General features: G+C 66.1%; 119 protein-coding genes (2 of these 119 running past the window's edge). 56 read left to right on the top strand and 63 right to left on the bottom strand.

The features are described 5' to 3' along the window. On the bottom strand, window positions 1-153 hold the 5' end (the start) of the coding sequence (locus AC2EAL_RS02885) for an NUDIX domain-containing protein (RefSeq protein ID WP_484722661.1). The gene continues 303 nt to the left of window position 1, outside the view; only the first 153 of its 456 coding nucleotides appear in the window; it begins with the start codon at window positions 151-153; its stop codon lies beyond the left edge, outside the window. Window positions 154-242: 89 nt separating this feature from the next. On the opposite strand from AC2EAL_RS02885, the gene AC2EAL_RS02880 reads away from it, so the two are divergent. Beyond that, the gene (locus AC2EAL_RS02880; RefSeq protein WP_484722660.1) at window positions 243-992 is read left to right on the top strand and encodes an alpha/beta hydrolase; all 750 of its coding nucleotides are present in this window, start codon (window positions 243-245) and stop codon (window positions 990-992) included. A 76-nt stretch (window positions 993-1,068) separates the two neighbouring features. Here the strand turns inward: AC2EAL_RS02880 and AC2EAL_RS02875 are convergent, their stop codons facing one another. Together AC2EAL_RS02875 and purE are read right to left on the bottom strand one after the other, a co-directional pair. Beyond that, window positions 1,069-2,133, bottom strand: coding sequence for a 5-(carboxyamino)imidazole ribonucleotide synthase (locus AC2EAL_RS02875; RefSeq protein WP_484722659.1), 1,065 nt, complete (start codon window positions 2,131-2,133; stop codon window positions 1,069-1,071). Next, complete coding sequence (gene purE, locus AC2EAL_RS02870; RefSeq protein WP_484722658.1) at window positions 2,126-2,602, bottom strand: 5-(carboxyamino)imidazole ribonucleotide mutase; 477 nt, start codon at window positions 2,600-2,602, stop codon at window positions 2,126-2,128. The genes AC2EAL_RS02875 and purE overlap by 8 nt, the downstream gene beginning before the upstream one ends. 90 nt (window positions 2,603-2,692) lie before the next feature. Between purE and AC2EAL_RS02865 the strand changes: the two genes are divergently transcribed. Further along, a complete protein-coding gene (locus AC2EAL_RS02865; RefSeq protein ID WP_484722657.1) occupies window positions 2,693-3,763 on the top strand; it encodes a DMP19 family protein in 1,071 nt (356 codons plus the stop codon). A gap of 21 nt (window positions 3,764-3,784) precedes the next feature. Here AC2EAL_RS02865 and AC2EAL_RS02860 read toward each other — a convergent pair whose 3' ends face one another. Then, window positions 3,785-4,003, bottom strand: a complete 219-nt coding sequence (locus tag AC2EAL_RS02860; RefSeq protein WP_484722656.1) for a YdcH family protein — start codon at window positions 4,001-4,003, stop codon at window positions 3,785-3,787. A 209-nt stretch (window positions 4,004-4,212) separates the two neighbouring features. On the opposite strand from AC2EAL_RS02860, the gene AC2EAL_RS02855 reads away from it, so the two are divergent. The 3 genes from AC2EAL_RS02855 (at window position 4,213) to AC2EAL_RS02845 (ending at window position 5,443) form a co-directional block, all read left to right on the top strand. Continuing rightward, a complete protein-coding gene (locus AC2EAL_RS02855; RefSeq protein ID WP_484722655.1) occupies window positions 4,213-4,650 on the top strand; it encodes an Hsp20 family protein in 438 nt (145 codons plus the stop codon). Beyond that, a complete protein-coding gene (locus tag AC2EAL_RS02850; RefSeq protein WP_484722654.1) occupies window positions 4,650-4,877 on the top strand; it encodes a DUF1150 family protein in 228 nt (75 codons plus the stop codon). Before AC2EAL_RS02855 ends, AC2EAL_RS02850 begins: the two co-directional genes overlap by 1 nt. Window positions 4,878-4,969: 92 nt before the next feature. Then, the gene (locus AC2EAL_RS02845; protein WP_484722653.1) at window positions 4,970-5,443 is read left to right on the top strand and encodes a cytochrome b; all 474 of its coding nucleotides are present in this window, start codon (window positions 4,970-4,972) and stop codon (window positions 5,441-5,443) included. 16 nt (window positions 5,444-5,459) lie between these two features. Here the strand turns inward: AC2EAL_RS02845 and AC2EAL_RS02840 are convergent, their stop codons facing one another. The 11 genes from AC2EAL_RS02840 to AC2EAL_RS02790 form a co-directional block, all read right to left on the bottom strand. Beyond that, window positions 5,460-6,110, bottom strand: coding sequence for a hypothetical protein (locus tag AC2EAL_RS02840; RefSeq protein WP_484722652.1), 651 nt, complete (start codon window positions 6,108-6,110; stop codon window positions 5,460-5,462). A gap of 123 nt (window positions 6,111-6,233) precedes the next feature. Next, window positions 6,234-7,940, bottom strand: a complete 1,707-nt coding sequence (locus AC2EAL_RS02835; protein WP_484722651.1) for a bifunctional sulfate adenylyltransferase/adenylylsulfate kinase — start codon at window positions 7,938-7,940, stop codon at window positions 6,234-6,236. 299 nt (window positions 7,941-8,239) lie between these two features. Next, complete coding sequence (locus AC2EAL_RS02830; protein ID WP_484722650.1) at window positions 8,240-8,719, bottom strand: RNA pyrophosphohydrolase; 480 nt, start codon at window positions 8,717-8,719, stop codon at window positions 8,240-8,242. A 4-nt stretch (window positions 8,720-8,723) separates the two neighbouring features. Further along, window positions 8,724-10,073 carry a S41 family peptidase gene (locus AC2EAL_RS02825; protein ID WP_484722649.1) on the bottom strand — a complete coding sequence of 450 codons (1,350 nt, stop codon included), beginning with the start codon at window positions 10,071-10,073 and terminating at the stop codon, window positions 8,724-8,726. A 5-nt stretch (window positions 10,074-10,078) separates the two neighbouring features. After that, window positions 10,079-11,194, bottom strand: a complete 1,116-nt coding sequence (locus tag AC2EAL_RS02820; protein ID WP_484722648.1) for a murein hydrolase activator EnvC family protein — start codon at window positions 11,192-11,194, stop codon at window positions 10,079-10,081. Beyond that, window positions 11,191-12,711: a 2,3-bisphosphoglycerate-independent phosphoglycerate mutase gene (gene gpmI / locus AC2EAL_RS02815; RefSeq protein WP_484722647.1), complete on the bottom strand. Its 1,521-nt coding sequence runs from the start codon at window positions 12,709-12,711 to the stop codon at window positions 11,191-11,193. The genes AC2EAL_RS02820 and gpmI overlap by 4 nt, the downstream gene beginning before the upstream one ends. Window positions 12,712-12,803: 92 nt before the next feature. Beyond that, window positions 12,804-13,697 carry a DMT family transporter gene (locus AC2EAL_RS02810; RefSeq protein ID WP_484722646.1) on the bottom strand — a complete coding sequence of 298 codons (894 nt, stop codon included), beginning with the start codon at window positions 13,695-13,697 and terminating at the stop codon, window positions 12,804-12,806. Next, window positions 13,694-14,563, bottom strand: coding sequence for a DMT family transporter (locus AC2EAL_RS02805; protein ID WP_484722645.1), 870 nt, complete (start codon window positions 14,561-14,563; stop codon window positions 13,694-13,696). Before AC2EAL_RS02805 ends, AC2EAL_RS02810 begins: the two co-directional genes overlap by 4 nt. 56 nt (window positions 14,564-14,619) lie before the next feature. After that, window positions 14,620-15,093 (bottom strand): SRPBCC family protein, encoded by a 474-nt coding sequence (locus tag AC2EAL_RS02800; protein WP_484722644.1) that lies wholly within the window; start codon window positions 15,091-15,093, stop codon window positions 14,620-14,622. Further along, window positions 15,090-15,395 (bottom strand): ArsR/SmtB family transcription factor, encoded by a 306-nt coding sequence (locus tag AC2EAL_RS02795; RefSeq protein WP_484722643.1) that lies wholly within the window; start codon window positions 15,393-15,395, stop codon window positions 15,090-15,092. Before AC2EAL_RS02795 ends, AC2EAL_RS02800 begins: the two co-directional genes overlap by 4 nt. Window positions 15,396-15,431: 36 nt before the next feature. Further along, window positions 15,432-16,016, bottom strand: a complete 585-nt coding sequence (locus tag AC2EAL_RS02790) for an SOUL family heme-binding protein (RefSeq protein WP_484722642.1) — start codon at window positions 16,014-16,016, stop codon at window positions 15,432-15,434. A gap of 215 nt (window positions 16,017-16,231) precedes the next feature. Between AC2EAL_RS02790 and leuC the strand changes: the two genes are divergently transcribed. The 9 genes from leuC (at window position 16,232) to AC2EAL_RS02745 (ending at window position 24,721) form a co-directional block, all read left to right on the top strand. Beyond that, window positions 16,232-17,647, top strand: a complete 1,416-nt coding sequence (leuC, locus tag AC2EAL_RS02785; RefSeq protein WP_484722641.1) for a 3-isopropylmalate dehydratase large subunit — start codon at window positions 16,232-16,234, stop codon at window positions 17,645-17,647. Beyond that, the gene (locus AC2EAL_RS02780) at window positions 17,647-18,972 is read left to right on the top strand and encodes a glycosyltransferase family 4 protein (RefSeq protein WP_484722640.1); all 1,326 of its coding nucleotides are present in this window, start codon (window positions 17,647-17,649) and stop codon (window positions 18,970-18,972) included. The genes leuC and AC2EAL_RS02780 overlap by 1 nt, the downstream gene beginning before the upstream one ends. A 12-nt stretch (window positions 18,973-18,984) precedes the next feature. Next, window positions 18,985-19,590, top strand: a complete 606-nt coding sequence (gene leuD, locus AC2EAL_RS02775; protein WP_484722639.1) for a 3-isopropylmalate dehydratase small subunit — start codon at window positions 18,985-18,987, stop codon at window positions 19,588-19,590. Window positions 19,591-19,679: 89 nt separating this feature from the next. Then, window positions 19,680-20,990: an MFS transporter gene (locus AC2EAL_RS02770; protein WP_484722638.1), complete on the top strand. Its 1,311-nt coding sequence runs from the start codon at window positions 19,680-19,682 to the stop codon at window positions 20,988-20,990. Window positions 20,991-21,274: 284 nt separating this feature from the next. Next, window positions 21,275-21,736: a RidA family protein gene (locus tag AC2EAL_RS02765; protein WP_484722637.1), complete on the top strand. Its 462-nt coding sequence runs from the start codon at window positions 21,275-21,277 to the stop codon at window positions 21,734-21,736. Between the two features lie 9 nt (window positions 21,737-21,745). Beyond that, a complete protein-coding gene (locus AC2EAL_RS02760) occupies window positions 21,746-22,519 on the top strand; it encodes a glycerophosphodiester phosphodiesterase family protein (protein WP_484722636.1) in 774 nt (257 codons plus the stop codon). Between the two features lie 46 nt (window positions 22,520-22,565). Continuing rightward, window positions 22,566-23,723: a GNAT family N-acetyltransferase gene (locus AC2EAL_RS02755; RefSeq protein ID WP_484722635.1), complete on the top strand. Its 1,158-nt coding sequence runs from the start codon at window positions 22,566-22,568 to the stop codon at window positions 23,721-23,723. Window positions 23,724-23,747: 24 nt separating this feature from the next. Next, the gene (locus tag AC2EAL_RS02750) at window positions 23,748-24,359 is read left to right on the top strand and encodes a glutathione S-transferase family protein (protein ID WP_484722634.1); all 612 of its coding nucleotides are present in this window, start codon (window positions 23,748-23,750) and stop codon (window positions 24,357-24,359) included. Further along, window positions 24,356-24,721, top strand: a complete 366-nt coding sequence (locus AC2EAL_RS02745; protein WP_484722633.1) for a 4a-hydroxytetrahydrobiopterin dehydratase — start codon at window positions 24,356-24,358, stop codon at window positions 24,719-24,721. Before AC2EAL_RS02750 ends, AC2EAL_RS02745 begins: the two co-directional genes overlap by 4 nt. A 9-nt stretch (window positions 24,722-24,730) precedes the next feature. Here the strand turns inward: AC2EAL_RS02745 and AC2EAL_RS02740 are convergent, their stop codons facing one another. Both AC2EAL_RS02740 and AC2EAL_RS02735 read right to left on the bottom strand, forming a co-directional pair. Further along, on the bottom strand, window positions 24,731-25,357 hold the full coding sequence (locus tag AC2EAL_RS02740) for an HAD family hydrolase (protein WP_484722632.1): 627 nt from the start codon (window positions 25,355-25,357) through the stop codon (window positions 24,731-24,733). Between the two features lie 29 nt (window positions 25,358-25,386). Then, window positions 25,387-27,300 carry a bifunctional 2',3'-cyclic-nucleotide 2'-phosphodiesterase/3'-nucleotidase gene (locus tag AC2EAL_RS02735; protein WP_484722631.1) on the bottom strand — a complete coding sequence of 638 codons (1,914 nt, stop codon included), beginning with the start codon at window positions 27,298-27,300 and terminating at the stop codon, window positions 25,387-25,389. Between the two features lie 272 nt (window positions 27,301-27,572). Between AC2EAL_RS02735 and nudC the strand changes: the two genes are divergently transcribed. Then, on the top strand, window positions 27,573-28,523 hold the full coding sequence (gene nudC, locus AC2EAL_RS02730; RefSeq protein WP_484722630.1) for an NAD(+) diphosphatase: 951 nt from the start codon (window positions 27,573-27,575) through the stop codon (window positions 28,521-28,523). Window positions 28,524-28,578: 55 nt separating this feature from the next. Further along, window positions 28,579-29,058 (top strand): SRPBCC family protein, encoded by a 480-nt coding sequence (locus tag AC2EAL_RS02725; RefSeq protein WP_484722629.1) that lies wholly within the window; start codon window positions 28,579-28,581, stop codon window positions 29,056-29,058. On the opposite strand, the gene AC2EAL_RS02720 is transcribed toward AC2EAL_RS02725, so the two are convergent. Beyond that, window positions 29,055-29,888 carry a prephenate dehydratase gene (locus tag AC2EAL_RS02720; RefSeq protein WP_484722628.1) on the bottom strand — a complete coding sequence of 278 codons (834 nt, stop codon included), beginning with the start codon at window positions 29,886-29,888 and terminating at the stop codon, window positions 29,055-29,057. The genes AC2EAL_RS02725 and AC2EAL_RS02720 overlap by 4 nt on opposite strands. 123 nt (window positions 29,889-30,011) lie before the next feature. Between AC2EAL_RS02720 and AC2EAL_RS02715 the strand changes: the two genes are divergently transcribed. The 6 genes from AC2EAL_RS02715 to AC2EAL_RS02690 all read left to right on the top strand — a co-directional run bounded on the left by AC2EAL_RS02715 (window position 30,012) and on the right by AC2EAL_RS02690 (window position 37,709). After that, complete coding sequence (locus AC2EAL_RS02715) at window positions 30,012-30,548, top strand: c-type cytochrome (RefSeq protein WP_484722627.1); 537 nt, start codon at window positions 30,012-30,014, stop codon at window positions 30,546-30,548. Between the two features lie 156 nt (window positions 30,549-30,704). Continuing rightward, window positions 30,705-32,618 (top strand): extracellular solute-binding protein, encoded by a 1,914-nt coding sequence (locus AC2EAL_RS02710; protein ID WP_484722626.1) that lies wholly within the window; start codon window positions 30,705-30,707, stop codon window positions 32,616-32,618. Between the two features lie 19 nt (window positions 32,619-32,637). Continuing rightward, window positions 32,638-33,780, top strand: a complete 1,143-nt coding sequence (locus AC2EAL_RS02705) for a microcin C ABC transporter permease YejB (protein ID WP_484722625.1) — start codon at window positions 32,638-32,640, stop codon at window positions 33,778-33,780. Beyond that, entirely contained in the window at window positions 33,780-34,889 is a 1,110-nt protein-coding gene (locus AC2EAL_RS02700; RefSeq protein WP_484722624.1) for an ABC transporter permease, read from the top strand. Before AC2EAL_RS02705 ends, AC2EAL_RS02700 begins: the two co-directional genes overlap by 1 nt. Then, window positions 34,886-36,469 carry an ABC transporter ATP-binding protein gene (locus AC2EAL_RS02695; protein ID WP_484722623.1) on the top strand — a complete coding sequence of 528 codons (1,584 nt, stop codon included), beginning with the start codon at window positions 34,886-34,888 and terminating at the stop codon, window positions 36,467-36,469. The genes AC2EAL_RS02700 and AC2EAL_RS02695 overlap by 4 nt, the downstream gene beginning before the upstream one ends. 4 nt (window positions 36,470-36,473) lie before the next feature. Then, window positions 36,474-37,709: a glycosyltransferase gene (locus tag AC2EAL_RS02690; RefSeq protein ID WP_484722622.1), complete on the top strand. Its 1,236-nt coding sequence runs from the start codon at window positions 36,474-36,476 to the stop codon at window positions 37,707-37,709. 13 nt (window positions 37,710-37,722) lie between these two features. Here AC2EAL_RS02690 and hemN read toward each other — a convergent pair whose 3' ends face one another. Next, a complete protein-coding gene (gene hemN, locus AC2EAL_RS02685) occupies window positions 37,723-39,078 on the bottom strand; it encodes an oxygen-independent coproporphyrinogen III oxidase (protein WP_484722621.1) in 1,356 nt (451 codons plus the stop codon). A 62-nt stretch (window positions 39,079-39,140) separates the two neighbouring features. Here hemN and fnrL point away from each other — a divergent pair, with 62 nt between their 5' ends. The 4 genes from fnrL to AC2EAL_RS02665 all read left to right on the top strand — a co-directional run bounded on the left by fnrL (window position 39,141) and on the right by AC2EAL_RS02665 (window position 42,964). Further along, entirely contained in the window at window positions 39,141-39,878 is a 738-nt protein-coding gene (fnrL, locus tag AC2EAL_RS02680; protein WP_484722620.1) for a transcriptional regulator FnrL, read from the top strand. Window positions 39,879-40,118: 240 nt separating this feature from the next. Next, a complete protein-coding gene (locus AC2EAL_RS02675) occupies window positions 40,119-40,898 on the top strand; it encodes a hypothetical protein (protein WP_484722619.1) in 780 nt (259 codons plus the stop codon). Then, window positions 40,895-42,160 (top strand): glycosyltransferase family 2 protein, encoded by a 1,266-nt coding sequence (locus tag AC2EAL_RS02670; RefSeq protein WP_484722618.1) that lies wholly within the window; start codon window positions 40,895-40,897, stop codon window positions 42,158-42,160. The genes AC2EAL_RS02675 and AC2EAL_RS02670 overlap by 4 nt, the downstream gene beginning before the upstream one ends. Before the next feature lie 12 nt (window positions 42,161-42,172). Continuing rightward, window positions 42,173-42,964 (top strand): hypothetical protein, encoded by a 792-nt coding sequence (locus tag AC2EAL_RS02665; RefSeq protein ID WP_484722617.1) that lies wholly within the window; start codon window positions 42,173-42,175, stop codon window positions 42,962-42,964. A gap of 6 nt (window positions 42,965-42,970) precedes the next feature. Here AC2EAL_RS02665 and AC2EAL_RS02660 read toward each other — a convergent pair whose 3' ends face one another. The 3 genes from AC2EAL_RS02660 to AC2EAL_RS02650 form a co-directional block, all read right to left on the bottom strand. After that, a complete protein-coding gene (locus AC2EAL_RS02660) occupies window positions 42,971-44,587 on the bottom strand; it encodes an FMN-binding glutamate synthase family protein (protein WP_484722616.1) in 1,617 nt (538 codons plus the stop codon). A gap of 63 nt (window positions 44,588-44,650) precedes the next feature. Then, complete coding sequence (locus AC2EAL_RS02655) at window positions 44,651-45,319, bottom strand: RluA family pseudouridine synthase (RefSeq protein ID WP_484722615.1); 669 nt, start codon at window positions 45,317-45,319, stop codon at window positions 44,651-44,653. Further along, window positions 45,312-46,205, bottom strand: a complete 894-nt coding sequence (locus AC2EAL_RS02650) for a homocysteine S-methyltransferase family protein (protein WP_484722614.1) — start codon at window positions 46,203-46,205, stop codon at window positions 45,312-45,314. Before AC2EAL_RS02650 ends, AC2EAL_RS02655 begins: the two co-directional genes overlap by 8 nt. A gap of 114 nt (window positions 46,206-46,319) precedes the next feature. Here AC2EAL_RS02650 and AC2EAL_RS02645 point away from each other — a divergent pair, with 114 nt between their 5' ends. Then, window positions 46,320-46,742 (top strand): VOC family protein, encoded by a 423-nt coding sequence (locus AC2EAL_RS02645; RefSeq protein ID WP_484722613.1) that lies wholly within the window; start codon window positions 46,320-46,322, stop codon window positions 46,740-46,742. Here the strand turns inward: AC2EAL_RS02645 and AC2EAL_RS02640 are convergent. The 5 genes from AC2EAL_RS02640 to hspQ all read right to left on the bottom strand — a co-directional run bounded on the left by AC2EAL_RS02640 (window position 46,739) and on the right by hspQ (window position 50,252). Then, the gene (locus tag AC2EAL_RS02640) at window positions 46,739-47,197 is read right to left on the bottom strand and encodes a GAF domain-containing protein (protein WP_484722612.1); all 459 of its coding nucleotides are present in this window, start codon (window positions 47,195-47,197) and stop codon (window positions 46,739-46,741) included. The genes AC2EAL_RS02645 and AC2EAL_RS02640 overlap by 4 nt on opposite strands. Next, window positions 47,187-48,809 carry a gamma-glutamyltransferase family protein gene (locus AC2EAL_RS02635; RefSeq protein WP_484722611.1) on the bottom strand — a complete coding sequence of 541 codons (1,623 nt, stop codon included), beginning with the start codon at window positions 48,807-48,809 and terminating at the stop codon, window positions 47,187-47,189. Before AC2EAL_RS02635 ends, AC2EAL_RS02640 begins: the two co-directional genes overlap by 11 nt. A gap of 272 nt (window positions 48,810-49,081) precedes the next feature. Continuing rightward, the gene (locus tag AC2EAL_RS02630; RefSeq protein ID WP_484722610.1) at window positions 49,082-49,528 is read right to left on the bottom strand and encodes an ATP-binding protein; all 447 of its coding nucleotides are present in this window, start codon (window positions 49,526-49,528) and stop codon (window positions 49,082-49,084) included. Further along, complete coding sequence (locus AC2EAL_RS02625) at window positions 49,521-49,862, bottom strand: STAS domain-containing protein (protein WP_484722609.1); 342 nt, start codon at window positions 49,860-49,862, stop codon at window positions 49,521-49,523. The genes AC2EAL_RS02630 and AC2EAL_RS02625 overlap by 8 nt, the downstream gene beginning before the upstream one ends. 63 nt (window positions 49,863-49,925) lie before the next feature. Then, entirely contained in the window at window positions 49,926-50,252 is a 327-nt protein-coding gene (gene hspQ / locus AC2EAL_RS02620; RefSeq protein ID WP_137109145.1) for a heat shock protein HspQ, read from the bottom strand. A gap of 216 nt (window positions 50,253-50,468) precedes the next feature. On the opposite strand from hspQ, the gene AC2EAL_RS02615 reads away from it, so the two are divergent. Beyond that, entirely contained in the window at window positions 50,469-51,050 is a 582-nt protein-coding gene (locus tag AC2EAL_RS02615) for a transglycosylase SLT domain-containing protein (protein WP_484722608.1), read from the top strand. A gap of 9 nt (window positions 51,051-51,059) precedes the next feature. Here AC2EAL_RS02615 and AC2EAL_RS02610 read toward each other — a convergent pair whose 3' ends face one another. Both AC2EAL_RS02610 and AC2EAL_RS02605 read right to left on the bottom strand, forming a co-directional pair. Then, window positions 51,060-53,135 (bottom strand): methyl-accepting chemotaxis protein, encoded by a 2,076-nt coding sequence (locus tag AC2EAL_RS02610; RefSeq protein WP_484722607.1) that lies wholly within the window; start codon window positions 53,133-53,135, stop codon window positions 51,060-51,062. A gap of 80 nt (window positions 53,136-53,215) precedes the next feature. After that, on the bottom strand, window positions 53,216-53,815 hold the full coding sequence (locus AC2EAL_RS02605; RefSeq protein ID WP_484722606.1) for a LolA family protein: 600 nt from the start codon (window positions 53,813-53,815) through the stop codon (window positions 53,216-53,218). Window positions 53,816-54,066: 251 nt separating this feature from the next. Here AC2EAL_RS02605 and AC2EAL_RS02600 point away from each other — a divergent pair, with 251 nt between their 5' ends. Both AC2EAL_RS02600 and AC2EAL_RS02595 read left to right on the top strand, forming a co-directional pair. Next, window positions 54,067-55,374 carry a D-amino acid dehydrogenase gene (locus AC2EAL_RS02600; protein WP_484722605.1) on the top strand — a complete coding sequence of 436 codons (1,308 nt, stop codon included), beginning with the start codon at window positions 54,067-54,069 and terminating at the stop codon, window positions 55,372-55,374. A 145-nt stretch (window positions 55,375-55,519) separates the two neighbouring features. Next, window positions 55,520-56,347 (top strand): acyltransferase family protein, encoded by an 828-nt coding sequence (locus AC2EAL_RS02595; RefSeq protein ID WP_484722604.1) that lies wholly within the window; start codon window positions 55,520-55,522, stop codon window positions 56,345-56,347. Window positions 56,348-56,363: 16 nt separating this feature from the next. On the opposite strand, the gene AC2EAL_RS02590 is transcribed toward AC2EAL_RS02595, so the two are convergent. From AC2EAL_RS02590 to AC2EAL_RS02570, 5 genes are all read right to left on the bottom strand, one after another. Beyond that, a complete protein-coding gene (locus tag AC2EAL_RS02590) occupies window positions 56,364-57,839 on the bottom strand; it encodes a serine/threonine protein kinase (RefSeq protein ID WP_484722603.1) in 1,476 nt (491 codons plus the stop codon). A gap of 205 nt (window positions 57,840-58,044) precedes the next feature. Next, a complete protein-coding gene (locus AC2EAL_RS02585; RefSeq protein WP_484722602.1) occupies window positions 58,045-61,035 on the bottom strand; it encodes a DNA translocase FtsK 4TM domain-containing protein in 2,991 nt (996 codons plus the stop codon). A 7-nt stretch (window positions 61,036-61,042) separates the two neighbouring features. Continuing rightward, window positions 61,043-62,221: an aminotransferase class I/II-fold pyridoxal phosphate-dependent enzyme gene (locus AC2EAL_RS02580; RefSeq protein WP_484722601.1), complete on the bottom strand. Its 1,179-nt coding sequence runs from the start codon at window positions 62,219-62,221 to the stop codon at window positions 61,043-61,045. A 167-nt stretch (window positions 62,222-62,388) separates the two neighbouring features. Beyond that, entirely contained in the window at window positions 62,389-62,706 is a 318-nt protein-coding gene (locus AC2EAL_RS02575) for a DUF1244 domain-containing protein (RefSeq protein ID WP_484722600.1), read from the bottom strand. Beyond that, a complete protein-coding gene (locus tag AC2EAL_RS02570; protein ID WP_484722599.1) occupies window positions 62,643-63,710 on the bottom strand; it encodes a LysR family transcriptional regulator in 1,068 nt (355 codons plus the stop codon). Before AC2EAL_RS02570 ends, AC2EAL_RS02575 begins: the two co-directional genes overlap by 64 nt. Before the next feature lie 106 nt (window positions 63,711-63,816). Between AC2EAL_RS02570 and AC2EAL_RS02565 the strand changes: the two genes are divergently transcribed. The 3 genes from AC2EAL_RS02565 (at window position 63,817) to AC2EAL_RS02555 (ending at window position 65,222) form a co-directional block, all read left to right on the top strand. Then, window positions 63,817-64,086, top strand: a complete 270-nt coding sequence (locus AC2EAL_RS02565) for a hypothetical protein (protein WP_484722598.1) — start codon at window positions 63,817-63,819, stop codon at window positions 64,084-64,086. A 42-nt stretch (window positions 64,087-64,128) separates the two neighbouring features. Further along, a complete protein-coding gene (locus tag AC2EAL_RS02560; RefSeq protein WP_484722597.1) occupies window positions 64,129-64,707 on the top strand; it encodes a DUF924 family protein in 579 nt (192 codons plus the stop codon). 125 nt (window positions 64,708-64,832) lie between these two features. Next, window positions 64,833-65,222: a hypothetical protein gene (locus tag AC2EAL_RS02555; protein WP_484722596.1), complete on the top strand. Its 390-nt coding sequence runs from the start codon at window positions 64,833-64,835 to the stop codon at window positions 65,220-65,222. Between the two features lie 26 nt (window positions 65,223-65,248). On the opposite strand, the gene AC2EAL_RS02550 is transcribed toward AC2EAL_RS02555, so the two are convergent. Beyond that, a complete protein-coding gene (locus AC2EAL_RS02550; RefSeq protein WP_484722595.1) occupies window positions 65,249-65,983 on the bottom strand; it encodes an N-formylglutamate amidohydrolase in 735 nt (244 codons plus the stop codon). Between the two features lie 152 nt (window positions 65,984-66,135). On the opposite strand from AC2EAL_RS02550, the gene pyk reads away from it, so the two are divergent. The 6 genes from pyk to AC2EAL_RS02520 all read left to right on the top strand — a co-directional run bounded on the left by pyk (window position 66,136) and on the right by AC2EAL_RS02520 (window position 69,380). Next, window positions 66,136-67,581, top strand: coding sequence for a pyruvate kinase (gene pyk, locus AC2EAL_RS02545; protein ID WP_484722594.1), 1,446 nt, complete (start codon window positions 66,136-66,138; stop codon window positions 67,579-67,581). A 36-nt stretch (window positions 67,582-67,617) separates the two neighbouring features. Continuing rightward, window positions 67,618-67,848, top strand: a complete 231-nt coding sequence (locus AC2EAL_RS02540; RefSeq protein ID WP_484722593.1) for a hypothetical protein — start codon at window positions 67,618-67,620, stop codon at window positions 67,846-67,848. A gap of 108 nt (window positions 67,849-67,956) precedes the next feature. Further along, window positions 67,957-68,157, top strand: coding sequence for a 50S ribosomal protein L35 (rpmI, locus tag AC2EAL_RS02535; RefSeq protein WP_137113091.1), 201 nt, complete (start codon window positions 67,957-67,959; stop codon window positions 68,155-68,157). Between the two features lie 12 nt (window positions 68,158-68,169). Continuing rightward, a complete protein-coding gene (gene rplT, locus AC2EAL_RS02530) occupies window positions 68,170-68,532 on the top strand; it encodes a 50S ribosomal protein L20 (RefSeq protein WP_484722592.1) in 363 nt (120 codons plus the stop codon). Between the two features lie 131 nt (window positions 68,533-68,663). Continuing rightward, window positions 68,664-69,113 (top strand): GNAT family N-acetyltransferase, encoded by a 450-nt coding sequence (locus AC2EAL_RS02525; protein ID WP_484722591.1) that lies wholly within the window; start codon window positions 68,664-68,666, stop codon window positions 69,111-69,113. 30 nt (window positions 69,114-69,143) lie between these two features. After that, window positions 69,144-69,380 (top strand): hypothetical protein, encoded by a 237-nt coding sequence (locus tag AC2EAL_RS02520; RefSeq protein WP_484722590.1) that lies wholly within the window; start codon window positions 69,144-69,146, stop codon window positions 69,378-69,380. Between the two features lie 181 nt (window positions 69,381-69,561). Here AC2EAL_RS02520 and AC2EAL_RS02515 read toward each other — a convergent pair whose 3' ends face one another. The 4 genes from AC2EAL_RS02515 to rbfA form a co-directional block, all read right to left on the bottom strand. Then, complete coding sequence (locus AC2EAL_RS02515) at window positions 69,562-70,101, bottom strand: hypothetical protein (protein ID WP_484722589.1); 540 nt, start codon at window positions 70,099-70,101, stop codon at window positions 69,562-69,564. A gap of 102 nt (window positions 70,102-70,203) precedes the next feature. Further along, on the bottom strand, window positions 70,204-71,106 hold the full coding sequence (truB, locus tag AC2EAL_RS02510) for a tRNA pseudouridine(55) synthase TruB (protein WP_484722588.1): 903 nt from the start codon (window positions 71,104-71,106) through the stop codon (window positions 70,204-70,206). Continuing rightward, window positions 71,106-71,828 carry a phosphodiester glycosidase family protein gene (locus tag AC2EAL_RS02505; protein ID WP_484722587.1) on the bottom strand — a complete coding sequence of 241 codons (723 nt, stop codon included), beginning with the start codon at window positions 71,826-71,828 and terminating at the stop codon, window positions 71,106-71,108. Before AC2EAL_RS02505 ends, truB begins: the two co-directional genes overlap by 1 nt. Further along, window positions 71,825-72,238, bottom strand: a complete 414-nt coding sequence (gene rbfA / locus AC2EAL_RS02500) for a 30S ribosome-binding factor RbfA (protein WP_484723388.1) — start codon at window positions 72,236-72,238, stop codon at window positions 71,825-71,827. Before rbfA ends, AC2EAL_RS02505 begins: the two co-directional genes overlap by 4 nt. A 96-nt stretch (window positions 72,239-72,334) precedes the next feature. Between rbfA and dapB the strand changes: the two genes are divergently transcribed. From dapB to AC2EAL_RS02485, 3 genes are all read left to right on the top strand, one after another. Continuing rightward, window positions 72,335-73,141 carry a 4-hydroxy-tetrahydrodipicolinate reductase gene (gene dapB, locus AC2EAL_RS02495; RefSeq protein ID WP_484722586.1) on the top strand — a complete coding sequence of 269 codons (807 nt, stop codon included), beginning with the start codon at window positions 72,335-72,337 and terminating at the stop codon, window positions 73,139-73,141. 64 nt (window positions 73,142-73,205) lie between these two features. Then, window positions 73,206-73,565 carry a dihydrodipicolinate reductase gene (locus AC2EAL_RS02490; RefSeq protein ID WP_484722585.1) on the top strand — a complete coding sequence of 120 codons (360 nt, stop codon included), beginning with the start codon at window positions 73,206-73,208 and terminating at the stop codon, window positions 73,563-73,565. Between the two features lie 203 nt (window positions 73,566-73,768). After that, on the top strand, window positions 73,769-74,176 hold the full coding sequence (locus AC2EAL_RS02485; protein ID WP_484722584.1) for a (R)-mandelonitrile lyase: 408 nt from the start codon (window positions 73,769-73,771) through the stop codon (window positions 74,174-74,176). Between the two features lie 867 nt (window positions 74,177-75,043). On the opposite strand, the gene AC2EAL_RS02480 is transcribed toward AC2EAL_RS02485, so the two are convergent. Then, window positions 75,044-75,214, bottom strand: coding sequence for a DUF1674 domain-containing protein (locus tag AC2EAL_RS02480; RefSeq protein WP_484722583.1), 171 nt, complete (start codon window positions 75,212-75,214; stop codon window positions 75,044-75,046). A 71-nt stretch (window positions 75,215-75,285) separates the two neighbouring features. Between AC2EAL_RS02480 and AC2EAL_RS02475 the strand changes: the two genes are divergently transcribed. Further along, window positions 75,286-76,518: an RsmB/NOP family class I SAM-dependent RNA methyltransferase gene (locus AC2EAL_RS02475; protein WP_484722582.1), complete on the top strand. Its 1,233-nt coding sequence runs from the start codon at window positions 75,286-75,288 to the stop codon at window positions 76,516-76,518. A gap of 138 nt (window positions 76,519-76,656) precedes the next feature. On the opposite strand, the gene AC2EAL_RS02470 is transcribed toward AC2EAL_RS02475, so the two are convergent. From AC2EAL_RS02470 to dapE, 5 genes are all read right to left on the bottom strand, one after another. After that, window positions 76,657-77,919, bottom strand: a complete 1,263-nt coding sequence (locus AC2EAL_RS02470) for a lytic murein transglycosylase (RefSeq protein ID WP_484722581.1) — start codon at window positions 77,917-77,919, stop codon at window positions 76,657-76,659. Further along, window positions 77,916-80,147, bottom strand: a complete 2,232-nt coding sequence (gene rnr / locus AC2EAL_RS02465) for a ribonuclease R (RefSeq protein WP_484722580.1) — start codon at window positions 80,145-80,147, stop codon at window positions 77,916-77,918. The genes AC2EAL_RS02470 and rnr overlap by 4 nt, the downstream gene beginning before the upstream one ends. 43 nt (window positions 80,148-80,190) lie before the next feature. Then, window positions 80,191-80,532 carry a luciferase domain-containing protein gene (locus AC2EAL_RS02460; protein WP_484722579.1) on the bottom strand — a complete coding sequence of 114 codons (342 nt, stop codon included), beginning with the start codon at window positions 80,530-80,532 and terminating at the stop codon, window positions 80,191-80,193. A 94-nt stretch (window positions 80,533-80,626) separates the two neighbouring features. Beyond that, window positions 80,627-81,043 carry a GNAT family N-acetyltransferase gene (locus AC2EAL_RS02455; RefSeq protein WP_484722578.1) on the bottom strand — a complete coding sequence of 139 codons (417 nt, stop codon included), beginning with the start codon at window positions 81,041-81,043 and terminating at the stop codon, window positions 80,627-80,629. 14 nt (window positions 81,044-81,057) lie between these two features. Beyond that, complete coding sequence (gene dapE / locus AC2EAL_RS02450; RefSeq protein ID WP_484722577.1) at window positions 81,058-82,206, bottom strand: succinyl-diaminopimelate desuccinylase; 1,149 nt, start codon at window positions 82,204-82,206, stop codon at window positions 81,058-81,060. Between the two features lie 136 nt (window positions 82,207-82,342). Between dapE and AC2EAL_RS02445 the strand changes: the two genes are divergently transcribed. Continuing rightward, entirely contained in the window at window positions 82,343-82,717 is a 375-nt protein-coding gene (locus tag AC2EAL_RS02445) for a hypothetical protein (RefSeq protein ID WP_484722576.1), read from the top strand. A 3-nt stretch (window positions 82,718-82,720) separates the two neighbouring features. On the opposite strand, the gene AC2EAL_RS02440 is transcribed toward AC2EAL_RS02445, so the two are convergent. Both AC2EAL_RS02440 and AC2EAL_RS02435 read right to left on the bottom strand, forming a co-directional pair. Further along, the gene (locus AC2EAL_RS02440; protein ID WP_484722575.1) at window positions 82,721-83,053 is read right to left on the bottom strand and encodes a hypothetical protein; all 333 of its coding nucleotides are present in this window, start codon (window positions 83,051-83,053) and stop codon (window positions 82,721-82,723) included. A 58-nt stretch (window positions 83,054-83,111) separates the two neighbouring features. Then, on the bottom strand, window positions 83,112-83,513 hold the full coding sequence (locus AC2EAL_RS02435) for a hypothetical protein (protein WP_484722574.1): 402 nt from the start codon (window positions 83,511-83,513) through the stop codon (window positions 83,112-83,114). Between the two features lie 180 nt (window positions 83,514-83,693). On the opposite strand from AC2EAL_RS02435, the gene AC2EAL_RS02430 reads away from it, so the two are divergent. Next, the gene (locus AC2EAL_RS02430) at window positions 83,694-85,262 is read left to right on the top strand and encodes a choice-of-anchor L domain-containing protein (RefSeq protein WP_484722573.1); all 1,569 of its coding nucleotides are present in this window, start codon (window positions 83,694-83,696) and stop codon (window positions 85,260-85,262) included. A 3-nt stretch (window positions 85,263-85,265) separates the two neighbouring features. On the opposite strand, the gene dapD is transcribed toward AC2EAL_RS02430, so the two are convergent. The 3 genes from dapD to AC2EAL_RS02415 form a co-directional block, all read right to left on the bottom strand. Beyond that, on the bottom strand, window positions 85,266-86,090 hold the full coding sequence (dapD, locus tag AC2EAL_RS02425; RefSeq protein ID WP_484722572.1) for a 2,3,4,5-tetrahydropyridine-2,6-dicarboxylate N-succinyltransferase: 825 nt from the start codon (window positions 86,088-86,090) through the stop codon (window positions 85,266-85,268). A gap of 69 nt (window positions 86,091-86,159) precedes the next feature. Beyond that, window positions 86,160-86,792 (bottom strand): hypothetical protein, encoded by a 633-nt coding sequence (locus AC2EAL_RS02420; RefSeq protein WP_484722571.1) that lies wholly within the window; start codon window positions 86,790-86,792, stop codon window positions 86,160-86,162. A gap of 72 nt (window positions 86,793-86,864) precedes the next feature. Further along, on the bottom strand, window positions 86,865-87,284 hold the full coding sequence (locus AC2EAL_RS02415) for a MarR family winged helix-turn-helix transcriptional regulator (protein WP_484722570.1): 420 nt from the start codon (window positions 87,282-87,284) through the stop codon (window positions 86,865-86,867). 100 nt (window positions 87,285-87,384) lie between these two features. Here AC2EAL_RS02415 and AC2EAL_RS02410 point away from each other — a divergent pair, with 100 nt between their 5' ends. Beyond that, window positions 87,385-88,203, top strand: coding sequence for an LOG family protein (locus AC2EAL_RS02410; protein WP_484722569.1), 819 nt, complete (start codon window positions 87,385-87,387; stop codon window positions 88,201-88,203). Window positions 88,204-88,209: 6 nt separating this feature from the next. On the opposite strand, the gene AC2EAL_RS02405 is transcribed toward AC2EAL_RS02410, so the two are convergent. Continuing rightward, window positions 88,210-88,752 carry an NYN domain-containing protein gene (locus tag AC2EAL_RS02405; protein WP_484722568.1) on the bottom strand — a complete coding sequence of 181 codons (543 nt, stop codon included), beginning with the start codon at window positions 88,750-88,752 and terminating at the stop codon, window positions 88,210-88,212. 73 nt (window positions 88,753-88,825) lie between these two features. Next, window positions 88,826-90,037 carry a winged helix-turn-helix domain-containing protein gene (locus AC2EAL_RS02400; protein WP_484722567.1) on the bottom strand — a complete coding sequence of 404 codons (1,212 nt, stop codon included), beginning with the start codon at window positions 90,035-90,037 and terminating at the stop codon, window positions 88,826-88,828. 184 nt (window positions 90,038-90,221) lie between these two features. On the opposite strand from AC2EAL_RS02400, the gene AC2EAL_RS02395 reads away from it, so the two are divergent. Then, window positions 90,222-91,556, top strand: a complete 1,335-nt coding sequence (locus tag AC2EAL_RS02395; protein WP_484722566.1) for a cation:proton antiporter domain-containing protein — start codon at window positions 90,222-90,224, stop codon at window positions 91,554-91,556. Here AC2EAL_RS02395 and AC2EAL_RS02390 read toward each other — a convergent pair. Continuing rightward, complete coding sequence (locus AC2EAL_RS02390) at window positions 91,492-92,721, bottom strand: UbiH/UbiF/VisC/COQ6 family ubiquinone biosynthesis hydroxylase (RefSeq protein ID WP_484722565.1); 1,230 nt, start codon at window positions 92,719-92,721, stop codon at window positions 91,492-91,494. The genes AC2EAL_RS02395 and AC2EAL_RS02390 overlap by 65 nt on opposite strands. A gap of 75 nt (window positions 92,722-92,796) precedes the next feature. Between AC2EAL_RS02390 and AC2EAL_RS02385 the strand changes: the two genes are divergently transcribed. Further along, window positions 92,797-94,128 (top strand): amidase, encoded by a 1,332-nt coding sequence (locus AC2EAL_RS02385; protein ID WP_484722564.1) that lies wholly within the window; start codon window positions 92,797-92,799, stop codon window positions 94,126-94,128. A gap of 72 nt (window positions 94,129-94,200) precedes the next feature. Here the strand turns inward: AC2EAL_RS02385 and rlmH are convergent, their stop codons facing one another. The 3 genes from rlmH to AC2EAL_RS02370 form a co-directional block, all read right to left on the bottom strand. Continuing rightward, the gene (rlmH, locus tag AC2EAL_RS02380) at window positions 94,201-94,671 is read right to left on the bottom strand and encodes a 23S rRNA (pseudouridine(1915)-N(3))-methyltransferase RlmH (protein ID WP_484722563.1); all 471 of its coding nucleotides are present in this window, start codon (window positions 94,669-94,671) and stop codon (window positions 94,201-94,203) included. Further along, window positions 94,671-95,003: a ribosome silencing factor gene (rsfS, locus tag AC2EAL_RS02375; protein WP_484723387.1), complete on the bottom strand. Its 333-nt coding sequence runs from the start codon at window positions 95,001-95,003 to the stop codon at window positions 94,671-94,673. The genes rlmH and rsfS overlap by 1 nt, the downstream gene beginning before the upstream one ends. Before the next feature lie 229 nt (window positions 95,004-95,232). Continuing rightward, window positions 95,233-95,790 (bottom strand): hypothetical protein, encoded by a 558-nt coding sequence (locus AC2EAL_RS02370; protein ID WP_484722562.1) that lies wholly within the window; start codon window positions 95,788-95,790, stop codon window positions 95,233-95,235. 67 nt (window positions 95,791-95,857) lie between these two features. On the opposite strand from AC2EAL_RS02370, the gene AC2EAL_RS02365 reads away from it, so the two are divergent. Both AC2EAL_RS02365 and AC2EAL_RS02360 read left to right on the top strand, forming a co-directional pair. Beyond that, window positions 95,858-96,379, top strand: coding sequence for a DUF2975 domain-containing protein (locus AC2EAL_RS02365; RefSeq protein WP_484722561.1), 522 nt, complete (start codon window positions 95,858-95,860; stop codon window positions 96,377-96,379). After that, window positions 96,379-96,597 carry a helix-turn-helix domain-containing protein gene (locus tag AC2EAL_RS02360; protein WP_484722560.1) on the top strand — a complete coding sequence of 73 codons (219 nt, stop codon included), beginning with the start codon at window positions 96,379-96,381 and terminating at the stop codon, window positions 96,595-96,597. Before AC2EAL_RS02365 ends, AC2EAL_RS02360 begins: the two co-directional genes overlap by 1 nt. Here the strand turns inward: AC2EAL_RS02360 and AC2EAL_RS02355 are convergent. The 3 genes from AC2EAL_RS02355 to AC2EAL_RS02345 are packed head-to-tail and all read right to left on the bottom strand — an operon-like array spanning window position 96,594 to window position 98,911. Then, window positions 96,594-97,730 carry a CaiB/BaiF CoA transferase family protein gene (locus AC2EAL_RS02355; RefSeq protein WP_484722559.1) on the bottom strand — a complete coding sequence of 379 codons (1,137 nt, stop codon included), beginning with the start codon at window positions 97,728-97,730 and terminating at the stop codon, window positions 96,594-96,596. The two genes, AC2EAL_RS02360 and AC2EAL_RS02355, sit on opposite strands and share 4 nt — an antisense overlap. After that, window positions 97,730-98,335, bottom strand: coding sequence for a DsbA family protein (locus tag AC2EAL_RS02350; RefSeq protein ID WP_484723386.1), 606 nt, complete (start codon window positions 98,333-98,335; stop codon window positions 97,730-97,732). The genes AC2EAL_RS02355 and AC2EAL_RS02350 overlap by 1 nt, the downstream gene beginning before the upstream one ends. 51 nt (window positions 98,336-98,386) lie before the next feature. Next, entirely contained in the window at window positions 98,387-98,911 is a 525-nt protein-coding gene (locus tag AC2EAL_RS02345) for a DUF721 domain-containing protein (protein WP_484722558.1), read from the bottom strand. A 153-nt stretch (window positions 98,912-99,064) separates the two neighbouring features. On the opposite strand from AC2EAL_RS02345, the gene mutY reads away from it, so the two are divergent. The 3 genes from mutY (at window position 99,065) to AC2EAL_RS02330 (ending at window position 101,943) form a co-directional block, all read left to right on the top strand. Beyond that, window positions 99,065-100,102 carry an A/G-specific adenine glycosylase gene (gene mutY, locus AC2EAL_RS02340; RefSeq protein ID WP_484722557.1) on the top strand — a complete coding sequence of 346 codons (1,038 nt, stop codon included), beginning with the start codon at window positions 99,065-99,067 and terminating at the stop codon, window positions 100,100-100,102. 69 nt (window positions 100,103-100,171) lie between these two features. Next, entirely contained in the window at window positions 100,172-101,287 is a 1,116-nt protein-coding gene (locus tag AC2EAL_RS02335) for an alkane 1-monooxygenase (RefSeq protein WP_484722556.1), read from the top strand. 44 nt (window positions 101,288-101,331) lie between these two features. Next, window positions 101,332-101,943 carry a glutathione S-transferase family protein gene (locus tag AC2EAL_RS02330; RefSeq protein WP_484722555.1) on the top strand — a complete coding sequence of 204 codons (612 nt, stop codon included), beginning with the start codon at window positions 101,332-101,334 and terminating at the stop codon, window positions 101,941-101,943. 77 nt (window positions 101,944-102,020) lie between these two features. Here the strand turns inward: AC2EAL_RS02330 and AC2EAL_RS02325 are convergent, their stop codons facing one another. The 4 genes from AC2EAL_RS02325 to AC2EAL_RS02310 form a co-directional block, all read right to left on the bottom strand. Continuing rightward, window positions 102,021-103,565, bottom strand: coding sequence for an acetolactate synthase large subunit (locus tag AC2EAL_RS02325; RefSeq protein ID WP_484722554.1), 1,545 nt, complete (start codon window positions 103,563-103,565; stop codon window positions 102,021-102,023). Between the two features lie 228 nt (window positions 103,566-103,793). Continuing rightward, window positions 103,794-104,915 carry a DNA methyltransferase gene (locus tag AC2EAL_RS02320; RefSeq protein ID WP_484722553.1) on the bottom strand — a complete coding sequence of 374 codons (1,122 nt, stop codon included), beginning with the start codon at window positions 104,913-104,915 and terminating at the stop codon, window positions 103,794-103,796. An 89-nt stretch (window positions 104,916-105,004) separates the two neighbouring features. Next, window positions 105,005-105,637 (bottom strand): ribonuclease HII, encoded by a 633-nt coding sequence (locus AC2EAL_RS02315; RefSeq protein WP_484722552.1) that lies wholly within the window; start codon window positions 105,635-105,637, stop codon window positions 105,005-105,007. Between the two features lie 141 nt (window positions 105,638-105,778). Then, complete coding sequence (locus AC2EAL_RS02310; protein WP_484722551.1) at window positions 105,779-106,267, bottom strand: hypothetical protein; 489 nt, start codon at window positions 106,265-106,267, stop codon at window positions 105,779-105,781. A 248-nt stretch (window positions 106,268-106,515) separates the two neighbouring features. Between AC2EAL_RS02310 and AC2EAL_RS02305 the strand changes: the two genes are divergently transcribed. From AC2EAL_RS02305 to AC2EAL_RS02295, 3 genes are all read left to right on the top strand, one after another. Further along, complete coding sequence (locus tag AC2EAL_RS02305) at window positions 106,516-106,800, top strand: hypothetical protein (protein ID WP_484722550.1); 285 nt, start codon at window positions 106,516-106,518, stop codon at window positions 106,798-106,800. Further along, the gene (locus tag AC2EAL_RS02300) at window positions 106,772-107,476 is read left to right on the top strand and encodes a winged helix-turn-helix domain-containing protein (RefSeq protein ID WP_484722549.1); all 705 of its coding nucleotides are present in this window, start codon (window positions 106,772-106,774) and stop codon (window positions 107,474-107,476) included. Before AC2EAL_RS02305 ends, AC2EAL_RS02300 begins: the two co-directional genes overlap by 29 nt. A 430-nt stretch (window positions 107,477-107,906) precedes the next feature. After that, window positions 107,907-108,029 carry the 5' end (the start) of an ABC transporter substrate-binding protein gene (locus AC2EAL_RS02295; protein ID WP_484722548.1) on the top strand. Its footprint extends 1,128 nt past the window's final position, so the window shows 123 of its 1,251 coding nt (coding positions 1-123); the start codon lies at window positions 107,907-107,909; the stop codon falls past the right edge of the window.

Raw genomic sequence — 108,029 nt, 5'->3', positions numbered from 1 at the left:
GAGGTTTTCCGGCAGCGACTGCCCGGCCTCGCAACCGCCTCCCGGGGCGCACCAGAGGCCAAGGCGGGCGTCAGGGTAGGCGTTGACCAACAGAAGCCGGTCCTCATGCAGGATCAGCGCGCGGACGGCGAGGCGGGGCTTCAGCTTGGCCATGCGCGGAACCCTGTGACGCTGCGTCGGCTTTGTCCAGTGGTGGGTATTCCGGGCTTGAGACGCGGGCGGCCCAGGCGCAGAGTTGGGCCATGTGGATGACCGGACGCCTTGCCCGTTTCCTGCCTGCGCCCGCGACCGAGGAAGGCGCGGGTCAGGCGGAGGCTGTCGTCTTGCTGCACGGGCTGGCGCGGACCGATGCCTCACTGGTGCCGATGGCGCTCGCGCTGAAGAAGTCAGGGTTCCGGGTGGTGAATTGGGCCTATCCGTCCACCAAGGCCGCGCCGGAAGAGCTGGTGGAAGAAGTGGGCCAGGCGGTGGCGCAGGTCGAGCCGGGGCGGGTGCATTTCGTCACCCACTCGATGGGCGGGATCCTTCTGCGCGACTGGCTGGCGCGTGAGCGTCCGGCGCAGATGGGCCGGGTCGTGATGCTGGCCCCGCCGAACCATGGGTCAGAACTGGTGGACAAACTGGGGGACAACCCGGTCTTCAGCATGATGAACGGCAAGGCCGGGCTCACGCTCGGCACCGGGCCGGACAGCTGGCCGAACCGGCTGCCGCCCGCCGACTATCCCCTGGGGATCATCGCAGGGACGCGCAGCCTGAACCCGGTCTGGAATGCGATGCTGCCGGGGGCCAATGACGGCAAGGTTACGGTGGAAAGCACGAAGCTGGACGGGATGGCCGATCATCTGGTGCTACCGGTCACCCACACCTTCATGATGGTGAACCCCGTGGTGATCCGGCAGGTGATCGCCTTCCTGCGCGAGGGGCGGTTCGACCCGTCGCTGACCCTGGGCGCGGTGGTGAAAGAGACGATCCAGTCGGTGCAGTCCGGGTGAGTGGACTGTGGGCCGCTCGTCGTGCGCTTCGCTTCTCCTCGCCACCGACGAGGAGCCGAAGGCGAACGAGGAGGCGTCAGGGGCGGATGATCCGGTTCACGTGGCCCATCTTACGGCCGGGACGGGGCGCGCCTTTGCCATACAGGTGGACGGCAGTGTCGCGGGCCTTCAGAAGGTCCGGCACGCGCAGCACATCGTCGCCGATCAGGTTCTCCATCAGCACATCGGCATAGCGGTTGCCGTCGCCCAAGGGCAGGCCCGCCACCGCGCGGATGTGCTGTTCGAACTGATCCACTGTACAGCCTTGTTGCGTCCAGTGGCCGGAGTTGTGGACGCGGGGGGCGATCTCGTTCACCAGCAGGCCCTGCGGCGTGACGAAAAGTTCGACGCCCATCACGCCCACATAGTCGAGCGCGTTCAGGATGCGGGCGGCCAGCAGGATCGCGTCACTGCGCTGGCTGGGGGAGAGCTTCGCGGGCACGGTGGTGGTGCGCAGGATGCCCTCGCGGTGGACATTCTCACCCGGGTCGAAGCAGGCGACCTGGCCGTCGAGGCTGCGGGCGGCGATGACGCTGACCTCGCGGTCGAAGGCGACGAAGCCTTCCAGCACGCAAGGCGCGTTCTGCATGGAGGCCCAGGCGGCGGGGATGTCCGTGGCCTCGGTCAACTTGACTTGGCCCTTGCCGTCATAGCCAAGGCGGGTGGTCTTCAGGATTGCCGGCAGGCCGAGTTTGTCCACGGCGGCGCGGAGGTCGGACTCAGAATTCACGGCGGCCCAGGGGGCGGTCTTGAGGCCGAGGTCGTTCAGGAACGACTTCTCGCTGATCCGGTCCTGGCTGATCGCCAGTGCCCGGCGGTTGGGGCGGATCGGCTTGATCGACTCCAGCAGGTCCAGCGCCGAGGTGGGGACGTTCTCGAATTCGTAGGTGATGACATCGACCGATTGGGCAAAGGCGCGCAGGGCCGTTTCGTCCTCATACGGCGCGGTCGTCACCTTGAAGGCCACGTCGCCCGCCGGTGATGCGCCGGGCTCATAGATGTGGCAGCGATAGCCCAACCGGCTGGCGGCGACCGAGAGCATCCGGCCCAGCTGCCCGCCGCCGAGGATGCCGATTGTGGAGCCCTGCGGGAGTTCAGTCATCCGATGGTTCCTCGGGGATCGAGGCGGAAAGGGCGTCACGCCAGGCGTCGAGTTTCGCGGCGACGGCAGGGTCAGAGACGGCGAGGATCGCGGCGGCCATCAGGCCCGCGTTGGCCGCCCCGCCGATGGCCATGGTGGCGACCGGATAGCCCTTGGGCATCTGCAGGATGGAATAGAGCGAGTCGACGCCGGACAGCGCCTTGGTCTGGACCGGGACGCCGATCACTGGCACGCGGGTCTTCGATGCCATCATCCCCGGCAGATGCGCCGCGCCCCCGGCCCCCGCGATGATGACCTTGAGGCCACGGGTGACGGCGCTTTTGCCATAGTCCCAGAGGCGGTCAGGGGTCCGGTGAGCGCTGACGATCTTCGCCTCATAGGGGATGCCAAGCTCGTCCAGCATCTCGGCGGCGGCCTTCATGGTGGGCCAGTCGCTTTGCGAGCCCATGATGATCCCGACCTGTGCCATGTCCGCCTCCTGCGTGAAGCCTCCGGTTATACGATGGACGGGGGGACGGGCAAGGTGCAGGCTTGCACTGGATGATGGCGGAGGATGCCGATGCGGACATGGGCGGGGGTCATTGCGGCGCTGGGCCTGGCGGGGCCGGTCCATGCCGACATCTGCGGGGCGGGGGCGCGGCTGGACTATCCGATGTCCGAGGTGCTGGCGCTCGAGGCGAAGGGCTATCAGACGACCGCGAACATGGCGACGGATTTCGACACCCTGGACCCCTTGGCGCAGGCCCCCTACGCGCCGGCCTATGTGACGGCAGTCGAAGCGCGAAGCAAAGACCTGCCCCCGGCCTTGGCCGATCTGCCCTATCTGATCGTGCTGACCGGGATGGTCGAATACCCGGACCCGATCTACAGCCTGATCTACATGGCCGAGTCGATGATCCTGCCCCGGATGATCGAGGCGGCGGAGCGTCAGGGTCTGGGGCCGGAGGCTGCCCTCTTGCGCGCGCCGATGCTGATTTTTCCCGATTGGGAGGCGGGGCCGGATGCGCGCTATCGCGCGGTCGAGGCGGTCGGCCATGAGTTTCCCGGTCTGAAGGGCCAGGCGCTGCGGCTTGCCTCGGACTCCTTGCGCCGCTCGGCGCCCAGGATCCGGATGGCGACCGAGGCGCTGATGGCCAGCGATCCCAAGGTGGCGGCAGAGTATGCGGCAAGGCGGCAGGCGACGGATGCGGACACGCGAGTCCAGTATCTGGCCTATCGGCTGATTGTCGACTGTCTGGCGGACTGGTGGACCGTGGATGAGGCGGATGCGGCCTTTGCCGGAATGGCCCAGCCGCAAGCCGATGTCCTGCTGTTGCACTTCTTCCTGGCCGAAAGCTTCAATGGCAGCACGCACCAGTACTTCTACAACTCATCCGGCACGATGGCGCCGCAACTCGCCGCGCTTCTGGACCGGATCGGCCTGCCCGATCACGCGGCGGGCATCAGGGCGGGCATGGCGATCTTCCCGGCCCCCTATCCGCGGGACACCGATGCCCGGCGCGAGATCATGCTGGGCTTTACTGAGGCGCAGGACGATGCGCTGTACCAGCTGACCGTCTGGGCTGACGATGGCAAGGTGAGTGACGCACTGCAGCGACTGGCAAGCGAAGCGGGGCTGATGCCGCAGTAAGCCTTCAGGCGATGCGGCCCGTCACGCGATGATGTCGGGGATCAGCATGTCCTCGATCTTCACGATCTGGTCCTTCAGCGCCAGCTTCTGCTTTTTCAGGCGGCGCAGGGTCAGCTGATCGGGACGACCGGTTTCCTCAAGCGCATGGATCGCCTGGTCCAGGTCGCGGTGTTCGCGACGCAGGACTTCCAGACGGATGCCAAGCATTTCGTCGTGGCTGAGTTCGGTGGGCGCGTTCATGGTCTGACGAATCGGTTCCTGCCTTTCGATCAGAATATAGGAAAGCACTTCCCAGCGTGAAGGTTTCTGACGAAATTCCTGCACAATCCCGCCGTTCCATGCCTTGCCGCAGGTCTTGCGATGCGGGAGTGCGGGCCCCATATTGCCTTTTGCGGTGCCTGAGCGAGGGCCGCAAAGACCGAACCGTCGCTTATGCCAAGGACTGTCCGATGACGAAGTTAAGCTTTGGGGCCCACCCGTATCTTCTGGGGTTCGAGCAGCTGGAACGGCTGGTGGAACGCACCGCGAAATCGGGGGCCGAGGGCTATCCTCCGTTCAACATCGAGGCGGTGGCAGAAAACGCCTACCGGATCACCTTGGCCGTTGCTGGCTTCCGCGAGGAAGACCTGTCGATCACGGTTGAGGACCGACAGTTGGTCGTCCGGGGCCGTCAGGCCGAGGATGCCGGGGATCGGGTGTTCCTGCACCGGGGCATCGCCTCCCGCGCCTTCCAGCGCAGTTTCGTGCTGGCCGACGGGGTCGAGGTCGCCGGGGCCACGATGGAGAACGGGCTTCTCCACGTCGACCTGCGCCGCCATGTGCCCGAGACTGTGGTGCAGACGATCCGGATCGGTCGCAAGGATGCCAGCCAGAAAGGGGGCAAATGATGAATACGCCATTCAACGGATTGCCGCAGGGCGCCGACCGGATCGTCTATGTCCGTGAGGTTGCCGTGGCCGAATTGCCGGACGAAGTGCGCGAGCAACTGGGCGAGGCGGAAGTGATCTGGTCGGTCCATGGGGCTGACGGTCGTCAGCTTGCCCTGGTCGCGGACAAGAAGCTCGCCTTCCATCTGGCGCGCGAACACGACTATACCCCCGTAAGCGTGCACTGACGCACGAGGGTTCAAGGTCAACGCTGACTGGCCTTTTGCGACGGAACCGGTAGGCTTTGGCGGATCGGTTTCGGAACGCGCAAGGGGCAGTCATGAAAACCACCACAGGATATTCGGGCCTGCAGATTGGTCTGCACTGGCTGGTTGCCATCCTGATCGTCATCGCCTGGTTCACCGGCGAGGGCGCGGAGGAGGCGATGGAAGTCGTCGAGGATGGCGGGGTCGCAGGCTTTGTCCCGCATGTGGCCATGGGCCTGGCGATCCTGGCGCTGGTTGTGGTGCGGGTCCTGGTGCGCCTGTCGCGTGGCGCTCCGCCAGCCCCGGGTGTGCCGGGCAGCCTGTCGGCGCTGGCGGCGGACTGGGGCCACCGGCTGATCTACCTGTTGATGATCGCGGTGCCGCTGGGCGGGATCAGCGTGTTCTTCCTGGGCCTCGATGTGGGCGAGGTGCACGGGCTGGCGGCAAACATCCTGATGCTGGTCGTCCTGGGCCATGCGGTGATGGCGCTATACCACCAGTACGTGCTGAAGGACGGCTTGTTGCGCCGGATGATGAAGGCCGGGTGACCCAGCCCGGTCGTGGCTACGGTCCCGCCTTCTTTGGCGGTTCGGCAGCCGAGGAGGTGCAGTTGTTCAACAGCTGCAGATACTGGTCCAGGCTGAAGCCCGGATGCTGTGTGCGTTCGGCCGACCTCGGGCCCGCGCTTTCCAAGCCGAGGTCTCTGAACTCGTCCTGCAGCTCCTTGAACAGGTCGGAGAAGTCGGCCATCTCCCGGACGATGCTTTCTCGGGTCAGGATCTTGATGTGGTCGACTGCCCCGACGGTCGCGGCCAGGGCTGCCTGATCCGATTTGTCGGAAAAGCCCAGGGCGACTGCCATCTCGGCCGTCACCGCCACGCAGTTCAAACGACGTGCTCCCTTGTACATGGCCTCGATGGACGCTTTTGGTACGAGACGGCGCCCCGCGACGGAAGCCGCCGCCCCGGGGGCGGCTCGTTCGACCAGAACCGTTTTGGACGCGTCGCCCACCGACCCCGCCAGCGTCGCCGCCGCCGAGACGAAGACGACCGAGCTTAGGACATCCTGGACGGTCCGGGTGGATTGCGCTGCCTTGACGTATTCGCGGGACAAGTGCCGCGTGTCCTTGGCAACCGCCGCCAGATCCCCGGTGTCCGAGATCGGCGCTGCAACTTCGGCCTTGTCGATGTAGGTGTCGGCGCAGGCCGATAGCAATAGACATGCAATCAATGGAAAAACGCGCATGATAAAACCCCGCAAATCAATGCGGGGATCCTATCACGATCGCGTCATGATCCGAAGCGATTCTCGATGGCCGATACTGGCCCTTATCGAGGATCAGGCCTTGATCAGGCCCATCTGCTCCAGCTTCAAGAGGACCAGGTGGGCGCAGTGGTCGACATCCACGTTTTCCGTGTCCACGACCAGTTCGGCCTGGGTCGGGGCCTCGTAAGGATCTGAGATCCCGGTGAATTCCTTGATCTTGCCTTCGCGCGCAAGCTTGTAGAGGCCCTTGCGGTCGCGGCGTTCGCATTCCTCGATGCTGGTGGCCACATGCACCTCGACGAAGGCGCCATAGGCTTCGATCATCTCGCGGACGGCGCGGCGGGTCGCGGTATAGGGCGCGATGGGGGCGCAGATCGCGATGCCGCCGTTCTTGGTGATCTCGGACGCGACATAGCCGATGCGCTTGATGTTGATGTCGCGGTGTTCCTTCGAGAACCCAAGCTCTGAGGACAGGTGTTTCCGCACCACGTCACCGTCCAGCAGCGTGACCGGACGCCCGCCCATCTCCATCAGCTTGACCATCAGCGCGTTGGCAATGGTGGACTTGCCGCTGCCCGACAGGCCGGTGAAGAACACCGTGAAGCCCTGCTTCGACCGCGCAGGGCTGGTCTTGCGCAGCTCGTTGACGACCTCGGGGAAGGAGAACCATTCCGGGATGTCCAGCCCTTCGCGCAACCGGCGGCGCAGTTCGGTGCCGGAGATATCCAGGACGGTGGAGCCTTCGGGGATCTCGTTCGCCGGGTAGTACTGCGCCTTCTCCTGCACGTAGACCATGTGCTTGAAGTCGACCATCTCGATGCCGATTTCCGATGCGTGCTGCGCGAACAGCTCCTGCGCGGCGTAGGGGTCGTAGAAGTCCTTGCCCTGGCTGTTCTTGCCCGGACCGGCATGGTCGCGGCCGACGATCATGTGGGTGCAGCCGTGGTTCTTGCGGATGATGCCGTGCCACACCGCCTCACGCGGGCCAGCCATGCGCATGGCGAGGTTGAGGAGGCTGAGGGCCGTGGTCTGGGCCGGATACTTGTCCAGGACCGCCTCATAGCAGCGGACGCGGGTGAAGTGGTCGACGTCGCCGGGTTTGGTCATGCCGACGACGGGGTGGATGAGAAGGTTTGCCTCGGCTTCACGCGCGGCGCGGAAGGTCAGTTCCTGGTGCGCGCGGTGAAGGGGGTTGCGGGTCTGGAAGGCCACGACCTTGCGCCAGCCGAGCTTGCGGAAGAGGGCGCGGAGTTCATTGGGCGTGTCGCGGCGGGCCTTGAAGTCATAGTGGACGGGCTGCTGGATGCCGGTTACGGGTCCGCCGAGGTAGACCTTGCCCGCCTGGTTGTGCAGGTAGTTGACGGCCGGGTGGGCGAGGTCGTCGGCGCCGAAGACCTTCTCGGCCTCGACCGCCTTGTTCGGCACCCATTTGTCGCTGATCGACAGGATCGCGAGGATCACGCCTTCCTGGTCGCGAAGGGCGATGTCCTGGCCGGGTTCGACCTTGTCAGCGAAGGCCTCGGAGACATCCAGCGTGATCGGGATCGGGAACAGCGCGCCGTCGGCCAGTCGCATGTTGGCGACGACGCCATCATAATCCGCCTCGCTCATGAAGCCTTTCAGCGGATGGAAGCCGCCGTTCATCAACAGCTCCAGGTCGCAGATCTGGCGCGGGGTCAGGTCCCAGGAGGGCAGGTTCCCCGCCTCGACCTTCAGCTTCTGGGCGCTGTCGTAAGAGACGTAGAGTTCCGGGATCGGGGCGTGGTTCGGCAATTGCATTGGGGCAACCTTTCAGTGCGGCAGGTTCCCCCGCCAGTTGCGCGGGTCCGTAGCCCGACCGGGGGGCGCTGTTCAAGCGATTGCGGGGGATTTGACAAAGATAAGGCGGAAATCGCGGGGGGACTGGCGCGGCTGGGCAACGGTTCTGCGCTGCGGCAGGGGCAGGGACAGATTTCCCATCAAGGGCGCTTTTCAGCGACGTTTTGGAATTCTGTTCTGCGAGGACCGCTCGTCGATTGCCTTCGGCACTCCTCGCTGCACCTGCGACGAGAAGCCGAAGGCGTACGAGGAGCTTTCCGTCAGGCGAGATAGGCGCGGAAGCTGCGGACGACTTCCTCGTAGACCGCGCGCTTGAAGGGGACGATGCTGTCGACCATCTCGTCCGCGGTGATCCAGCGCCAGGTCGAGAATTCGGCGTGGTCGGTCGTGATCTTGATGTCGCTGTCCTGCCCCTTGAAGCGGAACAGGAACCACTTCTGCTTTTGTCCCCGGTACTTGCCGCCCCAGACCTTGCCCAGAAGCTCGGGCGGCAGGTCGTAAGTCACCCAGCCATGCGTCTTGCCGACGAATTCCACCTTGTCGCGGGTGACGCCGGTTTCCTCCCACAGCTCGCGATAGGCGGCCTCACGCGGCTTTTCGCCCTCGTCGATCCCGCCCTGCGGCATCTGCCAGGCGGGTGAGGGGCTATCGATCCGTTGCCCGGCAAACACCATGCCACGGGCGTCGATCAGGACGACGCCCACGCAGGGCCGATAGGGCAGGTTTTCCGGACCAGTCATCGGCTCAGGGTTGATCCATGGCGATGGCGGTCAGGCCCTTGATGATGTCGACGGCATAGGCCAACTGATAATCCTCGTCCCGAAGCTTGGCCGATTCCTCGGCCCGGGCGAGTTCTTCCTCGTAAAGCCGCTTTTCCTCGTCCGTCATCGAGTCGTTCGAGATCGCCCCGCGCAGGTCGGCCTCGGACCGTTCGCGCAGCGCGGCGCTGACTTCTTCCTTGGGCGCATCGGGATCGACCGGCTCGGGGATCGGCTGCTGCACGACGATGTCGGGCGAGATGCCAAGTGCCTGGATCGAGCGGCCCGAGGGCGTGTAGTAGCGCGCTGTGGTCAGGCGCATCGCCCCGTCGCCCCGCAGCGGGATCAGCGTCTGGACCGAGCCTTTGCCAAAGCTTTTGGTGCCGACAACGATGGCGCGGCGATGGTCCTGCAGCGCGCCCGCGACGATTTCCGAGGCCGAGGCCGACCCGCCGTTGATCAGCACCACGATCGGCTTGCCCGCGATCACGTCGCCCGCATTGGCGTTGTAGCGTTCGCCCGACCCGGCAGCGCGGCCGCGGGTCGAGACGATCTCGCCCTTTTCCAGGAAGGCGTCCGAGACGGTGATCGCCTCGTTCAGAAGGCCGCCCGGGTTGTTGCGCAGATCGATGACGACGCCGTCGAGGTTCTCCATCCCGCCCAACTCGTCCAGCCCCTTCTTCAGTTCCGCATTCAGGCCGCTGGTCGTCTGGTCGTTGAAGGTGGTGATCCGCAGGACGACGGTCTTGCCCACGACGCGGCCCCGGACGGCGGTCAGCTTGATCGTGTCCCGGATGATCGAGACGTCAAAGGGTTCCGGCGTGCCCTGGCGCACGACGGTGATGATGATCTCCGACCCGATCGGGCCGCGCATCTTTTCCACCGCCTCGTCCAGCAACAGGCCCGACACCGCCTCGCCGTTGACATGGGTGATGAAGTCACCCGCGAGGATGCCCGCCTTGGCCGCCGGGGTGCCGTCCATCGGCGCGATGACCTTGATGAAGCCTTCTTCCTGCGTCACCTCGATCCCGAGGCCGCCGAACTCGCCGCGGGTCTGGACCTGCATGTCCTCGAAGTCCTTGGCGGACAGATAGCTGGAATGCGGGTCAAGCGAGGTCAGCATGCCGTTGATCGCGGCGGTGACCAATTCCTCGGTCGGGACTTCCTCGACATACTGGCTGCGGACGCGCTCGAAGATGTCGCCGAACAGGTCAAGCTGTTCGTAAAGCGAGCTTTCGGGGACCACTTCCTGCGCGACCAGCGGGCCCGCGATCTGGGTGGTTGCAACGACCCCGGCCACGGTTCCGGCCAGCGCGGCCATCACATGCTTCTTCATGCTCGTCAGTCTCCTGTGCGGGCGAGGCTTGCGAACCACGGCATCGGGTCCACGGGCTGCGCGCCCTGTCTGAGTTCCATATAAAGCGTTTCCGTGTCACGCCCGCCAGAGCCATCTGGGGCCAGCGTCACGAATTCCGCCGTCGCGCCTGCCGATCCCCCCATGAGGCCAAGCGGGGCCTCTGCGGCCACGACTTCTCCCACTTCGCCATACAGGGTTTCCATGCCCGAGAGCACCAGAAGATAGCCGTCTCCGGGTTCCAGGATCATCACATTTCCGTAGTCGAGAAGCGGGCCGCGAAAGCGGATCGTGGCGGGCCAGGGCGCGGTGACCAGCGCACGGGCCTGGGTGGCGAGCGTCACGCCGGGGCGGCGAATGTCCGAGGCGTCGGCCTCCCCGGGGCGGCGGAGGACGGTGCCCAGGACGGGCAGCGGCAGGCGGCCCTTTTCGCTGGCAAAGCTGGTCCCTGCCTCGGCATCGGGCGACAGGCCCGCGGCAAAGGCATCCAGCGTGTCGGCGCTTTCCAGAAGGCCCTTCAGGACCTCCGGGTCCTCGGTAAAGCGCTTCGGCAGGTCGGTGCGGTCGGAGATAGCCTGCGACAGGGCGGTACGGGCGGCTTGCGCCGTCGCCAGCCCGCGTTCCAGCACCTCGCCCGCCGACAGTTGCAGGGCACGCAGATCAGAGAGTTCCTGCAACTCTGCCTTCAGCGCCAAAGCTTCGGACTGCAGGGCGGGGGTGACATCGGCCAGGATCATCCCAGAACGCGCCGTGCCCAGCGCCCCGTCCGGGTGCAGAAGAAGCAGGGGGCCGGGGTTCGCCTCCATCGTCGCCAGCACGCCCAGAAGGCGGCCGATCCCGTCGCGCTTGGCCTCAAACGCGCGGGTCAGGGTCGCCTCACGCAGCGCCGCCTCACGCAGGGCACCTCGCAGGGCGGCAAGGCCCGCCTCATAGGCCCGGATCGTCCGCGATAGGGCGGCCACCCGGTCACGCGCCTCGACCGCCTCCTCCAGCGCCACCACGGCCTCTTGCAGCTCGGTCGAGGCCTTGGCGGCCTGTTCGGCCACGGTCTCGGCCTGCAGCGGCAGGGCCAGAAGAAGCAGAAGGGCGGCGGCGCGGATCATGCGATAAGCGACTGTCCGGTCATCTCGGGCGGCTGCGGCAAGCCCATCAGTTGCAACAGCGTGGGGGCGAGGTCGGCGAGGCGCCCGGTCCGTAGGGTGGCGCCCTTTGGCCCACCCACCAGGATGACCGGAACCGGGTTCACCGTATGCGCGGTGTGCGGCCCACCGGTGACGGGGTCGACCATCACTTCGCAGTTGCCATGGTCCGCCGTGACGATCATCGCGCCGCCCTTCGCCTGCAGCGCGGCGAGCGCCCGGGTCAGGCCACGGTCCACCGCCTCACACGCCTTGATCGCGGCGGGCAGGCTGCCGGTGTGGCCCACCATGTCGGGGTTGGCGTAGTTGACCACGATCAGGTCATAGCCCTTTTCAATGGCCGCGACGAAATGGTCGGACACCTGGTCCGCGCTCATCTCCGGCTGCAGGTCGTAGGTGGCGACCTTGGGCGACGGCGGCATCGCGCGGTCTTCGCCCGGATAGGGCTGTTCGCGCCCGCCGTTCAGGAAGAAGGTCACATGCGGGTACTTCTCGGTTTCGGCCAGGCGGAACTGGGTCTTGCCCTGGGCAGCCACCCATTCGCCCAGCGTGTTGACGATGTCCTTCTTCGGGAAGACTGCCGTCATGAATTCGTTGTGCCGGGTCGAATAGTCGACCATCCCCAGCAGGGCCGAGAACTTCGGGCGTGGGCCGGTGGCAAAGCCTGCGAAATCGGGGTCACCGATGGCCGACAGGATCTCTCGCGCGCGGTCGGCGCGGAAGTTGATGAAGAAGAGCCCGTCGCCGTCCCGCATGCCGCCGTAGCCGTCGATCACCGTGGCGGGCAGGAATTCATCGGTCTTGCCTGCGGCATGGGCCTTGGCAATCGCCTCGGCGGCCGATCCGGCCTGCGCCTCGCCCACGCCCTGAACCATGGCGCGGAAGGCGGTTTCGACCCGTTCCCAGCGGTTGTCGCGGTCCAGCGCGAAGTAGCGGCCGGTGACGGTGACAATCCGCGCAGCCTGCGGCAGGGCGGCCTCAAGCGCTGCGACATGCGCGGGGGCCGAGGTCGGGGCCACATCGCGCCCGTCGGTGATGACATGGACCGCGACCGGCACGCCTGCGGCGGCGATCACCCGGGCGGCCTCGGCAACATGGCTCTGGTGCGAATGCACCCCGCCGGGCGAGACCAGGCCCGCGACATGCGCCACGCCGCCCGCTGCCTTGACGCCGTCGATGAAGGCCACCAGCGCCGGTTCGGTGGCGAAGGTGCCGTTCTCGATCGCCAGGTCGATCTGGCCCAGGTCCATCGCCACCACGCGGCCCGCGCCGATGTTGGTGTGGCCGACCTCGGAGTTGCCCATCTGGCCGCGCGGCAGGCCCACGTCGGGGCCGAAGGTCGTCAGCGTCGCATGCGGGCAGGTGGCCCAGAGGTGGTTGAAGCTCGGGACCTGCGCCTGCGCCGGGGCCGAGGTCTTCGGGTCCGGGCCGATGCCCCAGCCGTCGAGGATGCACAGGACGACGGGTTTCGGGGCGGGCATCGGCGGTCTCCTTCTGTCTGGCATGGCTTTTACGCGCCGATGGCGAAGGGGGCAACCGGGACCGCTCCTCGTGTCGCTCCGCTCGCTCGTCGCTAGGGCTCCGCCTGCCGTTGGGCCTTTTCCCGCACCCGTTGCCGCCAGAGCGTGAAGATCCCCGCCGCGACCACGATGCCCGCGCCGACTGCGACGTTCACCCGCAGCGTCTCGCCAAACAGGAACAGGCCGATGGCGCTGGCCCAGACCAGTTGCAGATAGGCGAAGGGCTGGATCGCCGAGGCTTCGGCCACCGCATAGGCCTTGATCAAGAGCCAGTGGCTGAGCGCAGCCGTGCAGCACAGGACCGCCATCCAGCCCCAGTCGGCGGGCGTCATCCAGACCCAGTGCATCAGCCCGAAGGGGGTCATCGCGATGCCGCCCACGACGCCGGTGTAGAAGAAGCTGACGCTGGCGCTGTCCTTCCGCGAGACATAGCGGGTGAGAAGTCCGTAGACCGCGAACATCGTCGCCGCCAGCAAAGGCACCAGCGCCCAGGGCGAGAAGACGCCATACCCCGGCTGCAGGATGATCAGGACACCCGCAAACCCCACGAGGATCGCCGTCCAGCGCCGCCAGCCGACCTTTTCCCCCAGGATCGGCCCGGACAGGGCAGCGATCAGCAGGGGATAGCAGGTAAAGACCGCATGCGCCTCGATCAGGCCCAGCTTGACGAAGGCCAGCAGCATGACGGCGATTTCCGCGACCAGGATCACGTTGCGGATCAGCTGGACCCAAGGGTAATGCGTCCGCGCCGCCTGCCGCAGCCCGCCGTCCGACTGCGCGGCCATTGCAATGGCGAAGAGACCGAAGAACCAGAACCGCACCATCACCACCATGGTCACGGGGTAGTTCGACCCCAGGTGCCGCGAGATGCCGTCCTGCACCGCGAAGACCACGGTCGTCGCGATCATCAGCCAGATGCCGGCCTTGGTGTTCTGCGGCGTGGTCATGCGGGTTTGCGTTCCAGCGACAGGGCGTAAAGGCCCGCAGCGATGATGATGGCCGCACCGATGACGACCGGAAGCTCCAGCGTCTCGCCAAAGACCGTCAGGCCGACCAGCGTGACGAAGACGATCTGCAGATAGGCGTATGGCTGAACGCGCGAGGCCTCGATCGCCTCGTAGCACTTGAGCAGCAGCCAGTGCGACAGGATCGACAGCGCGCAGTAAAAGGCCAGGAAGCCCATGTCCTGCGGGGCCATCGGTTCAAGATACGGCAAGCCGATCCCGGTCATCAGCACCGCACCGATCACCCCGGGCCAGAAGAAGGCGGGGAAGGTCGGCTCGTCCCGTGTCGTCAGGCGGGTCAGGACGGAATAGACGGCGAACAGGAAGGCCGCGGCCAGCGGCAAAAGTGCGGCCCAGCTGAACACCCCCAGCCCCGGGCGCAGGATGATGAGAACGCCCAACAGCCCCGCCGCCACGGCAGCCCAGCGTTGCCAGATGATCCGCTCGCCCAGGATCGGGCCGGAGAGCGCGACGATCAGCAGGGGGCAGACTGCAAAGACCGCGTGGCTGTTGATCAGGCCGATCAGCGTATAGCCGTAGACGATCAGGCAGATCTCGGCGACGAGGAGGCAGGACCGCAGCACATGCGCGGGCAGCCGGGCCGAGCGGATCGCGGCGCGCGGACCTTCGGGACGGCGCAGCGCCAACAGGATCACGAACCCGGCGAAGGCCCAGTAGCGGATCATGATGACCATCAGCGTGTTGTATTCCCCGGCCAGATGGCGGGAGAACCCGTCCTGCGCGGCAAAGGCCGCGACGGCGGCCACCATCAGCCAGATGCCCAGGGTCGGATTGCGCGAAGACGTCATGACCCGCGTTGGCTATCACCGGCCTTGGACAGGCGGAAGGGCCGTTTCGCGGACGGTCAGCCCTGCTGGCCCGTGGCGGCGCCAAAGGCCGCAAGCAAGCCGCCCCAGCCGTTCGGGCTGTCGAACACATGCGCCATCTGGGCACCGGCTGCGCCGTAATTCTCCAGCATCCGGTGTTCCAGCCGCACCCTTGTGCCCGCGCCTTCGGGGGTGAAGGTCACCTCGACCTCGGTATGCAGGTCGGGGTCATAGGCGAAATCCGGCGTCAGCCGCCAGATCAGCACCAGTCGGGCAGGTGGCTCCCAGGCCGCGACATGGCCCCAGTTGCAGCGTTCGCCCTTGGTGCCGATCTCGTACCAGGCGCCCCCGACAAAGGGCTCGACCACGATCCGCGCCAGGCCCGAGGCGGCAATCGAATGCGACTTGAGCCACCAGCGGTCCATCTCGGCCGCAAAGACCTGGAAGGCGCGGTCCGGGCTGCAGGTGACCAGAACCTCCTTGCGGACCGGGGCAGCGGTGATCGTCGTCATGACAGGTCCTTCTCCACGGCCCGCTGATAGGCCGCCAGTTGCGCATCCCAGTACCGGTCGAGCCACTGCCGCAGCGGAGCCAGCCCGGCAGGGTCGATCCGGTAGATCGTGCTTGCCCCCCTTGGCGTTCCCACCACTAACCCGGCCTCGCGCAGCACCTTCAGGTGCTGGCTTACGGCAGGCTGGCTGACCGGCAGGCCACGAGTGATCTCGGCCACGCTGGCCGGAGCCTGGGCCAGCCGCTCGAACACCTGCCGGCGGGTAGGATCAGCAAGGGCAGTCAAGACTGTTACATGAGTCATTGCTTATCATAAGTCCTAAACGATCACAACTGTCAACTAGCGGATGGTGAAGGCCACCTCGTTGCGCCGCTTCCAGGGCAGGGTCATCGGCGCGTCATAGAAATAGTAGTGCGGGCCGGCGACGATCCCATGGCCCTGCGCCTGCGCCCATTGTCGCAGGGTCTCGGCCCGATCAGCCAGGTTCTCGGTGCCGGGAATGCCCGAGAACCGCTCAACCAACTGCCGCGACGGCCCGGCCTGGACAAAGCGGATCGCGTCGGTCTTCGGCGCGGGCAACGTCTCGGTCGTATAGCGCGCGGGCATCATGAAGCTGACCACCCAGGTCTCGCCGCCGGGTTCGGGCGTCTGCGCCACCGGCACGGTCATCGCGATCTTCTCGCCCGTCGCATTGCCACCGAAGATATAGCCCGCCAGCACCCGAAACCCCTTCTGGATCGCCCCGGACCTGCTGCCCGACACCTTCACCTCGGCCAGAAGATGCGGGCCGTAGACGCGAATCTCTCGCGCGCCGTCCTGCCATTCGACCTTATAGGGCGGCATCTCATAGCCCTTGTGGCTCGCCTCGGCCCCCGCCTGCCCCGCCATCGCCACCCCCAGTGCCAGAATGATCCGCTTCAGCATGTCGAAACCCCTGTGTGCCAAGGGGGACCTAGCTTGCTTGATGCGCATTTCGAGCGTATATCGCCCCCATGTCCCGGTTCATCTTCTTTGACATCACCGATCACGCGCGGCTTCCGGCCCGCTTCTTCGGCATGACCCGCAACGTCCTTGCCCGCGCCTGACCCGCGCCCTGGACCTGACGCCCCTTTCCAGCCATCCCAACGAAGGTGAGAGCCATGGCTCCTCGTACGCTTTATGACAAGATCTGGGACGACCACGTCGTCCATCAGGCCGAGGATGGCACCTGCCTCCTCTACATCGACCGCCACCTCGTCCACGAAGTGACCAGCCCGCAGGCCTTCGAGGGCCTGCGCATGACCGGCCGCAAGGTGCGCGCGCCGGAAAAGACCATCGCCGTGCCGGACCACAACGTGCCGACGACGCTGGACCGCGCCAATGCGGCGACGATGACGGAAGACAGCCGCATCCAGGTGGCCGCGCTGGACAAGAACGCCAAGGACTTCGGGATCAACTACTACCCGGTGTCCGACGTCCGTCAGGGCATCGTCCACATCGTCGGCCCCGAACAGGGCTGGACCCTGCCCGGCATGACCGTGGTCTGCGGTGACAGCCATACCGCCACCCACGGCGCGTTCGGTGCGCTGGCCCACGGGATCGGCACCTCCGAGGTCGAACACGTCCTTGCCACCCAGACGCTGATCCAGCGCAAGGGCAAGAACATGAAGGTCGAGATCACCGGGTCGCTCCGCCCCGGCGTGACCGCCAAGGACATCACTCTCTCGGTGATCGGCGCCACCGGCACGGCGGGCGGCACCGGCTATGTCATCGAATACTGCGGCCAGGCGATCCGCGAGCTGTCGATGGAAGGCCGGATGACCGTCTGCAACATGGCGATCGAAGGCGGCGCTCGGGCCGGTCTGATCGCCCCGGACGAGAAGACCTTCGCCTATTGCATGGGCCGCCCCCACGCCCCGAAGGGCGCGAAGTGGGAGGCCGCTTTGGCCTACTGGAAGACGCTTTACACCGACGAAGGCGCGCATTTCGACAAGGTCGTGACGATCCGTGGCGAGGACATCGCCCCGGTCGTGACCTGGGGCACCAGCCCCGAGGACGTGCTGCCGATCACCGACGTGGTCCCCGCGCCGGAAAGCTTCACCGGCGGCAAGGTCGACGCGGCCAAACGGTCGCTCGACTACATGGGCCTGCAGCCCGGCCAGAAGCTGACCGACATCGCCATCGACACCGTCTTCATCGGCTCTTGCACCAACGGCCGGATCGAGGACCTGCGGGCCGCAGCCGCGATCCTGAAGGGCAAGAAGATCAAGGTGAAGCGGGCGATGGTCGTCCCGGGTTCGGGCCTCGTCCGCGCCCAGGCCGAGGAAGAGGGCCTCGCCCAGATCTTCATCGACGCGGGGTTTGAGTGGCGGCTTGCCGGCTGCTCCATGTGCCTCGCGATGAACCCTGATCAGCTGCAACCAGGCGAGCGCTGCGCGGCGACGTCCAACCGCAACTTCGAGGGCCGTCAAGGCCGCGGCGGCCGCACGCACCTGATGTCGCCCGCGATGGCGGCAGCGGCGGCGATCACCGGGCACCTGACTGACGTCCGCGAGCTGATGGGCGAGACGGTCTGATGCAACAGGCGGCGTCCCCGGATGCCGCCACCAGCGGGGCCGCGCCACGGCCCCGCGTTCTGGTCATTGCGGAAGCCGCGAACCCGGAGTGGGTCTCCGTCCCCCTCATCGGCTGGTCACTGACCGAGGCCTTGCGGGGCGTCGCCGACGTTCACCTCGTCACGCAGATCCGCAACCGTGATGCCATCCTGCGCAAGGGCTGGGTCGAGGGCACCGACTTCACCGCCATCGACACCGAGGCCATCGCCGCCCCCGCCTGGAAGCTGTCCCAGGTCCTGCGGATGGGCGAAAGCCGGGGCTGGACCATCGTGCAGGCCGTGAACAGCCTGACCTACCCGTGGTTCGAACGCAAAGTCTGGCAGCAGTTCGGCCCCGCCATCCAGCGCGGCGACTACGATGTCGTCCACCGCATCACGCCGCTCTCCCCCGCCGCCACCGGCTCGCTCGCCACGAAATGCCGCAAGGCGGGGATCCCCTTCGTTCTTGGTCCCCTGAACGGTGGCGTCCCCTGGCCCAAGGGTTTCGAGGCCGAACAGAAGCAGGAGGGCGAATGGCTCTCGCGCTTCCGCGGCCTCCTCAAGGTCTTTCCGGGCCGTGCCAAGATGCTGCAGGCCTGCAACGCCATCCTCTACGCCTCGAAATTCACCCGGGGCGACATCCCCACCGCGCTCCTCGACCGCGCGATCTACCTTCCCGAAAACGCCATCGACCCGACCCGCTTCTTCCGCGAGGCGCAGCCCGAACCCGGCATCCTCAAGGCCTGCTTCATCGGCCGCTTCGTCCCCCTGAAGGGCCTGTCCATGCTGATCGAGGCCGCCCGCCCCCTGGTCGAGGCGGGACGGATGGAGCTGCATCTGGTCGGCGACGGCCCCCTGACCCCGGCGCTCAAGGACCAGGCCAAGGGCCTTCACGGCATCACCTTCCACGGCTGGCTCAAGCACGAAGAAGTGCAGGACGTCGCCGCCCGCTGCCATGTCCTCGCCTTCCCCTCGATCCGCGAATTTGGCGGCGGGGCGGTGCTGGAAGGCATGGCACTGGGCCTCGCGCCGCTGGTCGTCGACTATGGCGGGCCGGCCGACCTGGTCACGCCCGAGGTCGGCATCAAGGTCCCCCTCACCGACCGCGCAGGCACCACGGCAGCCCTCCGCGCCGCGCTGGAAAGCCTCGCCGCCGACCCCGCCCAGACCGCCCGCATGGGCCAGGCCGCCCGCGCCCGCGTCACCGACCTGTTCACCTGGCCGCAAAGGGCCCGGCAGATCGCCACCATCTATGACTGGGTCCTGGGCCGCCGCCCGACCCGCCCCGAACCCATCAAACTCACCTGAAGGCAGACCATCATGGACAAGTTCACCACTCTCACCGGCGTCGCAGCGCCCATGCCGCTGGTCAACATCGACACCGACATGATCATCCCCAAGCAGTTCCTGAAGACCATCCAGCGGTCGGGCCTGGGCAAGAACCTGTTCGACGAGATGCGCTATACCCAGGACGGCAAGGAAATCCCGGACTTCGTCCTGAACCAGCCCGCCTATCGTTCGGCGCAGATCATCGTCGCCGGCGACAACTTCGGCTGCGGCTCAAGCCGCGAACACGCGCCCTGGGCGCTGCTTGACTTCGGCATCCGCTGCGTGATCTCGACCAGCTTCGCCGACATCTTCTACAACAACTGCTTCAAGAACGGCATCCTGCCCGTGGTCCTGCCGCAAGCGGCGGTCGATCACCTGATGGACGACGCCCGCAAGGGCGCGAACGCGCGGATCACCGTGGACCTTACGGCCCAGACCGTCACCGCCTCGGACGGGACCAGCTTTGCCTTCGAGGTTGATGCCTTCAAGAAGCACTGCCTGCTGAACGGCCTCGACGACATCGGCCTGACGCTGGAAAAGGTCTCGGCCATCGACAGCTTCGAGAAGAAGAACGCCGCCCTGCGCCCCTGGGCCTAAAGCCTGGAAGCCATCCAGCGGAATGGCCCGGTCGCCAGGCCGGGCCTTTTCCATTGCACCGCCACCTTGGCCGGGCGTAGCCTTCGTTCATGCCCAGCCCCCTTGCCAACCCCACCTTCCGCCGCCTGTTCGCCGCCCAGATCGTGGCGCTGACCGGCACCGGGCTCGCCACCGTGGCGCTGGGTCTGCTGGCCTATGACCTCGCGGGCGACAGCGCGGGGGCGGTTCTTGGCACGGCGCTTGCCATCAAGATGGTGGCCTACGTCACCTTGGCCCCTCTTGCTGCTGCCCTCGCCGCCCGCCTGCCGCGCCGGGCCTTCCTCGTCGGCCTCGACCTGATCCGCGCAGCCGTGGTCTGCGCGCTGCCGTTCGTCGATCAGGTCTGGCAGATCTATGTCCTCATCTTCTTTCTGCAGGCCGCATCTGCCGGGTTCACCCCCGCCTTCCAGGCCACGATCCCCGAGGTCCTGCCGGACGAAGACGACTATACCCGTGCCCTGACGCAGATGCGCATTGCCGAGGATGCCGAGCAGATCGCCTCGCCGCTGATCGCCGCCGCGCTGCTGACCGTGGTCAGCTTCCCCGTCCTCTTTGCCGGGACCGTGGCAGGCTTCGTCCTCTCCGCGCTTCTCGTCGGCACGTCACGCTTGCCCCCGCGCAAGGTCCAGAGGGTCGAGTCCTTCCTGACCGCCGCCACGAAGGGCCTGCGCATCTATGGCGCCACGCCCCGCCTGCGCGGGCTTCTGGCGCTGGAGGCCGCGGTCGCAGCTGCGGGGGCGATGGTCTATGTGAACACGGTGGTCCTGGTCGAAGCCCGCCTCGCCCTCGGCGCGCCGCAGGTGGCGCTGGCCTTCGCGGCCTTCGGCGCGGGGTCGATCCTCGCGGCCCTTCTGTTGCCGCGCCTGCTGCACCGCATGGCCGACCGTCCGCTGATGCTGTCGGGCGCGGCCATGATGCTGATGGCCGTCGCCGCAGTGCCGCTGGCCGCCACGCTTGCCGCGCTGATGGCGCTTTGGGTGCTGGCAGGTTTCGGCTTCTCGCTGACCCAGACACCGATCGGCCGCATCCTGACCCGCTCGGCTGCCGACCCCGACCGCCCCGCGCTGTTCGCTGCCCAGTTCGCCCTCAGCCACGCCTGCTGGCTGGTGACCTATCCGCTGGCGGGCTGGCTCGGGGCAACCCTGGGCCTTGCCCCGGTTGCCCTAGCCCTTGCCGCGCTGGGCACGCTGGCCCTTGCCCTCACCTGGCACCTCTGGCCGGCGCAGGACCCCGAGACCCTGCCGCACGCCCACCCGAACCTTCCCGCCGACCATCCGCATCTGGCGCAGCACCGGGCCCCGCACGCCCATGCCTTCGTGATCGACGACCTGCACCGCGCCTGGCCCAAACCCGCGGGCTGACCCTCCCTCCTTGCCCATTTCGGAAATACTCTCCGGGGGTTTGGGGGTGGAAAACCCCCAACGACCGAGGAGGAGGCGACAGCCCGACGACGAGACAAAAGGCTCGCGCGCCAGCGCTCGATTCAACAGTCGTCCCCACCCGCGCAGGGTTACGGAACTGTTACCGTCCACGTGTAAGACCTTGAAATCCCAAGGCCCACCCTGCCTGTCCTGCGTGGACAGCCACCCTTGCCCACTGGGGGCCCGCAGGCTAGGCTCCCGCCGACCCATACCCGGAGGACCCCATGCACGCCATCGAATCCCGCCTCGCCGAACTTGGCGTCACCCTCCCCGACGCCCCCGCCCCGGCGGCGAATTACGTCCCCTTCGTGCAGGTGGGCAACCTGATCCACATCTCGGGCCAGATCAGCCAGAACGAGGCGGGCCTCATCAAGGGCCGCCTGGGCGAGGACCTCAGCTTCGAACAGGGCGCCGAGGCCGCGAAGCGCTGCGCGATCTCGCTCCTCGCCCAGCTGAAGAAGGCCACCGGCGGCGACTGGGACCGGCTCGACCGCGCGGTGAAGCTCGTGGGCTTCGTGAACTCCACCCCCGATTTCACCGACCAGCCCAAGGTGATCAACGGCGCGTCGGACTTCCTGGTCGCGGTCCTCGGCGACGCCGGCCGCCACGCCCGCTCTGCCGTCTCGGCCGTCTCGCTGCCCCTGGGGGTGGCGGTGGAGATCGAGGCGATCTTCGCGCTGAAATGACCCCAGAGAATGACCCGCGTCCCGCTGCCCGACAGCTTCCTGAAGCTCCCCGTCGCCCACCGCGCCCTGCATGACCGGTCGCGGGAAGTGATCGAGAACTCTCCCTCCGCGATCCGGGCGGCGGTGGAGGCCGGTTATGCCATCGAGATCGACCTGCAGCTTTCCAGCGACGGCGTGCCGATGGTCTTTCACGACGAGGAACTGGACAGGCTGACGGAAGAGACCGGGCCGCTGAACGCCCGGACGGCCGCTGAACTGGGCCGGATCAGGCTGAAGGGTTCGACTGACACGATCCCGACTCTGGCCGAGGTGCTGGCGCTGATCGGCGGGAAGGTCCCGCTCCTTATCGAGATCAAGGACCAGACCATGGTTATGGGCCCGACCGACGGACAGCTGGAGGCTGCCACGGCGGAAGCCTTGAAGGGCTATCAGGGCGACGTGGCGCTCATGTCCTTCAACCCCCATTCCATCGCCCACATGGCCCGCCTCTCACCCAACCTCCCGCGGGGGCTGACCACCTCGGCCTACAACCCCGAGGATTGGGCTCCCCTGCCCGTGGACGTCTGCGACCGCCTCCGCCCCATCCCGGACTATGATGCCACCGGTTCCAGCTTCATCAGCCATGAGGGCCGCGATCTGGGCCGCGCGCGGGTGGCCGAGCTGAAGGCGCAGGGGGCAAAGATCCTGTGCTGGACGATCCGCTCTGCCACTGATGAGGCGCTGGCGCGCAAGGTTGCCGACAATGTGACCTTCGAGGGCTACCTGGCGGCGCTTCCGGCTTGACCTTCCCGCGCTGCCCGCCACCTTTCCCCCGACCCATGGGGCGCGAATGGCTGACCTGACCCTGCTCGACACCCTGTCCGACATCCCCGCCGCTGATTGGGACGCGGTGGCCGCCCCCGAACAGGCGGACGGGCGGCCTGTCGACCCCTTCACCACGCACCGCTTTCTCGCCGCGCTTGAAACCTCGAACTCAACCGGAACCGGGACCGGCTGGCAGGCACGCCCGCTCGTGCTGCGGGACGGAGGAAAACTCCTCGCCGCGACGCCGCTTTACGTGAAGTCGCACAGCCAGGGCGAATACATCTTCGACCACGGCTGGGCCGATGCGCTGGAGCGGGCAGGGGGCCGCTACTACCCCAAGCTCCAGATCGCCGTCCCCTTCACCCCCGCTACGGGCCGCCGCTTCCTTGGAGCAGACGAAAACCGCGAAACGCTGTGGCAGGGCGCCATCGCCGTGACGGCGCAGAACCGGCTGTCCTCCCTTCACGCCACCTTCTGCACCGCAGAGGAGGCCGAAGCGCTGGCGGGCGTGGACGGCACGCTGCACCGGGTCACCCAGCAGTTCCACTGGGAGAACCGGGGGTACGGGTCGTTCGACGAGTTCCTCGCCGACCTCTTCAGCCGCAAGCGCAAGATGATCCGCAAGGAGCGCGAGACGGCCCACGCCTCCGGCCTGACCATCCGCGCGCTGACCGGGGACGAGATCGAGCCGCAGCACTGGGACGCCTTCTGGGCCTTCTATCAGGACACCGGCAGCCGGAAATGGGGGACGCCCTACCTGACCCGGAAGGCCTTTGCCCGCTTTCATGAGACGATGCGGGACGACATGCTCCTCGTCATTGCCTTCAACGGCGACAGACCCGTGGCGGGGGCATTGAACTTCATCGGGCGGCATACCCTTTACGGCCGCTACTGGGGCTGCATCGAGGACCACCCCTGCCTGCACTTTGAACTCTGCTACTACCAGGCCATCGACTGGGCCATCACCCACGGCCTGAGCCGCGTGGAAGCCGGGGCGCAGGGCGAACACAAACTGGCGCGGGGTTACCTGCCGGTCGAGACACATTCGATCCACTGGATCGCGGAACCCTCGTTCCGGACCGCCGTGGACCGTTACCTGCAGGCGGAACGCCGCGCAGTGGGGGAGGAGATCGAGGTCCTTACCTCATACGGCCCCTTCCGCAAGTGCGAGGCGCGGGAGTAGGCTGCCTGCCAAACGGAGGGGCCGATGATTACCTTCTACACCAACCCGATGTCGCGCGGCCGGATTGCCCGCTGGATGCTGGAAGAGATCGGCCAGCCTTATGAGACGGTGGTGCTGGACTACGGCACCTCGATGAAGGCGCCCGACTATCTGGCCGTCAACCCGATGGGCAAGGTGCCGGCAATTGTCCATGACGGATCGGTGGTGACCGAAGTGGCGGCGATCTGCACCTATCTTGCGATGACCTTCCCGGACGCAGGCCTGATGGCGCAAGACAAGGCCGCCTTCTTCCGCTGGATGTTCTTCGGGGCGGGACCTCTGGAGCAGGCCGTGGTCAACAGCTCGTTCGGCTGGAAGCCTGGCAGCCCGCAAGAGGCAGGTCGCACGGGCTATGGCAGTCTTGAGGCCGTGACCCGTACCTTGTCCGGGCATCTGCAGCGGCACGACTATGTCGCCGATGGCCGGTTCACGGCGGCGGATGTCTATCTGGGCAGCCAGGTGGGGTGGGGGCTGCAGTTCAAGACCATCCCGGCGAACCCGGTGCTGGAGGCCTACTGGGCCAGGCTGAAGGATCGGCCCGCACTTCAGGCAGCCAACGCCAAGGACAACGCCCTGATCCCGGAGGCCCGGACATGACCCCGCTTCTTCCCGAAGCCGACCGCAAGACCGCCTTGCCGCCCCTGGCCGAAACCGGCTGGGCCGCCGTGCCGGGCCAGGACGCGATCCGCAAGGTCTGGAAGTTCCGCAATTTCAGCCAGGCCTGGGGCTTCATGTCCCGCGCGGCGCTGGCGGCGGAAAAGCTGAACCACCATCCGGAATGGAAGAATGTCTACAACGTGGTCGACGTGACTCTGACCACCCATGACTGCCACGGGATCAGCCAGCTGGACATCGACCTGGCCCGAGCGATGGACAAGCTGACCCCCGAGGCCGAGGTCGAGCGCAACCACGGCGAGCCGGTGTCCTGCCTCTGCGAGATCCGCGCGCGGAAGGCCTAGGTCCCGCGACTAGAGCAGCCCCGCCATCCGCGCGCCGGTCAAGAGGTCGGGGGCAAGGTGGTGCGCCCAGCGCCCCTCGCTTGGCACGATGTCGGGGACCTGCACCACGGTGCACCCGGCGCGGTGGGCAGCCTCCGCCCCGGTTTCGCTGTCCTCGAAGACGAGGCAGCGTCCGGGCGGGATGCCGAACAGCGTCGCGGCCAGCAGATAGGGCTCGGGGTCGGGTTTCGGCGCGCGCACATCGTCCAGCGTCACGACATGGGTGAAGGCCTCGGCGATCCCGGCGATGCCCAGCTTGTAATGCGCGCCGGTCCGTCCGGTCGAAGTGACGATGGCCAGGGGCAGCGACAAAGCCGACAAGAGGTCGCGGACGCCGGCCTTCAGGTCCAGCCCGGCGTCGACCCCGTCGTTGAACCCCTTGCGCCAGTGCCGGTTCACGGCATCAAGGTCAACTCCCGGCATGGCCGCACGAATGATGCGTGCTGCGGTCGGCTCGTCCTTGCCCACCAGGCCGTGCATGAAGGCATGGTCGACCGGGTGGCCATGCGCGGCAAAGGCAGCCATGCCCGTAGCAAGCGCGATGCTTTCGGTGTCGATCAGCGTGCCGTCCAGATCGAAGAAAATGGCGTCGTACATCATGGCCTCCGAAGCGGAGCCATAGCCGATCAGAGGTGCAGCCGGTAGTGGCTAAAGCCGTCGCCGCCCTGGCCCAGCGCGACCGGGCGGAAGGCGTCAATGTCGGCGAGGTGCTGCGCGGCGCCTTCTCCGGCGGCGATGGTGACGCTGGTGCCGGGCATCGGCAGGAAGTGCCAGTTGCGCCGGAACGGGCCGGTGAGCGGGTTCCTGCGCTGCAAGTGCGTGGCGATGACGGTCTGCACCCTTGCCCCGTCGGTGAACACCACGTTCACCTCGGCGCTGGAGCCCTGCAGACGCGCGCGCCCGGCCCGGTGCGTGTTGGTCACCAGAAGGTACTGGTCCTCGTCGCGGACCGCACGGCCGTTGTAGGATAAGCCGACGATCCGCCGGGCATTGGGGTTCAGCAGAAAGCCCTGTGCGTCAAAGCGGGCCGGCTGGCTGAGGTCGAAGGCATAGTCGAGCTGCGGGATTGTCTCGAAGGTAAAGCCCGGGATGTCGGCGTTCAGCAGTGGCGCATCGGTGGCGCCCGGCTCGATCCGGTTGAAGACCGTCGCCGCGCGTTCCAGCCAGTCGGCGAGGTCGGCTCCGGACAGCTTCAGCGTCACCAGCGTGTTGGGGAAGGGGTAGAGGTCGGACAGGTTGCGCATCCGCAGCGGGCCTGCCGGAATGTCGGTAAAGTTCGCCGGGCCGCTGCGCCCGCCGGTCCGGAACGGCGTTGCCGAGGACAGGATGGGCAGGCTTTCCAAGGGGCTTCCGGCAAGCGCCTCCCGGACATGGGTCACCTTGGCTTCGGCGATCAGATTCAGCGCGGCCGAGGGTGCGACGGTGGCGAAATGGGTGTGCAAAGGCACCAGGCTTTCGCCCAGATGCCGGCGTGACCAGGCCAGCGTCGCGCGGTGGTCCGGGGCCAGCGCCTGGTGCAGGGCCGGCGTGGCGGACAAGGGGGCAGCGCGGCGCATGCCGACCCGGGTCCGGGCATCGACGACCCGCCAGCGCCGCGGGCCCGAGGTGCAGCGTTCCAGTTCCAGATCGATGATCCCAATATGGCTTGCCGAGTGCCCCGGCATCACGGCAGGTTTGCCGGCCAGGCGCCCGGCTATGGGGTCGACCGCTTCCGAGGCAGGGATGTCCGGCCCCGGAAAGACCTGGTGGCTGTGGCCAGCAACGACGGCGTCGACCTCGGGCAGGGCAGCCAGGGCTGTCGCGGCGTTCTCGGTGCCGCTTTTCGGGTCGAGGTCGCCGATCCCGGTATGGGCCAGCGCCACGATGATGTCGGCACCGCGGGCGCGCAGTCGGGGCAGCCAGATCTGGGCAGCGGCCAGGATGTCACGGGTCAGGACGCCTCCGTCCGGCGTGTCGCGGTCCCATTCCTGGATCTGCGGCGGCGCAAAGCCGATCACGCCGACGCGGATCAGGTGCGCCTTTCCGGCATGGTCGGTGATGTGGCGGCGCAGGATCGCAAAGGGGGGAACCAGCGTATCGTCATGCGCCGGGCTTCGGCCCAGCCTGCGGGCGATGTTCGCCGATACGACCGGAAAGCGGGCCTCGGTCAGCGCCTGCGACAGAAAATGCAGGCCGTAGTCGAATTCGTGATTGCCAAGCGTGGCGGCGTCATAGCCGAGCGTGTTCAGCGCCGTGATCACCGGATGCGCCCGCCGCCGCCGCGCGGTGGCGGCAAAGTCGGCGATTGGACTGCCCTGCAGGAAGTCGCCATTGTCGAACAACAGGCAATTCGGCGCCTCGCCCCGAGCTTCGGCGATCTGCCGGGATATCGCGCCAAGCCCCATGCTGGAGTTCGGCCGGTTCGCGCAATAGTCGTAGGGCATCAGGCTGGCGTGCAGGTCGCTGGTCGCAATCAGCCGCAGCGCGGCTCTCGCAACGTGGCGCGGAACCTTGGCGCGCAGCGGGGTAGTGCCTGATGCCTGGAGGTCAGCCTCTGGCAAGTCCGGGGAAGGGGCAGGTACGACCGCAACGGAGGGAACTTGGTACATGAAACTTCCAGCGAATTGTCTGCTAATCGGCCAGGGACGACGTTCTCACCATCAGTAATGCACGCTTTACGGGAACGATCTACCCCTTTGGTTGTGTCAATGTTATGGCAAATTGTCGTTATTCACGCGATGGTTGTGCGATTGCCGATTGCATTCAATCCTGATCACGGTGTTGGCTCTGCAGGGCCGGCCGGCGTGGGCTTATTTGGGAAAGACGGGTCATCATGCAGATCGCGGAAACGGTAACTTTTGGCGGGTCCGGACTGGACCGGCATGCCGGGATGCGGCGGGATTCCGAGGGTCTGGCCACCGCGCTTGGGCACGGCACGGTGCTGCCGATCTGGCGTGGCAAGCCCCTGGTCGCCGGGGATCGGCTGGCCTGGGTTCCGGCGGATCATCCGATGCTGGCGCTGGCCGAGCCGCCGATATTTCTGGGGATGGATGCCGGGACCCCACGCTTCGCGGCCGACCTGTCGGACTGGGCGCCGGAAGCCGGCGCAGATGCGCCCGAGGCGGGTTTCTTCGACCGGACGGTGCAGCATCATCCGGCGCTGCCCGGTGCGGCAGGCTTCACCGAACTGCGCGGCGTGATGACCCTTCTCGACCCGCGCGAGGCCGAGCTTGTGGCGACCGGCAAGGCCTTGGTGCAGTGGCACAAAAGCCATGGGTTCTGTTCCACCTGCGGTTCCCGGTCCGACATGGCGCAGGGCGGCTGGCAGCGCAGCTGTCCGGCCTGTGGCGCCCAGCATTTCCCGCGCACCGATCCGGTGGTCATCATGCTGGTCACCCGGGGCAACTCGGTGCTTCTGGGCCGCAGCCCCGGCTGGCCCGAGGGGATGTTCTCCCTGCTGGCGGGCTTTGTCGAGCCTGGCGAGACGATCGAGGCCGCCGTGCGCCGCGAGGTGCTGGAAGAAACCGGCGTCACCTGCGGGGCGGTCACCTATTTGGCCAGCCAGCCCTGGCCGTTCCCCGCCTCGCTGATGATCGGCGCGCGCTGCGAGGCCACCAGCAGCGCAATCAAGGTTGATCCGGACGAACTTGAGGCCGCGATCTGGGTCAGCCGCGAAGAGCTGGTGCAGGCATTCGCCGGGCGGCATCCAACAATAAAGCCCAGCCGGAAAGGCGCAATTGCGCACTTCATTCTGCGCAATTGGCTTGCGGATCGGCTTGATTGACCCAATCTAGCTGCTATTCGGTTGATCCGACCCTGCGCGAGCTTCTGGAGTAACGATGAAACTGACGGCCAAGACCGATCTGGAAGTGCCTGCGGCCTTTGTCTTTGCTGCCTTGAACGATCATCAAGCCTGGGAGCGTGAGGCCGTCCGCACCGGGGTCGACGTGGAACGCCCGCCCGGAACGCCCGAGGCGGGGGTCGGGGCCGAATGGCGGGTCCGGGGGCACTTTCGTGGCAAGTCGCGGAAGGTCCAGGTGCGGATCATCGAGCTGACGCCGGACAAGGACATGACCCTGTCGCTGGACGGCCCGTCGGTCGAGGGCACGACCCGGTTCGAGGTCATGGTGCTTTCGCCCCGCCGCAGCCGGTTGCGGCTTGACCTGGAAATCAAGCCCAAGACGCTGGCGGCCCGGCTGTTCATCAACACGCTGCGTCTGGCCAAGGGCCGGGCGCAGGCCCGGTTCGAGAAGGGGCTGGAGCGGATCGCCGGCCGGGTCCGGGAACGCTATGCCCGCAGCCAGGCCAACGTAAGCTAGCCGCGTTCGCGGTCAGCGGGATAGACGCCCAGGATGCGCACCTCCGAGGTGAAATAGCGCAATTCTTCCAGCGCAAGGGCGACGTTCGGATCCTCGGGGTGGCCTTCGATGTCGGCGTAGAATTCCGTCGCGGTGAAAGTGCCGCCGACCATGTAGCTTTCCAGCTTGGTCATGTTCACGCCGTTGGTCGCAAAGCCCCCCAGCGCCTTGTACAGCGCGGCAGGAATGTTGCGGACGCGGAAGGTGAAGGTGGTGATCATCTTCCCCGTGCCGCGGCGCGTCAGATCGGGGGTGCGCGACATCACCAGAAAGCGGGTCGTGTTGTTCGCCTGGTCCTCGATGTGCCGTGCGAGGACATCCAGCCCGTAGATTTCCGCCGCAAGTTCGCTGGCCAGCGCGGCGCGGGTCTTGTCCTTGCCCTCGGCCACTTCTCGCGCGGCGCGGGCGTTATCGCTGCTGACCTTGCCCTTGATGCCATGCGACTTCAGGAAGCCCGCGCATTGCGGCAGGATGACCACATGGCCATGCGCTTCCTGCACGTCCTCCAGCCGCGCACCTTTCACGCCCAGAAGGTTCACATGCACCCGGACAAAGGCCTCATCGATGATGTGCAGCCCGGACCGCGGCAGCAGGGAATGCACATCCGCCACCCGGCCATAGGTCGAATTCTCGACCGCGAGCATCCCGAGGTCGACCTCACCGCGGGCGACCTTGTCCACCACTTCCTCGAAGGTCGTGCTTGGAACCGCTTCGAAATCCGGGCGCGATTGCTGGCAGGCCTGGTGCGAATAGGCCCCGAGTTCGCCCTGAAATGCGATGCGACCGACCATCTGGCGTCATCCCCTGTCGAAAACCTGCCCCACGGGGCGTTTCGTCGCGCGTCTACACCTTGAAACCGGGCGGGGGAAGCGGATACATACCGCGCAACTTCAGACCCCAGACAGGTGAGACCCATGTTCGACACGATGACGATGACCAAGGCGGTGGGCGCGGTGTGCGGCTCGCTTCTGGTTCTGATGCTGGTGAACTGGGCGGGCGACGGCCTTTACACCGTGGGCGGCAAGGGCCATGGCGGCGAACATGCCGAGGGCGAGATCACCCAGGCCTATTCGATCGACACCGGGGAAGAGGCGGCGCCGGCCGAAGGCGAGGCCGAAGTGGTCGATGTCGCGGCGCTGATGGCCGTGGCTGATCCGGTTGCGGGCGAGGCGGTGTTCAAGAAATGCGGGTCCTGCCACAAGCTGGACGGCTCGGACGGCGTTGGTCCCCATCTGAACGGCGTGGTCGGGCGCAACCATGCCGCCGCTGCGGGCTTTGCCTATTCCGATGCGATGGCCGCCCTGTCGGCAGAGCCCTGGACGCCCGAGGCGCTGTTTGCCTTCCTTGAAAACCCGAAGAAGGCGATCCCCGGCACCAAGATGGCCTTTGCCGGTCTGCCCAAGCCGGAAGACCGCGCCAACGTCATCGCCTACATGGCAGCGAATCCCTGATCTTCTGCCGCTTCCGAAAGATGCAAAGCCGCCCACCCGGGCGGCTTTCTTGTTTGCGCTCACGAAATCTCGCTGCACAATCGCGGCTTGTTGGCTCGACAAAGCTGGAAATAGCATAAATGAATGGTTCGGGCTGAACCTTGGGGAGGGCGAAGGATGCGGACAGGCGATCGGAGTGCAGCACGGACAATGGTGGCCGGGTCCCCGGTTGGTCGGCTGGTCACGGCGGGTTCGCTGATCCTGGCGCTCGCAGCCCTGGCAATTCCGGCCCGCGCCGAGACGGTCATCAAGTCGCACGGGATTTCCACCTTCGGTGACCTGGCGCTTCCGGCCGACTTCACGCATCTGCCTTACGTCAACCCCAATGCCCCCAAGGGCGGCGAGATCAGCCAGTGGGCTCCCGGGTCCTTCGACAGCTTCAACCCCTACACCATCGCGGGCAATTCGGCCGCCCTGTCCTCGATCTTCTACGAATCCATCCTGTCCGGCACGCTGGACGACGTCAGCGCCGCCTACTGCCTTCTGTGCGAGACGATGGAATACCCCGAGGACCGGTCCTGGGTGATCTTCAACCTGCGCAAGGACGTGACCTTCTCGGATGGTACGCCCTTCACGGCGGAAGACGTGCTGTTCAGCTATGAGATATTCCGCGACAAGGGCATTCCGGAATTCCGCGCCGTCGCGAATGAAAAGTTCCAGTCGGTCGAGATCCTGGACCCCTACCGGATCAAGTTCACCTTCGCCCCCGGCACCCCGTTCCGCGACATGCCGGCACAGGCGGGCAGTTCGCCGATCTTCTCCAAAAAACACTACATGGACAACAACCGCGACCTGGAGAAGTCGAGCCTGGAGCCCTTCCTCGGCACCAGCCCCTATGTGCTGGAAAGCTTCAAGCCCGGCCAGCAGGTCATCTACAAGCGTGACGAGGATTATTGGGGCGAAAAGCATCCGCTGAACGTCGGCCAGAACAATTTCGACCGCATCCGGATCGAATACTTCGGCGACGACAATGCAGCGATGGAGGCGTTCAAGGCGGGGGTCTACACCTTCCGCGTGGAATCGCTGCCGAAACGCTGGGCCAATGACTATGCCTTCCCGACCGTGCAGTCCGGCGATGTGAAGACCGAAGTCATCCCCTCGGGGAACATCGCGGGCGGGCAGTCGATCATCTTCAACCTGCGCCGCCCGCAGTTCCAGGACCCCAAGGTCCGTGAGGCTCTGGGGCTGGTGTTCAACTTCGAATGGTCGAACAAGGCGCTGTTCTACGGGCTGTTCGCACGGGTCAACTCGATCTGGGAAAACTCGGAAATGGCGGCGACGGGCGTTGCCGGCCCCGATGAGGTGGCGATCCTGCAGCCCCTGGTCGATGAGGGCCTGCTGCCCGCAAACATCCTGACCGATGAAGTGAAGATGGGGTCGGTCTCATCCGATGCGAACAACCTGGACCGCAAGAACCTGCGCGCTGCGTCGGCCCTGCTGGACGAGGCTGGCTGGACCGTTGGCGACGACGGGCTGCGCCGGAAGGACGGCAAGACGCTGAAGATGGAGATGGTCCATTCGCGAACCGACCTCTTGCCGGTGATGAACGCCTACGTAGAAAACCTCCGCGCGCTGGGCGTGGACGCAAGCTTTGACATCATCGACGACCCGCAGCTGCAAGAACGCGCCAGCCCGCCGAACTTCGACTTCGATGCCCTGCCGACGACGGTGGTAAATGGCGGGCTGGAGCCGGGTGGCGTCCTGAAACAGGCCTGGGCGTCCGTCGCCAAGGACAACTCCAGCCGCAACCGGATGGGCTATGCCAACCCGGCGGTCGACCGGATTCTGGACCTTGCCGAAGGTGCAACCAGCCGTCAGGAACTGACGACGGTCATCAAGGCGCTGGACCGGGTGCTGCGGTCCGAATTCGTGATCGTCCCGCGCTACTACAAGCGTGACAACTGGGTCGCCTACTACAACATGTACGAACGTCCCGACCCGCTGCCCCCCTATGCTCTGGGCGAACTGTCGATCTGGTGGTACAACGCCGAAAAAGCCGACGCGCTGAAGGCCAAGGGCGTGTTGAAGTAACAAGGAACGGGCAGGGACCTTGGGCGCCTACATCCTTCGCCGCTTGCTGCTGGTGATCCCGACGCTGTTCGGGGTCATGCTGATCAACTTCGCGCTGATCCAGTTTGTCCCCGGCGGGCCAATCGAACAGATCCAGGCCCGGTTCGAGGGCGAAGGCGACTCGATCCAGAACATCTCTGGCACCGAGGGCGGCGGGATACAGGAAGAAGACGGCGGCTATGTCGGCGCCCGCGGCCTGCCGCCCGAATTCCTGGCCCGGCTGGAGGTCCAGTTCGGTTTCGCCCGCATCGTCTGCGACGAAGGCTTTACCGGCGAGCCGTCGATCTCGGCCCCGGAATGCCGGAAAGAGCAGATCCCGGCGGTCGAACGCTTTTTCATCATGATGGGCAAGTACCTGACCCTGGACTTCGGAGAAAGCTACTTCCGGTCGATCAGCGTGGTCGATCTGGTGCTGGAAAAGATGCCGGTTTCGATCACGCTCGGCCTCTGGTCGACGCTGATCGCCTACCTTGTCTCGATCCCCCTGGGCATCCGCAAGGCGGTGCGCGACGGGTCAAGCTTTGACACCTGGACCTCCGGCATCATCATTGCCGCCTATGCGATCCCGGGGTTCCTGTTCGCGATCATGCTGATGGTGGTCTTCGCCGGCGGGTCCTATTTCCAGTGGTTCCCCCTGCGCGGCCTGACCAGCGACAACTGGGCGGAACTGAGCCTTTGGGGCAAGATCGTCGACTACCTCTGGCACATCACGCTGCCGGTGACGGCGCAGCTGATCTCGGCCTTTGCGGTGCTGACCCTGCTGACCAAGAACAGCTTCCTGGACGAGATCAAGAAGCAGTATGTCCTGACCGCCCGCGCCAAGGGCCTGTCCGAGGCGCGCGTGTTGTACGGCCATGTCTTCCGCAACGCCATGCTGATCGTGATCGCGGGCTTTCCGGGGCTGTTCCTGTCGGTCTTCTTTGGGTCGAGCCTTCTGATCGAGGTGATCTTCTCGCTCGATGGCCTGGGCCAGCTTGGCTTCAAGTCGGCGGTGGAACGCGACTATCCGGTGATCTTCGGCACGCTCTTTGCCTTCGGCCTGATCGGCCTGGTCGTCGGCATCCTGTCCGACCTGATGTATGTGCTGGTCGACCCCCGGATCGACTTTGAAAGGCGTTCCTGATGGCGCTGTCCGCCCTCAACCAACGCCGCTGGCGCAACTTCAAGGGCAACCGGCGGGCCTTTTGGTCGCTGTGGATCCTTCTGGTCCTGTACGGCCTGTCGCTCTTCGCCGAGTTCATCGCCAACGACCGGCCGGTCCTGGTGAAATACGACGGCGGCTACTACATGCCGGTCTTCAAGTTCTACCCCGAGACGGCCTTTGGCGGCGACCTGCGGACCGAGGCGGACTATTCCACCCCCGAAGTGCAATGCCTGATCGTATCGGGCGGATCGCTGGACTGCTGGGACGACCCCGAAGGCATCCGGGCCGAGGTCGAGGAAAAGGGCACTGCCGCAGGGCAGGCGGTGACGGCGGGCTGGATGGTCTGGCCGATCATTCCCTACCGCTACAACACCATCGTCGACACCGGCGGGGTCGCCCCCGGCCCGCCCTCGGCGCAGAACTGGCTCGGCACCGACGACACCAGCCGCGACGTGCTGGCGCGGGTAATCTACGGCTTCCGCCTCTCGGTCACCTTCGCGCTGATCGTGACCTTCCTGACCACGGTCATCGGCGTCGCCGCTGGCGCCGTGCAGGGCTATTTCGGCGGGTTGACCGACCTTCTGTTCCAGCGGTTCATCGAGCTTTGGTCCTCGGTCCCGACGCTGTACGTCATCATCATCCTGACCGCGATCTGGGCGAAGAGTTTCTGGTTATTGGTGTTCCTGTTGGTGATCTTCGGCTGGACCGGCCTGGTCGGCGTGGTCCGGGCCGAATTCCTGCGCGCGCGGAACTTCGAATATGTCCGCGCCGCCAAGGCGCTGGGCGTGTCCGACTGGCACATCATGTTCCGCCACGTCCTGCCGAACGCGCTGGTCGCCACGCTGACGCTTCTGCCCTTCGGGATCACCGGGGTCATCGGCACGTTGGCCGGCCTTGACTACCTGGGCTTCGGTCTGCCCACCAGCTTGCCCTCCCTCGGTCAGCTGACCCGTCAGGCGCAGCAGAACCTGCAGGCGCCGCATCTGGCCTTTGTCGCCTTCTTCACCTTCGCGATCATGCTGTCGCTGCTGGTCTTCATCTTCGAAGGGATCCGTGACGCCTTCGACCCAAGGAAGACCTTCAGATGAGCGTGTTGGAGGTCAAGGGCCTGACGGTCTCGTTCCGGCAGGACGGGCGGGTCATTCCGGCGGTAAAGGGCGTATCCTTTTCCGTGGCCAAGGGCGAGACGGTTGCGCTGGTCGGCGAAAGCGGGTCGGGCAAGTCGGTGACCGCGCTGTCGACCGTTGGGCTGTTGTCCGACAATGCCGAAGTCGCGGGCTCGGTGACCTACCTGGGCAAGGAAATGGTCGGCGCGTCCGAGAGTGAGTTGCGCAAGGTCAGGGGCAACGACATCAGCTTCATCTTTCAGGAGCCGATGACCAGCCTGAACCCGCTGCACACCATCGAAAAGCAGCTGGCCGAAAGCCTCATGCTGCACCAGGGGCTGACGGGCGATGCCGCCCGGGCGCGGATTATCGAGCTTCTGGGCAAGGTCGGCATCCGGGAAGCCGAAAGCCGCCTTGGGGCCTATCCGCACCAGCTGTCAGGCGGGCAGCGGCAGCGGGTGATGATCGCGATGGCCTTGGCGAACGGGCCGGAACTTCTGGTGGCGGACGAACCCACCACTGCGCTGGACGTGACGATCCAGGCGCAGATCCTGGACCTCTTGGCCGATCTGAAGCGGGCCGAGGGGCTTTCGCTTCTGTTCATCACCCATGACCTTGGCATCGTCCGCCGGATCGCCGACCGGGTCTGCGTGATGCAGGGCGGCGAGATCGTCGAACAGGGCCGGACGGCTGAAATCTTCGGCAACCCTCAGCACCCCTATACGCAGAAACTGCTGGCGGCCGAGCAGAAGGGTGGACCCTCGCCCGTGCCCGCCGACGCGGCCGAGGTGGTGCGGACCGATGCCCTCCGCATCTGGTTCCCGATCCAGCGCGGCCTTCTGAAGCGCACCGTCGGCCATGTGAAGGCGGTGAACGAAGCGACCCTGTCCGTCCGCGCCGGTGAGACGCTGGGCATCGTCGGCGAAAGCGGCTCGGGCAAGACGACGCTGGCCTTGGCGATCCTGCGGCTGATCGAATCCACCGGCAAGGTGACCTTCCTGGGCCGTGACCTGCAGGGGCTGGGACGGTCCGACCTGCGCGCGCTGCGGCGTGACATGCAGATCGTGTTCCAGGACCCCTACGGCAGCCTCTCGCCCCGGATGACGGTGGCCGAGATCATCGCCGAGGGTCTGGGCGTCCACGGCGTCGAGCCGGGCCGCAACCGCGAGGAGATGGTCGCCGAGATCATGCGCGAGGTGGGCCTCGACCCCGCCACCATGCAGCGCTATCCGCACGAATTCAGTGGCGGCCAGCGCCAGCGCATCGCCATCGCCCGGGCGATGATCCTGCGGCCCAAGCTTGTGGTGCTGGACGAGCCGACCAGCGCGCTCGACATGACCGTGCAAGTGCAGATCGTGGAGCTGTTGCGCGAGCTGCAGCGGAAATGGGGCCTCGCGTTCATCTTCATCAGCCACGACCTGCGGGTGATCCGCGCCATGGCGCACAAGGTCATGGTGATGCAGGCGGGCGACGTCGTCGAATCCGGCGATTGCGAGGCCGTGTTTACCAATCCGCAAACCCCCTATACCAAAGCTCTGATGGCCGCCGCCTTCGGAGCCTGACGCGTTGAAGCTGCTTTTCGTCCACCAGAACTTTCCCGGCCAGTTCCTGTACCTCGCGCCCGAGATGCAGCGTCGGGGGCATGATGTGCGGGCGATCACCGATGTGGCCAATGACAAGACGTCCGAGGTCCCGACCCTGCGCTACACCTACAAGCCGCAGACTGTTGACCCGCAGGCCACGCGCCTTGGCCGCAACTTCACCGTGATGAGCGACCGCGGCGTCGCCGTCGCCCGCTTTGCCCGCAAGCTGCGCGCCGAGGGCTACGTGCCGGACGTGATCTACGGCCATTCCGGCTGGGGCGAGACGCTGTTCCTGAAAGAGATCTGGCCCGAGGCGAAACTGCTGATCTTCGCCGAATTCTACTATCGCGGCGTCGGGGCCGACACCGGCTTTGATCCCGAGTTTCAGGCGACGGGCTTCGACCAGGTGATGATCGCGCAGTCGCGGTCGGCCTACATGGCGCAGGCCCTTGTCCACGCGGATGGCGGCGTCAGTCCGACCCAGTGGCAGGCCAGTTCCCACCCCCCCGCGCTGCGCAACCAGCTGGAGGTGATCTTCGACGGGGTCGACTGCGACCGGCTGGCCCCGAACCCCGACGCGACCTTTGTGCTGCCGAACGGCCAGACCCTGCGCCGGGGCGATGAGGTGCTGACCTTCGTCAACCGCAACCTAGAACCCTATCGCGGCTACCACATCTTCATGCGCGCCCTCCCCGATGTGCTGGCCGCCCGGCCCGAGGCGCAGGTCGTGATCGTCGGCGGCAACGAGATCAGCTATGGCCAGCCGCCCAAGGGGGGCGGGTCCTGGAAGGATGTCATCCTGGACGAGGTGAAGGATCGGCTGGATCTGTCCCGCGTGCATTTCACCGGGCGGGTACCCTATGACCGGCTGGTCGACCTCATGCACGTCAGCCGTGTCCACGCCTATCTGACCTATCCGTTCGTCCTGTCTTGGTCGATGGTGGAAACCCTGGCTGCCGGGACGCTGGTGATCGGCTCCAACACCCCGCCGGTGGCCGAAGCGATCCGTGATGGGGTGAACGGGCGTCTGGTCGATTTCTTCGATGTTCCGGCCTGGTCGGCAGCCCTGACTGACGCGCTGGCCCGGCCCGAAGCATACGCGCAGATGCGCGAGGCCGCCCGGCAGATGGCGCGTGAAAGCTATGACCTGCGGACCGTCTGCCTGCCGAGGCAGATCGACCTGCTGACCCAGCTGGACCGCAGCCGGGGTGCGATTTGACCTGTTGGGGCCGTCAGATCGCAGCCGAATGCTTGGCCCGGGCGCTGTCGTAGGCGTCGAAGACCCGGGCGATCATCCGGGTCAACGGGCGCGCGCGTTCGGGGATGAAGAGCCCGTCTTCAGTGATCCGCACCATGTCGCCGAACTCGGCCACCGCCATGCGGAACAAGGTCTCGATCCGGTTGGCAGTGACCGCGAAACTCTGCAGAAGCTCGACCCGCGACACCCGAAAATCGCACATCAGCGCTTCGATGATCCTGGCGCGCAACAGGTCCTCGCCCTGGAAGACATGCCCGCGATGGGTGGAAAACTGCCCGGCGCGGATTGCCTTGGTATGGTCCGCCGTGCCGGAAGCATTCTGCGCGAACCCTTGCGGAAAGCGGCTGATCGACGACGCGCCCAGGCCGATCAGGGCCGCAGCCGTGTCGTCGGTATAGCCCTGGAAGTTGCGGCGCAGCATTCCGGCCTGCAGGGCGCGGGCCAGGCCGTCCTCGGGTCGGGCAAAGTGGTCGATGCCCACCTCGACATAGCCGTCCCACAGGAACAGCTGGCGCGCGGTTTCGAACAGCGACAGGCGTTCCTCGGGCGTCGGCATGGCGTCGGAGGGGATCATCTGCTGCCGCCGGCTCATCCACGGAACATGGGCATAGCCGTATAGCGCGACCCGGTCGGGCGACAGCGTCAAGAGCTTCTGGACAGAATCGGAGATGCGCGCGCCGGTCTGGAACGGCAGGCCATAAAGGATATCGGCGTTCAGGCTGGCGACACCGCGGTCGCGGATGCGCGAGGCCACGTCGCGCGTCAGCTCATAGGCCTGGTCGCGGCCGATGGCCTTCTGGATCACCGGGTCAAAGTCCTGCACCCCGATCGAGGCGCGGTTCATGCCCGACGCGGCCAGGGCGTCCAGCCGGGCATCGTCGATCTCGTTCGGGTCGATCTCGACCGAAAACTCCCCACCCGCCGCCATCGGGGCGACCTGCAGGATCGTATCGGCCAGCTCCCGGATCAGATCGGCCGAGAGCAGCGTCGGCGTGCCCCCGCCCCAGTGCAACCGGCTCAGCGACACGCCCTGCGGCAGATGATTGCGCAAGAGGGCAAGTTCGGCCTTCAGCGTCTGGACATAGGCCCGCACCGGCTCGTCCGAGGCGGTACCCTGCGTGCGACAGGCGCAGAACCAGCACAGCCTGCGACAGAAGGGGACGTGCAGGTACAGCGAAATCTCGCTGTGTTCGGGAACCGCCTCGATCCAGTCGACAAAGTCGCGCGGGCCTACGTCCGGCCCGAAATGCGGTGCAGTCGGGTAGGACGTGTAGCGCGGCACGCGTGCGTCGAATAGCCCGAGGCGGGCGAGTTGCGGGTCATGGCTCATCAGTCTAGGATAGTTGACAGGGGTACGTGTACCTTGATGCAGATCAACACGAAGGAACCTTGATGACCGAGCATTCCGTCCACATCCAGTGCGGCGATTGCCCGATCCGTCACCGCGCAGTCTGTGCGCGCTGCGATACCGACGAGCTGAGCCGGTTGGAGCAGATCAAGTACTACCGCAGTTTCCAGGCCGGTCAGACGATCATCTGGTCGGGCGACCGGATGGAATTCGTGGGCTCGGTTGTCAGCGGGATTGCGTCGCTGACCCAAACGATGGAAGACGGCCGCCGCCAGATGGTCGGCCTTCTGCTGCCGTCGGATTTCGTCGGGCGGCCGGGGCGCGCGACGGCTGCCTTCGACGTGACGGCGACGACCGACCTGGTGATGTGCTGCTTCCGCAAGAAGCCGTTCGAGGACCTGATGACGACCACCCCGCATGTCGCCCAGCGCCTGCTTGAAATGACGCTGGACGAACTGGACGCGGCGCGGGAATGGATGCTGCTTCTGGGCCGCAAGACTGCACGGGAAAAGATCGCCTCGCTGATCTCGATCATCGCGCGGCGCGACGCCGCCCTCCACCTGCGCCGGGCTTCGGGCGGGCTGTCGGTCGACCTGCCGCTGACGCGCGAGGAGATGGCCGATTACCTTGGCCTGACCCTGGAAACCGTCAGCCGCCAGATCAGCGCGCTGAAGCGGGACGGCGTGATCAGCCTGGAAGGCAACCGGCACGTCACGATCCCCGATCTTGACCGGCTTTTGGAAGAGGCAGGCGACGATAGCGACGGCGGCATGCTGGTCTGATCGGCGCTGCAATTCCGGACAAATCCCGACGGTATTAGCCAAAACTTCACCAACTGGGTCCAGTCTGCCCGGCAGCGAAAAGTGTTAACGAATTCCGCTGGCTGAAGGGCAGTGTCACTTGATGCAAATAAGCTATAGGCCGGGCAAAGCTGCGGTTGCAGGACGCGTTTGGCCTTTCTCCTTTGGCGGGAATAGGGTAACGCTTGCCAAAATTGGATACGTTTCCGGCCGGAGAGAGAAATGAGCAGAGCAATCAAGCAGGCACTTCTTCTTGGCACGTTCCTGCCCCTCGCGGCGGTCGCCAATGCGCAGGATACCGGTTTTGTCCAGTTGACCTACGGCTCGATCAACGTGTCGAACGGCTATGCCGACCGTGACTTCCTCGGCCTGAATTCCCGGTTCCAGCTGAATCCGGACACCGCCCTCCTTCTGGACATCACGCGCCAGGACCGTGAGGAAGAGGTGACCTCGGTCGGTGTCGGCGCCGAACTTTCCAGCGGTTCGGGCAAGCTGCGGTTCGGGCTTGAACATTCCGATTCCGACATCGGCGCCGCGCCGGACTGGAAATACTTCGTCGGCTACCGCTTCAACGCCAACGAAAGCACGATCTACGACATCGAGCTGAGCCGCGCCCGCTATGAAGGCGGCGTTTCGTCGACCAGCATCGGCGGCGAGATGGTCAAGTACTTCCCGGCCATGGCCAACGGGTCCTTCGTCGTCACCCAGCTGGGCGCGACCGTGACCGACTCCAGCGGCAATTCTGACATCGGCTATGACGTTGCCGTCGTGGCCACGCTGGTTTCGCCCAGTGGGCTGAACTTTGGGGCCGAACTGGGCTTTGGCCAAATCTCCTACGACCTGGCGCCCCTGTCGGAAGTGAACAACGACTATACCGCCTTCAAGCCCTTCGTGTCCTACCGCTTCTCGGAACGGGGCGAGGTCATCCTGCGGGGTGAGTTCGTCGATACCGATCTCTACGATCTGGAAGGCGCATCCATCGGCATCAAATTCGGCCTATGACGGGGGTGGCGGTCGCCGTTCTGGTCTTCTGGAACGTCGCAAGCACCCTTCTGGCCCTGATGGTGCTGGTCCGTCAGGTTGTCGTGACTTTGCTGTTCCATTTCGGTCGCGGCGGGGCTGGTAGCCCGTTGATAACCGACGACAAGCTGCCGAAAGTCACGGTGATCGTCCCCGCCCACAATGAAGAGCGGGTGATCCACGGCTGCCTCGAAAGCCTGACCCAGGTGGACTATCCTGCCGACCGGTACGAGGTCATCGTCATCAACGACCGCTCGCGCGACCGGACCGGGGCGATTGCCGACGACTTCGCCGCCCGCTTTCCCTTTGTGCGGGTGATCCACCGGCCGAACGATGCCGCTCCGGGAAAGCCGGCGGCGCTTCTCGATGCGATCAACACCTCGACCTCGGAAGTGCTGGTGTTCTTCGACGCCGACTACCTGCCGCCGCCGCAGATCATCCGCCGGCTGGTGGCGCCCTTTGCCGACCCGCTGGTGGGCGCCACGATGGGGCGCGTCGTGCCCTACAACGCCAATGCCAACATGCTGACCAAGATGCTCGACCTCGAACGGCGGGGTGGCTATGTCGTCGACCAGGAGGTGCGGCACCGGATGGAACTGTTGCCGCAGTTCGGCGGCACCACGGGCGCCGTGCGTCGGTCGGCGCTGGACGCGGTGGGCGGTTGGAACACCATCTCGCTGGCCGAGGATACCGACCTGACCTACCGGCTGTTCATCGCCGGGATGAAGGTCGCCTATGTGGCCAGCGCCGAATGCTATGAGGAAAGCCCCGAAACCTGGCAGGTCCGCTATCGCCAGGTCAAGCGCTGGGCCATCGGCCACAACGACTGCCTCGGCCGCTATTTCTTTGCCACTCTGCGTGCAACCCATCAGCCGCTGATGGCCCGGCTGGACGCGGCGCTGGTCCTTCTCATCTACACGATTCCCAGCCTGGTGATGCTGAACCTGATCCTCGCCCTCGCCCTGCCGGTGCAACTGGGCGAGACCTGGGCCAGCCTGTCGATCATGATGCTGTCGCTGACCCTGTTCACCGGCATCGGCAACTTTGCGCCCTTCTACCAGATCGCCGCCGGCTGCGTGGCCGACGGGCAAAGGCGTGCGTTTTCCGCGGTGCCGTTCCTGTTCGTGTCGTCCTTCACCAGCCTTCTGGCCTGCAATGTCGGGGTCCTGCAACTCTTGAAGGACAAGCTCTTTGGCATCACCACGCAATGGGACAAGACCCAGCGGTTCCGCGGGACAGCGTGAGAGGCGGGTCCGGTGCTAAATTCCCTGATCGTCCTTGTCGTCTACGAATGCCTGGTGGCGCTGGTGTTCCTCTGGTGCTGGCGCCTGGTCCGCAACGTCGACACCCGACTGCCGATTGTGGACGGGCGTGATCCCACGCGTTCGTCGCGCACCTTGCCGCCGGGCGCGGCGATGCGGGGCTTGCCCGGGGCGCATTGGCAGATCTTCGCCATGCTGGTCAGCGCCGCAGTGCTGGGCGGGGTGGCGCTGTCGCTCTCCGGCACCCTGGGGGCGCTCCGCGATGCGCTGGTCGCGCCCGACGCAGCCCTTGCGGCACAGGTTGACCCCCTGGTTTTGCGACTCGTCCTGCCCATCGGCCATCTGGCCGTCCTGCTGGTCCTCTACCTGCGCTTCCGCAACGCGGTGCAGTTCCCGGCCATCGTGGTTCACCTGCTGCTCTTGCTCTTCTGTCTTCTGGTCACCCTGGTGACCCCCGCCCGGATCGAGCCCGCTCGCCTGACGCTGATACCGATCTTCACCGCCAACCTGGTGCTTCTGATCCTGACGCATGGCCTGCTGACACTTCTGTTCTGCCGCAGCCTGGCCGAATTGGTCTGGTCCGTCGTGCTGGCCGCCGTTGCAGGCGGTATCCTGGCCGTTGGGACCATGGTCATCGCGCTGGTCTCGACCCTTCTGGGCGGGCCGCTGTTCTTCTTCCAGCTGTACCTGGTGTCGGCCTTCGGGATTTTTGGCCTCTACTTCTGCGTCATTTCGATCGCCCTGACGCTCTGGGTGCGCGACCAGGCCGTGGACCCGCGGGGCTAGGGCGCCTCAGCCCGCCCTGGCAAAGCTGTCCGCCCGCGCCATCGCCCAGGCCTCGGCGAACCGGGGCGAGGAGGCCGGATCGGCAGCCAACTGACCCGGCGCTAGCTGTTCATACTGTTCGGCCAGCGAAATCACCTTGTCGGATGAGGCCCGGCGCAGGAAGTGATGCGGGCGGAGTTCGGATGGATGGTCCAGACCCGCCGCCGCGACCAGTTCCGCCAACGCATGCAGCGTGTTGCGGTGGAAACTGGCCACCCGTTCCGCCTTGTCCGGCACCACGATGGCGCGCTGGCGCAGCGGGTCCTGCGTCGCCACCCCGGTCGGACACTGGCCGGTGTGGCAGGACTGCGCCTGGATGCAGCCGACGGCAAACATGAACCCCCGCGCCGCGTTGCACCAGTCGGCCCCAAGCGCCAGCGTCCGCGCCATGTCGAAGGCCGAGGTGATCTTGCCGCTTGCCCCGATCTTCACCCGGTCGCGCACCCCGATCCCCACCAGGGCGTTGTGGACGAAGGACAGCCCGTCGCGCAGCGGCATGCCGACATAGTCCATGAACTCCAGCGGTGCCGCGCCCGTGCCGCCTTCCTTGCCATCGACGACGATGAAATCCGGGGTGATCCCGGTCTGCAGCATCGCCTTGCAGATCGCCATGAACTCCCACGGGTGGCCGATGCAAAGCTTGAACCCGGCAGGCTTGCCGCCCGACAGGTCGCGCATCTGAGCGATGAACTCCAACAGGCCGGTGGGCGTCGAGAACACCGCGTGACTGGCCGGAGAGACACAGTCCACCCCCATCGGCACGCCGCGGATGCGGCTGATCTCCTCGGTCACCTTGGCGGCAGGCAACACCCCGCCGTGCCCAGGCTTCGCGCCCTGGGACAGCTTCAGCTCAACCATCTTGATCTGCGGGTCGGCCGCCGCATCCCGGAACTTGGCGGGATCGAACCCGCCGTCCGCCGTCCGCGCGCCGAAGTAGCCCGAGCCCAATTCCCACACCAGATCGCCGCCATGTTCGCGGTGATAGGGCGAACAGCCACCCTCCCCGGTGTCATGATAGAACCCGCCCGCCTTGGCCCCCTTGTTCAAGGCGCGGATCGCGTTGGCGGACAGCGAGCCGTAGCTCATCGCCGAGATGTTCAGGAGGCTCGCCGAATAGGGCCGGTCCGACCCGACCATGGTCCGCAGCCCGTCATGCGGCACGGCCGGTCTTGGCGCGATGGAGTGGTGCAGCCATTCGTACTGCTCTTGATAGACATCGAACTGGGTGCCGAAGGGCCGCTTGTCCAACTCTCGCTTGGCGCGCTGGTAGACGATGGCCCGCTTGTCGCGCGGAAAGGGCGTGCCGTCCTTGTCGCCTTCGAAGAAGTACTGCCGCATCTCGGGCCGGATCGATTCCAGGAAGAACCGCAGGTGCGCGGCCACCGGATAGTTGCGCAGGACCGCATGCCGGGTCTGGCGCAGGTCATGGATCCCGACCAGGACCGAAACCAGACACAAGGCCCCCGCCGGAAGCAGCCACCAGGTCTGGCCGGGAAAGGCCAGCATCAGCAAGGCCGCGACCACGATCAGGATCGCTGGCCAGGTAATCAAGGCATAGCGCAGGTTGAAGATGGTCGACAGCATCGCGGCCCCCGAGCTTGGTCGGGCCAGAGTTAACCATGGAACTTGAAACTTGGTTAACGGATTTCAGAACGGCACCGGCGCCGTGAAGGTCATCCAATCCCCGGTCGCCGGGTGGTGCAGGGACAGGGTCTCGGCGTGCAGCATCAGGCGGGGGTGGTCGGCCCGGGTCTCGGGCGCATAGATCTGGTCGCCCAGGATCGGATGCCCCAGCGCCAGCATATGGACCCGCAGCTGGTGGCTGCGCCCGGTATGCGGGGTCAGCCGCACCCGGGTTTCCGTGTCGCTCCGCCCGATCACCTGCCAGTCGGTGACGGCGGGGCGACCGTTTTCATGATCGACCTTCTGCCGCGGCCGGTAGTCCCAGTCGCTGCCCAGTGGCAGGTCGACCGTGCCACTGTCAGGCTCAAGCCGCCCCTTCAGCCGGGCGATGTAGGTCTTCTGCGCGCGGCGCTGCTCGAACTCTTGCCCCAGGAACCCCTGCGCTAACTTCGTCCGGGCAAAGATGATGACACCGCTGGTGTCGCAGTCCAGCCGGTGCACCGTCAGCGCATCCCAGCGCGCGGCCTGCAGGCGGGTGATCAGACAATCCTTCCGCCCCTCCAGCTTGCCCGGCACGGTCAGCAGGCCCGCAGGCTTGTCCAGGACCAGGATCTGCGCGTCCTCGTGCAGGATCTGCAGCGGCGTGTCCGGCGGGTCGTAGTCGAAATCCGGGATCAGCGAGGGGTCAGACAATCGTGTGGCCCGCCGCGACCAGCCGGTCGCGCAAGTGGCGGATATGCGCCGGGCCAACCTCGCAGCAGCCGCCGACGATTGTCGCACCCATCCCAACCCAAGCCATTGCGAAATCGGCGTATTTCTCGGGCGTCAGGTCGTGGCGGTGGGTCAGTTCCTTGACCGTGGGCGCATCCTTCAGGAAGTTGCCCGAGATATGGGTGAACCCGTTGGCATAGGCGCCGAAGGGTTTGCCGAGCGTCTTCAGGACCTGAAGCGCCGCCGCCATCGCCTCGGGCACCGAACAGTTGGCCAGCACTGCCGCAACCGGGTGGTGCAGCAGGCGGGCCAGGTCGGCGACCGGCTCCCCAGACCGCAGTTTCGTGCCGTCATGGTCATCGACCGAGACCGACAGCCAGACCGGTTTCCCCGCCGCCTGCGCCCCGATGATCGCGCCTTCCGACGCCTCGATCGAGGCCGAGGTTTCGATCAGGATCAGGTCGACATGCGGCCCCAGGATGCGGGCGATTTCCGCGAACTTCGGCGCAGCCACGGCCACAGGTTCGGTCAGGTCGGGGCGATAGCTCGCCTGCAACGGGCCGAGCGATCCTGCGATGCGGCCCGACCCATGCGCGGCGCGGGCCTCATGCGCCTCGGCCAAGGCGCGCAGGTGCAGCGCGTGGAACATCGGGTCGAGGCCGACCCGGGCCAGCCGGTCATGATGGATCGCATAGGTGTTCGTCGTGGCGATGGTGGCCCCGGCGGCAAAGTAATCGGTGTGGATTTCCCGCACCATGCCCGGATGGTCCAGCATCACCCGCGTGGCCCACAGGGGCGTCGGCTCGTCGCCCGAACGCGCCACAAGCTCTTGCCCCATGCCGCCGTCCAGAAGGGTGATCTCGGCCATCTTTGTCTCCTGTCATTCGGGCGCGACATTCCCCCGCGTGATGGGGAAGATCAAGAGAGGTCGTTTGACGCCAGCCGCCCGTACCGGCAGTCTAGCGGGAAGGGAGGACGGATGATGGATTACGACAAGGTCTCGGGGCCGGAGCTGGGGCACGCCTTGCGGGCGATCTCGGTCAACCTCTTGTGTCGCGACGTCATGGCCGAAGTGGCGTTCCTGACCACGGTCTTCGGGATGACCGCGCACCAGGCCGGGCGGGATTTCGCGATTGTCCTCCACGCAGGCCAGCCGCTGCAACTGCATTCCGACGGGGCTTTCGCCAGGCATCCGCTGATCGGCCTTCTGCCGGAATCCGGCGCGCGGGGCGCAGGGGCGGAGATCCGACTGCACGAAGCGGACCCTGATGTTGCTGCCGCCCGAGCCGAGGCTGCGGGCGGAATCGTCCTGCAAGCACCCGCCGACAAGAAGGGCCACGCCTTGCGTGAGGCCGTGATCCTGTCGCCCGCTGGTTATGCCTACGTGCCCAGCCGCCGGATTTAGGCGGCGTCCCGGAACACCTCGGCCAGAAGGGGCACCAGCCAGTCCTCATCCGCGCGGGTAAAGGCCTCGGGCGTGTCGCTGTCGAGGTCGAGGACGCCCAGCAGTTCCCCCCGCCCGTTCCAGACCGGCAGCACGAGCTCGGACTTCGTCGACGAGGAACAGGCGATGTGGCCCGGAAAGGCTTCCACGTCCGGGACGTTCTGGACCTGCCCGGTCCGGGCACAGGCCCCGCAGACGCCGCGGCTGAACGGGATCACCAGGCAGCCATGGCCGCCCTGATAGGGGCCGATCTTCAGCAGTTCTGGCGCCACGACGCGGTAGAACCCGGTCCAGTCGGCAAGCGGGTGGGCATGGTGGATCTCGCAGACGACGGTGGCCATCAGCGCGACGGTATCCGTCTCGCCATGGGTCAGCGCGCGGATCGCGGCGGTGATGGCGGGGCGGTCAATAGCCAAGGGCGCAGCCGTCCTTGCGGGGGTCGGACGCGCCGACCAGCACCTCGCCGTCGATCCGGATCGCCTGGGACCCGCCCAGAGGCGTGGTCGGGATCACCACCTGATGCCCCATCGCTGCCAGTTCCGCCCGCACGGTGTCTGAATACCCACGCTCCACCTCCATCCCCTCGGGGCCCGAGAAGCTGCGCGGCGCATCCATCGCCGCCTGCAGGTCCATCCCGTAGTCGACCAGGTTCGTCACAAATCGTGCATGGCCGCAGGGCTGATAGGCCCCGCCCATCACGCCGAAGGGCATCACCACCTTGCCGTTCTGGCGCAGCATGCCGGGGATGATGGTGTGCATCGGGCGCTTGCCCCCGGCGGCCTCGTTCGGGTGGCCTTCCTGCAGGGTGAAGCCAGCACCGCGGTTCTGGAAGTTGATCCCGAACTTCGTCGAGGCAAGGCCCGAGCCAAAGCCCCAGAAGACCGAATAGATCAGCGACACCGCCATCCGGTCGCGGTCGACCACGGTGATGTAGATCGTATCGCGGTGCACCGCCTCGGTCAGGGGCGCGGCCTGCGGCATGGCGCGCTTGGGGTCGATCAGCGCGGCAAGCTTCGCGGCGGTCTCTGCCGACAGCATGTGATCGAGCCGGGTCGTATGGTCGGGGTCGGCGATGAAGCGGTTGCGGGCGTCGTAGGCAAGTTTCGCGGCCTCGGCCTCGATATGGGCGCGCTGGGTGCCGAATGGCTCCATTGCCTTCAGGTCGAAGTGGCGCAGGATGTTCAGCATAAGGATCGCCGTCGCGCCCTGGCCGTTCGGCGGATGCTCCACCAGCTCGATCCCCTGGTAGGGGCCGGAGACCGGGGTGGTATAGTCGCAGGCGGTGGCGGCCAGGTCATCCAGCGTATGCGTCCCGCCAAGGGCCCGCAGCGAGGCGATCATGTCCTCGGCCACTTCGCCCTCGTAGAACCCGGCGCGGCCTTGCTTGGCGATCCGGCGCAGCACCTCGGCCTGGCCGGGCGCGCGGAAGACCTGGCCCACGGTCGGGGCCTTGCCACCAAAGGAATAGAAGTCACGCGCCGCGCCCTTCAGGCAGGGTATATCGTCGATCCAGTCGAAGGCGACGCGCGGGGCGACAGGGATGCCTTCCTCGGCATAGTGGATCGCCGGGGCCAGGACTTCGGCCAGCGATTTCAGCCCGTAATCGGCGTTCAGGCGGCAGAAGGCGTCGATGGCCCCGGGCAGGGTCACCGCCTCGATGGCCTGGATCGGCATCGCCGTCAGGCCCTTCGCGCGCAGGTCCGCCGCGTTCAGCCCCTTCGGCGCGCGGCCCGAGCCGTTCAGCGCGACGATGTCCTCGGACCCCGCGGGTTTCAGCAAGACAAAACAGTCGCCGCCGATGCCGGTCATCTGCGGCTCGGCAATGCCAAGCACCAGGGCCCCGGCGATCGCGGCATCGGCAGCGTTGCCGCCGGATTTCAGGACCTCGATCGCAACCTGGGCCGCGATCGGATGCGAGGTGGCGCACATGCCGTTGCGGGCATAGACGGCCGACCGCCCGGGCAGCTGAAGGTCGCGGGCAAAGCTTGCACCAGGCGTCTGCGGTGTCCCAAGACTTGAGTCTGCCATGACGTCGTGCCCCCCATTCCTTCCAAGCCCGGTCCGTGGCCCGGTGCTCGGCACGCATCGCGCGCCTTCTGGGAAGCTAGGGCGGGTCAGTCGGGAAGCCAAGGGGCAAGGGACCCCTGGCGCCCGGTGAGAGGGAACATGGGAGCGGGCGCCAGGGTGCAGCAGTTGCCACGCGTCGACCTTGCACGGCAATCGGGGCCTGTTCGGTGTCACTTCGGGGCGGGACGGCGGCAAATGCCCGGCATTCGATCCAGTCGAGCCTGAACGCCGCCCTAGGCGCCGGTGGCAATCAGGAACGACAGCCGGTTCTGCCCCTGCGCGCGCGCATAAGTCAGCTCTGCGCAAAGCGACCGGATCAGATGCCAGCCGAAACCGCCTTCCGGCAGGACGTCGACATCACCCTCGAGATCAGCGGGCAGACCGCCTTCGGGAAGGCGCCCACCTGGCATTTCGCGTCCGGCATCCAGGACCAGGCAGCGCAAGCCACTAGGATCCGGGTCAACCCGGACTTCGACCATGCCGCCGGCTACGCCATAGGCATGTTCCGCCACGTTGTTCAGGACTTCAGCCAGCACCAGTTCGGCGGTGCCGCGATCATCCTCGGACAGGTCGGCAAGCAGCGGACAGGCCAGCATGTCCTGCAATGCCTGCCGGATCGCGCCCGGGTCGGCCGGAAACACGAGGGCCAGCCCGGACGTCAGAAGATCTGCATCAGGCACTGGCTGCGGTTGCAACGGCGACCTCAAGCGACGGGTAGATCGTGAAGACGCTGTCCATCCGCGTCAGCCGGAACACCTTTTCCACGGTCGGGGTCAGGCCGGACAGTTCCAGCGTGCGATCCGGCCCCAGCATCTTCTTCACCGCGACAATGGCGCCCAGACCCGAGGAGTCAAGGAACTGGACCCGCGCCAGGTCCAGCACAACGCGGGCCGGGCCGTCGCGCGTCACGTCGCGCATCCGTTCCTTGAACTGGATCGCCGTCGCCGCGTCGATCCGGTTTTCCATCACCAGAACCGAGAGAACCTTGGGCCGTGTCTGAGTCTTGAGTTGCATGACGCACTTCCTTGCTTGCCTTTGCCGCAGAATAAGGGGCAAAGGGTGAACAAGTGGTAAGCGTCAGTTAAGTTGGAAGGTCACCGGATAGCGTCCATCCTCGAAATCGCCGAAGAGGTCACCCAGGTCGGGATGATCGACAGGCTCGCCGGTTTCGTCCGGGACAAGGTTCTGTTCGGACACATAGGCCACGTAATAGCTTTGCCCGTTTTCCGCCAACAGATGATAGAACGGCTGGTCCTTGGAGGGGCGGCTGTCCTCGGGGATGTTGTCGTACCATTCCTCGGTATTGGAAAACATCGCGTCCACGTCGAAGACGACACCCCGAAACGGGTGCTTTCTGTGACGAAGCACCTGACCGATATGGTACTTTGCGTGCGTGGTCTGCATCGACGTCAGTCCCCCAACGATTTCTTTACGCTCTTGCTTCCAGCCTGTCCACTTTGCCGCAACACCCTTGGGGAAACAGTCTGTGGGCTATGGCCCGACAGTCCGCCTGCGCGTTGAATTCTCGCGGATATCTGATGGGTTTCTCTGGCGTTGCCCATTTCCTCCGGACCGCGAATGGTCTAGAATTGTCGCAAAAGAAAAGTGCACGAGGGGCAGATGAGCAGGTTTCTCCGTGCGTCGCTGGTGGTCCTATGTCTTGCGTCCTGCGGGGGCGGGGGCAACTATCAGGCGCCGAGGCAGTTGGACGATGCATGCGCGATCCTGCGCGAGCGGCCGCAGTATCTGCGGGCAATGACCGCTACCGAGCGGCGCTGGGGCATCCCGGTCCATGTCCAGATGGCGACGATCTACCAGGAATCGAAGTTTGTCGGCAACGCACGTACGCCGCATACCTTTGCGCTGGGCGTGATCCCGATGGGGCGGCAAAGCACGGCCTATGGCTATAGCCAGGCGCTGAACGGCACCTGGGAGGAATACCAGCGCAGCGCCGGCAGCCGACGGGCCAAGCGCGACGACATCGGCGACGCGACCGATTTCATGGGCTGGTACATGGATGAATCCGCGCGCTCCTTGGGCATCTCGAAGGACGACGCCGAGGCGCAGTACCTGGCCTACCACGAGGGCCGTACCGGCTATGCCAACCAGACCTATCTGGAAAAGCCCTGGCTGGTCGAGGTTGCCGCAAAGGTCGGATTGCGGGCCGCGATGTACCAGGAGCAGCTGGCCTATTGCCGCTAGGCCGGTGGTCTAGACAACCCGCTGATAGACAAGCGTTGGCTGCCTGCTTTCCAGCTTGAAGTTCGCGATATCGCGGATCAGCTGTTCCGACGTTTCGGTCATGGCCGAAGTTGTTTCCGCCGTCTCTTGCGCCATGGCGCCGTTGCTCTTGGTCGCGGCGTCGATCTCACCCATCGAGGCAGTCACCTGCTGCATCTGCCCCGACTGCAGGGTCGCAGCATCGTTGACGTTGGTCATGCGGGCATGGATTTCGGTGATCGCCCCGAGGATCCTGGAGATCGAATCCCCCGCTTCGTTCACCAGCGCCTCACCGCTTTTCACCTGCTCGGAAGACTGGCCGATCAGGGCCGCGATCTCCTTGGCGGCGACCGACGACCGCTGCGCCAGCGCACGGACTTCCGAGGCGACCACGGCAAAGCCGCGCCCGGCCTCGCCAGCCCTGGCCGCCTCGACCCCGGCGTTCAGGGCCAGGAGGTTCGTCTGGAACGCAATCTCGTCGATGACACCGATGATGCGGGAAATCTGCGCCGAGCTTTCGGCGATCTTGGTCATTGCCCCCACCGCGTCCATGACCACGGCGCTGGTGTTGTCGGCGCTGACCTTCGCTGACGCCGCAAGCTTGCTGGCCTCGGCGGTGCCGGCCGAGGTCGCCTTGCTGGCCGAAGCCATGTCGGTCAGGGCCGCCGCCGCCTGTTCGATGGCCGCCGTCTGGCGTCGGGTTCGGGCCAGAAGCTCGTTCGCGGCGCTGTTGATCTTCCCGGTCTGCGCGTGAACGATCTGCGCGTTGCGGGAGGTATCGGACAGCATGCTGGCCAGCTTGACCAGGGCATTGTTCAGGTCCGACCGGACCTCCTCCAGCTCGCCGTCCAGCATGTCGGTGACCCGCACGGTCAGATCGCCACCGGCCAGCCGGTCCAGTGCCTGCCCGATCGCGCGCATCCCCTGCTTGCGGCGGGTGATGTCGGTCGCGAACTTGACCACCTTGGTGACCGTTCCGGTGGCGTCAAAGATCGGGTTGTAGCTGGCAAGGATCCAGACCTCGCGCCCGTCCTTGCCGATACGCCGGAACTCTGCCTGTCGCACCTTTCCCGCGCGCAGAGCGGTCCAGAAGGCCTGATAGCTGTCCTGCTCGGCCTCACCCGGGGGCATGAACATTGCGTGGCTCTTCCCGACGATCTCTTCCAGCTTGTAGCCGACGGTATTCAGGAAGTTGCGGTTTGCCGCTAGAATCCGACCATCGGGCGTGAATTCGATGACCGCCTGTGACTGGTCCAGCGCGGCCATCTTGCCGCCCAGATCCAGTTCCTCCTGCTTCGCGGCCGTCTTGTCGATGGCGAACTTGATGATCTTGGACACCTTGCCGTCATGCCCGCGGATCGCGTTATAGGTTGCGTGCAGCCAGATCTGCTTGCCCTGCTTGTTCACCCGGCAGAATTCGCCCGAATGAAAGCCCCCTGCCCGCAGCGCATCCCAGAACGCGCGGTATTCCTGCGTCGAGGCTTGGCCGTCCGGCATGAACATCGCATGGTGGCGACCGCGGATCTCGGCCAGCGAATAGCCGGTACAGTCCAGAAAATTCTGGTTCGCGTTCAGGACATGACCCTGGGAGTCGAACTCGATCACCGCCTGGGACCGTTCGATACTGGCGCGAATCCCTTCCGCCTCCATCGCCTCGGTCACGCGGGCTGTCACGTCGGTGGCGAACTTGACGACGCCGGCAACGGACCCGTCCGGGCCTCGCAGCGGGCTATAGCTCGCCTCCAGCCAGATCGTGCGACCATCCTTGGTCTTCCGCGCGAAGGTGTCGACGATTTCCTCGCCCTTGCCAAGGCTTTCCCACAGCTTGCGATACTCTGCCGTATCGGCCGCGCCTGCGGGCATGAACATCCGGTGGTGCTTGCCGACAATTTCGGCCAGCGTGTAACCCGTGGCCTTCAGGAAGTTCTCGTTGGCATCCTTGATCGTCCCATCCGGCTTGAACCAGATGATGGCCTGAACTTTCGAGACTGCAGCCAGCAGCGCCTCTTGACTTGCTGACTTGTCATCAGAGGTTGTTGAGGCAAGTTTGGCAAAGAGATTCAGCATCGACACGCTCCACAAGTCGACGCGACGGTACGGCCAGTAGCTTTCCGACCTGTTAATGCCTCAACTTGACGGAATCTTTGTCAGTTTGCCCGTGCAGACGTCTCTGCCGTGATGTCGAACAGGCGCGCGCCCAACTGCCCGCCCTTCTTCATCTCGCCCAAGATCACCGTCGTCTGTGCGCCCAGATCATCGGTAATCACCCATTGCCGCAGCTCGACCGGGTCGGCGGTGAAGACCAGCTCGATCGAGCCATATTCCGGGTTCTCCGGGTCCTGCGCCCGCACCCGAGTCGAGGTCCCGTCCTCGGTATGGCCCACGACCATCTTCGCGCGGCCAAGGTCGATGTTCTGCGCCAGGATCAGGTTCAGGGGCGTGCGCTTCAGCGGGTACTGTTCCGGCGGCTGGTTCGACTTCGCGTCGAAGATGGCAACCTGCTGACCCCCGGCGATCACCAGGCTGCGGTCGGGGGGCGAATACTCGAACCGGACGCGACCGGGACGCTTGATGAAGATCTTGCCGGTCGAGATCGACCCGTCCGAGTTGATCTGGGTAAAGTCCGCCTCGACCGTGGTCAGCCCGTTCAGATAGTCCGAGATCGTGGCAAGCGGGATCTTCTCGGCCAGGGCTGGCAGAGGCAGCAGAAAGGCAAGCGGGGCCAGAAGGGCAAGGCGTCGTTTCATGGCCTTGATATACGCAATCTCTGGTGTGGATGCACCCCCGGTCGGCGGCGGCTCGCTTGAAAGTGCCGATGCCGTGAAGCGCCGTGACGCCGCTTCCTTCTGGGGTTAGGACTATTCATCGAACAATCTTCGAAGATAAGCGAAAGAATCAGAAGATCATTCTCAATTGGCGCGATCGAGCAGTCGAAATCCCCAAGAAATCCCTTTCCCTTCGCGATATCTTCGCCAAAGAAGCATCGCAACGGAGGCGAGTGATGAAAGTTGTGGTTCTGGGCGCAGGCGTGATCGGGGTCACTTCGGCGTGGTATCTGGCCCAGGCCGGGCATGAGGTCACGGTGATCGACCGCCAACCCGCCCCGGCGCTGGAAACCTCGTTCGCCAATGCGGGCGAGATCAGCCCCGGCTACGCCTCACCCTGGGCTGCGCCCGGGATCCCGATGAAGGCGCTGAAGTGGCTGTTCATGGAACATGCGCCGCTGATCGTGCAGCCCAAGCCCGACTGGGCCAAGATCAGCTGGCTGGCCCGGATGCTGATGAACTGCACGGCCGAGGCCTATGCCGTGAACAAGTCGCGCATGGTGCGGCTGGCCGAATACAGCCGCGACTGCCTGATCCAGCTGCGCGAGGACACTGGCATCACCTATGACGAGCGGACCAAGGGCACCCTGCAGCTGTTCCGCACCGAAAAGCAGGTGGCTGCCGCCGAAAAGGACATTGCCGTCCTGCGTGCCGATGGCGTGGCCTTCGAGGTGCTGGATGCCCAGGGCTGCATCGCAGCCGAGCCCGGCCTTGCCGCCTCGCGCGACAAGATCGCCGGGGGCCTGCGCCTGCCGGGGGACGAGACCGGGGATTGCTTCAAGTTCACCCAGTCGCTGGCCGGGATGGCAGCGGCGCAGGGCGTCACCTTCCGCTATGGCGTCAGCATCGACCGGCTGGAGGCCGCAGGCGACCGGATCGCTGCCGTCCACACTTCGGAAGGCCGGGTCACTGCCGATGCCTTCGTGCTGGCGCTCGGGTCCTACTCGCCGATGCTGGTGCGCGACTTCGGGATCAAGCTGCCGGTCTACCCGGTCAAGGGCTACTCGATCACCGTGCCGATCGTGGACGAAACCCGCGCGCCGGTGTCGACGGTGATGGACGAAACCCACAAGATCGCCATCACACGCCTCGGCGACCGCATCCGGGTGGGCGGCATGGCCGAGATCTCGGGCTTTGACAACAGCCTGAAGCCCAAGCGCCAGGCGACCCTGACGCATTCGGTCGAGGACCTGTTCGGCGGCGCCGGCGATCAAACCCGCGCCAGTTTCTGGAGCGGCCTGCGCCCGATGACGCCCGACGGGACGCCGATCCTGGGCCGCTCGCCCATCGGCAACCTGTTCCTGAACACGGGTCACGGCACGCTGGGCTGGACGATGGCGGCCGGATCGGGTCGGGTTCTGGCCGATCTCGTCTCGGGCCGGCAGACCGACATCGACACCGCGGGCCTTGGCTACGACCGCTATTTGCGCCCGGGCCGCAAGGCTCCCGCACCGGTTGTACCGTCCCCCGTTCCCGCCTGATCTGCCCCATCGGCAAACCGCCCGGCTGACACCTTCAGGCAACAGCGGCACGTAGAATCACGCCTGCGCTGATGCGTCGAACTGGATTGCAGGGCCGATTCCCCTAAGACTGCCGACAGGGGGAACCGGTCCGGGAACAGCGGTCTTGGCAAGCGCGACACGAAATGGGCTGATCGACTACGGCCGGTTTCTGGCCGCGCTTGGTATTGTCTGGTTCCACACTCAGGCGCCAGGCAACCGGGTGGCCTACATGGCGCTGCCCTTTTTCCTTGTCCTGCTGTCGATGCCGTCCAGCTCCAGCCTGTCGATCCGAGCCAAGCGGCTTCTCTTGCCGTTCGTGACCTGGTCGCTGGTCTTTGCGATGCTGAACACAGCGCTGGCGCTCAAGAACCAGACGCCACCCTTCGACTGGTGGAAGTGGAACATGGTCCTTTCGGGGACATGGATTCACCTGTGGTTCCTCCCCTTCGCGTTCCTCGCGGCCCTGGTCTCGCCCTGGCTGCGTCATCCACTGGCATCGCTGGGCGCAGCCATTCTGGCCGCCACGCTGATCGCGCTCTACGGCAGCCCGCAGACCGTACCCTTCGGGCAATGGGCGTTCGGGATCATCCCGGTCCTGGTCGGGATCGCCTTCTTCTCCTGGGGCTGGCGCCTGGCCGTCACCACGCTGTTCCTCAGCACCCTGATCCTGTTCCTCGGCAATCCCTCGCCGGACAACATCACCATCCTGTGCGGCACCGGCCTCGCCCTGTTTTGCCTGATCCTGCATGTACCGGCAACGCAGGTTTCCGACTGGTGCGCGCGGTTGTCGCTGTGGATCTACCTGTCACATCCCCTGGTCATCATCGCCGGACAGTCCCTGCGGATCACCTATATCGAACTGGCACTCTTCTCTCTGGTAGGCAGCGTGATCCTGGCCCAGATCATCGAGACCATGGTCAAGGCCTCGCGCAAGGGCACGTTCGAGTTCTAGCGACCCCCTCCGAGGATCAAAGCCGGATCGCCGCGGCCACCCGGCGCAACTGGAACCGCGCCATCCCCGGGTTCGCCGCATCCCGGTCCAGCGTCAGGCAAACCAGATAGCGCGGGGCGCCGCGCAGCGGCTGCAGCAGATGGAACTGCCGCCCAAGGGCCAGCTGGATGTCTTCGACCGCGTCATCCGTCCCCAGCTCGGACATCGCCTGCAGGTTGGCCTTCGCCACCGCCAGGGCTGCCCGGATCGAGACCTCGGAATCGCCATCACCCGCCTCGCGCGCCATGACCTGACCCGACAGGCTGTCGACCAGGCAGCCGGCCTGGAATCCGTTGATCCGGCGCAGGCCGGACAGATCGACCTCGGCCACCCGGGTCGTCGGGCGACGGGGACGCAGCGGGGGCTGCGGGACGACCGGCGTCTCCACGGCCCGCAGCTTGACCGCCTTGGGCACCATCGGCAGGACCACGGCTGGCTGGGCCACCGGCTCCGAGACAGGCCTCACCGCAGCTTCGGCCAAAGCCGGAATGACCCGGCGCACCAGCACCACCTTGCGGTCTGCCCGGGCCTCGGTCTGCGGCATCACCTTCAACCAGTCCGCTGCCGTCTGGAACCGGGCCGCCGGCATCACCGCCATCGCCTTGTCGATCGCCTCCAGAAAGCCCTTGGGATACCCCTCGACCGTCCCCGCCAGCGGCTTGCACGGGTCTGGCCGCTTTTCCGCCATCGCCGCCAACCGGCTTTGGCAGTTCGTCGGCGCGACCCCGGCAATCGCATGGTACAACGACGCCGCAAGCGCATAGATATCGCTCCACCGCCCGCTGTTGCCGCCAGCCGTGTACAGCTCGTGCGGCGAATAGCCGTCCTTCACCACCGCCAGCCCCGAATACTTCTCGACCGCCCCCGCCGCCGTCCGGCGTGCCGCGCCGAAGTCGATCAGGATCGGCTCTCCCGCCGGGGTGACGAAGATGTTGTCGGGCGAGATGTCGCAATGCAAAAGCTGGTTCTCGTGGATGTAGCCCACCGCCGAGATCAGCTTGCCCGTCATCCGCACGATCAGGTCTGGCGACAGCTCGGCGCGATTGTGCTCGATGATGTCCAGAAGGTCGTGACCCCTGATGTAGTCCATCGCCATGTAGGCGGTGTCATTGTCCTCGAACACCTGGTGCACGCCAACGATGTTCGGATGCTTCAGCCGCGCCAGGCTTTGCGCCTCGTTCAGGAAGCTGCGGACGATCTTCGACATGTGGTCCCGCGTGCTGGCTGACCGGGCGCGGACCCGGGTCTGCAGACGGCGGCAGAAGGTCGAGGAAAAGCACTCCTTGATGACCACGTCGCGGCCCAGGCTGTCGGTCGCCTGATAGGTGATGCCGAACCCGCCCGAGTTGATGAAACGGGTGATCTTGTAGCTGCCGTGGAACAGCGTCGTGCCCGGCAGAAGTTCGTCACCGAAGTCGCTCTGCGCAAGTATCTCAGACGTGTCGAATGCCATCGCTTTGCAACAATCCCCCGTCCCTGAAAGCAGCTTAAGGATCGCCCCGCCGGTGTGGCGATTCTCCGCCGAGGCATGACCCTGTTTACAACTTTAGGTTGTGTCGCGATTCGGGCGGGATTGAGGCGGATTCTTGTCGGAATTGCCACAAGTCTTGCCAACCCGGCAGGAACTGCCGGGGTTTACGCTAGGTCAGCCGGGGATTTCAGCGCTCTTCGACCAGAATCTCGCGCTTGCCGACGTGGTTGGCGCGGGTGACCACGCCTTCTTCTTCCATCTGCTCGACCAGCCGCGCTGCCTTATTGTAGCCGATTCCCAGTTTCCGCTGGATGTAGGACGTCGAGCATTTCCGGTCCCGCGCCACGATGGCCACGGCCTGGTCGTACAGCGCATCGTCCGATGCTTCGCCTGATCCCAAGCCCAGAACCATGTCGATGTCGCTGGCGACCTCATCCTCCGGCCCTTCGACGACGCCCGACATGTAGACCGGGGGTCCGAAGCTCTTCAGGTGGTTGACGATCTCTTCCACTTCCTCGTCGCTGACGAAGGGCCCATGGATACGGGTGATCTTCGCACCGTTGCCCATGTAAAGCATGTCGCCCGCACCCAGCAGCTGCTCGGCCCCCTGTTCGCCAAGGATCGTGCGGCTGTCGATCTTCGACGTCACCTGGAAGGAAATCCGCGTCGGGAAGTTCGCCTTGATCGTGCCGGTGATGACGTCCACGGAAGGCCGCTGCGTCGCCATGATCAGGTGGATGCCGGAGGCCCGCGCCATCTGCGCCAGGCGCTGGATGCAGGCCTCGATCTCTTTCCCCGCGACCATCATCAGGTCGGCCATCTCGTCCACGATGACGACGATATAGGGGAAGGGCTGCGGCGCGAATTCCTCGGTCTCGAACACCGGATCGCCGGTTTCCTCGTCGAACCCGGTCTGGATCGTGCGCTTGAACATCTCGTTCTTCGACAGCGCCTCGCGGACGCGGCCATTGTAACCCTCGATGTTCCGCACGCCCATCTTGGACATCTTGCGATAGCGCTCCTCCATCTCGCCCACGACCCATTTCAGGGCGACGACGGCCTTCTTCGGGTCGGTGACGACGGGGGAGAGGAGATGCGGGATGCCGTCGTAGACCGACAGTTCCAGCATCTTCGGGTCGATCATGATCAGCCGGCATTCCTCGGGCGTCAGCTTGTAGAGGAGCGACAGGATCATCGTGTTGATGGCAACCGATTTCCCCGACCCCGTGGTCCCGGCGATCAGCAGGTGAGGCATCTTGGCCAGGTTCGCCACGACGGGTTCACCGCCGATGTCCTTGCCCAAAGCCAACGGCAGCCGCATCTGGCTGTCGCCAAAGTCACGCGCCGAAAGGATTTCCCGCAGCACAACCTTCTCGCGGTGGGCGTTCGGCAGTTCAATACCGATGACCGACCGACCGGGAACAGTGGACACACGCGCCGACAACGCGGACATGCTGCGCGCGATGTCATCCGCCAACCCGATCACGCGGCTGGCCTTCAGGCCGGGGGCCGGTTCCAGCTCGTACATCGTGACGACCGGCCCCGGGCGAACCGCCGTGATCTCACCCTTCACGCCATAGTCGTCCAGGACCGACTCCAGCATCCGCGCGTTCTCTTCCAGCGCCTCGTCGGACAGCTGGTTGCGCTGGATCGCCACCGGGGCCGACAGAAGGCTCAGCGGCGGCAGTTCATAGACATTCGCCGCATCGTCGAAGCGCAGGCCCGGCTGGCTTTCCGCCAGCGCCTGCCGCGACGGGGCCGCCTTCTTCACCGCGTGCTGCACCACTGCACGCCGGTCCGAGGCAAAGGCCATCGGCCGCGCCTGGGGCAACTCATCTTCCAGTTCGTCCAGGTCCTGCAGGTCGTCCCGCGCGTCGGTGGCATAGTCCTCAGGCAAGCTGTCCCAAGCCTGCTCGTCTGCAAACACGTTCGAGGGCAGGTCGTCTTCGGCCCAGTCCCGCGCGTCGGCGGGCGGCGGGGTCATGGCAGGCGGGGCAGTCCGGGGCAGGGGCCGGGTGTCGGCCATCAGCACCACCGGACCTTTCGGGCGCATCACCGGCGGCTCGACCCGCGCGGCGGTCGGCAGGGGCGGCGGGGCCACCGGGAAATCCGGGCTGCGCTGCACGCGGGTCCGGATCACGTCGGAAATCCGCGCCTTGATCCGCTCGTCCTGCGGCATGGCCGGGTTCCAGGTCGGCTCCACCTCGATCAGCTCCGGCTCGGGTTCCGGTTGATGCTTGCGGCGCAGGCGCTCCAGGAGGCCCAGCTTCTCCTTCACCGGGGCGGGGGCCGGTTCCGGCTCATAGCGCGGCTCGGACCGCAGCGACGGCGGCATTGCCCGCGCCGGGGCAGCCCGCAGCGGCTCGGGCGCCATTGCCCCGGTCACCGGCGGCGACATCCGGCGCGAAACCGGCGCATCGCGGCCCATCGCAACGGGCGGCTCATACCGGGACGCATGGCTGGCATTCGCCGCCGCCCGCGCCCGCGCCCGGTCCTGCAGGGCAGCCGCACCGGACAGCGCCCCGCGTGCGCCATAGCCCAGGCCCTGGCGCAGCGCCGCATAGCCCATGACCGACCCGAGCATCAGGAAGCGCTGAATGGTCCGCAGCTCCTCGGTGACAAAGCCCGTGACGAACAGCATCATCGCGATCAGACCCGCAAAGGTCATCAGCGACAGGACCTTCAGCCCAAAGCCCGCGCCGCCGGGAATGACACCCAGCAGCGACCCGGTGACGGTATCACCGAACAGCCCGCCCAGCCCGAAGGTGTGCGTCCAGCTGTCGCCGGGGACCAGCGTCGCGCAATGGACCGCCGCGAAGGCCACAGCGATCACCGCGAACACCACCCGGCCCACGGCGCGTTCGCCGCCGCGATGGCTCATGAACCGTACGCCCCAGGCCGCGAAGATCATCGGGATCGTCCAGGCCCCCTTGCCGATCAGGATGATGAGGGTCGAGGCCAGCGCCGCCCCAAACCGCCCGAAGATGTTCTGCGCCGGTTCCTCTGTCGCGACCATCCAGCCCGGGTCCTCGGGCGAATAGCTCCACAGCATCAGCGTGAACCCCAGCGCGACCAGCAGCAGAACCAGCCCCAGAAGCTCGCGCCCCCGGCGTTCCAGCATTGCCTGCGTGCCCTGGTCCAGAAGCGGATCGCGCTGCCGTGCCTGATAGGAAGCCATTCGTCCCTCACCCATAGATGCAGTCGCGGAGCATGGTCAGCCCGCGGAAGGTTTCTTCTTGGGGGGCCACAAGGGCCACCCGGATATATCCATTGCCGGGGTTGTCCCCTCCGACATCGCGCGACAGGTAAGCCCCGGGCAGCACCCGCACCCCCGTCTCGCGCCAAAGCTTCAGCGCCGCCTGTTCGCCGTCGTCCACCGGCAGCCACAGGAAGAAGCCGCCGCCGGGCGCCTGATAGCCCTGCAGGCCCGCAAAGATCGCATCCGCATCGCGGAACTTCGCCTGATACAGCGCGCGCGACGACGTCACATGCGCCTCGTCCTGCCAGCATGCCTCGGCCACCCGCTGCAGGGGCAGAGGCAGCGGAGCCCCTGCGAAGGACCGCAGCTTGCGGATACGGCTCATGCACTCCGGTCCCGACGCCACGAAGCCCGACCGCAGCCCCGGCAGGTTCGACCGCTTGGACAGGGAATGGAACACCACCACCCGCTCTGGGTCCGCGCCCTGCGCCTTTGCCACTTGCAACAGCCCCGGCGGCGGTGCCTCACGCCAGATCTCGGAATAGCACTCGTCCGCCAGAACCCGGAAATCATGGCGATCGGCCAGTGCCAGCAGATCCGCCAGATACTCCCTCGACGCCACCGCGCCCTGAGGGTTCGCAGGTGAGCAGATATAGGCCAGCGCCACCCGGTCCAGCACGTCCTTGGGCAGGCTGCCGTAGTCCGGCAAGAAGCCCGTCGCGGCGGTGGCGGGGACGTAGACCGGCTCGGCCCCCACGGTCAGCGCCGCCACGGCATAGACCTGGTAGAACGGGTTCGGCATCAGGACGACCGGCTTCTTGCCGTGCTTGTGTTCGGGGCAAAGCGCGATGCAGGCGTTGAACAGCCCCTCACGGGTGCCGTTCAGGACCATCAGCCGGTCCTGCGCGACCTCCACCCCATAGCGCCGCGCGATCCAGCCGGAGATGGCCGCCAGAAGCTCCGGCGTTCCGTCGTTCGGCGGGTAGACGCCAAAGCCCGACAGGTTCGCAGCCAGGATCGGTCCCACGAAATCGGGCATCGCATGACGCGGCTCGCCGATGGTCATGGCAATCGGCGCGCCACCCGGTTGGTGCGCGTCGAGAAGCTTCCGCAGACGCGGAAACGCATAATCCGGCAGGTTCGAAAACCGCTCAGGAAACGCCATTACTGCCTCAATCGCGGGGTCTATGCGCCCCGTTTTGACGCACGATAGCGACACGCGCGCGTGAGGTCTACAAAAAACCCAACGTGCTGAGAGACTTGGACACCGCCCTGTGGCATTTTCGTAGGGTGCGCTACAGCGCACCATCCGGCGGTGCGCTGTAGCGCACCCTACGCCTGCTTCGGCCCGACGTTTTCCGCGAAAGCCTTGTCGAATGCCGCCTTCTTCGCGTCATCCGCCGCCGTCTGGTTCTGCGCGACCCAATCGGCATAGGGCATCCCGTAGACCACTTCCCGCGCCTGATCCTTGGTCATCTCGATGCCGCGCTCCGCCGCCGCCTCCTGATACCACCGGCTCAGGCAGTTCCTGCAGAACCCGCCCAGGTTCATCAGGTCGATGTTCTGCACATCCGGCCGCTTGACCATCAGGTGATGCACCAAGGCGCGGAAGGCTGCGGCTTCAAGCTCGGTCTGGGTTTGCGGGTCCATGGCGGTCTCCTTCGACCTCGAAGGTGGGCGGCTCTGCGCTCAGCGTCAAGGGTCGGGGCCCAGGTCAGGCCCGCGACAAGCTCGACCAGCCAGGCCACCCCCGCATCCTGCAGCGCCGCGCGCGTTGTCACGGCCAGGATGTTGCTTGCGGGCGCATCGAACGGCAGGGGGGTCGCCACCAGGCCAAAGCGCGGGCCATGCGTGCGGACCAGGCTTTCCGGCAGCGAGACCGCCAGATCGCTTTCGGCGGCAAGGAACAGGGCCGAGGTGAAATTCGGTGCCGTCATCACCACCCGCCGGCTGCGGCCAAATTCCGCCAGGGTGGCGTCCGTGGCGACAACCGGGTCCCCGCGTGAGGACACGACCAGGTGGCGCGCCGCGCAGTAGCTGTCCAGTGACGGGTCGCGGGCATAGGGATGATCGGCCCGGGTGGCCACGACCAGGCGATCCGCGTTGCCCGGCAATTGGCGGGTGGCAAAACGGGCGGGACTGGTGATCCAGGGTAGGATCGCCACGTCCAGCTCGCGGCTTTCCAGCATGGCAAGGACATGGTCCCAGGGGCCTTCGTCCAGCGACTGGCGGAAGGACGGGACGATGTGCAGCACCGCGACCGCGACCTCGGGGGCTGCAACCGCCAAGCGGGCAGCCAGGGCAGGGCCGGTCGTACACAGGAACGCATCCCCCACCCCCAGCCGAAAGCGACGGGTCGATGTCGCGGGGTCGAACGCCTGGGCCGCGGACAGGACCGCGCGCACGCCCTGCAACACCTCGGCGATCTGCGGCGCAAGCTCCAGCGCCCGCTCGGTCGGAACCACCCCGCGCGGGGTGCGCAGGAACAGGGGATCGTTCAACAGCCGCCGCAGCCGCCCCAGCCCGTGACTTACCGCCGAAGGCGACAGGTTCAACGCCGCCGCCGCCAGACCCACGTTGCCCTTGGCCAGCACTGTCTCGAACAGCACCAGCAGGTTCAGGTCAGTGCGAGAGAGATCAATCTGATTCAGCATATCGGTGAAATCGTATCACTGGCTTCAGCGGAATTATACGGCGATACGACGGCCTCACTGCGCCGGGCAATTTCCTGCCCGGGCTTTCTTGCAAAGGAGCACTCGCATGGCAGTCCTCATGACATCGGACGTCGCCGGACAGACCCTTGAAGGCTACGACGGCCTTTTCCACACCGTATCCCCCGCCCTGAAACAGGCGCAGGGGTTCCTCATGCACCTGTCGCACCCGGTGGACGGCGGCTGGCGGGTGATCGAGGTCTGGAACTCGCGCGAAGATGCCGCGCGGTTCTTCGCCGCCACCATCGCGCCGAACCTGCCCGAGGGCATTCACCCCAAACTGAGCTTCGAGCCGCTGCACGACGTGCTGCGTCCCTGACCCAACCGGCATCTGCCGCCCATTCAACGCAAAGGTTTCACGATGTTCTTTGACACCACCCTGCACCAGCGCCTGCGCGCGCATCTGTCAGCCCCCGAGGCTGTCGCCCGGTTCTGGGCGCCCCTCGGCCATCCGGTCTGGTTCGGCAAGGACCCGAAATTCGACGCCCGGTTCCGCGATGCCTTTGCGGTTCAGCATGGGGCGGCCGGACGGGGCGAGCTCATGCCCTGGCTTGCCACGCCGGACGGCGCGCTGTCGCTGGTCCTGCTGCTGGACCAGTATCCCCGCAACGCCTTCCGGGGCACGCCGCGGATGTATGACACCGACACGCTGGCCCGGATCGTCGCGGATGCCGCCCTTGGGCTTGGCCACGACAGGGCCGTCGATCCGACGCTGCGCCTCTTCTTCTATCTGCCCTTCGGTCATTCCGAGCACCTGCCCGACCAGGACCGGGCGGTGGCCCTTGCCGCCGACCTGCCCGGCCCGACCTCTGATCACGCGCAGGGACACCGCGACATCATCGCGCGCTTCGGCCGCTTTCCGCACCGGAACGCGATCCTGGGTCGCGTCTCGACGGACGAGGAGACCGACTGGCTTCAGGCCGGCGGGTTCGCAGGATGAAGGGGGGCAGGATGATGCGACCGGTCGGGGGCCAAATCTCTCCCTACTCTATCGACGTGCCGGGAAGGGAGCATGCACCACCCTACCACTTGCCAAGCGGCGTCCTGCGCAGGCCGGCCCGGAGCTTGACCATCAGCGCATTCTGCTTCGTCTTTGCCGGGGCTAGCGCGCTGGTGGGCATGATCGCGGGCATCGTGATGGGGATCCTGCAGGACTTCACCATCGCCCCCGCCCATGCACACCTCAACCTTCTGGGTTGGGTCACCATGGCGCTCTACGGCCTCTATCACCGGTCGTTCGGGCGCACCTCGGGATGGCTCGGCTGGACCCAGGTCCTGACCGGCGCCTCGGGGGCCGCGACGATTGGCGGGGGTTTGGCGCTTTACCTGCAGAGCGGGGACCATGCCTATTTCCCGCTGGTGATCGCGGGCTCGCTTCTGGTCCTCCTCGGGATGGTCCTGTTCCTCGGGATCGTTCTGGCGGACATGCTGGGTTTCGGCCGCACGCCCGCGTGAAACAGCAACTGGCGGATCGTCGGGGCCTAGGCCTCCAGGTCCGCCAGCGTCTCCATCAAGATGCCCGCCAGTCGCCCCGCCCAATGCGCCTGCTCGGCGGGCGTCCCGATCAGATCGTTCCGCACCTCGATCAGCGTGTTGTGCCGCCCCAGCCGCAAGGCATGCCGGTCGATGGCATCCCCCGGCAGGTGGCCCGAATAGGGCTCGTTGTCGCCGATGCACAGGTCCGTCTCGGCCTGCAATCGCGCGATCAGTGGCTTGGAAAACCGCTCGTCCAGATGGGAATACAGCACCCCCACATGCCAGGGCCGGGGCGCGCGGCCGCGCAGGCAAGGCGTGAAGGAATGCACCGCCACGATTACCCGGTCGGGTCGCAGGGCCGCCAGCCGGGCGTAGGCAGAGTGATAGGGGCGATAAAGCCGGTCAAGCCGCTCCTCCACCCCGGCTTCCGTGATATGCCGGTTCGCCGGGATGATCGTCCCGTCGTACAGCTTCATCACCAGTGTCGGATCGTCCTCGCCCCGGTTCGGGTCGATCACCAGGCGGCTGAAGTCGGACAGGATCACCGGGCTGTCCAGAAGGCGGCCCAACTCCAGCGCCACCCCTGCCGCGCCCACGTCCCAGGCGATGTGGCGCGCCATGTCCTCGGCCGGAATGCCCAGGTCACCGCCGTTTACCCAGTCCGGCACCCGGTTCGACGCATGGTCGCAGGTCACCAGCCAGCGGCCCTTGCGGTCCTCGCCCTCGATCCTGAACGCCACGCCCCAGCCCCTGTCCGCCTGTTGCAAAGGTTTTACGAGGGATCGCCAGAAGACGCCAGCAAGGCACGACCAGAAAGCGTTGCGGGCCGCATCGGATTGCGCCATAAGGCCCTCGGCCCACATGAACCGGAATTTATAGCAGGAGGATGGCGATGCGCCGCCACCGCAACGTGAAGATTGTGGCCACGCTTGGCCCCGCCTCGTCGACCTACGAGATGATCCGCGCTCTGTTTGAGGCCGGCGCAGACGTGTTCCGCCTGAACATGAGCCACGGGGTCCACGAGGATATCCGCAAGCGGCACGAGATCATCCGCCAGGTCGAAAAGGACCTCGGCCGCCCGATCGGCATCCTGGCCGACCTGCAGGGCCCGAAGCTCCGCGTCGGCGTCTTCGCCAATGGCTCCGAGGAACTGGTCGAAGGCGCAGCCTTCCGCATGGACCTTTCGACCACCCCCGGCGATGTGAAACGCGTGAACCTGCCGCACCCCGAAATCTTCGCGGCGCTGGAGCCCGGCACCTCGCTTCTGGTCAACGACGGCAAGATCCGCCTGCGGGTGAACACCTGCGGCAAGGACTTCGCCGACTGCACTGTCGAGGTCGGCGGTACCATCTCCAACCGCAAGGGCGTCAACGTCCCCGACGTGGTCCTCCCCGTCGCCGCCCTGTCGGAAAAGGACCGGGGCGACCTGGAGTTTGCCTGCGCCCTGGGCGTCGACTGGCTGGCCCTGTCCTTCGTCCAGCGCCCCGAGGACGTGACCGAGGCCCGCTCCCTTGCCAAGGGCCGCGCCGCGATCCTGTCGAAGATCGAAAAGCCCGCCGCCGTGAAGGCCTATGACGCGATCCTCCAGGTCTCGGACGGCATCATGGTCGCGCGCGGTGACCTGGGCGTCGAACTGCCCGTGACCTCGGTCCCGCCGATCCAGAAGCGGCTGGTCCGCGGTGCCCGCGCGGCGGCAAAGCCGGTGATCGTCGCCACCCAGATGCTGGAATCGATGATCGAATCGCCCGTGCCGACCCGCGCCGAGGTGTCGGACGTCGCCACCGCGATCTACGAAGGCGCCGACGCCATCATGCTGTCCGCCGAATCCGCCGCCGGGAAGTACCCGGTCGAGGCCGTCTCGACGATGAATGCTGTCGCGATGAGCGTCGAGAAGGACCCGACCTACCGCTCGGTCATCGAAGCCTCGCGTCAGGTCCGCCGCGAATCGGTTGCCGATGGCATCGTCGCCGCCGCCCGCGAAATCGCCGAGGCCACCAACATCAAGGCGATCTGCTGCTTCTCGCAGACCGGCACCACCGCCAGCCTCGTCGCTCGCGAACGCCCGCATGTCCCGATCATCGCGCTGACGCCGCTTCTCTCCACCGCGCGCCGCTATGCACTGACCTGGGGCGCGCATTGCGTCATCACCCCACCGCAGGACCGCTTCAAGGGGGCCGTTCTGGCCGCCGTTGCCGCCGCACGGGCCGATGGTTTTGCGACCGAGGAAGACCAGATCGTCGTCACCGCCGGCGTGCCGTTCAACGTGAAGGGCACCACGAACATCCTGCGCGTGGCGCCTTGCGACGAACGGTTGATCTCGCGCGTAGACCCCGAGTAAACTCTCGCCAGCGCTGCGGCTTTTGGCGAGGCGGGCATGGACGCAGATACGGATCTGATTCTGACGCTCGGGATCGTGCTTATGGTCCTGTCAGTCCCGACACTTCTCTCGGCCTGGGTCGATGGCCGGATCCCCCGATTGGGCGCGATCATGGTCGTCGTGGCTGGCGGGATGATCGTGACCGCCCTGCAGACCGCGCCCGGCGGCTATGCCTTCGAAGAGGTGCCGGGCGTCGTCATCCGCGTGTTTGCCAGCTTCTTCAACTGACTGAGACCCCTTGCACCTTTGCCCGCCTGCCCCTATAGGGGCGGCTTCTTACCCGCACGGCCGGCCAAAGTGGCATGCCGAGTCGTGCCTGAAACCACGGAGATGGAAATGCCCAAGATGAAGACCAAGTCGGCGGCGAAGAAGCGCTTCAGCTTCACGGCCTCCGGTCGGGTGAAGGCCGGTCCCGCCGGCAAGCGCCACGGCATGATCAAGCGCACGGCGAAATTTGTCCGCAACTCGGCCGGGACCATGATCCTGGACGACAGCGATGCGAAGATCGTCAAGAAATACATGCCCTACGACCGGTAAGGAGAACATCAGATGTCCCGCGTCAAATCCGGCAAGGTCACCCACGCCCGTCACCGCAAGGTGATCAAGCAGGCGGCTGGCTACTACGCCGCCCGTTCCACCAATTTCCGCACCGCGACCCAGGCCGTCGACAAGGCCCAGCAGTACGCGACCCGCGACCGCAAGGTCCGCAAGCGCCAGTTCCGCGCGCTGTGGATCCAGCGGATCAACGCCGCTGTCCGTCTCTTCGACGCCGAGATGACCTACTCGCGCCTGATCAACGGCCTCACCAAGGCCGGGATCGAGGTCGACCGCAAGGTCCTCGCCGACCTCGCCGTGCACGAACCCGAGGCGTTCAACGCCATCGCCGGCCAGGCCAAGGCCGCTCTGGCCTGATCTGTCAGTGTTTGGAATAAGGAAAGGCCCTGCGGAAACGCGGGGCCTTTTCGTTTGGGCTCAGGCTTCTGCGTGATATCCTGGCCCGCTCTTGACGACAGCGTGTGAAGGGATGGCTTGCAATGATTGCGTTGCGTCCAGTCAATCTTGGGAACCTCGACAGGCTCTTCAACCTTTCCGTTCACCCGTCCCAGCAGGGCTTTGTCACCCCAAATACCAAGACGCTGGCCGAAATCCACTACACCAGCGGCGGCTATGTCTTTGCCATTTGCCGGGGGGACGAGGTCGTCGGCCTTCTGGCCATGATCGACCTGCGCGAACATGACGAGCTTCTTGACGGCGACGATCCACAGGCGGCCTTCATGCTGCGTCTGATGGTCGGGGCCGAGTATCAGGGCCAGGGGATCGGTAAGGCTGCCGTTGCATTGGCGATCGACTGGGCGCGGTGTCGGGGCAACAGCCAGTTCCAGACGGCTTACGTTCCGGGAAACGAAGCCGCCCGCGCTCTCTATGCCGCTCAAGGATTGCGTGAGACGGGCCGCCAGATCGAAGGCGAGATCGAGATGTCGCTGACGCTTTGACGCGAACTGACGGCTGGACACACGGCTCGATTGCTCCTCCCCAAGCGAAGGAGGACCACAATCGACGACCAGCGCGCCCTTGCCATCGAAGAAGGCTTCAGGACCGGCGACTCTGCGGGCTACGTTGGCCTTATCGACCCCGCCTGCCTGATGGTCATCCCCGCCCCGCCGCACATCCTGCCCGCCGATCAGGCGCTGCAAGGCATGACCAAAGGCCCAGGATGGACCCGCGTCACCTTCCACACCCCCCGCATCGCCCGGCCGTAAGAGGGCCTGGTCGTCCTCGCCTACCGTGTCACCGCAAACAAGCACGACGGCACCAACTACGTCGCCGACTGCACCTCGGTCGGGCGACGGCAGGGGCACGAGAACTGGAAACTGGTGCAACACCAGCAGACGCCGCAGGCCTGATTCGTGTGCGGCCACCGTCGCCCCTGCCAAGGCGCTATCAGCTGTCCACCACGAAAAGCGATACAATGACAATTGCCTGGACCGCGATGGCCGTGCCCAGAAGGAGGTGCAAGATTGTCCAAGGGCTGCCACTCGTCGTGTAGGACATAAGAGCAAACACCAACCCAAAGCCGATACAAGATGGGAATCCCGAAAGAATCCGTGACCTTGTTGAACCCGGAAGGAAGGAACGCTTCAGCAGAGAGGGTCCCTGAAAGGCCGCGTGGACACGAACGTTCTCCGCTCCCATCACAGCCCTTTCCCGGGCCAGGGTAGCGGCGTTCAGGCGCAAGGATGCATAGAATGTAAGGGGGATCGCGATCAGTGCCATCGCCACAATGACGCCAACCGTAACCCCCAGCAGGTTCGAGGAGCTCGTCTGGTGCAAGACTACCGCTCCAATGACCCAGACCAAAGGCAGCGAAAGCGAAAGCATCAAGGCGATCAGAAGCTCGCGAAAATAGGCCCACGGCCCCAGCCTTGCGGCGACCGCCTCGAGGGACAGGGGATTGAGAATTGACTTCACCACAGCGGGCATCCGTTCGACTACAGGGTTTCTGTTCCTGACGGTCAGCCTGGAATGGCCCCAACCTTTCGTAAAGCGTGCAACGTCGGCGTAGCTATACGAAGGCCCCCACGCCTACCGAACGAACACCCGGCTCGGGTGCAGCTCGCCCGCCCGGTAGTGCCCGACGGCCACGGCCAGCCCATCCAGAGACGCCCAACCCTCCGTCCCCCAGTCGGCATGCCCGATCACCTGCCCCGGATTGCCGTTGCGCAGCCGCACCGCCCCCTCCGGCGTTGCCCGGAACTCCGGCAGGTCCTGCAGACCCAACTCCAGCGGCAGAAGGCGCGCGTCCAGCGCGTCGGTCTTGGCCTCGGCGTCCACCGTCTCCAGCGAGACGCCCTTACCGGCCTCAAACGGCCCCGACCACTTCCGCCGCAGCCATTCGACATGCCCCAGACAGCCCAAGGCCTGCCCAAGGTCCCGCGCAATGGACCGGACATAGCCCCCCTTGCCGCAGACCATCTCCAGGTCGACGTGATCCGCATCCGGACGGCCAAGGACAACGAGCCGCTCCACCCACAGGGGCCGCGCGGCCAGCTCCATCACCTCGCCCTCGCGCGCCAGGTCATAGGCCCGCTCGCCCTCCACCTTCACCGCCGAGTACTGCGGTGGCACCTGGTTGATCTCCCCCCGGAACGCCTCCAGCGCTGCTTCGATGTCAGCATCAGAGGGCCGCGAAGCCGAGGTCGCGATCACCCGACCCGAGGCATCATCGGTATCCGTCGCCGCCCCCAGCACCACCCGGAACCGGTAGCACTTCAGCGCATCCGTCACATAAGGGATCGTCTTCGTCGCCTCCCCCAGCGCCACCGCCAGCACGCCCGTCGCATCCGGGTCCAGCGTCCCCGCATGCCCGGCCTTCTGCGCGGAAAACGCCCATTTCACCTTGTTCACAACGGCAGTCGAGGTCACTCCGGCGGGCTTGTCCACGATCAGCCAGCCATTGACCGCCCGGCCCTTCTTCGTGCGTCCCATCAGCCCCTCGGAACCACGGTGCCGACGATCGGCCCCATCGGGAACCCGCCGTCATGCCGGTCGAGCGAAGGCGCATAAAGCCGCGAGATGTTGCCGTCGAAATACAGGGCTTCGAACAGCCCAAGCTCATCGCGGAAGAAACGCGCGAAGGAATGGAAGTTCACTTCGTCGTTCGAGATTGCAAAGACCGCCCGCGTGCCGTCCTCGCTGACCCCCACGCCGTTGCGGATGTAAGTCGAGTCGCTGCCGGGAAGCAGCTTCGGGTGCAGCTGACCATCGATCACTAGCATCGGCCCCGACTGAGTGGCATAGCGGCATTCCGGCCGGTCCCGCTTGAAGGTCCGGCTCTCGATCACCCGGAAGCCATCGCCAATGCAGAACACCCCGTTCGGGAGCAAGCCAAAGTTCCCCGGCCCGTCGCTGGTGACGATGGCCGACCGTTCGACCCCGTCCTCGACGTACAGCCCCACAGGCGCCAGGTCCCGGTGATACATCCCCGCATTCATCGCAAAGCCAAGCGCCTTGCCCGTTGCGCCCAAAGCCTCGTCGACATTGCGGAAACTGCCATAGGCCCCGTCCGGCCCGGAATGGAACAGCCGCAGGTCCTCGTCCGCCTGCACCTCGCAGAGAGTATAGGACGCGCCCTCAAAGGCAGTGTCCCGGCACTCCACCGCCTCTGCCGCCACCGGCGTCAGCAGGAAGACCGCAACCAGCCACCTCATTCCTCGTCGTCCGCCGCGTTCAGGTCGCGCTGGACGGAAGGGTCCGCGAACAGCCGCCGCGTCTCGTCCAGCCGGTCAAAGGTCTCGTCGGGGCGGAACCGCAGGTCTGGCGCGTATTTCAGCGTCAACTCCGACGCCACGCGATGCCGCAGCTCGGCCTTGTTCCTGGCCAGCGCCGCAATCGCTGCCTCAACCGGCACCGACCCCATCAAGGGCATCACGTAAACCGTCGCCACCTTCAGGTCCGGCGAGCACGACACCTCGCCCACCGTGATCGACATGGCATTCAGCTCCGGGTCGTGGATCTCCGCCCGGTTCAGCACATCCGACAGCGTGCGGCGGATCAGTTCCCCCACCCTCAACTGGCGTTGCGACGGGCCGGACCCGGTATTGAAGCGCTTGTTCCCCATGCGGCCCACATAGGCCCTTTCGCCCCCGCCCGCAACGCCGGGCTTCTCACGCCTGCGGGAACCGGCTATGGGGGCCATGAAACGGGGGACAGACAGATGGATCAGCCGGGACTGGTGGTGACAGGCGCTTCGGGCCGCATGGGGCAGACCCTCATCCGCCTCTCGCAGGGGTCCGACAAGCTCCGCCTCGTGGCTTGCGTCGAACGCGCGGGCCATCCCTGGATCGGCCGCGACGTGGGCGAGGCGATGGGCGGCTCTCCCCTCGGCGTGAAAGTCACCGACGACGCGCTGGAAGCCTTCTCCAAGGCGCAAGCCGTGGTCGACTTCACCGCCCCCGCCGCCACGGTGGAATTCGCCGCGCTGGCCGCCCAGGCCCGCGCCGTCCATGTGATCGGCACCACCGGGCTGGAACCGCAGCACCTGGCCAAGATCGAGGCCGCCTCCCGCCACGCCACCATCATCCGCGCCGGGAACATGTCCTTGGGCGTCAACCTGTTGGTGCGCCTGACCCAGAAGGTCGCCGCAGCCTTGGACGCCGATTGGGACATCGAAATCGTCGAAGCCCATCACCGCATGAAGGTCGACGCGCCCTCCGGCACCGCCCTCATGCTCGGCCAGGCCGCCGCCGAAGGGCGCGGGGTCAGCCTTGACGAGGCCAAGGTATCGGGCCGCGACGGCATCACCGGCGCGCGCCACAAGGGCACCATCGGCTTCTCCGCCATCCGCGGCGGTGACATCGTCGGCGAACATGACGTGATCTTCGCGGGTGAAGGCGAACGCATCGTGCTCCGTCACCTTGCCACCGACCGCGCCATCTTTGCGCGCGGGGCGCTCAAGGCCGCGCTCTGGGGGCAGGGCAAGAAACCCGGCCAATACGACATGATGGACGTCCTCGGCATCTAACCGGTTGATCCGACTCGGGAACCTTTGCGTATATAGACTGTTCACCAAACCGGGGGGTGATGCCGTGCGCGCCGTTCTTCTTGCCAGTCTCCTGATCCTGCCGCTGCCCGCGGCTGCCGACGAGTTCAAGCCGGTGAAGGACAAGGACCGCTTCCTTGACCTCGTCGAGAACCGCGAACTGCGGATCGGCCTTTACAATCTCTCGCTCAACGTCCTGCCCGACGGCCGTATCGACGGATCGGCAATGGGCTGGGACATCACCGGGGAGTGGGCCTGGAAAGACGGCTACTTCTGCCGCGAAATGGACTGGAGCGGGATGGAAATCGACTACAACTGTCAACTGGTCGAGGCGCAGGGGGCCGAGAGACTCCGCTTCACCGTCGACCAGGGCAAGGGCGACTCTGCGACCTTCCGCCTGCGGTAACGCTCGTCGTCTCCTCCGTCGCTTCTCGCTGACTTTCGCCGGTCCACACCTTGCGCCACCTGCTCGCAACCTGTCACCCCCGCGAAGGCGGGGGTCCATGTTCACCGCCGTTCCCCAGCGACGAATGGCCGAAGGCGCGACGCAAGAGCCCCCCAAGCCCCCCATTCCCTGCTAGGCTCCCGTCAAACCCCAGGGAGCCACTCATGAAAATCTACCCCGCCGGCCACGCCCCCTCCCGCCAAGGCTCGCCCGACTGGTTCACCGGCCGCGTCCGCCTCGACCCGCTTTTCAGCCCCGACGAACCGGACCGCGTGCAAGGCGTCCACGTCACCTTCGACACCGGCGCCCGCACCAACTGGCACACCCACCCCCTCGGCCAGACCCTGATCGTCACAGCGGGCCTCGGCCGCTGCCAGTCCGAGGGCGGCCCCGTCCAAACCATTCGCCCGGGAGACGTGGTGACCTTCGCCCCCGGTGAACGCCACTGGCACGGTGCCGCGCCTGACCGCGGCATGTCCCACATCGCCATCCACGAGGTGCAGGGCGGCCGCAGCGTCGACTGGCTGGAGCCGGTCAGCGACGCGGACTATGGGGCGGCGCCGCAAGGCTGACCCCGACACCTCCCGCCTTCCATTGGCTCTGCACGCACCACAGGCCACCCCGCACCTCCGCTCCCCCGCGTGCGGAGGGGGTGGGGGTGGGTGGCTTCATCGGCGCAAAGCAGTTGGAGCCCGCCCCGGCCCCCTCCCGATCCAGCGCCACCGACTGGATTCAGCCGGTCAGCGACGCCGACTGTGTGGCCGCTCCGCAGGGCTGACCCTGAGACCTCCCGCCAGCATTGGCTCTGCGCGCACCACAGGCCACCCCGCTTTTCCCGTCCCCCGCGTGGGTAGGGGCGGGGGGAGGGGGCTCCGTCGCGGTCAGGCAGTGGAGGCCCTGCCCCTGTCCCCGAGCCAGGGCGTTCGTCTTTTCACCACAAGGGGTGCTCTTCAGATCGCCACCACAGACCGCGACCCTTGCCCATCCTGAGGCGATCCTTTCGCCGTCTCCGCCCGTACGACCTTTCGACCGTACCCCCCAGCGGACGCCACTGGTATGGCGCCGCGCCTGACCGGGGGATGGCCCACATCGCCATCCACGAGGTGCAGGACGGCCGCAGCGTCAACTGGATGGAGCAGGTCAGCGATGCAAGCTATGGGGCCACACCGCAAGCCTGACCCTGACGATTCCCTTGGGCTCTGTGCGCACCCGAGGCCATCCCGTACCTCCCCTCTCCCGCGTGGGGAGGGGATGGGGGTGGGGGGCTACGCGCAAGGCCCTGCTGGACGCCGCCCGGACGGCCCCCGAAAACATCCTTTCCAGGTCCCTAACGTCCGCAAGCAACCATTTGCAACGAAAAGGAAATCCAGAAATGTCCACCGTGGACAAAAGCGACGAGAAGCCGAAGGCGCACGAGGAGCTGCCCCCCGACGGACCGATCAGAAATCGACCGCCAGCCCCTTCTTCTCCCAATCCCCATAGCGAACCGGCTCCGGCCCATCCCGGCCCCCCAGCTCCTTCGGCAGCGGCTCCTTCAAGGCCGCCGCCTTCCGCCGCTCCTCCGCCTCGGCCAGCGCCCGCTTCGCCGCGGGGGGCAGATCGTCTTCCATGACAGACCCTTTCCTTGTGTGGCCCTCCCTCCTGATATAACCCCGCCCCCAGTACCAGCAAGAGGACGGACATGGCCGAAGGGGTCACCGCACGCGCCACCGCAGTCGCAATCCTGGACGGCGTCCTCGGCGAAGGCCGGATGCTGTCCGACTTCTCCGGCGACCATCTCCCCCCCGCCGACCGCGCCCGCGCCCTGCGGCTGGCCGAGACGGTGCTCCGCCACCTGGACCCCGCCGACAAGCTCCTGGAGAAACACCTCCGCAAGTCCCCGCCCTTGACCGTCCGCAACACCCTCCGCCTCGCCGTCGTCGAGCGCGCCCAAGGCGCCCCCGCCCACGGCACAGTCAACGCGGCGGTCGAGATCACCCGGAATGGAGGCAAGCGCACCGCCCATCTGACTGGCCTCGTCAACGCCGTCCTCCGCGCGCTGCCCGACCCCATCACCCTCTCGGTCCAGAAACTCCCCCGCTGGCTCCGCCAACCCCTCGTCCATACCTACGGGCGCGACGTGACCACCGCCATCGAAGCGATCCACGCCCAGGAGCCCCCGCTCGACCTCACCCTCCGCGAAGGCTTCCCCCACCCCGAGGGCGAGTTCCTCCCCACCGGCAGCCTCCGCCTCCGCACCCCCGGCCAGCTGTCCACACTGCCGGGCTATGCCGAAGGCGGCTGGTGGGTCCAGGACGCCGCCGCCGCCCTCCCGGCCAAGCTTCTGCAGCCGATGCCGGGAGAACGCATCCTAGACCTCTGCGCCGCCCCCGGCGGCAAGACCCTGCAACTCGCCGCCGCAGGCGCCCAGGTCACCGCCCTCGACATCTCCGCCCCCCGCCTCGCCCGCTTGCAGGCTAACCTCGCCCGCACCAACCTCGCCGCCATCCTCGTCACCGCCGACGCCCTCCACTGGCAGCCCGAGGCCCCCTTCGACGCCATCCTCCTCGACGCCCCCTGTTCCGCCACCGGCACCATCCGCCGCCACCCGGACCTGCCCTTCGTCAAGGACGGCTCGGAACTCCCCTCCCTCACCACCCTCCAATCCCAACTCATCGACCGCGCCCTCGGCTGGCTGAAACCGGGAGGCCGCCTCGTCTTCTCCACCTGCTCGCTCCTGCCCGAGGAGGGCGAAGCCCACCTCACCGTCACCCTGGAACGCCACCCGACCCTCACCGTCGAACGCCCCGACCTCCCCGGCATCGAGCCGCACTGGTGGACCCCTGAAGGCGCCCTCCGCCTCCGCCCCGACTACTGGGCCGAGAACGGCGGAATGGACGGCTTCTTCATGGTCCGGCTGCGCAAGCCTGCCTGACCAAACCATTTGCCCATTCGCAAATACTCTCGGGGGTTTGGGGGCGAAGCGCCCCAACGTCCGAGGAGGAGGCGAAGCCCGACGACGAGACGAAAGGACTTCGCGCGTCAGCGCTCATTTCCGGTTCCGCGCGAGCAATCAGCGCAGCCGGTCCAGAACCTCCAGCGAGGGATACCCGTCCGGCACCATCCCCCGTGCCTTCTGGAACGCCTTCACGGCGGCCACCGTCTTCGGCCCCATCCTCCCGTCGACACCGCCCGCATCGAACCCGGCCCTGGTCAGCAGGTCCTGCAATTCCTTCCGCTCCTCCAGCGTCAAGGCGCGCAACTCGCGCGGCCAGCCCGACTGGATCGCCGGGCCCCCGCGCAGCCGGTCGGACAATGAGCCGATCGCCACCACATAGGCATCCGCCGTGTTGTACTTCTCGATCACCTGGAAGTTCGGCCAGATCAGGAAGGCCGCCCCCCGGTGCCCACCGGGCAGCAGGATCGACCCCGGCCCATGGTCCGGCAGGTCCTCGCCGAACACCGTCCGGACGCCCATCGCCTGCCACTCGCTGACCGGCTTCACCACCCGCTCGGTCGTCTGGTCGTAGTCGAACCCCTCCGGCAGGCGCACCTCCACGCCCCAAGGCTGCCCCTTGGTCCACCCCCAGTGCCGCAGGTAATTCGCTGTGGAAGCCAGGGCGTCCGCCGGATCATCCCCCCACAGGTTCCGTTTCCCGTCGCCATCGAAATCGACCGCGAACTTCTCCCAGCTCGACGGCATGAACTGGGTATGCCCGCTGGCCCCCGCCCATGAGCCCGCAAACCGTTCCACATGCCCGCCCTCAACAATCTTCAAGGCCGCGATAAGCTCCGCCTCGAAGAACGCCCCCCGCCGCCCCTCGTAGGCCAGCGTCGCCAAGGACCCCAGCACCGGCAGATCGCCCCGGTAAGTGCCATAGGCGCTCTCCAGCCCCCAGACCGCCGCGACGACTTCCTTCTCGACGCCATACTCCGCCTCGACCCGCTCCAGCAGCGCGCGGTTCTTCCCGATGGCCTTCAGCCCCAGAGCTACCCGGTCCTCCGATACGGCGGTGTCCAGGTAATCCCAGATCGTCTTGGTGAACTCGTTCTGGTTCCGGTCGCGCTCCACGACCTTCGGGCTGAACTCCACCCCCCGCATTGCCGCGTCAAACGTCGCGGCCGAAACCCCAGCCTCCAACGCCCGCGCCCGGAAACCCTGCACCCAAGCGTCGAGCCCAGCCTGAGACCCCATCTCCATCTCCATCCCCGCCACCGGATCGGGCAGGATTGTCTGCGCCATTGCCAAACCGGGCACGACGCCGATGCCAAGCGCCACCAAAATCCTTCGAAGGATTTTGCAAATCTTTTCGAAAAGATTTGCCCCGCCCCTCATCGCCGCTTCCGCACCAGCCGCCGCTTCGCCGCTGCCTGTGCGGGCTTCCGGGGGCTGTACTTCCCGCCCTTCCGCCGCGGTGGTCGCACCACAGCGCCCTCGACCGACAAAAGGTCCAGGATCAGCCCCCCCGTCACCGGCACGGCTTCTGCCAGCCGCACCATGACCCGCTGCCCGATCCCCAGCACCAGCCCGGTCTCCGACCCCATCAGTGTCTGGCTGCCCTCGTCATAGTTGAAATACTCGCGCCCCAGGGCCCGCACCGGGATCAGCCCGTCCGCCCCCGTCTCATCCAGCCGCACGAAGACCCCGAACCGCTGCACGCCCGAGATCCTCCCGGCAAACTCCGCCCCCACCCGGTCGGCGAGGTAAGCCGCAAGATACCGGTCCGTCGTGTCCCGCTCCGCCGCCATGCTGCGCCGCTCGGCCTCGGAGATGAGCTTCCCCGTCTCCTCCAGATTCTCCTCGTCCCAGGCCGACAACCCGTCCTTGCCCCACCCATGCGCCGAAATCAGCGCGCGGTGGACGATCAGGTCGGAATAGCGCCGGATGGGCGAGGTGAAATGCGCATAGTTCCGCAAGGCCAGTCCGAAATGCCCGAAGTTCTCCGGGTGGTAATAGGCCTGCGTCATCGACCGCAGCGTGGAGAGGTTGATCAGCTCATCGAACTCCGTCCCCTGCGCCTGGGACAGAAGCCGGTTCAGGTGCTTCGTCTGCAACACCTGCCCCTTCGCCAGCGTCATCCCGGCGCCCTCGGCCACCTCGCGCAGCCCCTCCAGCTTAAGTGGCGAGGGCTCCTCGTGCACCCGGAACAGCAAGGGCCGCTTCAGCCGGATCAACTCCTCGGCCGCCGCGACGTTGGCGAGGATCATGAACTCCTCGATCAGCTTGTGCGCGTCGAGCCGCTCCTTGAACGCGACCGAGACGACCTTGCCCTCGTCGTCCAACTCGATCTTCCGCTCCGGCAGCTCCAGGTCCAGCGGCTGGCGCACCTCCCGCGCGCGTTTCAACGCGGCATAGGCGGCGTACAAGGGCTTCAGCACCGGCTCGACCAACGGAGCGGTCTTCTCATCCGGCGACCCATCCACCGCCGCCTGCACCTGCGCATAGTGGAGTGATCCGACCGACCGCATCATGCCCCGGACAAAGCGATGGCCCCGCTTGTGCCCGCCTGCGTCGATCACCATCCGCACGGCAAGGCAGGCGCGGTCCACGCCCTCGTGCAGGGAACAGAGGTCGCCCGACAGGATGTCCGGCAGCATCGGCACCACGCGGTCGGGGAAATAGGTGGAGTTCCCCCGCTTCCGCGCTTCGCGGTCCAGGGCGGAGCCGGGGGTGACGTAATGCGCCACGTCGGCGATGGCGACCCAGACGACGAAGCCGCCGATGTTGCCAAGGTCGGTGTCCGCCTCGGCATAGACGGCGTCGTCGCGGTCGCGGGCGTCGATGGGGTCGATGGTCAGAAGGGCCATGTCGCGCAGGTCCTCGCGCCCCGCCAAGCCGACAGGTTCGGCCCGGTCGGCCTCGGCAATCACCGCGTCGGGGAAGACATCCGGGATGCCGTGCTGATGGATGGCGATCAAGGACGCCGCCCGCGGCCCTGCCGGATCGCCCAGCCGCGCCACAACCCGCGCTGCCGGAAGCCCCAGTCGCCGCGCGCCCACCGCTTCGGCCTCGACCAGTTCCCCGTCCCGCGCGCCGCCCGTCATGTCGGCGGCCACGCGCCATTCCTTGTCCGACCCCTTCTCGGTCGGCACGATCCGCCCGCCCTCGGCATTCGCCCGGAACACTCCCAGCACCTTCCTGGGGTTCGACCCCAGCGCCCGGATCAGCCGCGCCTCGTAGGCGTAGTCGTCCAGATCAACCTTCGCCAGCCGCGCCAGGATGCGGTCGCCCGCCCCCAAGGCCGGATCGCCCTTCTTCGGGATGATGAGGATGCGGGGCCCCTCGTCCACCCCTTCCTCCAGCGGCTTCGCGTAAAGGTCACCCTGCGCGTCCGGTGGCAGCACCTGCAGCACCGCGACGGGCGGCAACACGCCCTTCTCGTGGAACCGGCGCGAGGTCTTCTCGACCACCCCCTCGCCCTCCAGCTCACGCAGAAGGCGCTTCAGCTCGATCCGCGCATCGCCCTTGATGCCGAAGGCCTTGGCAATGTCACGCTTGGCCGCAAGGCCGGGATTGTCGATGATCCACTGGCGGATCTCGTCCTTGGAGGGAAGTGGTTTCATGCCCCCGACCTAGCACGAGAGAGGGGCGAAGACTATCCTGTGGCTAGCCTTCCGGCATCGGCTCGGGCGGCTGCTTCTTGCGCACGATCAGGTCGTAGTTCAGCCGGAACAGGTCCAGCGCCCGGTTCACGCCCTCACCCGCAAGGGGCACCGTCACCCAGCCGCTGTCTGGCAGGAAATGGTGCGGCTCGGCCCGACCCTCGGCGACGAGTTCATTCCGCAGCTTGGTCGGAAACGGCAGGTCGGCGTGGCTTGAGCCGTGCAGATGGCCGATCTCGCGTGTGCCATAGGAGAACGTCGTGGCGCCAAATCGTCCCGGGCCGGTGGTGATGCCGGGCCAGGTAGTCAATTCCTCAGAAATCGTCTGGAAGGGAGAGCGGGTCATGGTGGAAACCTCCGGTCCCGCAAATCTGGGTCCTGCGCACAGACGCACAAGAGGCCGCACATGCACAGCCGAGGCGCCCTATCTGCACAGAAATCTAGAGCGACCGGCGCATGTGGCGGTGCGGGATGCCGGCGTCCAGAAACTCTTCGCCTTCCACCACGAAGCCCAGCTTCTCGTAAAACCCCGTCGCATGGGATTGCGAGCCGAGATAGGCCTCGGTCACGCCCGGCACGCGCGCCAGCTCCTGCAACGCCGCGCCGATCAGCGCCGCGCCCAGACCCAGGCCACGGGCCTCGGGCAACACGCAGACCCGGCCGATCTTGCCGACCGGACCCTTGACCAGCAGCCGAGCCGTCCCGACCGGGCACTCCCCGTCCCAGGCCAGCAGATGGATCGCGCGGCCATCCAGCCCGTCGACCTCATCCGCCTCCGACACCCCCTGCTCGTCAATGAACACCACCCGGCGCAGCGCCTGGCAGGTCGGGATGTCGTCCGTGACCTCGATCTTCATGGTCTCCTTGGCCGTCACGCGAAGTACTCTCGCAGGATCCGACCATAGATCGCCTTAAGCTGGTGGATATGCGCGATCTCCACCCGCTCATCGACCTGGTGCATGGTCTTGCCGACCAGGCCGAACTCGATCACCGGGCAATGGTCCTTGACGAACCGCGCGTCCGACGTGCCCCCGCTGGTCGAAGCGATGGGTTTCTTCCCCGTCTCGGCCTGCACCGCGCGGGCCACCATCGCCGACAACTCGCCTGGGGGGGTCAGGAAGGCTTCGCCCGAAACGCTGATTTTCAACCCGATCTCGCAGCCCGATGCCTCGGCCACCGCCTCCGCCTCATGCCGCAGCCAGGCCGACAGGGTGTCCCCGGAATGGGTGTCGTTGAACCGGATGTTCACCACCGCCGTCGCCTGCGCCGGAATGACGTTCGACGCCGGGTTGCCGCAGTCGATGGTGGTGATCGCCAGCGTCGAGGGGTCAAAGTGCTGCGTCCCCCGGTCGAGCGGTTCCGCGTCCAGCTTGGCCAGCAGCTTCACCAGCGCCGACAAGGGGTTCTTCGCCCGATGCGGATAGGCAGAATGCCCCTGCACCCCCGTCACCGTGATCCGCGCCGTCATGCTGCCGCGACGGCCGATCTTCATCATCTCGCCCATCTCGTTCGGGCAGGTGGGCTCTCCCACCAGGCAATGCGTCATCCGCTCGCCGTTGAAGGCCATCCAGTCGAGGATCGCCACCGTCCCGTCCTTGCCCTCGCCTTCCTCGTCCCCGGTGATCGCCAGGATCACCGCGCCGTCCGGAGGCGTTTCCCGCACGAAATCCACCGCTGCCGCGACAAAGGCCGCCACGCCCGACTTCATGTCGCAGGCGCCCCGGCCATACATCACGCCGTCCACCACCTCGGCGCCGAACGGGTCGTGTGTCCAGGCCGCCGCGTCGCCCACCGGCACCACATCGGTATGCCCGTTGAAGCCGAAGGCCTTGTTCGCCCCCTGTTTGCCCCAGCGCGCGTAAAGGTTGGCAATCCCGCCCCGGTCGACCCGCGTGCAGGTGAACCCTGCCTCGCCCAGGACGCCGGCCAGCAAGTCAATCGCCCCGCCTTCCGCAGGGGTGACCGAGGGACAGCGGATCAGGCGGGCTGTCAGTAGGGCAGGGTCCAGGGGTTCGGACAAGATCGGGAACCTCAAAGCGATAAAGTGGTCAGAACACCTAGCCGCAAAGCCCCCGACCTGCAATGCTGCGCCAGACCCAAGGCTTGCCTCTCCCGCCACGTCACAGAAAGACCTGTTTTTCGCGAAAGGACCCTGGATGCCCAAGTTCCGCCTTGCCCTTGCAGCCCTTGCCATTGCCGTCCCGCTTTCCGCCCAGGCCCAAGAGCCAGCCGTCGCGATACCCTCCCAGCCGGGTGGCCCGGTCTCGGTCAGCGTGTCCTATTCGGTGAACGAAACGCTCAGCTCGCTTGACCCCGCTGCCGTGGCGGCGATCGAGACGGCGCACCGGGACTCGATGCTGAAACGTGCCGATGGCGAATGCGCCGCGATCCTGGCCACTATCGCCACCGACTGCGCGGTCACTGCGATCAACATCTCGTCGCAGGTCAACAGCTATCCCGGCCAGCCGCCCGCGCTCTATGTCAGCAGCACTGTGAACCTGCAGGTCACGCTGAAAAGCGCGGCACCCTGACGGTCAGTCGAAGAACGGCGTGATCTCGGCCACGATGACCGAGTTCTCCTTCAAGGCGCGTTCCATCAGGAAGCGTTCCTCGTCGTCGATCTCCTCGCCCGATTTCAGGCGTTCCTCCAGGTTGCCCAGGCCCTGAACCTCCAGGGGCGACAGGTCGGCCTCCTTCAGGATCGCCACCGTCTCGCGCACGGCTTCGGCCTCGTCGACGCCCGAGGCATAGCACATCAGCGCCGCCCCGGTGGCCTTCGGCGGCAGGCCGTCGCCCTCCTTGCGGCCGACCTCGACGATCAGCGCATAGACCTGTTGCGGGCGTTTGGGCTTGGGATCGTCCTGCATCGCGCGTCTCCGAAAGGGCAGGGCAGGCATAGCGCAGGCGCAGGCTCCGCGCCAGCCTTCAGGGCAAGCGGGAAAAGGTGACGGTCTGGACCACGTCCCCGCCAAGCGGGATGTCGATCACCAGAACCGCGCCGCCTTCCAGCACCTCGACCCGTGCCGGCGCAGCCTCAAGGTCCCCGGTCAGCCTCAGCGCGCTGCCCTCCAGCGACCATTCGCCTCTATAGTCCAGAAACGGCATCTCCCAGGTCCCGTCCGCCGCCAGGTCCAAGGAGCCGAACGGACTAGGCGTGATCTGCACATCGGGGACCGGGGTGACCGTCACTCCGGTGATCGGGCTGTAGGTCGACTGCAGGCGGGTCCCGACCGTGGTGATCGTGCCCTGCCAACTGCCTGCAAGGTCAAGCGCCTCGGCCAGGGCGGGCGACACGGCAAACAGAAGGGAAAATAGGGCCTTGCGCATCTCCACCTCCCGCCGGGCTGGCCCTTGGGTGCACCCGACCCTGCGGCCTGTCAACTGAGGGCAGCCATACCCCATGCCCCGGCGGGAACGGGACAGTTTTAGTCATCTTTTCCGGGGCCATTAACCGTTCCTGAGACGTTCCGCCCGACCTTGCCACGGACTCCTGCGGCAAGGATTGTCATGGTCGATGCAACGAAACTTCCGGTGGAAACCGGCGTGGATGCCACGCGGCTGGCCGAAACCATGTTCGGCCCCGGCATCCAGATCGTGGGCGCGACCTATACCGGCGATCCCGTATCAGCCGGGATCTACACCAGCGGCGACACCATTGCTGCGGACGCAACGCCTTCCGACACCGGCGTGATCCTGTCCACAGGCAACGCCGGGGATTTCACCAATGCCACGGGTGAAGCCAACCAGTTTTCCAATCGGTCGACCGATACCACCGGGACCAACGGCGATGCCGACCTGAACGGGATTGCCGGCGCCCCGACCTTTGACGCCGCGATCTTCGAGGCCCAGTTCATTCCCTTGGGCTCGACGCTGTCGATGCAGATCACCTTCTCGTCCGAGGAGTATCTCGAATACATCGGATCCGGCTTCAACGACGCGGTCGGGGTCTGGGTCAACGGGCAGAAGGCTGAACTGACCGTCGGCGATGGCGACATCTCGATCGACAACATCAACCCGGGCCAGAATGGCAACCTCTTTGTCGACAACCGGGAAGACCAGTTCAACACCGAGATGGACGGCTTCACCGTCACGTTGACGCTGAAGGCGCCGGTCATCTCCGGGCAGGTCAACACCATCAAGATCGGCATCGCCGACGCGGGCGACGCGTTCTTCGACAGCAACCTTCTGATCGCTGCCGATTCGATCCAGACCGCTGTCGTCGCCGGCGATGACAGCTTTGTCGTCGGTCAGAACAACCAGGCCACCGTCAACTTGCTCGGCAACGACGCCAACACCGGCGCTGGCACGCTGACCATCACCAAGATCAACGGCATTCCGGTCAGCGCAGGCAGCCAGATCACCCTGTCGTCGGGTCTGGTGATCGTTGTCAACGGTGACGGCACCATCACCGCCCTTGCCGACTGGAACGATCCCCTGGGGGTGGAGAGCTTTTCGTATGAAGTGACGAACGCCGACGGCATCTCCGATGTTGGCTTTGTCAGCGGCGAGGTCGTGCCTTGCTTTGTCGAAGGAACAAGGATCGAGACTGATCGCGGTCCGGTGCCCATCGAAGGCATCCAGGTCGGCGACCTGGTCCTGACCCTTGACCACGGGTTCCAGCCGGTGACCTGGCATGGCGTCCGCACGGTGCCCTCGGCGGGTGCCATGGCCCAGGTCCGCATCCCGGCAGGCAGCCTTGGCGATCATGGCGCCTTGGCCGTTTCACCGCAGCACCGGCTACATGTCGCGGGCTGGCGGGCGCAGCTTTACACTGGCGAGGATGAGGTGCTGGTCAAGGCCATCCACCTTGTCCGCGCCGGTCTTCTGACCCAGGACCTGTCGGGCAAGCCGGTGACCTATCACCACCTCCTCTTCGCCCGCCACGAAATCATCCGCGCCGAAGGGCTGTGGAGCGAAAGCTACTATCCCGGTCCTGCGACGCTTGCCGGTCACGACCCCGAGGTGCAGGCGGAACTCTTGTCGCTCTTCCCCGAACTTGCCACCGACCCGGACAGCTACGGCCCCTCGGCCCGTACCGAAGTCCGCGCGCATGTCGCTGCACTGTTGGTGGCCTGACCGTCAGTCGCGGAGAAGTTCGTTGATCGAGGTCTTCGCCCGGGTCTGTGCATCGACCTTCTTCACGATCACCGCGCAGTAAAGGTTGATGCCCCCCTTCGACGGCATCGACCCGGCCACCACGACCGAGCCCGCCGGGACCTCGCCATACATCACCTCGCCGGTCTCCCGGTCGACGATTTTCGTGGACTTGCCGATGAACACGCCCATGCCGAGGACCGACCCTTCACGGACGATGCAGCCCTCCACCACCTCGGACCGCGCGCCGACAAAGCAGTTGTCCTCGATGATCGTGGGGCCCGCCTGCATCGGCTCCAAGACGCCGCCGATCCCGACGCCGCCCGACAGGTGCACGTTCTTGCCGATCTGCGCGCAGGACCCGACAGTGGCCCAGCCGTCGACCATCGAGCCTTCATCGACATAGGCGCCGATGTTCACAAAGGACGGCATCAGCACCACGCCCTTGGCGATATAGGCCGACCGCCGCACGATCGACCCCGGAACCGCACGGAACCCGGCCTTGCGCCAGTCGGCTTCCGTCCAGCCCTGCCATTTCGACGGGACCTTGTCCCACCAGTTCGACCCGCCATTGCTGCCGGAAATCTCGTACATGTCGGTCAGCCGGAACGACAGCAGGACCGCCTTCTTCGCCCACTGGTTCACGTGCCAGTCGTTGCCCCGCTTTTCCGCCACCCGCAGCGTGCCGCTGTCCAGCGCGGTCAGCGTCGCCTCGATGGCATCGCGCACCTCACCCTTGGTGGCGGGAGAGATGCCATCGCGTGCCTCCCATGCGGCTTCGATGGCGGTTTCGAGTGCGGCGTTGGACATCGGGCAGCTCCCATTTCATGCTGGAGCGGCTTTAGCCGAAGGCCCCCGACTGCGCAACATGCCCCAGGGTCAGGCCCTGCTGCGTTGAAACTGCAGAAGCAGCAGCAAGATGAAGATCGGGACGAGGTAGCCCGGGATCATGACCATCGGCATCTGCTGCATCGCCGCAGGCGTCGGCTCGCCCGCCACATGCAGGATGCGTCCCTCAGCAGAAAGCGAACCCAGCGTCAGAACGACCGCAAAGTCCGCCAACCCGGCGTAGGTCAGCTGCCGCACGCGGGCCTGCCAGCCGATTGACGCTCGGGCGACCGCCAGGGTCGCCGGGATCGCAAGGATGCCGACCGCGATATCGCCGATGGCGGCAACCCAGGCGAAGATCGTCGGCAGGTTGCCCATCCACCAGACGAACAGGAACACTATTCCGATGACGCGGAACGTCTGCAAGGCGACCAGGGTCGCAAGATCCCAGCTGTCGGTCCAGCGCCGGATCGCCGGTATCGTCCGCCAGAGGACCACGCCAATCAGGACCGGTATCAGGATGCTTGCTGCAAGCTTCAGCGGAGGTTGACCCGGCGACTGCTGCAGCCCTTGCGCCTCGGCCAATAAAATCACTCCGGCACCCCAGGCCAGCAGGACAAGGCCAAGCAGGACCCAGGGCAGTATCCCGCTACGGGCGGGTAGCGACAGAGACGTATCAGACATCGGAAGCTCCATTATTGTATGTATCTACACGTAACTATCGTCACAGTTTCCGCACGATGGTTTCAGCCCTCGTCAGGAAGAGGATAGGGACTTCAGGCTGGACATCAGTTGCGTTGCGGCTTCTGGTCCCAGGCGGTCCACCAGCCGTGCTTGCCAGGCCCGCCACACAGGCATCGCCCGCTCCAGCATTGCCCGGCCCGCGTCGGTGAGCTGCCACAGCCTTTCACGCCGATCTTCGACGCTGCCTTCCGTGATCCAGTTCTTCTGCGCCATCACGGCCAGATTTCGTGTCATCGTCGTCCGATCGGCGTCGACCGCGACCGCGATCTGGCCGACCGTCATCGGACCCATGAAATGCAGCCGGGCCAGCGCCGTAAACTGCGGCGCGGTCAACCCCAGGTCGGCGGCTTCCGCCTCGAACCCCCGGGCGAGGGCGCGCGCGGCCCGCATCAGGCCATGGGTCAGGCAGGCGGAGGGGTTGGTCAGGTTCATACGTGCATCTACACATATAATCCCCACCCAAGCAAGCTGTTTCTGCCCGTGACCCGGGCGCCATGACCCGCTAGGGTCGCGCAAGAACCCGAGGACCCGCATGAAAGACGAACCCCGCAGCCACCCGTTCCGTGACAGTGTCGAGGATATCGCCGCCGCCAAGCGCATCCCCGACACGCCGCAGACACGCGCGCCGGCCTATCGCCTTGCCTTCACCGACGAAGACTTCATGAAGCGCGAGGAGCTGCGCCCCGTCCGCCTGCAGCTGGAACTCCTCAAGCCGCAGCTCATCATGGACGAACGCGGCATCGAATCGACCATCGTCATGTTCGGTGGCGCCCGCATTCCCGCCCCCGAACACCGCGACCAGGCCCGCACCAAGACGCTGGCTGACCTGTCGCACTATTACGACGAAGCCCGCCGCTTTGCCCGGATCATGACCGAACGCTCCTTGGAGACCTACGGGCGCGAGAATGTCATCGTCACCGGCGGCGGCCCTGGCGTGATGGAGGCCGGCAACCGCGGAGCGGACGAGGCTGGGGGGCAAAGCATCGGCCTCAACATCGTGCTCCCCCACGAACAGGCCCCGAACGCCTATGTCACCCCGGACCTGTCGTTCAACTTCCACTACTTCGCCATCCGCAAGATGCACTTCCTGATGCGCGCCAAGGCCGTCGTGGTCTTCCCCGGCGGCTTCGGCACGATGGACGAGCTGTTTGAATCGCTCACCCTGATCCAGACCCAGCGGATGAAGCCGATCCCCTTCCTTCTGTTCGGTCGGGATTGGTGGGAGAAGGTGGTCAACTGGAACCACCTGGCCGACGCCGGGGTAATCTCGCCCGAGGACCTGTCGCTGTTCGCGATGGTGGAAACGGCGGAAGAGGCGGTCAGCGTGATCGACGGCTGGGTGCTGCCGTAGGGTGTGCTACAGCGCACCTTCCTTCGCAGCTAACCCTTTCAGCCAGACCCGACCGTCGCGCATTTCGCCACGCACCAGGTTCTCTGGTTTCGCCACATCGGGATAACGCTCTGTCCAGTCGCGGTACCGGTCATTGGTGACAATCCGAGCCTTCAGGTCGCGGGCGGTTTCCAGAAGGAACGGGTCGGCCTGCTGGCCCTTTGGCACCACCAGGATCTGGTCCCTCGGCAGGGACAGCATCCTCGACATCTCGCGCTCGCCCATGAACTTGCCGGTCAGCTTGTAGCCGATGTTCGCATCGAACACGACGCCCGGCTTGAAACCCCGAAGCGACAGATCATGGACGACCTGCTTCAGCGGCGCAAGCTGGGGCGAGTTGTCCAGCCAGTAGATCACGTTCGACCCGTCGACCAGGATGACCGGCCTGCCGTCAGAGGGTTCCCCGGTACCGGAGGTGCGCTTTCCGGGGGATCGCCGGAACCAGAGGACAAGAAAGACTGCGACAAGTGCGCAAAGGATCAACACAAGGAACGAGAACTGGTCGGACATCGAAAGGCTACCGCGGAAATGTGAACTCCCGAAACCCTAGCGTCGTTTTGTCTGCTTCGCCATCCCGGCCATTTCAGCCACTGACTCTCCCCAGCGTCTCCCGCTCCCACCTCTCCAGAAACTCTACGCGCTCGCACCCCGCAAACACCGCAAGCCGGTTCAACTCGGCCTCCAGCTTCGCCTGCCTTCCCTTGGTCAGTTTCACCCCCGCCTCGGGCCAGAACGCCTTGACCCGCAGCGCGCCGGCGTCGCGGAAGGCCTTGGCGTCGATCCGGCCGACAAGCCGGTCACCCTCCAGCACCGGAAAGACATAATAGCCGTACTGCCGCTTCGGCTCGGGGACGAAGACCTCGATCCGGTAGTGAAAGCCGAACAGGAACTCGGCCCGGTCGCGGTCACGCAAGGCCGGGTCGAAGGGCGACAGGATGCGCAGGCGCGGGGTCGGTTCGGGTGGCTCCTCGTCCAGCGTCTCGGGGAAGACGAATACCTTGCGGCGCTGGCCCTTTGCACCCTCGATTTCGGCCTCCACGATCTCGCCTCGCGCCTGCGCCTCGCGGCACCACTCCTTCGCGGCCTCGGGGCTGACCGCATTCCAGTAGGCCGCGATCTCGCCGCTGGTGCCGAAGCCCAACTGTCGCAGGGCCGACCGGCAGGCCCAGTCGCACAGCTCCTCCGCCGGGAAGGGGGTGCGATGCAGCTCGGGGATCACGCGTTCGGTCAGGTCATAGATCTTGGCGAACCCATCCCGCCGGGTGATCGCTAGCCGCCCCGTCCGCCACAGCCATTCCAGCGCGGTCTTCGACGGATGCCAGTCCCACCAGCCGCCCTTGCCCCGCACCTCGCCTTCGCCCACGTCCGCCGTGCCCACCGGCCCGTCCTTGGCGATCCGGTCCAGGATGGTGTCGAACTGCGCCTCGTATCCTTCACGGAACCAACTGCGCCAATTCTTTTCCAGCCGCACGGCGTCACGTTGGAACCGGTGCTGCCAGACCCCGTGCAGCCGCACCGGCAGGATCGAGGCGTCATGCGTCCAGTGCTCCCAAAGCGCGCGGTCGCGTTCCAGTAGCCGCTTCAGCGCCGGGGGACGGAACGATTGCCGCCGCGACCACAGGATCATGTCATGCGCCCGCGCGATGGTGTTGATGCTGTCGACCTGAACGAACCCGATCCGCTCGATCAGGTCGTGCAATGCCTGGCCCGAGGCAGGCCCCGTGGGGGCCTCAGCCAAGGCGTGGCGGTCCAGGAAAAGGCGGCGCGCGCGGGGGTTCGGAAGCAACGGAAGCATCCCCAAGGCCTAACATTGCAAAGTGTTTCGGCAAATGGCCGAATTGTTATCGAAACATCCGGCCCGCAAGGTTGCAATGTGGGTCATTGTCCTTACTATCCCCTTGTCTCCCGACACTTTTCCCGCAAACCCGCTTGGCCGCGCCCCGATCCGGACGCGTGTGCCGGAAAGGACCATAAGCGCATTGCCCCACGAAACGCCCCTGATCACCACGCTCGTCGCCGGCTTCGGCCTGGCCTTCCTGTTTGGCCTTCTCGCCCAGCGGCTGAAACTGCCGTTGATCGCGGGCTATCTCCTGGCGGGCGTCGTCATCGGCCCGTTCACGCCGGGCTATGTCGCCGACATGAAGCTTGCCACCGAACTGGCCGAGCTTGGGGTGATCCTCTTGATGTTCGGGGTGGGCCTGCATTTCTCGCCGCGCGACCTGATGGAGGTGAAGGCGATCGCCGTGCCCGGCGCCCTCGGCCAGATCTCCGTGGCCACGATATTCGGCACCGCAATGGCCTGGGCCATGGGGTGGAGCCTCGGGGCCGGCCTCATCTTCGGCCTCGCCCTCTCGGTCGCCTCGACGGTCGTCCTCTTGCGTGCGCTGCAGGACCGCGACCTTGTCACCACCGAAAAGGGCAAGGTCGCCGTCGGCTGGCTGATCGTCGAGGACCTGGTGATGGTGATCTCGCTGGTCCTGATCCCGCCGCTGGCGGGTCTTCTCGGCGGAAACGCCCTGCCGGTGGCGGAGGAGGCCGAAGCCGTGGCCGAGGTCACGCAGACCATCGGCATCGGCCCCATCGCCGCCACGGTGCTTATCACGCTGGCCAAGGCCGCAGCCTTTGTCGCGCTGATGCTGATCGTCGGCCAGCGCGTGATCCCTTGGGTCCTGCACTTCGTCTCGCAGACCCGCTCGCGAGAGCTTTTCCGCCTGTCCGTCCTCGCCATCGCGCTGGGCGTCGCCTACGGCGCGACGCACCTCTTCGGCGTGTCCTTCGCGCTGGGCGCCTTCTTCGCCGGCATGGTCATGTCCTCCTCGACCCTGTCGCAGCAGGCCATGCGCGAGACGCTGCCGCTCCGCGATGCCTTCGCCGTCCTGTTCTTCGTGTCGGTGGGCATGCTCTTCAACCCCGGCATCGTCCTGACTGCACCGCTCGCCCTGATCGGGACGGTGGTCATCATCCTCTTCGTGAAGTCGGCCGCCGCCTATTACATCGTCAAGGCATTCGGCCGGTCGCATGACGAGGGGCTGACCATCGCGGCCAGCCTGGCGCAGATCGGCGAGTTTTCCTTCATCCTGATCAGCATGGGCGTCACGCTCGACATCGTTCCGCCCGAGGCGCGCGATCTGGTGGTGGCAGGCGCGATGATCTCGATCCTGGCGAACCCGCTTCTGTTCCACCTTCTTGACCAGCGCTGGGCGCGGAAGGCGGCAGCTGCCCCGGTCGCGGCAGCGGAGACACCCGAGATCAGACCGGACGACCCTGCAGAAGTTTCGGAAGCTCGCCCGTCAGCCCCGCCGCCTGCCGCATGAAGCCGCGCCTCAGGCCGGGGATGGCGTTCACCACGCCCATCCCCAGGTCGCGCCCCAGCCGCAGGATCGGGTTGTCGCTGGAAAACACCCGGTTGACCGTGTCCATCCCCAGCGCCAGCGCCGTCGCGTCGAATCGCCGCCAGCGCTGGTATTCCTCCAGCGCCGTCGCGCTGCCCGGCTCCTCTCCCCGGCGACGGGCCAGGATCAGCACCTCGGCCAAAGCCGCCACGTCGCGCAGGCCCAGGTTCAGCCCTTGCCCCGCAATCGGATGGACGCCATGCGCCGCATCGCCGACCAGCGCCACGCGGGGCGCGATGAAACGTTCCGCCAGGGACAACGACAGGGGATAGGTGAACCGGTCCCCCGCCAGCGCGATCTCGCCCAGGAAATCGCCAAACCGGGGGCGCAGGGCCTCCAGATACTCCGCATCCGGCAGCGCCTGGATCGCCGCCGCGGTTTCGTCCGCCTCGCTCCAGACGATGCTGGAATGGTGCCCGCCCTTCAGCGGCAAGATCGCCAGCGGCCCGGACGGCATGAAGAACTGCTGCGCCACGCCCTGGTGGTCCCGCTCATGCCGGATCGCCGTAACCAGCGCCGTCTGGCCATAGCCCCAGCCCACCCGCTTGATCCCAGCGCGCGCCGCCACGCCCGAGCCTCGCCCGTCGCAGCCGACCAGAAGCCCCGCCGTCAGCCTCCGCCCTGAACCAAGCGTGACCGTCACCCCGGAAGGCCCCGCCTCCTGCGCGACGACTGTCTCACCCGACAGCAAAGTGATGGCCGGGTTCGTAAGCATCGCCTGCAGGAAGGCCGCATACAGATGCCGGTCCTCCAGCATATGCCCCATCGGGCCTTCCTCGATCTCGGCCGCGTCGAAATGCAGGAAGAACGGCGCCGCCCCTTCTCCGGCTCGCCCATCACTCGCCTTGATCTCAAGGATCGGCTGCGCCTTGTCGGCCACCGCAGGCCAGACCCCGATGGCCGTCAGAAGCCGGACCGAGGCGATGGCCAGCGCATAAGCCCGTCCGTCGAACCCCGCCTCGGCCCGGTCCGGGGCCGGGCGCGCGTCGACCACCGTCACCCGGAACCCACCCTGCGCCAGGGCCAGCGCCAGCGCCGGACCGTTCAGCCCCCCGCCCGCGATCAGGATGTCGGCGTCTTGCGTCATGGCCCCTAGATAACCCCTGCCGCCCGATTGTCCATGCGTCTCCAAGCCGCTACCCTGCCGCAAACGGGGGACAGAATGACCGCAACCTGGACGAACATGACGGCGGCAGAGCTGGGCCGCGGGATCGGTGACGGCAGCATCCACCCGGTCGAACTGACCGAATTCTTCCTTGACCGGGTCGAGACGCATTTCCACGCCCCCCGCATCTATGCCCGCGCCACCGCGCTCCGCGCCAGGGGTGAGGCGATGGCCGCCGCCTCTCGCGCCAAGTCCGGCTTGCGCAAGGGTCTTCTGGATGGCGTGCCGATCAGCTGGAAGGACCTGTTTGATACCGCAGGTGTCGCGACCGAGGCCGGGTCCGCCCTCCTGAAAGGCCGCACCCCCGACCGGGACGCCACGGTGTTGGAAACCGCAACGCTGCAGGGCCTGGTCTGCCTCGGCAAGACGCATATGTCGGAACTTGCCTTCTCGGGCCTGGGCCTCAACCCGGTCACCGCCACCCCGCCGAACCTGAACGACGCCAAGGCGGTGCCGGGAGGGTCTTCGTCGGGCGCGGCGGCCTCGGTGGCCTTTGGTCTGGCCCCGGCGGCAATCGGCTCGGACACCGGCGGGTCGGTGCGGATACCGGCAGCCTGGAATGACCTTGTCGGGCTGAAGACCACCGCAGGCTCGCTGCCCCTGACCGGCACCGTCCCCTTATGCGAACGCTTCGACACCATCGGCCCCTTGGCCCATTCGGTCGAGGACTGCGCCCTTCTCCTTCAGGCGATCAGCGGCGGTGCGATGGCCGACCTTGGCGGTGCTTCGCTAACCGGCCTGCGCCTCGCCGTCCTGGAAACCGTAGCGCTCGACGACCTGCGCGACCGGCCCGCGCAAGGGTTTGACGATGCCGTCAGCCGCCTGGGCCGCGCCGGGGCCACGATCACCCGGATCACCGTCCCCGAGGTCGCCGAGGCGATGGGCCTTGCCGCGATCCTGTTCACTGCCGAGGCCTATGGCATCTGGCGCGACACCATCGAATCCGCGCCGCAGAAGATGTTCCCCCGCATCCTGGAACGCTTCCGCTCGGGGGCGATTTTCTCGGCGATGGATTACGTCGCCGCCTGGCGCCGGTTAGAGGCGATCCGCCAGACCTGGGCCGAAAAGACCGCCGTTTTCGATGCGGTCCTGGTGCCGACCTCGCCCATACTGCCACCCGATGCCAACCGGCTGATGACCGACGACGCCTATTACGTGACCGAAAACCTGCTGGCCCTGCGCAACACAAGGATCGGCAACCTGATGGGCCTCTGCGCCCTGACCCTGCCGACGTCCCAACCCTCCTGCGGCATCAGCCTCATGTGCCCGCCGGGACATGAGGCGCGGCTGTTGCGGCTGGGCGCTGCGGCGGAGCGGGCGCTTCGATAGGTACCGCTCGTCGAAGCCCTTCGGGCACTCCTCGCTGGGGCTTACCGAAGAGCGACCAGGCATGCGATGAGGCTACACCCGGTGGTACGGCGACCCCGCCAGGATCGTCGCGGCCCGGTACAGCTGTTCGGCCAGCATCACCCGGACCAGAATGTGCGGCCAGACCATCCGCCCGAAACTGATCGCCAGATCGGCGCGGGCGCGCAGGGCCGGGTCGATCCCGTCCGCCCCACCGATGACAAAGGCCGCATCCTGCCGCCCGCCATCGCGCCACTGGGCCAGTGTTTGCGCGAATTCAGGGCTGGACAGGGTCTTGCCCCGTTCGTCCAGCACGCACAGGGCAGCCCCTTCCGGGATCACCCGCGACAGAAGCGCGCCCTCGGCCGCCATCCCGCCGCCCTTCTTGTCCTCGACCTCATGCTCCTGCGCCGGGCCCAGGCCCAGGGGCCGCCCCGTGCGATCCAACCGCTGCAGGTAATCGTCCACCAGATCGCGCTCCGGTCCCGCCCGCAGGCGGCCCACGGCGCAGAGGTGCAGCCGCATCAGGCCCCGGCAGTGCGCGTGGCGGCGCGGGTCGCCCCTGCGGGCAACCACATCTTTTCCAGCTGGTAGAAGTCGCGCACTTCCGGGCGGAAGACGTGGACGATCACGTCGCCCGCGTCGATCAGCACCCAGTCGCCGGTCTCCTTGCCTTCCATCCGCACGGAAATCCGCATGTCATGCTTCAGCCGATCCGCCAGCTTTTCCGAGATCGCCGCCACCTGCCGCGACGACCGGCCCGAGCAGATCACCATGTAATCGGCCACGTCCGACCGGCCCCGCAGGTCGATCTCGACGATGTCCTCGGCCTTGTCGTCATCGACAGACTTCAGGATCAGGTCCAGGACGGCTTGCGAGCTGTGCCCTTCCGGGCTGGCAGAGCCCTCGGCGGGCGTCGGGCGCGGACCGGTTGGCAGACCGGTGGCGGGATCAGAATGCGACAGGACAGGGTCCTCCAGAGACACGCGCGGGCAGAAGCATCAGGCGAACGGCCCCCGCGCCGGGCCATGGCTGCAGACTAGCACCCGGGCGGGGCAATCTCAACCGAAGGCGGGCGGGTACGCCTTATTCCGCGCCTTGGCAAGGCTTGATCGCCGCCAGCGTCTCTGCGCCCAAGAGGTCCGACAGCTTGCCATCCGCGATCAGCGGCAAAAACGGCGCATCCTTTGCCATCCTGATCAGCACCGACCCCCGCGCATCGGGCGCAGGCCCGCTGCCGATGGCGCAGCCGCCGATGCCCAGACCAAGCGACCCCTGCGCATCGCCCTTGCGTTTCCAGTCGGAAATCCTGGCCTGGACCGCCCGCATCCGCTGGACGTCCGGTTCTGCCAGCGCAAAGTGCCGCGCCGTCGCGCCTTCGGGCAGGACGATCCCGCTGGCGACGGGGCGGTCCACCAGCCGGAACGTCTCGCCCACCTGCTCCTTGCCCCGGCTCGCCCCCAGTTTCAACTCCGCCGTCCCCGGGTTGATCGCCAGCCCCGGCGGCAGGATCACCACCAGCTCGATTGCCGCTGGATCGGCCGTGAGTGGGTCCAGCGTAGCCAGCCGTGCGGCGGTCGAGGGCACGATGGCGGAACAGGCGGCCAGGGTAAGGCTGGCCAGCAAGGCAAGGGACGGGTGCATCTGATTCTCCTTTGACAACGATGTTTTAACGTAATACGATAAATTATCGTCGTGAAAAGAGGCAATCATGCAAGACCAGTCCCGCCTGCAATCCCTGTCCGGCATCCTCTACTGGGTTGCCCTTGTCCTGTCCGCGGCCCTGCCGCTCCTCGTCCTGGTCTACGCCGGAAAATGGGTCTCCGACCCCGCCTCGCTCCTCTCCCGCGCGCCCGCCGGAGCAACAGTGACACCCACCCAGGCCGCGCTCGTCGCCGCCGTCGCCCTCGTCTCCGTCCTGCCGATGGTCGCCGCCCTGCGCGGCATGGTCCGGCTTTTCTCCCGCTACAGCGAGGGCGATGTCCTCTCCGCCCACAACGCCGAGACGATCCTGCAGATCGGCCGCGCGATGCTGCTGGTCGCCCTTTTCACCGTCCTGACCCCCACCCTGCAGACCCTGATCCTCAGCTGGACCGCGCCCGAACGCACGCTCTCCATCGCGCTCGACAGCGGCACCCTGGGCTTTTTCCTCGCCGCGGGCCTTCTCACCGTTATCGGCTGGGCCATGCGCGAAGCCGCCGCCGTCAAGGCCGAGAACGAAGGGTTCGTCTGATGTCCGACCTGCAGATCGTCGTCCGCCTCGATGTGATGCTCGCCCGCCGCAAGATGCGGTCACGCGAGCTGGCCGAACGCATCGGCATCACCGAGCAGAACCTCAGCCTGCTCAAATCCGGCAAGGTCAAGGGCATCCGATTCGACACCCTCGCCGCCATCTGCGCCGCGCTCGACTGCCAGCCCGGCGACCTATTGGAGGCCGAGCCCGCCCCCTAGCCCTTCCGGCCCAGAACCTCGTCCTGATGCTGCCCAAGGCGCGGCGCGGGCCGGTCCAGCGCCAGATCGGCGCCCGAGAAGGTCATCGGGCTCCGCACCCCCGGCACGCCCTCGGGCGCGATCTGCAGCCCCCGCGCCATCACCTGCGGGTCGGCAAAGACCTCGGCCAGGTTGTTGATCGGCCCCGCCGGAACCCCTGCCGCCTCGCAGGCCGCCAGAAGGTCCGCCTTGGCCCAGGTCTTCGTCGCCGCCGTCAACCGTTCGGTCATCGCGGCGCGATTGGCGATCCGGTCGGCGTTGGTCAGGAACTGCGGCTCCACAGCCATCCCATCCAGCCCCAGGATCTTGCACAGCCGCTGGTACTGGCCGTCATTCCCGGTTGCCAGGATCAGCCAGCCATCCTTGCAGTCGAAGACCGCGTAAGGCGCCAGGTTCGGATGCGCGTTCCCCATCAGGCCGGGGGCCTTCCCGCTCGCCAGATAGTTCATCGCCTGGTTCGCCATGATGCTGGTCGCCACGTCCAACAAGGCCATGTCGATCTGCTGGCCTTCCCCCGTCCGCCCGCGCTGGACCAGCGCCGCCAGGATCGCCGTCGCCGCATAGACCCCGGTGAAGATGTCGGTGACCGCCACCCCCACCTTCTGCGGCTGGCCATCCGCCGCGCCGGTGACCGACATCAGCCCGGACATGCCCTGGATGATGAAGTCATAGCCCGCCCGGTGCGCGTAGGGCCCGTCCTGACCGAACCCGGTGATGCTGCAATAGATCAGCCGGGGGTTCACCTTGCGCAAGGACTCCCAGTCCAGGCCGTACTTCGCCAGCCCGCCGACCTTGAAATTCTCGATCACCACGTCGGCATCGGCAACCAGCCGACGGACCGTTTCCTGCCCCTCGTCCGTGCGGAAATCGCAGGTGATCCCGCGCTTGCCCCGGTTAGCCGAATGGAAATAGGCGGCGGTCTTCTCGCCCCCCGCCTGAATGAACGGAGGCCCCCAGCGCCGCGTATCGTCGCCTTCCGGCGCCTCGACCTTGATCACGTCCGCGCCCAGGTCGGCCAGGGTCTGCCCGGCCCAGGGCCCAGCAAGAATCCGCGCCAGTTCGATGACGCGGATGCCTTCCAGCGGTGCAGCCATTACTTCGCCAGTTCGGCTTCGATGATGGCCTTCAGGTCTTCGAAGTTCATGTTGCCATGCTTGGCCCCGTTGATGAACAGGGTCGGCGTGCCCTCGACGCCATCGGCTTCGAAGTTGGTCTGGAACTGCTTGATCAGCGCCTCGGCATTGGCCTGATCGTTCAGGCAGGCGTCCATCGCCGCATCTTCAAGCCCGGCCGAGCGGCCGATGGTCTTCAGGTTCTCGACCACCTGCATCGGGTCTTCCGAGGCAGCCCACTCTGCCTGCTTGTCGAACAGCATGTCATGGATGCCGAAATACTTCATCTCGCCGCCGCAGCGCGCGATCAGCGCGGCCCACAGCCCGTAACGGTCGAAATAGACCTCGCGCAGGGTGAAATGCACCTTGCCGGTGTCGATGTAGTCCTTCTTCAGGTCCTTGAATGTCGTGGCGTGGAAGCTGGCGCAATGCGGGCAGGTAAAGCTCGCATATTCGACGATCTTCACCTTGGCATCGGGCGAGCCCATGGAAAAGTCGGTCACGGCAGGGGCAGTCGCTGCAGTGCCGGTTTCCTGCGCCAGGGCGGGTGTCATGGCCGCAGTGGCGGCGGCGGCAAGGGCAATCATCGCCCGGCGGTTCAGTTTCATCATGGGTCGGCGTCCTTTGTCAGCCCGAAGTCAGGATCGGGGGCGAGTTAAGATGTTTTGCGCCAGCTGTTCAAGCGCGCTGCGCAAGCTTGGGTCGGCCACGCCCTCGGCCACGGCCTGTGCCTTGGCGGTCGTGGCGGGGTCGGGTGTCTTTGCGGCCTTCGGTGCCGGGGTGAATTCGGCCTGCCCCTCGGCAAAGCCGGTGGCCGCCGTCTGGGTCAGGTGGATGTGGTTGATCGCGTTGTAGCCGTAGACGGCATTGACCCGCTCTTTCAGCACCGGCAGCGCCATCTGCACCATCGGCGCTTCGCTGGCCTTGACCAGCAAGGTCAGCGTCGCCCCCATGCCACCCTTGCCGTAGCCGATCTTCACCGGCCGCGTTTTCCGCGCCATCTCCTCGCCCGCCACCTCGGCCCAGTGGGTCAGAAGCCGGGTGACGGCAAAGCCGCGCGACTCTCCGGCGGTGCGGACCGCGTCCTTCATCAGGCCGAACGCCGGTTCGAAGCCCCGCATGCGGTGCTCGGGATTTGGAGAGGCGTGGGGATTGCGGGCCATTTGCTCCTGTCCTTGCGCGTGCATTCTATCGCAAGGGGCCGCTCCCGCCAGTGGCAAGGCTGAAACAGGAATAAACATTGCGTTATGCGGAGGTTACCCCGCCAGCCCTGCAATCCGCTGGCCCCCGCCCGCGGGGCCGCTATCTTCGCCGCGATGCAGGACCCCGAATCCCTCTCCGCCCAGCTCCTCTCCTGGTACGACCGTCGCGCCCGGGTCATGCCCTGGCGCGTCTCGCCGCAGGATCGGGCGGCGGGCGTCCGCCCGGACCCCTACCGCGTCTGGCTGTCCGAGGTGATGCTGCAGCAGACCACCGTTGCCGCCGTGAAGGACTACTTCCACCGCTTCACTGCCCGCTGGCCGACGGTGGCAGACCTCGCCGCCGCGCCGGATGCCGAGGTGATGGGTGAATGGGCGGGTCTTGGCTACTACGCCCGCGCCCGGAACCTGCTGAAATGTGCCCGTGCCGTAGTGGCCGACCATGGCGGCCAGTTCCCGACGACTCGCGAGGGCCTCCTGACCCTCCCCGGCATCGGCCCCTACACGGCCAGCGCCATCGCCGCCATCGCCTACGACGAGCCCGCCACCGTGGTCGATGGCAACGTGGAACGCGTGATCTCCCGCCTCCGCCTGATCGAAACCCCGCTGCCCGCCGCCAAGCCCGAACTCACCGCGCTGGCCGCCCGCCTGACCCCCACGCAGCGGCCAGGAGACTACGCCCAGGCCATCATGGACCTCGGCGCGACAGTCTGCACCCCACGCTCCCCCGCCTGCGGCATCTGCCCCTGGGTAAGCGCCTGCGCCGCGCGGGCCGAAGGCGTCCAGTCCGACCTCCCTCGCAAGACCCCCAAGCCCGACAAGCCCACCCGTCGCGGCACCCTCTGGCTCGGCCACCGTGACGGTGCGATCCTCCTGGAGCGCCGCCCCGAGAAGGGCCTCCTCGGCGGCATGCTCGGCTTTCCCGGGGACATCTGGGACGGTCATGGCGGCCCCGCACCCGCTGATGCGGACTGGCAGGACATCGGCGAGGTGCGCCACACCTTCACCCATTTCCACCTGATCCTGACCGTCCTCACCGCCCAAATTGACGCGCCCCCCACCCGCGGCACCCTCATCCCCCGCCGCGACTTCCGCCCCGCCGACCTGCCCACCGTCATGCGCAAGGCCTGGGACCTTGCCCGCGACCGCCTCTGACCACATTCGACGAAAAGTCGCAGCACAAGGCGTTTTGCGCCCGCGCACCCATCCGCTACACTCCCGCGCATGAGCCCGCTTCCGAAAGTCCTGCCGTTCTGGCTATCGCTCGGCCTGCCGCCCCTGGCCCTGATCGCCATGGTCCATGGCGGCTGGACCATCATCCTTCTGCCCTTGTCCACCTGGTGGCTCTTCACGATCCTCGACGCGATCACCGGCCACAACACGGCCAACCCCGACCCCCAGACCCCGGACGACGACCTGACCGCCTACCGCCTGGTCACCCTGATCTGGCCCTGGGTCCAGTTCGCGCTCCTCGCCCTGATGCTCTGGTACGTCCCGCAGGCCCCGCACCTCGACATCGGCGAACGCATCGCGCTTTTCTTCGGCATGGGCGTCGTCTCTGGCACCATCGGCATCAACTACAGCCACGAACTGATGCACCAGAAGTCCCGCCTCGAACGCTGGCTCGCCGACCTCCTGCTCGCCTCGGTCCTTTACTCGCACTTCCGGTCCGAACACCTGCGCGTCCACCACATCCACGTCGGCACCCCGCGCGATCCCGTCACCGCGCGCTACAACGAAGGCTTCCACCGCTTTTTCCCACGCGTCCTGCGCCAGTGCCCCCGCTCGGCCTGGAAGGCCGAGGCCGCGATGCTTGCCCGCAAGGACCTACCCGCCTGGCACCGGTCGAACCCGTTCTGGCGTTACGCTGTCCTGCAGGCGGCCTTCCTGGTGCTCGCCATCGCTCTCGGCGGCTGGACGGGCCTTGGCCTCTTCCTGGTCCAGGCGTTCGTCGCGATCTGGCAGCTGGAACTCGTCAACTACATCGAACACTACGGCCTGACCCGCCGCCACCTGGGCGATGGCAAGTATGAAAACGTCCTGCCGCGCCACAGCTGGAACGCCGACCAGCGCGCGTCGAACTGGCTCCTGATCAACCTGCAGCGCCACTCCGACCACCACTACCGGCCGGACCGCCGCTTTCCGCTTCTGCAAACCTACAGCCGTGACCAGGCGCCGCAACTGCCCTACGGTTATCCCTTGATGACGATGGTCGCGATGGTGCCACCCTTGTGGAAGCGGGTGATGAACCGGCGGGTCAAGAACTGGCGGCGCAAGCATTACCCGGACATCCAGGACTGGCACGACTACAACAAGGCGCTGAATCCGGTCGCCGGTTGACAAACATACCAAATGGTATGTAATGGCCCCGTACGGAGGCCATCATGAAACTCTACTACTCACCCAACCTGAACCCGCGCGTCGCCGTGGCCGTCGCCCGCCACTTGAATTCGCCGGTCGAGTATGTCGCAGCCACGCCGATGCACCCGGACCACCGCGACGCCTTCCGACCGATCAACCCCAACACCCGTGTCCCTGTGCTGACCACGCCCCAGCGCAACTACTGGGAGGCCGACGCCATCGCCTGCAAGCTCTCCGCCCTGGCGGGTTCCGACTTCTGGCGCACCGGCGACAGCCACCCCGAGATGGTGATGTGGATTTCCTGGGCCACGCATCATCTGAACCGGGCCGGGGACGTGTTCTACTTCTGGAAACTCATCGCGCCGCAGTTCATGGACCACCAGCCCGAACAGCCGGTCTTTGATGAGGCGATGGGCGACTGGCGGCAGTTCATGGGCATTCTCGACGGCCAGCTTGCGGGACGGAAATGGCTGGTCGATGATCGCCTGTCCTATGCCGATTTCCGGGTGGCGACCTGCTTTCCCTTCGCCAAAGCCGCCGGCCTGCCCATCGCGGACTATCCGCAGGTCCAACGGCTTGCCGACCAGCTGAACCAGATTGACGCCTGGCGCGACCCCTTTGCGGGCCTGGCGTGACGGTTCATCCGGGACCAAATTTCTTAAGCAAGAAATTTGCCAAAATTCTTACTCAAGAATTTTGACCCCCCCCACGGTCAGCACAGAACCTCGATCAGCCGCGGCCCCTTCTGACCCATCGCGTCACCAAACGCCGCGTTGAACCCGGCCATGTCGCTGACCCGCACCGCCTGCACCCCATGCCCTTGCGCCAAGGCCACCCAGTCCAGGCTCGGCCCCTCGACATCGAACATCCGCTGCGCATTGCGGCCGACCTCGTTCACCCCCATCGCCGCCAGTTCGTCGCGCAGGATCTGGTAGCCGCGGTTGGCAAAGATCACCGTGGTCACGTCCAGCCCCTCGCGCGCCATCGTCCACAGCGATTGCAGCGTGTACATCCCCGACCCGTCGCCCTCCAGCACCACGACCTTGCGGTCCGGGCAGGCCACCGCCGCACCCACCGCATTGGGCAACCCAAACCCGATTGACCCCCCGGTGATCGTCAACGCGTCATGTCCCCGCGCCCGCTTCAGCCCCGGGGCGAGGTAGTAGGAGGCCGAAATGCCCTCATCCACCACCACCGCATTGTCGGGCATCAGCGCCGCTATCGTCTCGCCGACCTTGGTCACGGTCAGATCGCCCTCGGGCAGGGCTGGCAGGTCCAGCGGCACGAAATCCTCCGGCCCCAGCTCCGCCTCGCCCAGCTCCCCGGCCAAAGCCTGCAAGGTCCATTCGATGTCCATCTCGCGGCTGCACAACTCGATCAGCCGCGTCTCGGGATCATCGGGGGTGGACGGCAGCCCCGGATAGGCAAAGAACCCGGCAGGCCTGGCCGTGCCGCACAGGACCAGCGACGAGGCCCCGGCCAGAAGCTTCTGATTGTCTTGAATGCGATAGGCCATCCGTTCGATCTTCACCGCTCCCGCCCCGCGCCGGAAGCGGCTGACGAAGAACGGCTGCATCAGCCGCGCGCCGCAGGATTTGGCGACCCGCTTGGCAAGCTGGCCCAGGTCTGTGAATAGCGCCGGGCCGTCCACCATCAGGATCGCCCCCGGCTGGCGCAGGGCATTGGCCGCCGCCTTGACCTCGGCCTTGGACGGACGCCGCAAGGCCGGGGCAGGGGCCGCCACCGCGAAACTCGATGCCTCCTCCCAGGCCGTGTTCGCGGGCAGGATCAGCGTGGCGATCTGCCCGCCCTTGGCCCGCGCCGCCTGGATTGCCTCGGCTGCATCGCTGGCAACCTTGGTTGAGGACGAACACACCCGCACCCAATGCGATACCGCCTGTGCGATCCCCACCGTGTCGCCCTTCAGTGGGGCCTCGAACCGCAGGTGGTAATCCGCATGGTCGCCCATGATGTTCAACACACCCGACTGAGCTTTCCGGGCATTGTGCAGGTTGGCAAAGGCGTTCCCGAAGCCGGGGGCAAGGTGGAGAAGCGTCGCCGCCACCTCTCCCTTCATCCGGTAGTAGCCGTCCGCCGCGCCCGAGACGCCGCCCTCGAACAGGCACAGGATGCAGCGCATTTCCGGGTGCTGGTCCAGCGCGTGGACGAAGTGCATTTCGGACGTGCCCGGGTTGGCGAAGCAGACCCGCACACCGGACGAAAGCAGCGTCTCCACCAATGTCTCTGCACCGTTCATGTCCGCCTCCGCCTTTGGGTCCAGATGACCGGATTCCGCCGCCCGGCACAACCCGAAACGGCCAGAAACCGCGGGTTAACAAATCCCTAACGTTCGCAACCAAGCCATTGATTTCAATAGACCATCAGACTTTGTCCACCGTGGACACATGAAAAAACCCCGCCAGGACATCCCGGCGGGGTAAAGGTGTCCCCCAGGCGGTCCGGGGGACAGGCGTGTTCCAGAATTTCAGTGTTGGCGCGACCCGTCGGCCTCCATCTCGGCCCGGATCTGCTGCCGCAAGATGTCGATGGGGACCATCTTCCCGTCCCGTTTGAAGTGCCAGTAGGTCCACCCGTTGCAGCTGGGCGCCCCCTCCAGCGCGGCGCCGACCTGGTGGATCGACCCCTTCACGTCGTTGCCAATCAGGGTCCCGTCAGCCCGAACCTTGGCCTTGAAGCGGTTGCCCAGCGAAAACAGCTCCTCCCCCGGCCGCAGCATCCCGCGTTCGACGACCTGCCCGAACGGCACCCGGGGCTCGGCTCGCTTGGACCCCGAGACCTCCAGCGCCGAGGCATCGAACCGCCGCACCCGCTCGATCCGCTCGGCGGCCGCTTTCCGATACGCGGCCTCGCGCTCGATCCCGATGAAGTCACGGCCCAGCATCTTGGCGACGGCACCCGTGGTCCCCGTCCCGAAGAACGGGTCCAGCACCACATCGCCCGGGTTCGTCGTCGCCACGATCACCCGGTGCAGCAGCGCCTCCGGCTTCTGGGTCGGATGGGCCTTGTCGCCGTTTTCGTCCTTCAGCCTTTCATGCCCCGTACACAGCGGGATCACCCAGTCCGACCGCATCTGCACGCCGTCGTTCAGCGCCTTCAGCGCCTCGTAGTTGAAGGTATACTTCGCCGCCTCGTCCCGCGACGCCCAGATCAGCGTCTCGTGGGCGTTGGTCAGCCGCTTGCCCTTGAAGTTCGGCATCGGGTTCGACTTCCGCCACACCACATCATTCAGCAGCCAGAAGCCCTGGTTCTGCAGCTCGGCCCCCAGCCGGAACACGTTGTGGTAGGAGCCGATCACCCAGATCGCCCCGTTCGGCTTCAACAGCCGCTTCGCCGCCGCCAGCCAGTCCTTCGTGAAGGCGTCATAGACTGCAAAGCTGGAGAATTGGTCCCAGTGGTCATCCACCGCATCGACCTTGGAATTGTCGGGCCGGTGCAGGTCCCCGCGAAGCTGAAGGTTGTAGGGCGGGTCGGCGAAGATCAGATCGACGGACCCTGCTGGAAGCGAGTTCATCACCTCCACGCAGTCGCCCTGAAGGATCTGGTTCAGCGGAAGGCCCCCCTCCGCCGCGGTATTCCTGGTCGCCATTCTCTGCCTCTGCCCCCGGCATCTGGATCGTGCCGTTGTTGTCCTGAATCATGAGTCAGAGGTGATTCGCCGTCAAATTCTTTTTTGAATCAAGAGCTTACAGAATTCGCTTGATACAATATGTTGTGGACGGGTTTGAAGGAACGTCTATGCCAAGGGGTCACGCCTAGGATTTGCAGCGCCTCAAGATGTGCCTTTGTCGGGTAACCGGCGTTGGCTTCCCAGCCGTAGCCGGGGTGCTGTTGCGCCAAATCCACCATGATCCGGTCGCGTGTGACCTTGGCCACGATCGACGCCGCCGCGATGGACAGGCATCGCGCGTCGCCCTTGACGATTGCCGTCGCTGTGCAGCCAAGGCCGCGCGGGATCAGGTTGCCGTCGATCAGCGCGTGGTCCGCCTGCAGGCCCGCAACGGCCCGTTCCATCGCAAGGTGACTGGCCCGCAGGATGTTCAGGCTATCGATCTCCTCGACCGAGGCATGGGCGACCGACACTTCGGCCATCTGCATGATCTCGTCGAACAAGGCCTCGCGCCGGGATGCCGTCAGCATCTTGGAATCGCGCAGACCCGCCGGAATTCGGTCTGGGTCCAGGCGCACGGCGCAGGCCGTGACCGGCCCCGCCAAGGGACCGCGGCCCACTTCGTCGACGCCGACCACCCGCAAGGCGCCGCGACCGATGGCCGCCAGTTCGGATGAGAAATCGGGGACGATGCCTGCCATGCGTCCCGGACTACCCCGGAACCCGCGCCGGAAAAAGGGGGTGGGAGCTGCTCACCCTCCCACCCCCTCAGAGGAAGCGGGTCAGGGCGAGCCCGCTTCGGTAAGGGCCACCTCGGCGACCCCTGCTCCTGGATGCGGGCCTCAGCGGCCCGTCACCCGGAAACCCGCATCGCGCAAGCATTGCGCGGAATAGACCCGGTCGCGTTCACCGAAGATCGTGGCGCTGTTCGCGCAGCCACGCGGCAGGCGATATTCAAAGCCTTCCTCGCGCAGGCAGCTTTCGGGATAGAGGCTGATCGAACGCTCGGCCCCGTCGATGGAAATGGCGCAGACCGAGGGCACGCGCTTGGACTTCACCGGTTCGGGTTCAGGCAGCGGCACCGGAACCGGTGCGGGCTTGTCCCTGTCGGTCAGCTCATGCGCTATGGCGCCCACCACGATGGCCGCGATCAGCGCCTTTGCCAGATCATCCTTCTTGTCGGCTTTGGCCGGGATCGCCGTTGCCAGCACCACAGCCAGGGCCGCCGCGCCCCCGGTCAGCATTGCCGCAAACCGGCGACCGGACAGGGTGGTTTCTGAAAGTCCCAGGGACCGGATGCGGTGCGATCGGCTTCTGAAATCGACGGTCATGCTTGCCTCCTGATGCAGGTTCTTGGTCGTTAGGGGCCGCTGCACAGCGTGTTTCGGTCCCGATGGCCAAACCTCGTCCCCGGTGCCCGCCGTAAGCAATATCGCCCGGCCGCTAGGCCATAGCGGTGGGGGAAAACCGACTTGCTATCCGATAACAATGCGCCAAATTCGGGAGTGATATTGAATAGCAACGCGCCCACGCGCATTGTCCGGCGGCAATCGAGCAGCCTCCTTAACGGAGCAGGAAAATGAAAAGACTGATCACCTCTGCCATCCTTGCGCTGGCCCTTGCCGGACCCGCCGCGGCAGAGTGTTTTGCCGACTACAAGGCCAAGCGTGACGAACCGTTGCAACTGCACTACGGTGTCGCGCAGGTTTCGGACGCGAATTGCAGCCCCGGCGCGGCCGAGGGCGAATTGGCGCCGAGACTGGCGGGCGATGGCTGGACGTTGTTGAACGTCCTGTCCACATTCGGGCCCGAGGGTCTTGAAGAAAGGAAAGCGAGTGCCGGAGAATACTTCCTCCGTTACTGACAGTCTCAAGGCCGGCAACCGCGTTGTTGCCCTGGGTATCGCCGCCATCGTCCTGATCCTCTTGGCTGCGGCGCTGTTCCTGTTCCTGAACCTGCCGGACGCCAACGCCTTCAACGCGCGGGTCGAACGGCTGTTCGTCGAGAACGACGACCTGAACACTCTGGCCGAGATCAAGCTTCTGGAGATCCTCGCGCAGTCGGGGACCTCGTTTTCCGAGGTGCTGACCAGCTATCGCAGCGTGATTTTCGTGCTGCTTCTCTTCTCCACCGCGCTCCTGGTGTCGTCCCTGGTCTTCCTGGTGATGATCATCGCGCTGAACCGCCGCATTTCCGCGATCCAGCGGTCAGGAATCCAGGTGGCCAGCCTGATGATTTCCCGTGAGGCGAGGGCGGTCTACATCAACGATCTGGAATTCCAGCTGACCGAGGCCGCGTTGGAGACCCTGTCCGTCCTGGCCGAGGCGCGGATGGATGACGAGGTCCTGACCGGCGCCCAGATCGAGGCGGTGATCTCGGGCCGGAACGAGGCCGACTGCGACGAGGCAGCGGGGGCGACCCGGGTCAAGCGGCTGCGCGATGCCCTGGGCAACCAGCTGGTCAGCGAGCTTCTGGTCAAGACCATCGCGCGGCGCGGCTATGTGCTGGCGGTGGGCAAAGACACGATCCGGATGATCTGAAACTGGTGACGATCCGAGATTTTCTGGCGCAAGCGCCGGTCCGGTCGCAGACCTGCGACCTGTAGACCTCTGGCGGTTGGTTGCGGATCAATCCCGGTCCTCGCATCGTCACTGACGTGAAGACCGACCCGGTCAAGGCACTGACCCGGATCGCGCGCGGCTATCCCAATCTGCGGCCCGGCGTCACCGGCCTCAGGATCAGGGGTGTTTCGTGGCGCTGTACCTAGGTGCTGCCAAAGATATTGATCCACGGGCGGCACTGTGGTTCACTTACCTAGGAAAAGCTTTTCCGACTCACCCCAGAGTGACTTTCCGCGGTCGGGCCAAGAGCTCCAACCGACAAGGCGCTATGCGGAAAAGCTTTTCCAACCCCTGGGGGAGGAGCCCCGCCAATCACCGTGCCGGAACGGCACACGAGGGAGGATGCACGATGACCAGACTCAGACCCCGGATTCCGGGAACGTTGACGGCTTGCCTCATTGCCACGCTGACCGCATTGCCCGTCTACGCCGAAGACCTGACCATGTGGGTCCGCGAAAGCGCCGCCGACCCC

Source organism: Tabrizicola sp. T74 (genome assembly GCF_057219935.1).
Note: the sequence above shows the minus strand (reverse complement) of the source record. Positions and strands in the feature narration are given on the sequence as shown.

Excerpts from the sequence above, each read along its gene's own strand:
- AC2EAL_RS02420 (WP_484722571.1), bottom strand. The coding sequence starts at position 86,792 with ATGTCTGATACGTCTCTGTCGCTACCCGCCCGTAGCGGGATACTGCCC.
- AC2EAL_RS02675 (WP_484722619.1), top strand. The coding sequence starts at position 40,119 with ATGAGCAGAGCAATCAAGCAGGCACTTCTTCTTGGCACGTTCCTGCCC.
- AC2EAL_RS02650 (WP_484722614.1), bottom strand. The coding sequence starts at position 46,205 with ATGGCCGAGATCACCCTTCTGGACGGCGGCATGGGGCAAGAGCTTGTG.
- gpmI (WP_484722647.1), bottom strand. The coding sequence starts at position 12,711 with ATGCCCGCCCCGAAACCCGTCGTCCTGTGCATCCTCGACGGCTGGGGC.
- AC2EAL_RS02710 (WP_484722626.1), top strand. The coding sequence starts at position 30,705 with ATGCGGACAGGCGATCGGAGTGCAGCACGGACAATGGTGGCCGGGTCC.
- AC2EAL_RS02370 (WP_484722562.1), bottom strand. The coding sequence starts at position 95,790 with ATGCACCCGTCCCTTGCCTTGCTGGCCAGCCTTACCCTGGCCGCCTGT.
- rpmI (WP_137113091.1), top strand. The coding sequence starts at position 67,957 with ATGCCCAAGATGAAGACCAAGTCGGCGGCGAAGAAGCGCTTCAGCTTC.
- AC2EAL_RS02845 (WP_484722653.1), top strand. The coding sequence starts at position 4,970 with ATGAAAACCACCACAGGATATTCGGGCCTGCAGATTGGTCTGCACTGG.
- fnrL (WP_484722620.1), top strand. The coding sequence starts at position 39,141 with ATGACCGAGCATTCCGTCCACATCCAGTGCGGCGATTGCCCGATCCGT.
- AC2EAL_RS02835 (WP_484722651.1), bottom strand. The coding sequence starts at position 7,940 with ATGCAATTGCCGAACCACGCCCCGATCCCGGAACTCTACGTCTCTTAC.
- AC2EAL_RS02780 (WP_484722640.1), top strand. The coding sequence starts at position 17,647 with ATGCAACAGGCGGCGTCCCCGGATGCCGCCACCAGCGGGGCCGCGCCA.
- AC2EAL_RS02305 (WP_484722550.1), top strand. The coding sequence starts at position 106,516 with ATGAAAAGACTGATCACCTCTGCCATCCTTGCGCTGGCCCTTGCCGGA.
- nudC (WP_484722630.1), top strand. The coding sequence starts at position 27,573 with ATGCAGATCGCGGAAACGGTAACTTTTGGCGGGTCCGGACTGGACCGG.
- truB (WP_484722588.1), bottom strand. The coding sequence starts at position 71,106 with ATGGGACGCACGAAGAAGGGCCGGGCGGTCAATGGCTGGCTGATCGTG.
- AC2EAL_RS02865 (WP_484722657.1), top strand. The coding sequence starts at position 2,693 with ATGCGGACATGGGCGGGGGTCATTGCGGCGCTGGGCCTGGCGGGGCCG.
- leuC (WP_484722641.1), top strand. The coding sequence starts at position 16,232 with ATGGCTCCTCGTACGCTTTATGACAAGATCTGGGACGACCACGTCGTC.
- AC2EAL_RS02820 (WP_484722648.1), bottom strand. The coding sequence starts at position 11,194 with ATGATCCGCGCCGCCGCCCTTCTGCTTCTTCTGGCCCTGCCGCTGCAG.
- AC2EAL_RS02590 (WP_484722603.1), bottom strand. The coding sequence starts at position 57,839 with ATGGCATTCGACACGTCTGAGATACTTGCGCAGAGCGACTTCGGTGAC.
- AC2EAL_RS02660 (WP_484722616.1), bottom strand. The coding sequence starts at position 44,587 with ATGCTGTCGACCATCTTCAACCTGCGCTATGCCTTGATTACCTGGCCA.
- AC2EAL_RS02335 (WP_484722556.1), top strand. The coding sequence starts at position 100,172 with ATGAGCCCGCTTCCGAAAGTCCTGCCGTTCTGGCTATCGCTCGGCCTG.
- AC2EAL_RS02715 (WP_484722627.1), top strand. The coding sequence starts at position 30,012 with ATGTTCGACACGATGACGATGACCAAGGCGGTGGGCGCGGTGTGCGGC.
- AC2EAL_RS02325 (WP_484722554.1), bottom strand. The coding sequence starts at position 103,565 with ATGAACGGTGCAGAGACATTGGTGGAGACGCTGCTTTCGTCCGGTGTG.
- AC2EAL_RS02830 (WP_484722650.1), bottom strand. The coding sequence starts at position 8,719 with ATGACTGGTCCGGAAAACCTGCCCTATCGGCCCTGCGTGGGCGTCGTC.
- AC2EAL_RS02540 (WP_484722593.1), top strand. The coding sequence starts at position 67,618 with ATGGACGCAGATACGGATCTGATTCTGACGCTCGGGATCGTGCTTATG.
- AC2EAL_RS02320 (WP_484722553.1), bottom strand. The coding sequence starts at position 104,915 with ATGGCGACCAGGAATACCGCGGCGGAGGGGGGCCTTCCGCTGAACCAG.
- rnr (WP_484722580.1), bottom strand. The coding sequence starts at position 80,147 with ATGAAACCACTTCCCTCCAAGGACGAGATCCGCCAGTGGATCATCGAC.
- AC2EAL_RS02565 (WP_484722598.1), top strand. The coding sequence starts at position 63,817 with ATGGCAGTCCTCATGACATCGGACGTCGCCGGACAGACCCTTGAAGGC.
- rbfA (WP_484723388.1), bottom strand. The coding sequence starts at position 72,238 with ATGGGGAACAAGCGCTTCAATACCGGGTCCGGCCCGTCGCAACGCCAG.
- AC2EAL_RS02570 (WP_484722599.1), bottom strand. The coding sequence starts at position 63,710 with ATGCTGAATCAGATTGATCTCTCTCGCACTGACCTGAACCTGCTGGTG.
- AC2EAL_RS02515 (WP_484722589.1), bottom strand. The coding sequence starts at position 70,101 with ATGCCCGCTGTGGTGAAGTCAATTCTCAATCCCCTGTCCCTCGAGGCG.
- AC2EAL_RS02760 (WP_484722636.1), top strand. The coding sequence starts at position 21,746 with ATGACCCGCGTCCCGCTGCCCGACAGCTTCCTGAAGCTCCCCGTCGCC.
- AC2EAL_RS02745 (WP_484722633.1), top strand. The coding sequence starts at position 24,356 with ATGACCCCGCTTCTTCCCGAAGCCGACCGCAAGACCGCCTTGCCGCCC.
- mutY (WP_484722557.1), top strand. The coding sequence starts at position 99,065 with ATGCAGGACCCCGAATCCCTCTCCGCCCAGCTCCTCTCCTGGTACGAC.
- AC2EAL_RS02725 (WP_484722629.1), top strand. The coding sequence starts at position 28,579 with ATGAAACTGACGGCCAAGACCGATCTGGAAGTGCCTGCGGCCTTTGTC.
- AC2EAL_RS02855 (WP_484722655.1), top strand. The coding sequence starts at position 4,213 with ATGACGAAGTTAAGCTTTGGGGCCCACCCGTATCTTCTGGGGTTCGAG.
- AC2EAL_RS02805 (WP_484722645.1), bottom strand. The coding sequence starts at position 14,563 with ATGACGTCTTCGCGCAATCCGACCCTGGGCATCTGGCTGATGGTGGCC.
- AC2EAL_RS02580 (WP_484722601.1), bottom strand. The coding sequence starts at position 62,221 with ATGGCGTTTCCTGAGCGGTTTTCGAACCTGCCGGATTATGCGTTTCCG.
- AC2EAL_RS02430 (WP_484722573.1), top strand. The coding sequence starts at position 83,694 with ATGGTCGATGCAACGAAACTTCCGGTGGAAACCGGCGTGGATGCCACG.
- AC2EAL_RS02615 (WP_484722608.1), top strand. The coding sequence starts at position 50,469 with ATGAGCAGGTTTCTCCGTGCGTCGCTGGTGGTCCTATGTCTTGCGTCC.
- AC2EAL_RS02700 (WP_484722624.1), top strand. The coding sequence starts at position 33,780 with ATGGCGCTGTCCGCCCTCAACCAACGCCGCTGGCGCAACTTCAAGGGC.
- AC2EAL_RS02315 (WP_484722552.1), bottom strand. The coding sequence starts at position 105,637 with ATGGCAGGCATCGTCCCCGATTTCTCATCCGAACTGGCGGCCATCGGT.
- AC2EAL_RS02610 (WP_484722607.1), bottom strand. The coding sequence starts at position 53,135 with ATGCTGAATCTCTTTGCCAAACTTGCCTCAACAACCTCTGATGACAAG.
- AC2EAL_RS02365 (WP_484722561.1), top strand. The coding sequence starts at position 95,858 with ATGCAAGACCAGTCCCGCCTGCAATCCCTGTCCGGCATCCTCTACTGG.
- AC2EAL_RS02475 (WP_484722582.1), top strand. The coding sequence starts at position 75,286 with ATGGCCGAAGGGGTCACCGCACGCGCCACCGCAGTCGCAATCCTGGAC.
- AC2EAL_RS02460 (WP_484722579.1), bottom strand. The coding sequence starts at position 80,532 with ATGACCCGCTCTCCCTTCCAGACGATTTCTGAGGAATTGACTACCTGG.
- AC2EAL_RS02310 (WP_484722551.1), bottom strand. The coding sequence starts at position 106,267 with ATGACCGTCGATTTCAGAAGCCGATCGCACCGCATCCGGTCCCTGGGA.
- AC2EAL_RS02385 (WP_484722564.1), top strand. The coding sequence starts at position 92,797 with ATGACCGCAACCTGGACGAACATGACGGCGGCAGAGCTGGGCCGCGGG.
- AC2EAL_RS02345 (WP_484722558.1), bottom strand. The coding sequence starts at position 98,911 with ATGGCCCGCAATCCCCACGCCTCTCCAAATCCCGAGCACCGCATGCGG.
- AC2EAL_RS02800 (WP_484722644.1), bottom strand. The coding sequence starts at position 15,093 with ATGACGACGATCACCGCTGCCCCGGTCCGCAAGGAGGTTCTGGTCACC.
- AC2EAL_RS02670 (WP_484722618.1), top strand. The coding sequence starts at position 40,895 with ATGACGGGGGTGGCGGTCGCCGTTCTGGTCTTCTGGAACGTCGCAAGC.
- AC2EAL_RS02695 (WP_484722623.1), top strand. The coding sequence starts at position 34,886 with ATGAGCGTGTTGGAGGTCAAGGGCCTGACGGTCTCGTTCCGGCAGGAC.
- hspQ (WP_137109145.1), bottom strand. The coding sequence starts at position 50,252 with ATGCAGACCACGCACGCAAAGTACCATATCGGTCAGGTGCTTCGTCAC.
- AC2EAL_RS02390 (WP_484722565.1), bottom strand. The coding sequence starts at position 92,721 with ATGACGCAAGACGCCGACATCCTGATCGCGGGCGGGGGGCTGAACGGT.
- AC2EAL_RS02795 (WP_484722643.1), bottom strand. The coding sequence starts at position 15,395 with ATGACTCATGTAACAGTCTTGACTGCCCTTGCTGATCCTACCCGCCGG.
- AC2EAL_RS02585 (WP_484722602.1), bottom strand. The coding sequence starts at position 61,035 with ATGGCTTCCTATCAGGCACGGCAGCGCGATCCGCTTCTGGACCAGGGC.
- AC2EAL_RS02330 (WP_484722555.1), top strand. The coding sequence starts at position 101,332 with ATGAAACTCTACTACTCACCCAACCTGAACCCGCGCGTCGCCGTGGCC.
- leuD (WP_484722639.1), top strand. The coding sequence starts at position 18,985 with ATGGACAAGTTCACCACTCTCACCGGCGTCGCAGCGCCCATGCCGCTG.
- AC2EAL_RS02635 (WP_484722611.1), bottom strand. The coding sequence starts at position 48,809 with ATGGCAGACTCAAGTCTTGGGACACCGCAGACGCCTGGTGCAAGCTTT.
- AC2EAL_RS02470 (WP_484722581.1), bottom strand. The coding sequence starts at position 77,919 with ATGAGGGGCGGGGCAAATCTTTTCGAAAAGATTTGCAAAATCCTTCGA.
- dapD (WP_484722572.1), bottom strand. The coding sequence starts at position 86,090 with ATGTCCAACGCCGCACTCGAAACCGCCATCGAAGCCGCATGGGAGGCA.
- AC2EAL_RS02440 (WP_484722575.1), bottom strand. The coding sequence starts at position 83,053 with ATGCAGGACGATCCCAAGCCCAAACGCCCGCAACAGGTCTATGCGCTG.
- rlmH (WP_484722563.1), bottom strand. The coding sequence starts at position 94,671 with ATGCGGCTGCACCTCTGCGCCGTGGGCCGCCTGCGGGCGGGACCGGAG.
- AC2EAL_RS02455 (WP_484722578.1), bottom strand. The coding sequence starts at position 81,043 with ATGAAGATCGAGGTCACGGACGACATCCCGACCTGCCAGGCGCTGCGC.
- AC2EAL_RS02480 (WP_484722583.1), bottom strand. The coding sequence starts at position 75,214 with ATGGAAGACGATCTGCCCCCCGCGGCGAAGCGGGCGCTGGCCGAGGCG.
- AC2EAL_RS02850 (WP_484722654.1), top strand. The coding sequence starts at position 4,650 with ATGAATACGCCATTCAACGGATTGCCGCAGGGCGCCGACCGGATCGTC.
- AC2EAL_RS02410 (WP_484722569.1), top strand. The coding sequence starts at position 87,385 with ATGAAAGACGAACCCCGCAGCCACCCGTTCCGTGACAGTGTCGAGGAT.
- AC2EAL_RS02350 (WP_484723386.1), bottom strand. The coding sequence starts at position 98,335 with ATGATTGCCCTTGCCGCCGCCGCCACTGCGGCCATGACACCCGCCCTG.
- AC2EAL_RS02770 (WP_484722638.1), top strand. The coding sequence starts at position 19,680 with ATGCCCAGCCCCCTTGCCAACCCCACCTTCCGCCGCCTGTTCGCCGCC.
- AC2EAL_RS02765 (WP_484722637.1), top strand. The coding sequence starts at position 21,275 with ATGCACGCCATCGAATCCCGCCTCGCCGAACTTGGCGTCACCCTCCCC.
- hemN (WP_484722621.1), bottom strand. The coding sequence starts at position 39,078 with ATGAGCCATGACCCGCAACTCGCCCGCCTCGGGCTATTCGACGCACGC.
- AC2EAL_RS02740 (WP_484722632.1), bottom strand. The coding sequence starts at position 25,357 with ATGTACGACGCCATTTTCTTCGATCTGGACGGCACGCTGATCGACACC.
- AC2EAL_RS02605 (WP_484722606.1), bottom strand. The coding sequence starts at position 53,815 with ATGAAACGACGCCTTGCCCTTCTGGCCCCGCTTGCCTTTCTGCTGCCT.
- AC2EAL_RS02880 (WP_484722660.1), top strand. The coding sequence starts at position 243 with ATGTGGATGACCGGACGCCTTGCCCGTTTCCTGCCTGCGCCCGCGACC.
- purE (WP_484722658.1), bottom strand. The coding sequence starts at position 2,602 with ATGGCACAGGTCGGGATCATCATGGGCTCGCAAAGCGACTGGCCCACC.
- AC2EAL_RS02445 (WP_484722576.1), top strand. The coding sequence starts at position 82,343 with ATGCCCAAGTTCCGCCTTGCCCTTGCAGCCCTTGCCATTGCCGTCCCG.
- rplT (WP_484722592.1), top strand. The coding sequence starts at position 68,170 with ATGTCCCGCGTCAAATCCGGCAAGGTCACCCACGCCCGTCACCGCAAG.
- AC2EAL_RS02720 (WP_484722628.1), bottom strand. The coding sequence starts at position 29,888 with ATGGTCGGTCGCATCGCATTTCAGGGCGAACTCGGGGCCTATTCGCAC.
- AC2EAL_RS02645 (WP_484722613.1), top strand. The coding sequence starts at position 46,320 with ATGGATTACGACAAGGTCTCGGGGCCGGAGCTGGGGCACGCCTTGCGG.
- AC2EAL_RS02505 (WP_484722587.1), bottom strand. The coding sequence starts at position 71,828 with ATGAGGTGGCTGGTTGCGGTCTTCCTGCTGACGCCGGTGGCGGCAGAG.
- AC2EAL_RS02400 (WP_484722567.1), bottom strand. The coding sequence starts at position 90,037 with ATGCTTCCGTTGCTTCCGAACCCCCGCGCGCGCCGCCTTTTCCTGGAC.
- AC2EAL_RS02360 (WP_484722560.1), top strand. The coding sequence starts at position 96,379 with ATGTCCGACCTGCAGATCGTCGTCCGCCTCGATGTGATGCTCGCCCGC.
- AC2EAL_RS02575 (WP_484722600.1), bottom strand. The coding sequence starts at position 62,706 with ATGGACCCGCAAACCCAGACCGAGCTTGAAGCCGCAGCCTTCCGCGCC.
- AC2EAL_RS02755 (WP_484722635.1), top strand. The coding sequence starts at position 22,566 with ATGGCTGACCTGACCCTGCTCGACACCCTGTCCGACATCCCCGCCGCT.
- AC2EAL_RS02415 (WP_484722570.1), bottom strand. The coding sequence starts at position 87,284 with ATGAACCTGACCAACCCCTCCGCCTGCCTGACCCATGGCCTGATGCGG.
- AC2EAL_RS02625 (WP_484722609.1), bottom strand. The coding sequence starts at position 49,862 with ATGCAACTCAAGACTCAGACACGGCCCAAGGTTCTCTCGGTTCTGGTG.
- dapB (WP_484722586.1), top strand. The coding sequence starts at position 72,335 with ATGGATCAGCCGGGACTGGTGGTGACAGGCGCTTCGGGCCGCATGGGG.
- AC2EAL_RS02875 (WP_484722659.1), bottom strand. The coding sequence starts at position 2,133 with ATGACTGAACTCCCGCAGGGCTCCACAATCGGCATCCTCGGCGGCGGG.
- AC2EAL_RS02405 (WP_484722568.1), bottom strand. The coding sequence starts at position 88,752 with ATGTCCGACCAGTTCTCGTTCCTTGTGTTGATCCTTTGCGCACTTGTC.
- AC2EAL_RS02435 (WP_484722574.1), bottom strand. The coding sequence starts at position 83,513 with ATGCGCAAGGCCCTATTTTCCCTTCTGTTTGCCGTGTCGCCCGCCCTG.
- AC2EAL_RS02790 (WP_484722642.1), bottom strand. The coding sequence starts at position 16,016 with ATGCTGAAGCGGATCATTCTGGCACTGGGGGTGGCGATGGCGGGGCAG.
- AC2EAL_RS02860 (WP_484722656.1), bottom strand. The coding sequence starts at position 4,003 with ATGAACGCGCCCACCGAACTCAGCCACGACGAAATGCTTGGCATCCGT.
- AC2EAL_RS02560 (WP_484722597.1), top strand. The coding sequence starts at position 64,129 with ATGTTCTTTGACACCACCCTGCACCAGCGCCTGCGCGCGCATCTGTCA.
- AC2EAL_RS02825 (WP_484722649.1), bottom strand. The coding sequence starts at position 10,073 with ATGAAGAAGCATGTGATGGCCGCGCTGGCCGGAACCGTGGCCGGGGTC.
- AC2EAL_RS02750 (WP_484722634.1), top strand. The coding sequence starts at position 23,748 with ATGATTACCTTCTACACCAACCCGATGTCGCGCGGCCGGATTGCCCGC.
- pyk (WP_484722594.1), top strand. The coding sequence starts at position 66,136 with ATGCGCCGCCACCGCAACGTGAAGATTGTGGCCACGCTTGGCCCCGCC.
- AC2EAL_RS02810 (WP_484722646.1), bottom strand. The coding sequence starts at position 13,697 with ATGACCACGCCGCAGAACACCAAGGCCGGCATCTGGCTGATGATCGCG.
- AC2EAL_RS02485 (WP_484722584.1), top strand. The coding sequence starts at position 73,769 with ATGAAAATCTACCCCGCCGGCCACGCCCCCTCCCGCCAAGGCTCGCCC.
- AC2EAL_RS02355 (WP_484722559.1), bottom strand. The coding sequence starts at position 97,730 with ATGGCTGCACCGCTGGAAGGCATCCGCGTCATCGAACTGGCGCGGATT.